Raw genomic sequence first — 115343 nt, 5'->3', positions numbered from 1 at the left:
TTTTTACAAAGAATTTGATACCAGTCCGGCTATGCGCGTGCTGGTTAAAGCCATGAAAAAGCAGTTAGGCGAAGAAAAGGCAAACAGCCGCTATTTGTACAAGCTGTTCCCCAAAGGACCAGCCAAGCAGGCAACCCGGATAGCCGGGCTGCCCAAGCCGGCAAAATGTATTTAAGCCATTAAGGGGTTAACGTTTCGATCCCACCCATATAAGGTTTAAGCGCTTCGGGGATTACCACTGAGCCATCGGCTTGCTGGTAGTTCTCCAGCACCGCTACCAATGCTCGACCTACGGCCAGGCCTGAGCCATTCAGGGTGTGCAAAAGTTCGGGTTTCTTCTGCCCTTTGCGGCGAAAACGTGCCTGCATCCGGCGCGCCTGAAAATCCCACATGTTTGAACACGAACTGATTTCACGGTAGGTATTCTGTGCCGGCAACCATACTTCTAAGTCATAGGTTTTGGTTGCGCCAAAGCCCATATCGCCGGTACACAGCAGCATTTTACGGTATGGCAGCTCGAGTTTTTGTAGCACAGTTTCGGCGTGGTTAGTCAGTTGTTCTAACGCATCCATTGAGTCTTCGGGCTTAACCATCCACACCAGTTCAACTTTATCGAATTGATGCTGACGGATCAAACCACGGGTATCCCGACCGTGAGAACCCGCTTCACTGCGGAAGCAAGGCGTATGCGCGGCAAACTTAAACGGCAGCGCATCTTCGTCAACGATTTCATCGCGCACCATATTGGTCAGCGGCACCTCGGCAGTTGGGATCAGCGACATCGGGATTTGGTCTTGTGACTCACCTTCGATGTGAAACAAATCTTTGCCGAATTTAGGCAACTGCCCGGTACCGTAAAGTGAATCGTGGTTAACCATGTAAGGCACATAGGTTTCGGCGTAACCGTGTTGTTCGGTATGCAGATCCAACATGAATTGCGTCAACGCACGGTGCAGACGTGCCATGCCACCACGCATAACCACAAAGCGCGCACCAGTTAACTTAGCGGCGGTTTCAAAATCCAGCCCTTTGCCAAGTTTTTCCGCCACATCCACGTGATCAGCCGGTTCAAAATCAAACGAGCGTGGCTCACCCCAGCGGCTGACTTCTTCGTTCTGGGCTTCGTCCTCGCCTAAGGGCACACCCGCTGCAGGCAGATTCGGTACACCCATGATGATATCCTGCAACTGCAGTTGCACACTTTTCAGTTCTTCTTTGGCCGAATCTAACTGATCACCTAAATCACTCACTGCGTCTAATAGCGGCTGAATATCTTCACCGGCAGCCTTTGCTTTGCCAATGGCTTTGGAGCGACTATTACGCTCCGCCTGCAACTGCTCTGTGCGTATTTGAATTTCTTTACGCTGCTGCTCAAGCTGCTGCAGCGTCGCTACATCCAGTTTAAAACCGCGGCTTTTGAGTTGTTCTGCGGTTTGTTCCAATTCTTCGCGGAAATGTTTCGCGTCTAGCATGAGTGTCCTACTTAACAGAAAGATTCAACAAGTGATTCATTAAAACGATAGCCAGTGCGACGGCGGCAATACATAAAATCATATTGAGGCCGGCATGAAGCAGCCCTTTACCCAGCTCGCCCTGCTGTAATAATGCCACCACCTCCACCGAAAAGGTCGAAAAGGTGGTAAAGGCGCCTAACACACCAACGGCTAAAAACAGCCGCCAACCTTCGCTAATGGCGGTGTGTTGTGAGTATGCAAACAGCAAACCCAATAAAAACGAGCCCATTATGTTAACGGTCAGCGTGGCAAAAGGGAACCGCCCGGCGCTGTTAATCAACGCCAAACTTACGCCATAACGGGCCGATGCGCCTAACGCACCACCAGCGGCCACGAGTAACAGCGCATTAATTGTTGCCATCACTACGTCCCCTTGCCCACGGGCTACGCTCGTCAAGCGATTGTAAACGCAGTAGTTTCTCTTTAATTTTTATCTCCAGACCGCGTTCGTTCGGCTGGTAAAAGCGGGTACCTGCAAGCTCGTCCGGTAAATACTGCTCGCCCGCCACATACGCGTTCGGATAATCATGCGCATAGCGATAATCCTCGCCGTAGCCCTGTGCCTTGTGAACTTTAGTGGGCGCATTGCGCAAATGTTCAGGTACCGGTGCATCGCCATGTTCTTTTGCCGTTCGCAGTGCCTGCTTAAAGGCATTATAAACCGCGTTGCTCTTTGCGGCACAGGCACAATAGATGGTCGCCTGGGCAATGGCACGTTCACCTTCCGCAGGACCTACCCGATGGAAGGTGTCCCAGGCATTAAGCGCTAGCTGCATTGCCCGGGGATCCGCATTACCAATATCTTCTGATGCAATAGCCAACAGCCGCCGCGCGATAATTAATGGATCGCCGCCGCCGACTAATAACCGTGCATACCAGTACAATGCACCATCCGGTGACGACCCGCGTACCGATTTATGAAATGCCGATAAAATGTCGTAGTAGTGGTCGCCCTGGTGATCAAACGCGGTGGCTTTTTCACCGATGGCGTCGGTAACCAGTTCGACGCTGACCTGGTGTTGATCCATAGGTAAATAATCGGCGACCACTTCCAGGTAATTCAGTAATCGACGCGCATCACCACCGGCCAAATCAAGCAGCCGTGCACGCGCATCTGCCGCTAGTTGGATATCACGTTCGCCCAAACCCTTTTCAGTATCTGCCAGCGCCCGTTCCAACAGCTGTTCCAAATCGTTTTGGGTCAAACTCTGCAACCGGTAAACCCGAGCCCGCGACAGCAACGCATTATTTAATTCAAAGCCAGGGTTTTCGGTGGTTGCACCAATAAAAACGACGGTACCGTCTTCGATATGGGGTAAAAACGCATCTTGCTGGCTTTTATTAAAGCGGTGCACTTCGTCTACAAACAGCAGCGTGCGACGCCCTTGTTGCTGGGCGCGCTGCTTCGCTTCGTCGATAGCCTGACGAATGTCTTTTACCCCTGACGTAACCGCACTTAAACGGCTGACAGAAGCGTTTGCATGCCGCGCTATTAATTCAGCCAGGGTGGTCTTACCGGTACCGGGCGGGCCCCATAAGATCATCGAGTGCAAATGCCCTTGCTCAATTGCAGTACGCAGCGGTTTGCCTTGCGCTAACAGGTGTTGCTGACCTACGTACTCATCCAAAGAGCGGGCACGCAAACGCGCAGCCAACGGCTGAAAGTCGGGTTTAAAATCAAGATCCAAACTATCGCTGGTCATCCACGTCAACCCCATCGGGCACGTCAAAGGTAAATAATTGGCGTTCTAACGAAGGGTTAACAGCAACGTCGGTCAGCTCCAGGGTAATGGTATCACCGCCTTGTTGTTGCAATTCGATATCTGTCAGCATGTCATTTGTAAAGCCCAGGTTCAGTTCGCTCTCGGCTGTGTCGCTGACTATGTGATATTCGTTAGGTGCAGACTCAGTTACCTGATACCCCTGCCACTGCTCATCGCTACCTGTTAACAACAACAGCATCGGGCTATTGGCGGTTGCATCCTGTTGCTGATAAATAGTCACCTGCTCAACAAACGGATTGTAGTACCAAACCGTGTCGCCGGAAGCGATCATCAGGGTGTCATCGGGGGGATTAGTCTTCCAGCGCATTTTATTGGGCCGCTGGATAGTCAGCTCACCCGTCAGTTGTTGCAGCACATCGCCATTATCTGCAGTGACTTGCTGAGAAAAATTGGCTTGCAGGCTTTGCATGGATTCCAGTTTTTGCTGCAACTCTTGTTTAGCGTCGGCGGCAACCGCTGGTATCGCGTTTAATAGCGTGGCTGCAAACAGTGTAGAAACAACTTTGAGCATTGCTTTTCCTTATCAATGACAATCTTTTTAACGCACTGGCGGGGGTGCCAGTACATCGCGTTGACCGTTGTTGCCGGCTGTACTTACGACACCACTCATTTCCATTTGTTCGACAATACGCGCAGCGCGATTGTAACCAATTCTGAATTTACGCTGTACGCTGGATACAGAAACCCGCTGGGCCTCGGTGACAAAGGCAACCGCCTCGTCATACAAAGGGTCAGACTCAGCATCGTCGTCTTCACTCTGCTCGCCCGGCAATAGACCTTCTTCACCCTGATCACCAGATAAAATCTCATCCAGATAATTCGGACTACCCCGTTTTTTCCAGTCGGCAACCACAGCGTGAACTTCGTGGTCATCAACAAAAGCACCATGTACACGCACCGGCGAGCCGCTACCCGGCGGTAGATAGAGCATATCACCCTGCCCTAACAACTGGTCCGCTCCCGGTTGATCGAGGATAGTGCGTGAGTCCACTTTTGATGAAACCTGAAAGGCAATACGAGTAGGTATGTTGGCTTTTATCAAGCCGGTAATAACATCGACCGACGGCCGTTGTGTTGCCAAAATCAAGTGTATGCCCGCCGCACGAGCTTTTTGTGCGATACGCGCAATCAGTTCTTCAACCTTCTTACCGACGATCATCATCATGTCGGCAAATTCATCAATGACCACCACGATATTCGGCAGTTTTTCTAATTCCGGTGGTAATTCATCCATCGAATCGCCCGGCTTCCAAATCGGATCGCGCAATGGCTTGCCCGCCTCGCGCGCAGCGACAACCTTAGCGTTATAGCCTTTTAAGTTACGAACACCGAGCGCCGACATTAATTTATAGCGACGTTCCATTTCGCCCACACACCAACGCAACGCATTGGCAGCGTCTTTCATGTCGGTGACAACTTCGGTCAACAGATGCGGAATACCCTCGTAAACCGACAGCTCGAGCATCTTCGGATCAATCATGATTAGGCGAACGTCCTCGGGCGTGCTCTTATACAGCAAACTCAGGATCATGACGTTAACACCCACCGATTTACCGGAGCCGGTAGTACCAGCAACCAATAGGTGCGGCATTTTGCCCAGATCAACCACGACCGGAGACCCGGAAATACTTTTACCTAAAATCATCGTCAGTGGCGAATTGCTGCCCTGGAATGCATCACAGTTAATCACTTCGCTAAGCTGCACCACCTCGCGATGCTTGTTCGGTAATTCTAATCCGACGTAAGATTTACCCGGTATCACTTCAACCACGCGTACTGCCACCGCTGATAACGTGCGGGCGATGTCTTTAGCCAGGTTAGATATTTTTGAAACCTTAACTCCCGGCGCCAAATCCAGTTCAAAGCGCGTGATTACAGGGCCTGGTTGCACATGTGCAACAGTCACATCCACACCAAAGTCTTTCAGCACGGTTTCGACGGTTCGCGAAACCTGATCCAGCTCTTCTTGTGTAATCGGGTTCTCTTTTTTGTTAGGCCGGTCTAGTAATTCAATAGATGGCAACCGCGGCAGCGATGGATCTTGTTCATCTTCGTCTTCACTATTGTCTTGACCATTGTCGACCATTTTTGCGACCGCGACAGCCGTTGATTTTTTCTCGGCCGCCTGTTTAGAAAAGCGCGGCGGCTCAGGTTCTGGTTCGTCATCGGTGGCACTGATTGATGGTAAATCAAGCGTGGGTTCGGCCTTGTCATCTTCTGATTCGTTCTTACCAAACAGGCCTTCTAAATCAATTTCAGGCTCATCGGCGCGGCCGCGCTCGTCACTTTCGATAGCCAGCACGCTGTCATCCGGTTGTTGCGCCCCGTCTGTCTCTTGCGCGGAATTTTGCGCATGCTCTTTATCACCACGCTGGCTCCAGGTAGCCTGCACTTTTTCTACCAGCCACACCACGCCGGTGATTACCCACTCGCCCAGTTTATCGGCGATTTGTAACCAGCTAACCCCGGTGACCAGGGTTAACCCCGTAGCTAAAAAGGTTAATAACAGCAGGGTTGAGCCAACAAAATTTAAATAAGGAAGTAATGATGCCGCGATCACGTCACCAAAAACGCCCCCGGCCGAGAAATAATAAATGTCGTCGAAATTAATCGACGATAGCGCGGACGCACCTATCAAGGTCAGCAATGCCCCGACCAAACGCAGGCTGACGGCCAGGTAATCAAGCTCAAGCAGTTTGTGTGTTTGTCGAAACAGCAGGTAACCCAGCCCGGCAAAAGCAAAGGGAATCAGGTAAGCAACGAAGCCAAAGGTAAATAACAGGACATCGGCCGTCCAGGCGCCTACCGCACCACCAGCATTGTGAATTGAGCCTTCAAAGCCAGTTTGCGTCCAACTGGGATCCGCCGGGTTAAAGCTAACCAGCGACAAAAATATAAAAATCGCCAGCGCTCCGCTCAGCAATAATCCCGCTTCAAGTAAACGTTGTACACCTGTCATCGCGCGTATCGAGTATCCTGTTTATTATCGTTATATCCTGCTAACGCATTGATTGTAGCGAAACTGACGCTGAATGTTAGCCCTTTACTAATACTTTATTTTCTTGTTTGACCTCTTCCATCACCACATAGGTGCGAGATTCATCGACGCCGGGCATCATTAACAAGGTCTCGCCAAGCAGTTTACGATAAGCGCGCATATCCGGCACCCGCGCTTTTATTAAAAAATCAAAATCACCGGCAACTAAGTGGCACTCAAGAATTTCTTCAGTTTTTCGCGCGGCCTCACTAAATTCAGCAAAGGCATCAGCAGACGTTCGGGTTAATGTTATTTCGACGAACACCATCAGGTTTGCGCCCAGCTTGGCGGGGTTGATTTTAGCATGATAGCTCTCGATCACGCCTTCCCGCTCTAGCTTGCGAACCCGCTCCAGACATGCGGTTGCGCTTAATCCGACCCGCTTAGCGAGTGCCACATTCGAGATACGTCCATCATCCTGCAATAGTCGCAGAATCTTACGGTCGATCCTGTCAATAGTGATTTCTGCGGGTTCTTCGGCAATAAACATAGTTTTATTCTAAAACAGTGATTAATAAATGGATTTTACGCTAATTTTAAGCCTAAAAAAAGTACGTCACACACTGCATTTTGCGTCTATAATTTGCCGCAAATTTTGATGTTCTAACCACTAACAATTTAGAGGCTGTGAAATGCTAATTGGTGTACCAAAAGAAATTAAAAACCATGAGTATCGTATTGGCTTAACCCCGGCAGCGGTGCGCGAATACGTAGAAAATGGTCACGACGTTATTATCGAAAATAACGGTGGTGCGGCGATTGGTTTTACCAATGACCAATATATCGAAGCCGGTGCGACAATCATCGATACACCGGAAGAAATTTTTGCACGCGCTGACATGATCGTTAAGGTAAAAGAGCCACAGCCAAACGAGTGTAAGATGCTGCGCGAAGGCCAAATCCTTTATACCTTCCTGCATTTAGCACCGGATCCGACGCAAACTGAATTGTTAGGTAAATCAGGTTGTACGGCTATTGCTTATGAAACCGTTACCGACAACCGCAATGGTTTGCCGCTGTTAGCACCAATGAGCGAAGTCGCCGGTCGTATGTCGATTCAGGCGGGTGCACATTACTTGGAAAAAGCCCATGGCGGCAGCGGTACCCTGCTGGGCGGCGTACCGGGTGTTGCCCCCGGAAAAGTACTGATTATCGGCGGCGGCGTGGTTGGCACCAATGCAGCGAAAATGGCTATCGGCCTTGGCGCAGAAGTCACTATTTTAGATCGTTCATTGCCGCGTTTACGTGAATTAGACGATATCTTTGCCGGTCGGGTACAAACCGTTTACTCAACCGTTGATGCTATCGATAAATACTCCCGCGAAGCTGACTTGGTTGTTGGCGCAGTACTGATCCCAGGCGCTGCAGCACCAAAACTGCTGACCCGCGAGAACATCAAAAACATGAAGCCAGGTTCAGTGCTGGTAGACGTTGCCATCGACCAGGGCGGTTGTTTCGAAACCTCGAAAGCGACCACGCACCAAGACCCGGTGTACGTTATCGACGATGTAGTGCACTACTGCGTCGCTAACATGCCAGGCGGCGTTGCGCGTACCTCCACCATCGCGCTGAACAACGCTACCCTGCCTTATGGTATAGCACTGGCAAACAAAGGCCCTAAAGCGATGCTGGAAAACGAGCACCTGCTAAAAGGCCTGAACATGCACAAAGGCAAGATCACCTACAAAGCGGTACATGATGACTTAGGCGAGAAACTAGGCCTGGATTATCAAGACCCGCGTGAGGCATTGCAGGGGTAAGACGCCCAACTACGACAACCTAATTTAAGCCCTGGTGAAGTAAGTTCACCGGGGCTTTTTTACGTAATCAATTCAACGTCTGGGTAGTTCGTTTTAAAAAACTCGCGCACCGAATCCAACTGTTGAATTGGGAATATATGAGAATGGCTAATCTGGTAATTGAAGGGAAATTGCAAAATCCCAAATCGTTTATCGTATTCACCTACCGCCACCCGCTTTAATTTACTGACGGGAACCTGCTCCAGGCCCACTTGTAAGTTATCCCCTCGCACAGCTAACAGCGACATCACGTTTTTAACTTTATTGTGTTGGTCAGACGCCAATAAGAATTTTTCGGGAGCATACAAAAAGGTACACAACATGATGGCAACGCCCAAGTAATAAGCACCCCAGTCCCAGAAGGAAAAAACAGCTGTAATGATTAAAGTGATTATCGCGGCGCGATAACCTAACGGCACGTTTGCGGTCCATCGCCTAATACTCTCCAACATGTCTAACTAACCCTCGCTTTTTAATTTTTTGTCTTGTTCCACAGGCTTGCAAACCCTACAATCAATCCCCATACATCTCTTATCTTACATTAAAAGAATACAAGCAGTCAGGAGTTATCCATGGCAGACGCCAAGCATTGTAAATTATTGATTTTGGGTTCAGGACCTGCAGGCTACACTGCAGCGGTTTACGCGGCACGAGCTAACTTAGATCCGGTGATGGTAACCGGTATGCAGCAAGGCGGTCAGTTGACCACGACCACTGACGTAGAAAACTGGCCCGGCGACGCCGAAGGTTTAACCGGCCCTGATTTGATGGTTCGTATGCAGCAGCACGCTGAGCGCTTTAACACCGAAATCGTGTTTGACCATATCAATGCTGTCGATTTTTCGGAGCGCCCATTCCGCCTAAAAGGTGACGTGGGCGAATATACCGCTGACTCGGTTATTATTAGCACCGGTGCATCGGCTAAATATCTTGGTCTGGATTCGGAAGAAGCTTTTATGGGTAAGGGTGTATCGGCCTGCGCGACCTGTGATGGCTTTTTCTACAAAAATCAAAAAGTCTGTGTAGTTGGCGGCGGAAATACCGCTGTCGAAGAAGCCCTTTATCTGTCAAACATTGCCAGTGAAGTCCACGTAATCCATCGCCGTGATACGTTCCGCGCCGAGAAAATTCTGGTTGACCGGTTACATGACAAAGAACAAAACGGCAATGTCACCTTCCATTTGAATAAAACGCTGGATGAAGTACTCGGTGACGACATGGGCGTGACCGGCGTCCGTATTAAGAGTACCGCAGACGGTAGCACCGAAGAACTCGACGTTGCAGGTTGTTTTATTGCCATTGGTCATCAACCCAATACCGGTATTTTTGATGGTCAGCTGGAAATGAATAACGGCTACATAAAAGTACAAAGCGGCTTAGAAGGTAACGCGACAGCGACCAGCGTACCGGGTGTATTTGCCGCGGGTGACGTTATGGACCATATCTATCGTCAGGCTATTACCTCGGCTGGCAGCGGTTGTATGGCAGCCCTGGACGCTGAGCGCTATTTAGACGCATTGACTAAGTAGCCCGGAGGCGATTGAGCAACGATGATTGAATAATTGATGATAGTTCAGTTAAATCCCCGCTCAATCAGCTTCCCTCCACCGGCGACCGCGTTACATGAACCTAACGGTTTACTGGCGGTCGGCGGTGACTTATCTCCCGAACGCTTGATGCATGCTTATCGGCACGGCATATTCCCCTGGTTTGGCCTTGATGACCCTATTTTATGGTGGTCACCAAATCCCCGCGCCGTGTTTTACCCTGAGCAAATTCATGTTTCCCGCAGCTTGCAAAAGTCCTGGCGTCGATCTCCTTGGCGGGTCACCCTTAACCAGGATTTCGATGCGGTTATCGAAGGCTGTGCGGCATCTCGACGGGATCAGGAAGGTACCTGGATTACTGAACCGATGCGCGAAGCATACAGCCAACTACATCAGCTGGGCCATGCGCATTCAGTAGAGGTTTGGTGCGACGACCTACTGGCCGGCGGACTGTATGGTATATCGGTTGGCCGGGCGTTTTGTGGCGAAAGCATGTTCCACACCAAAACAGACGCTTCTAAAATTGCCTTAAATACGTTTGCCCGGGCATTTGCTCAAGCCGGCGGGCAGTTAATCGACTGTCAGGTCGCAAACCCGCACTTAAGTACATTAGGGGCCCGCAACATTGACCGCGACAAGTTTCTGGTGCAATTGCATATTGCGCAGGAAGCTAACCTTAGCCAAGGGTTTTGGCAACCACGCACCATAGCTGACGCCAGGCTGGGTATAGCGCTATGACGTTGCAGTTTGGCGTTACCCGTGAGTCCCAGTGTGGTTATTTAAGCCAGCAGCAGGAACGACTACTCGTTACTGTAACAGACGGCAATCCGCCGATGACCGCGGAACTCTATGAACATTTGCTGGAGCATGGATTCCGCCGTTCACACAATGACGTCTATCGCCCCTACTGCCGACTGTGTCAGGCATGTCAGTCGCTGCGTGTGTTGGCGCCTGAATTCAGCCCCAGCCGCAGTCAGCGCCGGGTGATAAATAAAAACGCGGATCTGACGCAATGCATTGTTACTAAACCACAGCCCGACTATGACCAACTGTTCTGTCGCTTTATCGAGTTACGGCATAAAGACGGTGCCATGTACCCGCCGGATCCTGACAGCTTTTGGCATTGGTGTGATTGCGACTGGATGCAGACACAATTTGTCGAGTGGCGCGACCCCAGCGATAAGCTCATCATGGTTTCAGTAATCGACACCCTGCCCAACGCGCTGTCCGCGATGTATACCTTTTTCGAGCCAGACCATGATAAATGCTCGCCCGGCACCTTCTCGATTCTGGCGCTTATCGAGCTGTGTCAGCAGCAAAACAAAGATTATTTATACCTTGGCTACCAAATTGATGCCTGCAACAAGATGAATTACAAAGCTAAATTTACGCCAAATGAACGTCTCATTGGCAATCAGTGGAAAAAAGCGGTAAAATCGCCCACACTTTAAGCTAATCGTGCGAACAATCGCACAATAATGATAAACGCAGAGGATATTAATGGCGAAAGAAGACAGCATTGAAATGCAGGGCACGGTGCTAGACACACTGCCTAACACAATGTTCCGTGTCGAGTTAGAAAACGGGCACGTTGTTACCGCTCACATTTCTGGCAAGATGCGTAAGCACTATATTCGTATCTTAACCGGCGATACGGTAACCGTTCAGCTTACTCCGTACGATTTGAGCAAGGGACGTATTGTCTTCCGCGCCCGTTAAGTCATTACTAAAAACGGCATAAAAAAAGCTGCTCTCAGTGCTAACTGAACGAGCAGCTTTTTTATGTTATTAGCTAGGGATATGCCCTAGCCTTCAACGGTTTCATTGGAGCTGTCGTAATCAAATTTCAGCTCGTCATCGCTGCCTTTCGAGACTTTTACGCTGCCGCCACGCGTCAGTTGTCCAAATAAGATTTCGTTAGCTAACGGCTTCTTAATGTTTTCCTGGATAATGCGACCCATAGGCCGCGCGCCCATGGCTTTGTCATAACCTTTGTTGGCCAACCAGTCGACCGCGGCCTGATCAACTTCCAACGATACGCCTTTGCGATCCAGCTGCGCCTGCAGCTCGGTGATAAATTTATCCACCACCTGCTTGATAACTTCTTCGTTAAGGTGATTAAACCAAACAATGCCGTCCAGACGGTTGCGGAACTCAGGCGTAAAGGTACGGTTAATTTCAGCCATGGCATCATGACTATGATCTTGCTGTTTAAAGCCAATAGACTTACGCACCGTCTCGCGAACACCGGCATTGGTGGTCATAACGATAATCACATTGCGGAAGTCGGCTTTACGACCATTATTGTCAGTCAGGGTACCGTTATCCATTACCTGCAACAGGATATTGAAGACATCGGGATGGGCTTTTTCGATTTCGTCCAGCAACAGAACACAATGTGGCTGTTTAATAACTGAATCCGTTAACAACCCACCCTGATCAAAGCCTACGTAGCCCGGTGGCGCGCCGATTAAACGACTAACCGCATGGCGCTCCATGTACTCCGACATATCAAAACGAACCAGCTCGATGCCCATGGCTTTTGCCAATTGCTGGGTGACTTCGGTTTTACCGACACCGGTTGGGCCCGCAAACAGGAACGAACCGATAGGTTGATGTTCATTGCCAAGACCTGAACGCGACAGGCGAATAGCGGATGTCAGTTTATCAATAGCTTCGTCCTGACCAAATACCACCATTTTCAGATTGCGATCCAATTGCTTCAGCACGTCCTGATCGGTACGTGATACAGACTGCTCAGGTATCCGTGCAATTTTGGCAATAATGGTTTCGATATCCTGCACACCAACGGTCTTACGACGTTTTGACGGCGGTAATAAACGCTGCGATGCGCCCGCTTCATCCATCACATCGATGGCTTTATCCGGCAGGTGGCGCTCGTTGATGTATTTCGCAGACAGTTCTGCCGCCGCTTTAATTGCCGGCTGGGTGTAGCGAATGCCATGGTGGCTCTCATAGCGATCTTTGAGCCCCATCAGAATCTTGGTGGTGTCCTCGACAGAGGGTTCGACCACATCAACCTTCTGGAACCGACGTACCAACGCCCGATCTTTCTCGAATACGTTCTTGAACTCGTTGTAAGTTGTCGAGCCGATGCACTTAAGCTGACCACCCGACAGTAACGGCTTAAGCAGGTTTGAGGCGTCTAACACCCCGCCGCTGGCCGCACCTGCACCAATAATGGTGTGAATTTCGTCAATGAATAAGATAGCGTTTTCTTTTTCGCTCAATTCCTTAAGCAGCTGTTTAAAGCGCTTCTCGAAATCACCACGATACTTAGTACCTGCTAACAAGCCGCCCATATCCAGCGAGTAAATAACCGCATCCTCGAGGATCTCGGGTACATCTTTATTAACGATACGATACGCTAATCCTTCAGCAATCGCCGTTTTACCGACACCGGCTTCGCCGACCAGCAAAGGATTATTCTTGCGCCGACGGCACAAAATCTGCGCACAGCGTTCCAGCTCGTGGTCCCGACCAATTAACGGATCGATCTTGCCGTCTTTAGCCTGCACATTCAGATTAGTACAGAAGCGTTTTAAGTGGCTCTGTTGCTCTTCCTGAACCTCAGCCGCCTCTTCTTCGTCGATTGGCTCGTCTCCCGGCTGCTCATTCTGCATGCGCGAAATGCCATGCGAAATGAAGTTAACAATGTCCAGGCGAGTAATATCGTGTTTGTTTAATAGATAAACGGCTTGTGATTCCTGCTCACTAAAAATGGCAACCAGCACGTTAGCGCCGGTCACTTCAGCATTGCCGGATGATTGCACGTGAAACACAGCACGTTGCAATACGCGTTGAAAACCCAGCGTCGGCTGGGTATCCGAACTTTCATCTTCTGATTCGAAACTTGGCGTACTGCGGTCGATATAGGACAGCAATTCGTCTTTTAACTGGTCAAAATTAGTACCACAGGCACGCAGAACTTCCGCCGCATCCGGATTATCCAGCAGCGCAACCAACAGGTGCTCGACCGTCATTAACTCGTGATGACGTTCACGCGCCAAACGAAATGCATCGTTTAACGTCAGTTCAAGGGCTTTGTTCAACATATACCACTCCTTACCGCCATGCTGGCTCTATCCGTTGTCCCATTACGCCTGTTCCATAGTACAAAGTAATGGGTGCTGGTTTTCGCGCGCATATTGGTTGACCTGTACAACTTTTGTTTCTGCGATTTGTGCCGAGTAAACGCCACAGACGGCTTTGCCTTTATAATGAACCTGCAACATGGTGTCCGTCGCACGCTCTTGATCCATCTTAAAAAATTTCATCAACACTTCAATCACAAAGTCCATCGGCGTGAAATCGTCATTATTCAGTATGACCTTGTACATCGACGGCGGTTTCAATTCCTGCTTTTCTTTCTCTTCCAGATCATGAAGATGTTGATGATCAGACTGACTCATGAGTTAACGACCTATTATCACTATAGTTTATTTGTTAACGTTTTATGCGATATTTTTTCGAAAAACTTTAACAAATATGTTGATTTTTTCACCGCAAATGCTTGACTATTACACTGCGTTTTCTAGAGTAAAACATGGTGCTGCCGATTGCATAATTCAAGAGCTCTCGTTTAGCACTGACATAATAATAAACATTCTCTGTTGCAAAAGAAGGAAGTAGAAGTATGGCTACCGGAAAAGTCAAATGGTTCAACAACTCAAAAGGCTTTGGCTTTATTGAGGCTGAAGACCGCGAAGGTGACATTTTCGCTCACTATTCAACCATCGAAATGGAAGGCTACCGTACCCTAAAAGCAGGCCAAACTGTTGAGTTTGAACTGGAAGAGGGGCCTAAAGGCTTGCACGCCTCCAATATCGTTCCGGGAACCACTGACAAATAGTGGTAACACCTATACAACGAATTACCAAAACGCCGGCCTTGTGCCGGCGTTTTATTTTTTCCTTCTTAACTATCAATACCAAAGTAACGCCGCAATTGATCACGTAAATTCGGTGGCGTGCCATGAATAGTTAAGGTATCTGTTGCAGCGTCATAGTTAATACGTTCACCTAACTGTGTGTGATCAAAGCCAACGCTAACACCTCCGCCCTGCCCCTGAAACTTAACGAGCTTACGCAAGGTCGACTTATCTGCCGGAAACTCGTCCGGTAATTCAGCTTCACGTTGCTGCGCATATTCACGGCTAAAGTCGTCAAACGAACGTTCGCTCGGCTGCGCTTGCGAAAAATGTTCAGACAAATCTTTAACGTTAACGTCTTCGCCCTGCTTCCACTGCTGATCACAATATTCATAGGCAACAGCATTTAACGACTGGCGCTGCTGTGGCTCTAATTCTGCAGCTTTACCGTATTCGTTAACGGCCTCGATTAAGGTTTGCGTCTGTGACTTTGAGTTAAGTCGCTCGGTGCAACCTAAAAAGTCGAGGAAAAAATCAGATACTTTGCGACCCGCGCGTCCCTTGATAAACGAAATATAACGTTCGCTATCCGCTTCGGTTTCCCAGTCAGTCAGATTAATGCGCGCCGCCAGCTGTACCTTACTAATATCCAGCTGCGAGGATTTATTGACCGCCAGGTTGGGATTAATCGACACCCCTTCTTTAACCGGCAGGAACGCAACTAACAGATAGTCGGTGCTCAAATGCTGATAGCGGGTAATTAACAAAAAGCCGGCCTCCAACATATTGTGATTCTGCAACTGCTCAAGCAGAAGCTTTGCCGCCTGTTGGCTAAAGTCGACAAACTGTATTTCGTTTGCGTGCCATTGCTGCATAAAATCCGGAAACGGTCCCCGCTCAGCATCGTCCGCCTCGGTTAAAAAACTGGCATAGCCCTTAGCGGGTTTATTGGTATAGACCTGTGTCAACTCTTCCAATAATTCGTGAAGTTGTTCATCCTCAGCCAACGCCTCCGGCGCTAAGCGCAAGCCAACCTGGTCATCGTGGCTGTAAAACTGATGAATAATACTGTTTTCAATACGCAGTTGCATAAGCGGGACTATCCTTGCAAAATCCGTGTGTTAGACTAATGGCTAATAGTGTACCACGGGACATAATAAGAATGGGAAAACACCAACGCCGGGATAAAATCGCCCGCCTGATCAGCTGGGGTCACTGGTTCACGTTTATCAATATTCTGTTGTGTTTGGCGTTGGGCTCACTCTACCTAGAAGCATCGCCGCCATCAGAAACGGCATTGGCGACCTTGTATAGCGTTGTTAACTGGATTGGTCACTTTGCGTTTTTGCCCTTTGTTTTCTTTATTATTCTTATTTTTCCGCTCTGTTTAGTACTGCCGTATGCCCGTATTCTGCGCGGCTGGGCAGCTCTCATTGGTTCGCTCGGGATTGTTGCATTAGTTGCAGACTTATTGTTTTATCGCCAATACGGCTATCACCTCAATAGTTACTCGCTGGCGCAGATGGCGAAAGACGCAGAAACGGTTTTTGCCGGAGCCAGCTTTTTAATCATTCTGGGCGTATTACTTGGCTTTTTGGTGCTGCTGGGCTTTGAGTTATTGGTCGCCAATTACACCTGGAAGCACCTACAGGAATTGCAACGCCGGCGTATTGGCGCATCCGCGACCAGCGTGTTTGTGCTGTGTTTCTTTACCAGCCATCTGACCCACGTTTGGGCGGATGCGGAACTCTATGAACCCATTACTCAGCAAGATGACATGTTCCCGTTGTCATACCCCACCACTGCCAAAACGTTAATGGCCAAGCATGGGTTTATCGACGTAGAAAGTTATCAGGCACAACAACAGATGCTGATGGTGGCCGATAATATTCGTCTGCGTTACCCGCAAAACGAATTGCTCTGCACCAAACGTCCAGATGAGCGTTCAAAATCCTTGATTGTGTTTGACCGTCTAACGCAGCAACAACAGCGTCAATTAGCAACGATTGCCACGGATTCTGAACTTGTTGGATTTAACGGTCAGTTGCTAGGCCATCCCAGTCGTGATGGCGGACTATTTCAGCTTGTTTACGGCCTGCCTGACTTTTACCAGGAGACCATTGCCCGTCAAAATATCGCGCCGGCTTACTTGAAGCCATTAGATGATTTTGGTCTGCAGGTTAACTGGTACGCTAGCGCCAACTGGTCGCAAGAGCTGACATTATCAAGCTATTACCAGGACAGTGACCTGTTGGCGCTGCAAAGTTTTGCACCGCGCCCACGTAATCAATTGAATATTGTTTTTATTGATGGCGATGATTTTGCAAAGTTACCGGATATTTTAGCCAAAACACAGCAACACCAATTGCTGGTTACTGCGCTGGCACCCAGCGACTCAGAGTCAATACTGGGACAGCAGCAGTTTATGCCTAAGAACATGGCGGTACCCTTATATGAACGTGGTTATTCGTTGCCGGAGCACCCTATTGCCGGGTTAATGGATCTGATGCCGACATTACTGAACCAGACCATGTCTTGTGCCGGCGGTACTAAAAACTTCAGTAATGGCGAAAGCCTGACCGACAGCGGTGAACGCTGGCCATTGATAGAAACTTACAGTCCCTATATCGTAATTTACGATAGTGAAGAAATAACGATTCTGGATAATACCGGTCAGTTCAGTGTTTACAGTTTTGCTGAATTTGAATTGAAAAAAGGCGCAGAGCCGCCCGTTCCTGTGCTGATTGATGCACTAAAAGACTTAAAACGCTTTAGTCGCTCCGCAAAAACTGACTAAAAAAAGCGCAGTCAGCACAGGCTGCGCGCTTTAAGCCTTGCTAATTGCGCATAAATCCGTAACATACTGCTCCACGGTCGGCGTGTAGCGCAGCCTGGTAGCGCACTGTCATGGGGTGTCAGGGGTCGGAGGTTCAAATCCTCTCACGCCGACCAATTTCCTTTCCTAGTTTTTATTCCTTACTTTTTTGTCTCGCGGTTAGTTCGTTTTTCGGTGCAAGCCAATGACTCAGCCAGAAAAGTATCGCTCCCATAATGCCGGTTGATAACCCGACGAAAAACCAAATTAGCGGATGAAAAAAAGCCGTTTTTTGTCCGGTTATACTGCGATAACGCTCAGCTTCAAAGTAAACCCCGAATGCCATAATAATATTGACTGCAACCAGAGCTATTGCCCCAAATGCAACATATCCCGAAGGTAATGAATCCATAGTTTCTCCTGCTTTATCTTGTTTATTCCCTAAATCATATTCCATCCTAGACTAAATTTCTGTTAGCATAAATTGTTAATTAGATGTTTTAAACTATTGAAAGAGCGGCTATGAAAACAATCGGCATTATTGGTGGTATGAGCTGGGAGTCGACGCTCAGTTATTATCGTCTAATTAATCAGAAAGTTAACGCAAAACTTGGTGGGCTGCATTCAGCAAAAATCATCATTAATAGCGTCGATTTTGCTGACATAGAACCATTACAACGGCACGGAGACTGGAACCAGGCTGGCGAACGTTTAATGGCTGCGGCAAAAGCGCTGGAGTCCGCTGGTGCGGACGGTTTTCTGATTGCTACCAACACTATGCATAAGGTTGCGCCTCAGGTTGAAGCCGAGGTCAATATCCCACTGATACATATTGTCGATGCCACAGCCCTCGCCTTGCAGCAAAAAAACGTTAAAACTGTCGGCCTGGTCGGTACCCGTTTTACCATGGAACAAGCGTTTTATCGCGAGCGACTGGAGCAATACGGTATCAACGTACTAACGCCGGACAGCGATGCACGTCAGCAGATCCACGACATTATTTTTAATGAACTATGCCATGGTGTCACCACAGCGCACTCACGCCAGTGCTATGTCGACGCTATTGATAATCTTGCTGAAAACGGCGCACAGGCGGTGATTCTGGGCTGCACCGAAATCGGCCTGCTTATTTCACAATCCGATACACAGCTGCCGTTGTTTGACACAACCGAAATCCATACCGACGCTGCGGTTCAATGGATGCCTAAAGACACTAAATAGTAACTTACCGATCTTTACAACATGCCGGGGAATTATTTAGCCAACGCCTGTCTAATCAAAAACTTGCACGTTTGGGGCTACGCTGATAACTTAGCGCGCCCGCAGCGTAAGCGATAACACAATAAACGAATAAACAGGCCTTATTTGCTGATGAGTTGTAACCGAGATTACGGAGTCTGCTGTTAGATGCTAAGTATTAAACGTTGGCATGTTGCGGCAGCAATCGCCGTCGGGGCGCTATTTATCGCCGCCATCGAATCACCCAAGCCAATCTCTGATGAACCTATTCCACAGCCGTTGGTAGCTTTTGATAGTGCATGGAACACAGGTTCATATGCAAATTACCGTAAGCCACCCACACATAATCGCGAAACTCATATCGTTTATGTTCAACCCGGTCAAAACTTAACCTCATTACTGACCAACGAAGGCTTGTCGGCGCAGCAAGTGGTGTTATTGGCACTGACGGCACAACCGCTTATCGACCTCGGTCGTTTACAAATTGGTGCTCCGCTAGAAATTAGTTTTAATGATAATGATCAGCCGCGCGTAAGGCTCGCAAAAGAGTACGGCGAAATCATTGACGCTATCTATGAGAACGGCGCATGGAACGTGACCAAGCAAACGGTGCCATTACGCGCCGAAACCCATGAAGCGGCCGTCACGATAAGCAGCAGTTTGTATGAAGATGCCGTAGCAGAAGATGTTCCCGTAACCATTATTAACAGTGCCATGATGGCGCTGTCGCATTTTGTCGACTTTCAGCGACAACTGCAGCCGGGCGATATTTTTGAAGCCCAATACGCGCGCTCAGAGGTGGTGCGGGATAAGGCGTTGTTTTCGCACCTGCAAAATCCGTTAAAGCTCAGTTACCTGCGCTTTACCAATGGCGGCGAAGATTATCGTATGTACCGGTTTGACGGCACCTTCTACTTCGAGGATGGCCGGGTTGCACAGAGTTTCTTGCTTAAAACGCCACTTAACGGCGCACGCTTGACCTCTCATTACGGCAATCGCTACCACCCGGTGCTGGGCTACAACCGTCAGCATAAAGGGATTGATTTTAGCGCCCCGGTGGGCACGCCGATTATGGCGGCAGGTCGTGGCACTATAAAACACGCGAGTCGTAAAGGTAGCTTTGGTAACGCAGTAATTATTGAGCACGCACAAGGTTACGAAACCCTATATGCTCATTTGGACCGTTTTAATGAAGATATCGATGTTGGTGACTATGTTAGTCAGGGCGATATTATCGGTTACCTCGGCAATACCGGCTTGTCGGCAGGGCGTCATTTACATTACGAAGTATACCGCAATGGCCGCACCATTAACCCGGTGGATATTAAAGTTCCGTCAGACCGCCGTCTCTCCGGTGTCGAACTGGCCCGCTTTAAGCGTTACCTTGCGCAATTAAAAAGCCAGGCCAGCGAACTCGCAGGCCTGGCTCCGTAGTACGCAATTAAGCGCCGTTACAGGTCATCAATTTTTGGCTTTAACGGCGCGAGCAATAAGTAGAATACCCACGCCAACCAGGATACAAAAATAATTGCCAGTATCCACGCCGCTTTCTCACCGCCTTGTGTGCGGTTCGATTTAGCAATCAATATGATCGGTAGCAGCCAAATAATTAAAAAAACAAGCATGCCACCAAAACCTGCACCCATCATACATTCTCTCCTTGTCTGTTTGTTCTATCTACCACACCACCGGTAGCTCGGTTGCTTCATCCACTGTAAGCGCTGGATGCAAGTCGATCAACTGCTGATACTGCTCTGGGTAACGTAGTTTGACCACGGCCATGCGTTGTTTGTGAAAGCGCGTGACGGTTGGTTGGTAGCTTGTCATCAACTGATCTATCAAAAGTTTTGACTGTTCAGCAATCTGACCACCACTGGCATGTTTAAGCGCCTGATAAAGCGGATCTCTACCTTGCCCGTCACCTTCGTACGGCGCGTTTTGCTGGATTAGCCAAGCGACAGTTTCCGTGTTGGCTTTTGTTGCCGCGTAATAAAGCAGACTTTTGCCCCGATTATCGTGCCCGTAAACGTCATAGCCTGCATCAACCAGGGCTTTTAATTTATCTGCGTCCAACGTAATAAATGCCAGTTGGTGATGTTGTAAACCGTCGTCCATCAGCGATGATTGACTCAATGCCCGGTAATAGTTCAGGTCGCGTTTTAATAGGTTACTAATAACAAATCGCTTTTCGCGCGTGTTTAGCGAAGCCGCTTCCAACTCACTGATAACGCGCTCGATATCACCATCAGCTAAATATTGATAGACCTTGCCAAGCGCGTCGGTTTGCCGCATTCCGCCAGACCATACAAAATATCGTCGGTACTCGTCCACCAGCGCAGGATCCATATCAGCTAATACCGCTAATGCTGAGGAGTCAGAATCGGGATATTGTTCGCGGATCTCTTGTACCACCTCATGACTGCGACGCGGACGCCATTGATCGCTAATGCGTTTGACGGTGGCCCTGCAGGCAGCACGCGTATCGGTTACGTCAGTCATTGCTGTTTGCGTTTCGATAAAGTCGTCGCGCTGCTTTGCCAGTCGCTTAACCAGGCGCCCGTGTTGCGTCATCGAGAGCGGCTGTCGTTGTTTTATCGCCAGTAAGTTCAATCCAAATTCATCGCGAAGCGAAGCGATATCAGCTTGGTCAAAACGATAAAACCGACGAGGGAAGTTGCCATAGACACGTGTCGGAGACTGTTTCCTAAAACGCGCTGCTGCTCCTAACGAATTTAATTTTTTAATAATATCGACACGTCTCTGGCGGCGCTCACAACAGTCCATTAAACCACTCAGTGCCCATTCCATAGTCGAGCCCAGATAACGATCCTGGGTTGGAGCCAGCCCCTGATCGATCAAATAATTAAAGCTACTGAGGCGGCCTGATTTAGCCGCAAAATCAAGTAAAGAGACAGCTTCATCAAGATGTTCGTAACCTACCGTCGCGCCGGGGTCAGGTAAACTTTTGGTTAACATCAGGATTTGTTCGTCACTGTATTTTGAGCGACCCATCATAAAGGCAACATCATCAACGGTTACTTTGCCGCTATCAGCAATTTCCTGTTGTTGCGCTAACGACAGTTCGTCAAAATTATCTAATACCTGCAATGGTACACGGCGTTGTATCGATAGGCCGGTAATCGGCTTGTCCGCCAGACGTTGTTTTAGCTCGTCTTCAAGCATCGCATTAACTTCGGTTATTGCCGCGTTTTTACGAAGCTGTGCCACCCTAAACCTTGCGGCAAAATTACTATTGCGGAATTCATCAATAGCCAGAGTTACCTCGTCTAAGGAGTATCCCTGTTGCAGAAACTTGGTAAAACTACCGACCTTCTCCTGACGCCATTGTTCCTGCTCAACGCGCATGTCATACAGTACTTGCTGGCACTGGGCAAAATGGGAAGTGTCGATTAGCGCCGATTGATTAGCGGGTGCGCTAACCTTTTCGTGTGTCGGCTTAGGCTTGGTCGAAGGTGAGTTTTCGGCCGTAAGTTGGTTGCTACCCGTTGAATTTTGCATGCCGTTGGCAGACGGCTTATCGTCATTAACGAAATAAAAGAAGGCGGTCGTAACCGCTGCCAACGCCGCTAAAGCATAGTACTTTTTCTGCATACATCCCTGTACATTAGCAATGATTCAGGGATTTACTTAAGCACCTTTTAATGGGAACTTCAAGGCATCATCCACAGCTTCAGGCAACAGCGGAAATGCATGTTCACGGTAAGCCCGCGCATTGAGCGCTTTACTACAAATTAAATAAGCAGGCACCAGTAGCACCGGCGCTGGAAAACTGTTCCATTCCGGCAGAATAATGGCGGCCGCGATAATAGATAGCAGTGCAGCCTGACGCAGAATGACTGAACCTTTTTGATAAATCTTAGCGCGAAACTTAGCGATCGTAATAGCGCGATGGGCAACGCGGGGATCTACATCTGCTAAAGCGGGTTGCCGGAACCAACCGACAAAATCAAAACGTGGCAACTTTGACAAAAGATTAGACAACGAAAACACCCTACCTTTATGTTGGAAAACTCAACTCAACAAGCGCAATAATAGCACAAATTAGGGCTATTTAGTAATCAGCCTGTTCTGGAATCAATATGTTAAGCGCCCTTTTTTGCAACCTCACCATTAATTCATTCGCTTCGTAGGGTTCGCCGTCGACCACATATTTTAGCGCTTCCCCTTGTTGATGTTTTACCTTAACACTACATGCCTGGGTGTAACCGGTATTAATACCCGGGTTATCTTCAGTCAGCCCGGAGTAAAGTAATTCGATTAAACTCAGGACGTGCTGGTTACCGCTTTCCTGTGGCTCTAGCCAGGTCAGATCCAGCTTGCCATCATCGATCATGGGGCTGCCCTTGCCCTGTGCTAACAGCGTAGTTATTGGCGCTGCATTAGCAATAATCAGACTACTGGTTTGCCAGTGTTGCGGCTCATCATCATCGAGCGTAACGCATAAGTCCAGTATTTGGTTTTCGTTGCAGGCACGCCAAAGCCCCTGCAAGTATGCCAATTGACCCAGCTTATTTTTGGCATCGCGATCAGCCTTTTCGATCATTTGCTGTTCAAACCCGATTGCTGCGCATAGCAACATGGTGCGGCCATTAACGTCGCCAACGTCAATCGCCCGGCTACGGCCTTCAATAATCGTCGTGCAGGCTGCCGTTACCGGACTTATCTTTGAACTCATCCCCCACAGTGCCTGACTTAACGAGTTGGCGGTTCCCATAGGAATGATAGCCATTACTGTGTCAGAGTTTTTAACCTCGCTAGCCACCGCAGTTAGCGTGCCGTCGCCCCCACAGGCGATAATTAATTCTGCGTCAGCATCCAGTGCCTGCCTGGCCAACTGTTGTGCCCCGACCTGCTCGGTAGTCTCTAATATTTCCAGTTCAAAATAGGGCTGTAGCAGGTTTTTTATATCCTGCTGACATTCCTTCCATTTACCACCGCCGGAAACCGGATTTGCGATAATCCAGGCAGTTTTCGCCAACAACATGAGGTTATCTTGTGCAAATGCCTTTAATTGTTCATGTTGCACCGAATTCAAGCGTGCCACATGGCGTTCAGCCTGAATTTGTTCGAGTATCTCATCGACGTTCCTGGTTTTTGTTCTGGCTAACAGGTATGCCGCCGCCATAAACACCGAACGGCCCCGGCCAAGTGCACAATGCACAAGCACATTGCGCTGGCTCTGCTGCTGTTGTTGTATCCACTGAATGGCTTGGTGAATTTGCTGTTCGGAAGGCGCTTTATGGTCGAGCACCGGAATATTCAAATAATGGATATCTGCACTTTCCGAGGACCAGTCAAGTGCATCAAATTCGGCTGTAACGTCTAAAATAGCAGTAATGCCCTGCTGCTTTAACGCGTCAATATCACTACCGAACAGCCGCCGGCCTACATAAAGACGTTCTCCGACCTGGTGCCAACCGGCAAGACCATCGCGTTTTCGGGCCACTGCATTGTAAATTCGCACACCGAGTAAAAAGGGAATGAGAAGCCAGCGAATATAAACCGGTATCTGACCGCCCTCACGTTTGCGAAACACGCTGGCCATATTAAGCCAATAAGCTGATGCGATCATGGCCAAGGCAATAAAAATCCAGCTAAATACGACTTTTAGCGGCCAACCGGGTAATAAAATAGCGAAAAAGAGTGCAGCGATTGCGCCTATCAAATAATACAGTGGGATATAACTGACGTGCATGTCTACGCTCCTTTGTCGCACCAACAATGTCCATTATTTCGTATTGCTAAGGCGATAATCTCTATGCAACATTAGCACAATCTTAAGGTGTTTCATTTAATAAGGTCTTTAATGAACATTATCCACCATGGCGGGTTTAATCAAGTAACGGGCTCTTGTCACGAAATACTGTTATCGGACCACGAGCACTATTTAATTGACTGTGGATTAGCTCAGGGCGAGGACGTAACGACTGATGTTGATGACGAACACTTCGGTATTAACCTTTCGTTAGCTGGTTTAAACGCTGTCCTGATAACACACTGTCACCTTGACCACATTGGCCGTTTACCTTATTTGTTCGCTGCAGGTTACAAAGGTCCTGTCATTTGTACCTCAGCAACCGCAAAGTTGTTGCCGCTGGTATTAGCGGATGCGGTTAAAGTCGGTATTAGCCGCAACCCTGAATTGGTGGAGGCCGTGCTAGCCCGGCTCGGCCGGCAACTGCAACCGGTTGATTATGACCATTGGCTGACGTTATCAGATAATTGCCGGATACGGTTTAAGAATGCGGGTCACATTATGGGCTCGGCGTTTATCGAGATGGATACCCCGACACAACGCATTGTTTTCAGTGGCGACATCGGTTGCAAAAACACCCCGCTTTTACCTGATCCTGCGCCGTTAGAACACGCTGATTTGCTGCTATTAGAAAGTACCTACGGTGACCGTTTGCATGAGTCTCGTGAACAACGAAAGCAACGCCTTAAACAGATTATTAACCGCTGTATTGAGGATCGGGGTGCGGTACTGATACCTGCGTTCAGTATGGGCAGAACCCAGGAGTTGCTCTATGAATTTGAACAGATTTGGCACGAGCTAGCCAGCGCAGGACATCAACACTTCCCTGAAATTGTTGTAGATTCGCCCCTGGCTAGCGAATTAACCGAACTCTATAGCGAATTACATGAGCTGTGGGACGAAGAAGCAAAACAACGGCTTAGCAATGGTCGCCACCCATTATCGTTTGAACATTGCCATGTGATTCGGGATCACGATCAGCACCAGGCATTGGTCAACCGACTGGCATCTACGGCTGAGCCGGTCATTATTATTGCCGCCAGTGGCATGTGCGCCGGCGGGCGTATGGTCAACTACCTGAAAGCGCTGTTACCCGATGCGCGAACCGATGTGCTTTTTGTTGGCTTTCAGGCACAGGGTACGCCCGGCAGGGATATTCAACAATACGGCCCAACCGGTGGTTACGTTGTGTTGGATGGAGAGAAAATAACGATCAAGGCAGCAATACATACGTTAGGCGGATATTCTGCCCATGCAGACCAGGCCGAGCTGCTGGATTTTATTGGCAGCGCCAACGGTGGGGTAAAGCAGGTGCGGTTGATTCATGGTGAACCAGACGCGCAAGCGGCGCTCGCACAAAAAATTAATGCGCGGTTCAGTATTCCGGTAGAGACAGCTGCCGGGACGTTGGGCGGGTGACAATCCAGCGCCCTGCCCGTGCCGAGCCCTGACGCTCTAACAAACCATCCCGTTTTAACCGAGATAAATGTTTTTCTACCGCGCGCGATGAAATCCCCAGTACCTCTGCTGCGCGCGCGGCGCTCCAGTCGGGTTGCTGTTCCAGTAAATGCAGCAGTTTCTCGCGGGTAGAGATTTTTTCCGAACCTATAAAGCCCTCCAATTCGGAGGTATTGCTGCGATTCTTTTCCGAACTTACCCTTTCTTCTTTGTTCGGTAATTGCTCGGTAAGCTGTTCAACTGCCTGCCCGATTAACTGCAGGACAAAATCAATAAAACGGCTATTGTCATTATCAGCTATCGCTTGTTTTAAGCATTCATAGTACTGCGCTTGGTCGTTTTTAACACACTGCTCAAATGGAATTTCCAACAAAAAAGGATGCCATTGATGCAAAATCGCTTTTATCCATAATCTTGCAATGACGCCGTTAGCGCGTGCAAATGGCTGGATAAACTCCAGATCAAACAGGGTGTTGGCGGCATTTAGCAACGGGTGGTGGCGGACATCGCTATTGGCATGCAGGCGCTGACGCAGCATTTTAGAAATTTGATTGGCCGGAGCTGTCATATGCACCAGTCGGTTTTGCCGATAAACCCCCATGCCAGTACTACGATAATGCCCGGCATCAGTTGCGGGCTGGAGCAGCTGCGCATGCAGTTGCCGTAATGCTCTTTCATCGTTAGTGGAGAGACTTGCGACACGATCAAATAACGATACTAGCGTGCTTATGACTTGCGGCTCACCTAACGAATCAATAGCAAGGCTGGCGCGCAAAAAGTCTTCCCTTAGCGAATTAATGGGTGTTGTTTGCTCAAGTTTAACCTTTAATACACCAACGGCTTCGCTTGTGTAAGCGAGACGGCCTGCGACTTCGGCCACCGCCAGCATTGCCTGAGATAAGCTCACTTAGCGTCCTTTATTCTAATATAGATGACTATTTGCAAACTATTCGCTATAAACGCGATTTCGCCCTTCGTTTTTGGCGCGATAAAGCGCTTTATCAGCTCGTCTTACTAAGTCACTACGAGTATCAGCCTGGTCCAGTTCTGCTACACCAAAGCTTGCGGTTACCACGCCTGCTTTGTCAAATTCAATATCCGCCATAACTTGCCGTAATCTTTCTGCAAGTTCCATCGCGTTATCTAACTCAACTTCAGGTGCGATAACCAAAAATTCCTCTCCGCCCCATCGGCCTAGTGCGTCGGATTTTCGCATTAGGCTGTCGAGCGCTTTAGAAATACCTTTTAGCACCTCGTCGCCAACATCATGCCCGTAGTCATCATTAATCTGTTTAAAATTATCGATGTCGAAAATAATGACGCTTAGTGGATGCCCATGCCGTTGTGCACGACTCAGCTCCTCGTCAAGCGCCTGCTCCATGTGATAACGGTTCCATAGCTGTGTTAAGGCATCGGTATGAACCAAATGCTCTAACCGGTCATTGGCTTGCTGCAGCTGGCTGTTTAATTGTTCAATTTGATAAGCGGAGGCGCCAATAGCCAAATCCTCTGCCAGTGTTTTAGCTGCTTGTTTTTCGTCATCTGTCCATTCGATAGACCGGCCTTGTAGCTGTTCCTGCCAACCGACAAACGAACGCCTCGGCGACAGCACCGTGCGTCCCTTAAATTGTTGCGTTTCGGTTTTTTCCGGCTGACCGGCCCAGGTTTTTACTTCCACGGCTTCGCGACGAAACATCAGCAGCCAACCATTTAACTCTTTTTCGTAAGGCATCGACACCGCGAGTAAGCCTCGAAAATCTGTGTCTTTTAGCAGCATTGAACAATCAGACGCACCTAGCTCGCGGCTGCTGTAAAGGCCGGTAATCCAGTGTTTTTTGCGTAGCCATTCAGCTAACTCGACGAGTGTACTAAGGGGAAGTTTCTCACCTACTTGACTGATTTCATTGCCGTGAACCAATACCACCAGTTCAATTTGAAATAGCTTTAACCAGCGCTTACCCTGACTTTTTAACAATTGTTCGGGCGCCATGATATCTTTATCAGGGTCCAGTAACGCTTTGCGACTTTGCTCAACCTTATCGAAAAACTGCAAGGCCTGATACTGACGCTGTAGCATCAACCGCTGACTGGCCATCATCACCAGTGAGTGCAACGCATGGCGTTGATAAGGGTTCGTTTGTGCTGGTCGCAGGCCGTGGCATGACAAGATGCCCCAGAGCTTTTTTTCGTCAAAGATAGCTATAGAGAGCGATCGGCAGATGCCCATATTTTCCATGTAGACAGCATGTATGGGCGATACCGCGCGCAGCATGCCTAAACTTAAATCGAGCGGCTCTAACGCCTCAATATCCGGGTTCTGGACTAACTGAGCAGCGGGCATTGATGTCGACGCGATTTTTCGTGCCGCATTAACCCGGTACATATCCCGCACTTGCGGGGGAATATCGCTAGCCGGAAAATGCTGTCCCATAAAGCTACTGATGTCAGATTCGCGGAGATATTCAGCAACTACTTCGCCGTTCCACTCGCTATCAAATTTGTACACTAATACCCGTTCAAAATTACTGATAGCAGCGGCTGACTTAACTAATTGCTGTAACGTTTGCTGCTCCGTTTTAGCTGCCTGAACCCGACCAAACTGTTGCCGCACAGTCGAAGTAAAATCACTCGCTAACTTGACGTAAAGCGGCTCGATTTCGAGGATTAATAATTGTTGGCTTTGTTGCTGCCGGATCTTAAACAACGTACAAAAGACATCTATATCAGCTTGTTCAAAGGAGTATTCAAAAGACGCCGTCGGCGTTGCCGGATCCAGCCGGTTTGCAGCGCGCTGCATGGCAGTCATTAAATTATCAGCGAAACAATCTGCAGCGCTTTTGCCAAAAAGCTGCTCAGGGTTACACCCCAAAAAGTTTTCGATGTTCTCACTGCAGGCGAGCACCTGCTGAAACTGAGTATCAAATGCAACAAGCGCGCCATGTCCCTGCACCGCACCGGGAATATGAATAGGCTCTTTAGCACAGTTTTCCAGTGCTTCCGATAGCTCAGTATCATTCAATTTTTCTACCACCTTGCTCTCCTTAGCAACTTTGTTGTTGATAGATAGAATGCTGCGCTAATAATGTATCAAAACCATCCATTGCGCCACTGATACACCGTTGTCGCTGGCTTGCGTTCAATTGCACTGTTTCTAACCAACGTTGAAACAATGACCAGGTTCCGCGGCGGTGAAAGTTAAAATACGCAAGTCCTGAGTTTCGATCACGACGCAGTTGGCGCGCTAGTCTTTTCGCTAATATTTTACCGCCGGCTGTTGAGCCCTCTATCACGTACGCTATGCCAATAGCGCGATAGAAGCAGGGCTCCACCGTTGCCGGCTGATAAGTTGGCGTAATCCCCTGAAGCTGATGAATATCCCGAATGATTTCGCGTAGCCTTGGCATGTAGTAATAAGTGCCACTGGATTGATCACCAAAATGATGCTGTAAGCTACGCTCGGCAGACGCCACGAAATCATGCAACACAAAAAGTGCATCCAGATAACCGTCATCATCAAGATCCGCTGACATCAATGCGCTAATTGGCGCTTGTTGCTCGACTTGTCGGTGTTTAGCCGCGGTCTGTTGACGCAATAATGCAAGTAACGATAAATTTTCCATATAGCTAAAACGGTACCTTGATTAATTTTGATCAGTCGCTGCGCTTTTCTTTTTGTCTAAGTGGCTCAGTTTAAAAGTTAAAGCGTTAACTCACGAAACACCTGCTGCAGCCGCACAACTTCCTGCTCAGCAAGCGGCTGTGGCGGCAACCTACCCCAGACAGGGTCAGGCCATGCTGGGTCATCGGTATAACGGGCAATGTGGTGCAGATGTAATTGCGGAACCTTGTTGCCGATGGCAGCAAGGTTTAATTTATCAGGCCGATACTCGGCTTTTAGCCAGTGATTTAAAAAAGCACTTTCCCGCCACAGTTGCTGCTGGTCGTTCTCGCTTAAATCAATGACTTCAATGATATTTGGGATGCGTGGTACTAATAAAAACCACGGAAAATTCGCATCGTTTATGACTCTAACCTGGGACAACGGCCAATCAGCCAGATGCAAACTATCCTTAGCTAATTGCGGATGTAATTCAAACTCTGCCATATTGCTCTCCTGCCATAATATCCTTTAAAAACCGCTCAAAAATTGCGGCCGTATGGTCTAACGTGTCGACCAGTCGATGGTCATCATTCACAATATGTAAATCCGCGTTCATCGGTTGGGCAAAGCGCCAGCTATTTTCCACCGGCACAACGTTGTCGCGCCAGCCGTGAATAATGCTAACCGGACAGCTCAGGTTCAGGTTATCGAGATTAGTATATCCGCCAAGATAATAGGCAGGCGCCATTACAAACAATCCACTGCATTCGATTGCACCGGCAACAGCTGTTGCTACGTAACCGCCCATACTAGAGCCGACGAGTAATAACGGACCTGAGGAGCAGCCGTGCACATGCGCCTGTAATTGTTTAACGCGCTGATCAGCATCATATTCGCCTTCATAATCAAGGCTCTCGACCGAACAGCCAAGTTTTTGTGCGACCTCAGCTAAACGCTTTATTTTTGTGCCCCAGGGACCGCTTTCTTTTCCGTGATTAAAAATAACGTGCATAGTCTCTTGTATATCGTGTTAAATTTATCTAAAAAACGTATAGTGTATTGTTGTAGCAAAGTTAATGCGCACAACGCGACGTAACGGTGGATTCAATTGATAGTAGCACGGCTTGTCACTGTATTATTAATCCTTTTGGGGGCTGTATTACCCTTGGATACAGCCATTGCTCAGGATCCCGACATTCGTTTTGGTGTAAACGCCGCGCCGCCTTTTCATATTCCCGACTCGATGCAGCAAAAGCAGCAGATACCGGCCGGCTTCTGTGATGCACTAGTTGAAACCGTATCACAGCAACTACCCGACTACACAATCGAAGTTAGCCGGTTACCGCAGATACGTATTCGTCGCTTAATGAAGCGAGAACAGAACCTTTGCTTTCCCTGTTTAATAAAGCGCAGCTCGTATAATCCTGATTACTATTTTAGTGACACAGTTAATCTTTATCCCCCGCATGGAATTATCACGCGTAAATCAGTAGCCGAACAATTACGCCAACAGTTTGGTGAGCAAATTAGTTTTGCCGATATAGCCAGCCAAACCGAGCTACGTTTTGCTCAACCCAGTGGGCGTAAATACGGTGATATTCAGCCCATTTTAGAAGAGCACCTGATTGATACTGACAAATATCAGGACGTATTTGGTAACAATGCGACCTACAACCTATTGTCTATGATCGCGACAGATCGAGTTGATTACACAGTCGATTACCCGATGATGATAAAACTCTATCAACAACTCGGCGCGGTGAACACAGCAGAAAGCCAGTTAACCTTTATTCCGATTACCGAATACCAGCAAAAACCTATAATCGGTGCCATCGGTTGCGCCAGAACCCCCTGGGGTAAACAAGCTATCGACGCCATTAATTCTGTTTTGCCGAAAATTAAACAGAATAAAGAATTTAATCGCAGTCTCGATTTTTGGTTGGGCACGGATCGGCCCAAATAGCGCAATCACTGTGACGCGTTCACGGGAGGTGAAAATGAAAAGCTGTAAGATGCTCATGCTAATTGCTTTTTGGTCTGCTATTGCAATTGGTCAGGCCATGCAGCAAGTTCAGGCAGAAGATGACCCGGCAGATATTATTTGGGGAGTTAACACCTCACCACCGTTTCATATTTCACAGGGCGACTATCAGGGAGAAGGTATCTGCGACGTATTAGTCGATGTTATGAAACAAGAACTGTCCGAGCTACAGCAACAAATTCGTCAATTACCCGCGCGCCGTATCACCCTGTTAATGAAACGCGAACGCAATTTGTGCTTCCCCTGTCTAATCAAACGTTCCAGCTACAACGCCGAGTTTAACTATACCGATACCACACACAGCTATCCGCCGCATGGTATCGTTGCGCATGCCAACGCCGCTAAAAAAATTACTGATCGCTACGGTAACCCGGTTTCCTTTGAGGCTTTAGTGCAGGATAGTCGCTTTCGGTTTGCACAGCCTATAGAGCGTCGCTACGGCGAGCTGCAACCGTTGGTCGAAAAACATCTTATTGGCAAATCACATTACCGTATCGTAACCGGGGATAACGCCCACGTTAATTTAATGACCATGATGTTGAATCACCGTGTCGATTACACCGTTGATTACGAGATGATTAAACGATTTTATGAAGCCGACCAAGTCAATGAAACCGACGAACAGTTGGTGTTTTTACCGATAGCGGAATATCAGGGTAAGGTTATCGAAGGCGCCATTGGCTGCAGTAATAACGACTGGGGCAAACGCGCTGCTGAACACCTTAATAGTGCTGTTGAGCGGCTGCAGGCCAACGCTCGCTTTCAGCAAGCGCTGGACCAGTGGCTGGGTGAGCAACGGCCTAAACCGTAAGCCCCCAATCGTTGTATGCTTCGCGTGCAAGCTGTTCACGAAACTGTGGCGCAGCGATGTCGATTAGTGCGCGGGCGCGCTCAGTCATGCTTCTGGCACGTAAATTCGCGATGCCATGTTCGGTGACAATATAATGCACATGGGCGCGCGTCGTTACTACGCCGGCGCCGGGTGCCAGTAACGAACTGATACGGGAAACCGTTCCGCCACAGGCTGTCGATGGCAAGGCGATAACTGAACGGCCGCCCTCCGAAAGGCTTGCCCCGCGAACAAAGTCCATCTGCCCGCCCACACCAGAATAGATCTTGGTACCGATTGAATCAGCACAAACCTGACCACTTAAATCAACCTGCAGGGCGCTGTTAATCGACATAACCTGCTTATTTTGCCGAATCACCGAGGTATCGTTGGTGTACTCAACATCCAAAAAGAACACCTCTTGGTTATCGTCGACAAAATCGTACAGACGCTGCGATCCCATGGCAAAGGTTGTCACGATTCGGCCGCGATGCTTGCGCTTACGCGAGTTATTAATAACACCACTTTCTACCAGCGGTAATACTCCATCCGAGAACATCTCGGTGTGAATACCCAAGTCCTTATGGTTACCCAGGCAGCCTAATGTGGCATCGGGTATCGCCCCTATCCCCATTTGCAGACAATCACCATCGTCTATAAGGCTCGCCACCTGTTCGCCAATTTTTTTAGTGGTTTCATTTTGCGGCGGCTGCTGGTGCAAAGGTAACTCAGCTTCTTCGACAAAGTAACGATCAAAACGGCTTAACGGAACTAACGCGTCACCATGTGTACGTGGCATTTTGGGGTTAACCCAGGCAATCACTTTTTCAGCGACTTGCAGCGCTGCCCGCGTTGCTTCGACCGAAATTCCCAGGCTACAGTTACCATGCTTGTCTGGTGGTGAAACTTGAATAATCGCCGCGTTTAACGGTTGCTCCCCTGAGCGAAATAATTTCGGTATTTCGGACAGAAAAATCGGTACATAATCGGCTAAGCCGTCGTTGACCGCTTTGCGGGTAGACGCCCCAACAAAAAATGCACGTTGGCGCAAGTGGCCCTTTAAAGCGGGATCATTCAAGGGTTCGCTGTATTCTGTATGTAACTGCAATAAGGTTAAGTTCTGGCGCGAAACCGCAACGTTTTTCAATCCCTCAAGCAACTTATAAGGAGTCGCCGCCATTGACTGGCACCAAATGACATCATTGTCCTGTAGTATTTCCAGTGCTTGCTCTGCGCTGTTAACTTTCATCGATCATCCGTCTCTTGTTGACCATTAAAACTCCAGGCATTTTATCACAATGTCCCTAGCCCTGTTGTGGACATTAGGGGTACCTCTTTTAATTTTTGACAATTAATATGGACTGTTTCGCGGTGGCTGTAACGGCATTTAACAAATGTTTTAAGGGCAAACTTTAATCTGAATAAATTCAAAGAGATTGGCTTTTTTAACACAGTCTTTACAATTTAATAACGCAGTAATCCAAAATTCTTAACTACACTTATTAACAGGTAATTGACGTTGTTAATACTTTGTAAGGGGGTGTGGTTATGGACAATCATCAAACCAAACTTAATGGTAGTTCGCTGGGCTTTTTTCTAACCACCGGAGTGATGTATTTGGCGTTGGCGTTATTAGCCGTGTCGCCGGTTGCAGTGATTTGGATTGCCGCCGATTGGTTGCATGAAGTATTTCGCCAGTCCAACACCTTTTTCGGGCAAAATCCACGTTTGTACACAGTGCTGACCATTATTGCGGTATCTGCCGCGCTGACGTTGGTCGCAGATAAAATCTACCATCACATCAAAGCGCAGCAAAAGAGACAACTCGAACACATTTAATTGTTAGCCGAAACGTCGGGTGAGATAGGCGTTAATGTCACTGGATTCATACATCCACTCGACGCTGCCATCGTCTTGCGTAATTTTAAGGCAAGGCACTTTGACCCGGCCTCCTTCCTGCGCTAGTTCCTGCCGATATGCGTTATCATTTTGTGCATCGCGGGTCTCTATTGGTAACGAGAGACCTGCCATGTGTTTGCGTACTTTGATACAAAATGGGCAGGTTTTAAATTGATATAATGCTAGCTGCTGACATTCTTCCTCGACTTTTGCCTGTTGTTCAGACGACCGCTCAACACCTTTTGGCGTACTGAGCTTTTCGCCAATTAACATAAAAGGCGTTAAGATCAGACGAACCAATCTAAAAAAATAGCGAATCAAAATACGCATAAGACTTACCTCTTAAATGAAACGGCCGCAAGCTTACCACATGCTGATTTTTGTGATAAGTTTAGCGCCGATGAAAACACTCCCGACACCACAAAAATTACAGCACCTGCTCTTTACAGCGTTTGCCCTGATCGCTGTGTTTGTGCTGTGTTGGGGTCAGCAATTTTCGGTAACCCATTACTGTCCTGCTAAAACAGCCGTAGTCGCTGAAGCAGCGAGCTCTGGTGAATCAACAGCCAACGCGGAACATGACTGCGCGGCCTCCGAACAGCTATTAGCCTCATCGTCGGTTAATACCGACTTTGCCGACGTCGTACTTTATGCAGCTGCATTGCTTATTATTGCGGCACTGTTTTATTTGCACCATAGTCAACGCTATCGCGAGCAGGAGCCGCCGCGTCCGCATCCGCCCTACCATACCCTCTACTGTAGTTATCTGGAATAAATTCACCTCACTTAAAAACTTATCGTTTTAATTTTGTGAGGAAGTAAACATGAAACTAAGAACACTCGCTGTAACGGCGATGATGCTGCTATTAAGCAGTGCCTTTGCAATTGCTGCTGAGCCGCCCTCCAGCGGCTGGCTACAACAGCAAGAACATCCTGATGTTAAAGTACGTTTAGCGTTTACCGGTCAAATAAAGGACGGTAAAGCGCTGGCCACACTCGAGGTTCAGCTCGATAACGACTGGAAAACCTATTGGCGAGCGCCCGGCGAAGGTGGCGTAGCACCATCCTTTAATCACCAACAGCTGGAAAATATCGCTGCGGTCGAATGGTTATGGCCGTTGCCACAAACCTATTCGCTGCAAGGCCTTAACACCATTGGCTATCAAAACAATGTGGTGTTTCCGCTGTTGGTGGAACTTAACGAACAGGGAGCTTTTAACTGGCAAACCACGCTAACGTTATCGACCTGTACTACGGTCTGTGTATTAACCGAATATCAAATCAACTTAAGCGGTGACACGTCACAATGGGCAGTTGATAGCCAACGAGCCGAGCGTTTTCAAATTGCCCGTTCCAGGGTCCCTGTACAACGCAACACACCCATCGAGGCTGTATGGGATAACGACCGTCAGTTACTATCCGTAAGCTCAGTGCAGGGCATCGAGCAGATTTATTTTTATTCGGACGATGCTGACCTTAACGAGCTAACTTTTGCCAATACACGTACAGAAAGCGGCGAGGCTATTGTTGAAGTTGACCATTGGCTGGAAACACCTGATCTGTCAGGTTTAGAACAAGATCAGGTTATTGCTGCCGTCATTGTCGATGAAACCGGCGCTTTTCAAGCACCGCTTGGTATCACAGCAGGCGCAGTTAACAACCTCCCTACTACAGTGCACTCGCTTCCTGTCATTTTACTGTTCGCCCTGCTCGGCGGCTTAATACTGAATGTTATGCCCTGTGTGCTGCCAGTGCTGGGCATCAAACTCCGTAGCCTGATCCAAAGTCAGCAGCAAACCCATACCCGGACTAAGTTTTTAGCATCTGCGGCCGGTATTATCAGTACCTTTTTTGCCCTGGGCATTGTCGTCGCGGTAATGAAGCTAAGCGGTCAGTCGGTCGGCTGGGGTATGCAGTTCCAAAACCCCTGGTTTTTGGGCGCTCTGGTCTTAATTACCGCAGTATTCAGTGCCAACCTGTTGGGACTATTCGAAATCCGCATGCCGCAGGGAATGAGCCAAAAGTTGGCCGCGCAAAAAACCAGCGACAGTCACCGCGGCGACTTTTTGCAGGGCGTCATAGCCACCTTACTGGCAACGCCCTGCACAGCGCCTTTTTTAGGAACCGCCGTCGCATTTGCCATGGGTGCCGGCATTGTCGTGCAACTGACCTTGTTTGTTGCACTGGGCGTTGGCATGGCGCTGCCATGGCTATTGGTCGCCGCGAAACCTTCGTTAGTGCGTTTTTTACCCAAACCCGGACGCTGGTTAAATTGGATTAAGCCGGTTTTTGGCATCATGATGGGCTTAACGACACTCTGGTTGCTGAGTTTATTGATTATTCACCACCTGGCACCCGCTACCGCAGCACCGGATCCAGGCTGGCAAACCTTTGAACAAGAAAAAATAGCCGCCGCAGTCGATGATGACCAAGTCGTTTTCGTGGACGTGACAGCCGACTGGTGTCTTACCTGCAAAGCCAACAAGCGTGCGGTTATTGAACAAAACCCCGTAGCTACCCGCTTAGCCGAAGCGGATATGACGCTTCTGCAAGCCGACTGGACCACACCCAGCGATAACATTACTGATTACTTACGCCAGCATAACCGCTACGGCGTGCCTTTTAACATCGTCTACGGACCCGCTGCCCCTGAGGGCATTGCACTACCTGTAATTCTTACCGACAGCGCCGTTTTAGACGCTATCGAACAAGCCAAATAATACGAGGAAACCCATGAAACTATTAACCAAAACTCTAACAGCCAGCATCTTGTTTGCAGTGAGCATTGGTGCCTACGCACAACAAGATAAAATCGATGAGATCGAGGCGATGCTGCAACAAAACCCCGAAATTATTGAATCTGTTTACCAAAGCATCAAGCAGTATCAGCAACAACGCGCGTCTATGAACACAAGCATGTCGGCCATTTATAACAGCGACGATCATCCTGCGTTTGGCAACCTTGACGCCGCAAGCGATCAACAAATCGTCGTATTTACCGACTACAATTGTCCCTACTGCAAACGTCTCGAGCCCGTGCTGGAGCAGTTACTGGAAAACTATCCCGAACTCAAAGTGGTTAACGTGATTGTTCCCTTGCGCCAACAGCAATTAGAGGGTATCGACACCAATTCGGCGTTTTACGCCCAGCGCGTCTGGCAGGAACAGCCCGCTAAGTTTAAACAAGTGCACGACCTGTTAATGGCCAAAAACGGCATGCATAGCGCCAAGTCGCTGCGCCAAATTGCCAGCAAAACGAACACTGAGTCGCTCTTAGCGCCGAGTGATACAGTCGAAGCCAGTATCCGTAATAATTATAAAATGTTCAGCGATATCGGCCTGCGCGGCACGCCCGGCACCGTCGTTGGTACGGATATCATCCCCGGTCTGGTACCCTACGAGAATCTGTTAGAAGTCGTTAAAGCCAACTTAAAAGTGCGCTAGCTTCTGCTGAAAACCGAAAGGCGTGGCGGCGTCAGTGTAAAAGCTTTTGACGAAGCGGGAGGGGTCTCGCAGCGGAACCGCCACGAGCACATCCATGTGGGCTTGTTTCCGGCCATCCATGGCCTCCAACATTCCGCTGCGAGCCCCCTCCCACTCCGCCACACTTTTACACTCACACCGTCAAAAGCCTTCCGGTTTTCAGCTTCCCATTTAATTCTGACTCAAGCTTTCGGCGGCGATTTCTAAACTACGCAAGCGTTGCTGATGGTCGAACGCGTGGCAGGTCAGGATAATTTCGTCAATGCCGGTTTCGTCAATAAAGTGATTGAGCGTGTGCTGTACCTGTTCTTTGTTGCCCACCGCCGTATAGCTTAAGGCATGGTTAGCAGCGGCAATTTCATGCGGAGATGCAACCTGGTTTATATCCTCGACCGGTGCTTTAAGCGGTCCCGGCATGCCGCGTCTTAGTGACACAAATTGCTGTTGCATCGAGGTCATCATGTGCCGGGCGTCCGCTTCTTTATCCGCCGCGAATACGTTCATTGCGGCTGCTACGTAGGGTTTATCCAGATATCGTGATGGCTTAAAGTTATCACGGTAGGCGCGCAGCGCATGGTGCAGATAGTCTGGTGCAAAATGCGATGCAAAGGCATAAGGTAACCCCAGGTGCGCCGCTAACTGAGCACCAAAGGTACTGGAGCCCAGTAGCCAAACCGGTATGTTTTGTTTAAATCCCGGCACCGCTTTGATAGCATCACCATCACCTGCCTCAGCCAAATAACCCAGCAACTCCTGAACGTCATTCGGAAACTGCTCGGCGTCGTTCGGCTTTCGACGCAGTGCCCTTAACGTTGCACCGTCAGTACCCGGTGCTCTGCCCAAGCCCAGATCAACCCGCCCAGGATATAGCGCATCTAAGGTGCCAAATTGTTCAGCGACCACAAAGGGTGCGTGATTAGGCAACATGATACCGGCCGAGCCAACCCGAATCTTATCCGTTTTACCGGCAACATAGCCCAGCGCTACGGCTGTCGCTGCCGAGGCAATACCGGTCATATTGTGATGTTCTGCCATCCAAAATCTGTGGTAGCCCCATTTTTCAGCGTGTTTTGCCAGATCAGCAGAATTGCGCAAGGCCTCGCCCGCTGAGCCCGCTTCAGTAATAGGGGCAAGGTCTAGTAATGAATACCGCATGAGCAAAAGTAACCTAAAATTCCATTTGAGTCGTATGTAATAAGGTGAGGTTATTTTTCGCGGTTTCAAGGAGCAAACATGGAACAGTTTCTGGCAACCTGGGGCGAGGCTGCCTATACCAGTGTCGGCTTTTTCTGGATGGCATTGTGGGCCTTTATTCTGGGTTACCTTATCAGCAGTTTGATTCAGGTATTAATTACAAAACAACGTATGCGCAAATCGATGGGCGCTAATAATCTAAAGTCGGTCTCGCTGGGTTCCTTTTTTGGCTTTATCTCCAGCTCCTGCAGTTTCGCTGCCTTGTCCACCACCCGTGCGTTGTTTAACAAGGGGGCTGCGTTCAGCGCATCAATTGCTTTTCTGCTGGCATCCACTAACCTGGTCATCGAACTAGGTTTTGTTATCGCGATATTTCTGGGCTGGCAATTTGTTATTGGTGAATATGTCGGTGGTATTATACTGATCCTTTTTGCCTGGCTTTTTATTACCCTGACTAATCCCCGTAAACTCATTCAACAGGCACGTGAAAAAGACTCTTCAGACGATCAGGACGATAGCGGTGGTGCTCTCTCAGACTTACTAAAACTGCATACGTGGCATCAAGTTTCGATGAAGTTTGTGATGGAATGGCAAATGGTGTGGAAGGATGTCCTGATTGGCTTTACCGTTGCAGGTATCATCTCTGCGTTTGTTCCCAGCGCATTTTTTGAGTGGCTGTTTCTTGGCGTTGGCTCAGAGCAGGAGCTCGGTTTTTGGGCGGTATTACAACAGGCGGTTGTTGGCCCTATAGCCGCTTTTTTCACCTTTATCGGATCGATGGGCAACATTCCCCTTGCAGCTGTTCTGTTTGGTGAAGGTGTTGCGTTTGCCGGCGTGATGGCGTTTATTTTTTCTGATTTAGTGGTGTTGCCTGTCTTGCGAATTAATGCGCGTTATTACGGTTGGAAGATGTCGCTGTATATCGCCTTGATGTTGTTCGTTTCATTAGTCGCAGCCTCTTTAGTAATGCATTACGGTTTATTAAGCTTTGACGCATTGCCAACTGCAGAAAACTGGAATGCTCCGACTGACAGAGCGCACTTTGAACTAAATTATGGCTTTGTGCTGAACATCATATTCCTCAGCTTCGCGGCGCTTTTAGTTAAACTCTTTGTCGACCACAAAACCGGGCATGACCACGGTCATCACCATCACCACAATCATGGCAGCGGTAAAACACTCAGCGATAAGGTGATGCTGACACTTAGTACAGTCAGTGTGGCATGGCTGGTTATTGGTTTAGGGCTTTACCTAGCCGGTTAAAGTAATCAAACCAACATTCAGCAACGCTGTTCTGCAAGTCTATCGGCGGGTACAATCCCGCCTGTGCCGTATCGGTTTGCATGGTGCCTGCCACAAGAAAGTGATTCTTTAGTGACTGGCGCTGTAAAATTGCCTCAAAGCAGCGTGCTGACACTTCCTCCGGCATAGCAAAATATTGGGTGTTCAAGCGTTTATCGTAATTAATACAGTGGCGCATAAATGTCCCCGGCTGGCTACCATCGGCTGACAAAAACAAGCGCTTAAATGCCAGTGCCAGACAATGGTTGAGGGGATGTTCAATAAGTGCGTCACTGGTTAGCCAATGGCGTGACGCAAATCGCATGGCCGGCGGTTCATCCGCAAACATTTTTGAGCATACATAATGATCAAACGCATGAAACCACTCATGCGCCAAACTGCCGCCACCAGCATTTTTGGCCAATGCTAAGACACGACCTGCCGGCTGATAATGCGCACTCGCCCCCGGGCGGCCGCCAATACCATAGTGCAAGGCTAAGGTACCGCGTAACGACAGCACCTCACCCGGCACTTGCAGTAAATGTTGTAGGTCGCACAGCGCATCAAAAAATAAGTTAGCCGCCCGCTGTTGTTCGGCTTTGGTTACCCAACGACCAATACGGACTGAGTAAAAACCAAACAACTGCACAATATCGGCAAAGCTAACATCGGCACCAGCGCGGTGGTTGGCGCCGTTTCTGTAGTATTCTCGCATCGCATTATTGTACGCACCGCTTAGTTTCGCTACAACGCGTGTTTTACTTTTTCCGGCCACACGCCACACTGCGCCTGGGCAATATGATCAAGTTGCAATAGTTGCATCACTACGCGTGATTGCCCGATGCCACCACCGATGGTCAGCGGCAATTGCCCGGTCAGTAATGCCTGATGCCACGGGAGTTCAGCTCGATGCTGCTGACAGCTTAATTCGAGTTGTTGCAATAGTGCAGTGCTATCTACGCGGATGCCCATTGACGACAATTCTAATGCATCCTTTAAGCCATCGTGCCAAACCAGCAAGTCACCATTTAAACCGGTAAACCCTTCTTCTGACAATGTACTCCAGTCATCGTAGTCCGGCGCCCGGACATCATGCGGTTGACCTTCCTTCAGCTGACCACCAATACCCATAATAAACACGCTACCATGCTGACGGGTTATTTTTCGTTCGCGCTGCTTAGGCGAAAGCTCAGGAAATTGCTGCGCCAATGCCTCACTATCAATAAAATAAACCTGTTCGGCTAATGGTGTTCGCCCGCCCTGCTCTGCTAAGCTGGCTTCGGTAGCCAGCAATGCAGCGTATATCTGACGAACGGTCTGCTTTAAAAACGCGACACTACGTTGAGTTTCGTCGATGACTTTTTCCCAATCCCATTGGTCAACATAGACGGAGTGCTTCGCACTCAGACTATCCTCATCCGGGCGCAGCGCGCGCATGTCTGTCAGAATACCTTCGCCGGGTTCAAAACCGTAGCGTGCGAGAGTGTGGCGCTTCCATTTTGCCAATGAATGCACCACTTCAAAGCGCTTATCCGGAATCGCTTTTACCGAGACTGATACAGCCTGCTCGTGGCCAGCCAAATCGTCCTGAATCCCGGTGCCTGTCTCACTCAGAATCGGCGCCTGTACCGGGACCAACTGCAAGTGTTGACAAAGTTGCTGACTGAAAGTTGTTTTGACCTGTTGGATTTGTAGCTGGTGTTTTATGTATGTCGTTTTCGTCATGGTTCGCCTCGTCATTAATCGTAATTCATCGTTTAGACTTATCGTGTGATCATTTTTCGCATAATCGCGAGAATCATTAAATACCATTTAATAAAAAAGCCTTTACATGATTAATAAAATAAAATTAAATTAACTAAAACCAACAAATCGTTAAAAAACCATGAAAAATACCAGCGGGAATTATCAAATCGACAGTTTAGATCGTTCCATCCTTAATACGCTGATTAACGATGCGCGCACAGCCTATAGCGAAATTGCAAAAAAACTGCGCGTAAGTCCGGCTACGATTCATGTGCGGGTCGAGAAAATGCGCAAAGCCGGGATTATTGCCAGTACTGAGCTTAAGGTTAATGCGAAGCAACTGGGCTACGATGTCTGTTGCTTTATTGGTATTACGCTGCGGCATGCAGGTGACTATCCTAAAGCAATTGCCAAGCTAGAAGCGTTAGAAGAGGTTATTGAAGCCTACTACACAACCGGACCCTACAATGTTTTTATAAAAATCATGACACCATCGATCAATGACTTGCAGCATGTGTTAATTAATCGAATTCAGTCGATAGACGAAGTTCAGTCAACCGAAACACTGATATCACTGCAACAACCGATTCAGCGTCAAATCCAGCCATAAAACAACGATTAGTACGCGTTCCCCATCGCAAACCAGCCGCAGAATACCGAAAAGTACTTACCACCGGCTGGGTTTTTGCTATGGTAATGAGCAAACTACAACAAGGGGAACTCACTTATGCTACGTAAGTTTATTCGTGGTCTAAGCGCAGTTGCGGTAGTCAGTATTGCACTACCCTCAATGGCTGCAACCAAAGATCTATCCTATTATCTGCCGTCCGATGTTAGCTACGATCCATCCATCACCAAACCCTCTGAAATTCTGGGTCATGAGGTTGGTGAATGGCACGCACGTCACGATTTGATCGTTCGCTATATGGAAGTGCTGGCGGAAGAATCTGACCGGATTACGTTTGAGGTAACCGGACGTACGCATGAACAACGCCCATTGGTACTGTTGACAGTAACCTCACCCGAGAACCATCAAAACATCGACGATGTAAGACAACGTCATCTGGCAGCAGCCGATCCAAAACGTGACGCCGACCCGGATAATACCCCATTAGTCATGTATATGGGCTACAGTATTCATGGCGACGAGTCCAGTGGCAGTAACGCCGCCTTAGTTTTCGCGTATTATCTTGCCGCCGCTCAGGGCGATGCCGTTGAGCAGGTCCTGCAAGACTCCGTGATCCTGCTTGACCCGTCTTTTAACCCTGATGGACTGGCGCGCTTTGCGCAATGGGCCAACCAGCATCGCGGCCAAAACCTGGTAGCTGATCCGGACCATCGCGAACATGTGCAACCCTTTGTTCGTGGCCGCGTCAATCATTATTGGTTTGATATGAACCGTGACTGGTTGCTACTGCAACACCCTGAGTCACGTGCACGTGTTGCTAATTTCCAAAAATGGAAGCCAAACGTGTTAACTGACTTTCACGAAATGGGCACTAATAGCACGTTTTTCTTTCAGCCCGGCATTCCATCACGTAAAAACCCGATTACCCCGGATGAAAATGTTCGCTTGACCGAGATCCTGGCTGCTGAGCACGCGGACTCTCTGGATGAGTTTGGTAATCTGTATTACACCGAAGAATCCTTCGATGACTTCTATTACGGCAAAGGTTCGACTTATCCGGACGTGCAAGGCGCGGTGGGTATCCTGTTTGAACAAGCCTCAAGCCGCGGTCATTTGCAGGACTCTATTAACGGTGAGGTAGAGTTTCCATTTACCATCCGTAATCAGTTTATTACGTCGTTAAGCACCATTTATGGCGCGCACAAAAACAAAGCCCGTTTTATTGAGTTTCAGGAAAACACCTACGACCGTTGGATGGAGATGGGTGATGACGCCAACTTTGATGGCTACCTGATTGGTGACGGCAGCGATGCCAATCGCCTGCAGGGCTTAGTTGATATTCTTAAGCAGCATGGTGTCGAGGCGTACCGGGTAGAAAAAACCATTGAGACTGATGGCAAGCGTTATGAAGCTGGCCGCAGTTACTTTGTACCTGCCGAGCAACCACAGTTTGGCTTAATCCAGGGGATGTTTAGTACCCGTAAGTCGTTCCCGGACAATACCTTCTATGATGTTTCCGGCTGGACGCTACCGATGGCCTTTAACCTGGACTTTTCGCAATACCGCGGTCGTATCAGCCTGGCTGACAACGCCTGGGATGAACCTCAACGAGCTAGTTATCCGTTAGCCGCCGATGCCTATGCATACGCGTTTGACTGGAATGACTATCTTGCCCCGGGTTTACTGCAGGAACTGTTAGAAAATGACATCCATGCCCGCCAGAGTTACAAACCGCTGACGGTGGAAACACCTGACGGTGTGAAAAAACTCAGCGCCGGCTCAATTGTGGTAACGCGCGCTTATCAACAGCATGACTGGGCTGATGTACAAAAGGTACTGGATCAAGCTGCTTCGGAGCGTGAAATCGCGGTCGTATCTGTTGAAAGCGGTTTAACGCCCGAGGGCATTGACCTGGGTAGCCGTAACATTAACCCGGTTGAAGAGCCATCTGTGATGATGTTGACCGGTGACGGTGTAAACCTGTACGAGGCCGGCGAGGCTTGGTATTACTTTGACCGTCATGTAGGTGTGCCATTGTCTATGGTCGATACTGATCGTTTGTCGCGTGTTGACCTGACTAAATACAGTCATATTGTACTGGTGGACGGGAGCTATTACACGCTCGGTGAGCAAGAGCAACAGAAGCTGTCGCAATGGGTTAACAATGGCGGTGTGATTATCGGCCAACAAGGCGGTGCGGAATGGCTCGCTAAAAATGAGTTGTTACGCGCGCAATGGGTGGCGGACGAGGTATTCGAGAAAGCCTTCGACAGCAGCGGCTTAAGCTATGCCGAGCGTGACGGCTTTTATGCTAAGCGTCGCGTAGCGGGTGCAATATTCAACATGCAGGTTGATACCTCTCACCCGTTATTGTTTGGCTTCCCGCGCGAAAATATGCCGGTATTTAAAGACGAATTAAATGCTATGGAAGTGCCGGAAAGCCCGTTTATCAGTGTTGCCAGCTACGATCAGGAGCAACCCTTATTAAGCGGCTATGCCGACGAACGTAATCGCGATGTGCTGAAAGGCAAATCAAACATCGTTGCACACCGTTTAGGTAGTGGTCGTGTCATAGGCTTTGCGGATAATGTTAACTTCCGTGCTTTCTTCTGGGGAACGGCTAAATTACTGAGTAATGCCGTCTATCTGGCCCCTGCGATAGAAGCTTATGCCAAACCGATTGAAGACAAAAAAGCCGCAGATGCTGCGGCGGCAGAAGCAGCGCACTAAGCAATACTTCACCGCGCAACCAAAACCGCTATAGCTCGCGCTATAGTGGTTTTTTTATGCTTAGTTGATCTTTTCTGAATTTGTCTACTATTGTTATATGGAACAACAAAAAAATAGGGAGATTCAGTATGTTACGTTGGGTACTTATTTTTCTGGTGGTTGCAGTTATTGCCGCGGTGTTAGGCTTTGGCGGTATCGCCGGCGCGGCAGCAGAGATTGCAAAAATTATTTTCTTTATCTTTATTATTCTGTTTGCCATCTCGCTAATTGGCAGTCTGTTAAGGCGTGGTAAAAAATAACAAACAGTCTATTAGACCTTGGTCTGATGCCCAGCGTTATTGAGTATGCGTTACAATAATTGGGCTAGATCAAGGTTTTTTTACTGTTTATAACAAATTGTCTGTATAACTTAAGAGGCACTGTCCATGAATGCGATCATTGTGATGCTTCTGGGTCTGGGCGCGATGTTCCTCGGTTATGTGTTCTACTCAAAATTCATTGCCGAGAAAATCTACAAGCTTGATCCAAACTTCAAAACACCTGCGCACGAATTCGAAGACGGCGTAGATTTCGTTCCCACCAATAAATATGTTCTTTGGGGTCACCACTTCACTTCAGTTGCCGGCGCGGCGCCTATCATTGGTCCCGCAATTGCCGTTATCTGGGGTTGGGTACCTGCGTTTTTATGGGTGGTATTCGGTACAATCTTTTTTGCCGGCGTACACGATGCCGGTGCTATCTGGGCATCAAACCGCAATAAAGCGAAGTCCATGGGTAGCTTGACCGGTGACGTAGTCAGTAAACGCGCGCAAACGTTGTTTATGATCGTTATTTTTCTGGTGCTGTTGATGGTTAATGCAGTATTTGCAACAGCCATTGCAGGGCTGCTGATTAATTTCCCAAGCGCAGTGATCCCGGTCTGGGGCGCCATATTTGTGGCGTTGATTATTGGTCAGATAATCTTCCGCAAATGGATGGGCCTGGGCGCAGTATCGGTGCTGGGTGTTGTTGCCCTTTACGTGCTAATTTGGGTAGGCCCTAACATGCCACTGCAACTACCCGACATGGCAATGGGTTTATCTGACAATGCCCAGTGGATCCTAATCCTGTTTGGTTACGCGGCTATCGCTTCATTACTGCCGGTTTGGGTATTGCTACAGCCGCGTGACTACATCAACGGCTTACAATTGTTTATTGGTCTGATTTTGCTTTACGGTGCGGTGTTATTACTGGGGCCGGATATGACTGCTCCTGCCTTTAACAGCAATACGCCGGAAGGCACACCGTCAATGCTACCGTTATTGTTCGTTACCATTGCGTGTGGTGCTATTTCCGGGTTCCACGGCTTAGTCGCATCAGGTACTACCTCTAAACAGCTGGACAAAGAAACTGACTTACGCTTCGTGGGTTACTTTGGTGCCATTGGCGAAGGTTCATTGTCGCTGGCAACAATCATCGCAGCCTGTGCCGGTTTTGCTACCCTGGCGGACTGGGAAGCGGTCTACAGTTCGTTCGGCCAGGGCGGTGTATCTGCTTTCGTTGAAGGTGGTGCTAATATTATCAGCCAGGGTATTGGTTTGGATGTTGGTATCTCAGAAACCTTATTAACGGTAATGGCTGTATTATTCGCCGGAACCACCATGGATACAGGTCTCCGTCTGCAACGCTATATTTTCCAGGAATGGGGTAATATTTACGATATATCCTTTATTCAGAAGCCCGCGGTTGCAACCTTGTTAGCTGTCGGTAGCTGTCTATTATTGGCCTTTGGTGCTGGTGGTGCAGATGGTTCAGGCGGCTTACAAATTTGGCCGCTGTTCGGTACCACTAACCAGCTGTTAGCAGGCCTGACATTAATGGTTATTACGGTAATGCTGGTACGTTTGGGGCGCCCAATGTACGTTACTCTGTTACCACTAATTTTCTTGCTGATCATGACGGTTTTTGCACTGGTTATTCAGCTGCAAGGCTTTTATGAGCAAGAGAAGTATTTCTTATTCTTCTTGGATATCGTGGTACTTATCGCCGCTATCTGGATTATTCTGGAAGCGACCGCTACGCTATCTAAAGTCAGTAAAGAAAATAAAGCCGCTGGTTAGGCTTAAAATATGAGGAGCCGTAACATGAACATTCATTCGATTCGACATTGGTTTGGTCGTGCAAGCGAATTGATGAATGAGTTTTACAATGCGCCCTATCGCTCTGCGATTGCACGAGCTAAGCGCGATGAGGATGACTTGTTCATGTTACTGGTGTTCTCCGAAATGATGGGCGTGCCGAATCCGGCCGCTTACTACACGCTCGAATTACAACCCCTGATGTTGGAACGCTTTCACGAATGGCATCAACGTATGGGCATGGAACATTCCCCGCTTGATCACTTCCGCTGCTGCTAATGCAGTAGGCAAACTAACGGACATCAGCAATGACACAACCTCTTGATCGAAAAGTGCTGCTTGTCGGCGGCAAGGGTGGTGTTGGCAAAACCACCGTATCATCTGCATTAGCTATTTTAGCTGCGCGCCAGGGCAAACGTGTGCTGATCGTGTCGACTGACCCTGCGCACAGCTTGGCCGATGCGTTTGGTACTAACATTGGCGATAACATAACGACGATAAAAGACGGTGTTGATGCACTGGAAATCGACCCCGATAAAGAAGTAAAAACGCATATTCAACGCGTAACTCAGCAAATGAAGCGGTTTACAAAGCCGGAGTTATTTCCCGAAATTGAACGGCAAATGCGACTGTCTCAGCAATCGCCGGGGGCGCAGGAAGCCGCCTTGCTGGAGCGGATTTGCCAGATCATTGAACAGGCTGAACGGGACTATGACTTACTGATTTTTGACACCGCGCCAACCGGTCATACCTTACGTTTGCTGACGTTGCCTGAAGCAATGGCAGCCTGGACCCAGGGTATGTTACGTTCGCAACACCGCTCGGAGGAATTTGAGGGGGTATTAAAACACCTTGCCCCTAAAGCCGGTAAAGATGTTGCTAACCCAATGGCGAATCCTGATGAGCATGCCACTGAAGGAATGACCGATCGCACTAAAGCTATAACCGAGCAATTATTAGAGCGTCAGCGGCTATTCCAACGCACGCGACGGCTGTTGCAAGACCCGGATTACACCGGCATCTTGTTTGTTTTGACGCCGGAACGCCTGCCCATACAGGAAACCGAGCGTGCATTAGAGGCTCTCGCCAAAGAGAAGTTACCCATTGCCGGGGTCATTATTAACCGCATTTTACCCGACGATGCTGACGGTGAATTTTTGGCTAAACGGCGGGTTCAACAGCAAAGCTATCTTGAGGAAATAGACCAGCGCTTTAAGCACTGGCCTAATCATCGATTACCCTTACTTACTGAGGATCCGCAGGGCCTGGAAGCGCTCGAGTCGTTTGCTGCTCAGTTGGCGCTGACGCGACTTACTGATGCGGTATCCAATACCGAATAATCGGTATATTCGCGAATGGTGTGGTTGCTAAAATCCTTAAAATAAAGGTAGCTGCCCGCCATTTTCTCTTCTGTCTGTTTGGGCACATAAAAAGTTGTACCCTTGTCAGTGATGGGCATTAGCTCAATCTGCATTTCGAAGTTTTCCAGGGTCACAGACATCGCCGGCGAAAAAGACTCCTTAAGTGTGATACTCAGCCCTGCGGGCGAGTGGCTATTCGGACTTAAATAAAGATTACCCTGTAACTTATCGTCATGCTCGCTGAACTTATCTAGATACGGCGTAAACGTATAAGCCAGCACCTGCTGTTGCCGCCACTCTTGCTCGCCCACATAAACCAGTGTATCTGCCTGGATCATATCGCTCAGTGACAACTTGATACTTTGCTGATCCTGATCCTCGGTATCCTGTGTTTGTTGCCCGGACTGCCACTCGTCATACTTCATCTGCTGATATTCAGTTAACCGTTGCGCGCTTGGTTTCTCATCATTTTCTGACAGAAGCGTCCAGCCATGACTGTCCGGCAAAGGCCGATAGCGTTCACGCATGGTACGCTCGCCAAAGTCGGAATGACGCTGGTAAGCAAATTCAACCGCACTTTGCCTTTTGAGCTTTTGAATGGCTGACTTCGCTTTGTCGACCTGCGCATCAGAAGCCATAACAGAGGCCGCGCTTAGTAATAATCCGGCACTGATAACCGTAGCAACTTTTAGATTCATTAACTTATCTCTATTTTTTATGGTTTGGTTTTTTATCATTAATCGATCGAAAACCTGTCATTTCACCGTATTATAAACGTTTATACATTTGTTTCTTGGTTTTTACCCACGCTTACGTTAATCACAGGAGTAGACACAATGAAAGCCGTTGCATACCAGCAATCTCTTCGCATCGATCAGCCTGAGGCCTTGCTTGATGTTGAGCTCGAAGCTCCCGAGCCATCAGACAATGACTTGCTGGTAAAAGTTTCTGCGGTTGCAGTTAATCCGGTAGATACCAAGGTGCGCCAGCGCGCCGCCCCCGAGCATGGGTACAAAGTATTGGGTTGGGACGCCGTCGGCGAGGTTATCGATATGGGTAAAAATGTAACCGGCTTCCAGCCCGGCGATCGTGTCTGGTACGCAGGCGATGTCACTCGCCCCGGCTGCAACGCTCAGCAACATGTAGTTGACTACCGAATAGCCGCGCACGCGCCAACATCGCTGGATGATGGCCAGGCGGCTGCCATGCCGTTAACCAGTATCACTGCGTTTGAGCTGCTGTTCGACCGTTTACAACTTGACCAGCACAGTAATGAACGAACGCTGCTAATCATTGGCGCTGCCGGTGGTGTGGGTTCGGTTATGGTGCAATTAGCCAAACAATTAACTTCGGCACGTGTTATTGCCACCGCATCCCGACCCGAGTCAAAACAGTGGGTAACAGCACTCGGTGCCGATTTGGTTATCGACCATAGCGCCCCACTCGCTGCACAACTTAGCGAAGAAGATACAGTAACCGATGTCGCACTACTAACCCACAGCGACCAATATTTTGATGACGTGATTGAGCTAATCAAGCCGCAGGGACGCATTGGCATTATTGATGACCCGGCCTCACCATTGGATATAACGCGGCTAAAACAAAAGAGCCTGAGTTTGCACTGGGAGTTCATGTTTACCCGCGCCATGTTTGAGACCGATGATATTAAGGCTCAGGGGCGTCTGCTGAGCCAAATTTCTGCGTTAGTCGACAACGGCCAGTTACGCTCAACCTTAGGTAAAAATATGGGTGAGCTAAACGCAGCAAATTTAATTAGAGCACACGCTGAAGTGGAATCAGGTAAAACGATTGGCAAAATCGCCTTAACAGTATCGCAAGAACCAATCTGAACCACATTTAAATTTTACAAACATACAGTCATGTATGTATAATCATATTTAATTAGCAGAGAATCAACTAGAGGTAATGGATGAACAAACGACAAAAGCTCGTACCCCTTGTTGTCGCCGGTCTATTTGCGACGGCTACATTGACTGCGTGCAGTGATGATAGCGCAGCACAGGCTCAGCAGGGTCAACAACGCCCAGCCCCAGCCGTGGAAATTATTACAGTGCAACCACAGGCGGTGGAGGTTTCAACCCAGTTACCGGGGCGTACATCGGCTTATCGGGTCGCGCAAGTCCGTCCCCAGGTCAGCGGTGTGCTACTGGAACGCAAATTTGAAGAAGGTACGTACGTCGAGCGCGGCCAGCAACTTTACCAAATTGACCCCGCGGTCTATGAGGCCGAAGTAGCCAGTGCGCGTGCCGAAGTAGAACGGGCAAAAGCTGTTATGCGTAGCTCTGAACTTCGCTACAAACGCTTTGAAGAGCTGCTGCAGGAAAATGCGGTGAGCCAGGACGAGTTTGATACTGCTGAGGCTACTTTCTTCGAAAACAAAGCGGCAGTTGCACTGGCGGAAGCGCAACTGAAAAGCGCGGAAATTAACCTTGAATACACTAACGTTAATGCCCCTATTAGCGGTATTGTCGGCCGTTCAAACTTTACCGAAGGTGCTTTAGTGACGGCCTCACAGCCTGACCCTTTGGTTACAATCAATCAACTTGATCCGATATATGTGGACATTAGCCAGTCAAGCAAAGCTTTTTTGCAACTAAAAGCTGATATTGAATCCGGCCGTATCCAAGCAAACCCTAATGGTAATGCGCCGGTTCGTTTGAACCTCAACGGTCTGGATTACGACCAAGAAGGCGAACTGTTGTTCTCTGAAGTTACCGTCGACGAAGATACCGGCGCTATTCTGCTGCGCGCTAAATTCCCTAATCCGGACAATCAATTGTACCCAGGTATGTTCGTGCGCGCTGCTGTCAGCGAAGGCACGCTCAATCAGGCACTGTTAATTCCGCAGCAGGCAGTTACACGTAACTCGCGTGGTCTTCCTTATGTGATGGTTGTGGCTGAGGGTAACAAAGTTGAACAACGTATGATTGAAACTGAGCGAGCCATCGGCAATGACTGGCTGGTCAGCAGTGGTATCAAGGCAGGTACAAAAGTTATCACTTCAGGCTTGCAGAATATTCAGCCCGGTGCTCAGGTCCGTATTGATAACTCAAGCACAGAACAGCAGTAAGGGAGTTCTGACATGGCAAAATTTTTCATTAATAGGCCGATTTTTGCTTGGGTAATCGCATTGTTGACGATGATGGCAGGCGCAATTTCTATGTTGCAATTGCCGATCGCACAGTACCCAACAATTGCACCACCGGCGGTTGAGATTCAATATAACTATCCTGGTGCTAACGCAGAAACCGTGGCCAATACCGTAACCAAGGTTATTGAGCAAAACATGACGGGTATTGATAACCTGTTATATTTTTCCTCGCAGAGTAACTACGGCAACGGTAGCATCAGTCTGACATTTGCATCGGGTACTGATCCGGACATTGCGCAGGTACAGGTTCAGAATAAACTCTCTCAGGCCACCCCGCAATTGCCACAGGAAGTGCAGGCACAGGGTATTACGGTAAGTAAGTCCAGTAGCTCGTTTTTGATGGTCGTCGCTCTGGTTGCCAATGACGATCGCTTCACCCAAACGGATTTAAGTGATTATATTGCGACAAACCTGCAAGATCCCATTTCGCGAACCAGCGGTGTAGGTAACGTACAGCTATTCGGTGCCCCTTATGCAATGCGAATCTGGATCGACCCGGCAGCGATGGTCAATTACGGCTTGTCGATGGCAGAAATTAAAGACGCTATCCGCGCCCAAAATGCGCAGGTTGCCGCGGGTGAGCTAGGCGGTACGCCGGCCGTTGAGGGACAGCGTCTTAACGCAACGATTATTGCGCAAACGCGGATGTCCGATCCTGAGCAATTCGAAAACATTACCCTGAAAGTGTTGCCTGATGGTTCACAAGTACGAATGCGCGATGTTGCCGAGGTTGAGCTGGGAGCGGAAAACTACTCCATTAACGCTAATTACAACGGCAAACCGGCAACCGGCTTAGCTATTAACCTACAAACAGGTGCCAATGCACTGGAAACGGCAGAAGCCGTGAAATCACGCTTGGATGAGCTGGAGCAGTTTTTCCCGGATGGCATGGAAATGGTAACGGCCTATGACACCACGCCGTTTATTAAAATATCCATCTCGGAAGTAGCGCAGGTATTAATCGAAGCGATCATTTTGGTGTTCCTGCTAATGTTCGTGTTTTTGCAGAACCTGAGAGCGACGCTGGTTCCTACTCTAGCTATTCCGGTGGTCATTCTTGGCACCATGGGTGTGCTGTCTCTGGCAGGCTTCTCGATAAATACCCTAACCATGTTCGGTATGGTGCTGTCAATTGGCTTGTTGGTTGATGATGCCATTGTTGTGGTAGAAAATGTCGAACGACTGATGGCCGAAGAAGGACTGTCCCCCAAACAAGCGACCATTAAGTCGATGGGACAAATTACCGGTGCATTGGTCGCCATCGGTGTCGTTATGGCGGCTGTATTTGCACCTATGGCCTTCTTCCCTGGCTCTACCGGGGCGGTTTACCGGCAGTTTTCATTAACCATCATTACCTCTATGGGTCTATCCGTATTGGTAGCAATTATATTCTCCCCAGCTTTGTGCGCGACCTTATTAAAACCAGTCAAACACAACAAAAGCGACGGTTGGGGTCCGCTTGGCTGGTTTAACCGCACGCTGGAAAAAGCGACCATCAAGTATACCAACTCAGTACACGGTATTTTGCGCCGTTCATTGCGCGTCGGATTGCTGTATCTGGGCATTATTGCGGTTCTGGCATTCTTATTCACTCGCTTGCCGTCTGCGTTTTTACCAGAGGAAGATCGCGGCGTATTCTTAACCCAAATGAACTTACCGGTTGGCTCGACCATTGAGCAATCGAATGCTGTGATGGATAAAATCGAGAACTACTATCTTGACCAGGAAGATGCGGTTCAATCGGTATTCTCGGTGGTTGGTTTTAGCTTCTCAGGTCGCAGTCAGGCCAACGGTATTGCTTTCGTGCGGTTAAAGGATTGGTCGGAACGTGACGAGAGTCAGAGTGTACAAGCTGTTATTGGACGCGCCTTCGGCTTCTTCGCTGGTATTAAAGAAGCGATGATTTTTGCCTTTAACTTACCGCCTATTCCGGAACTTGGCACCGCCAGTGGGTTCGATATGTATCTTCAGGATCGTGGCAACCTTGGCCATGCAAAACTCATGGAAGCGCGTAATCAGTTGCTGGGAATGGCGGCGCAGAGTGATTTGCTGACGCAGGTTCGACCTAATGGCCTGGAAGACGCACCGCAGCTTAAAATCGATATTGATTTCGAAAAAGCACAAGCACTAGGTCTGACCATCGCTAGTATTAACGACACGCTAAGCACTGCATGGGGTTCCGCCTACGTAAATGACTTTATTGACCGCGGTCGGGTTAAACGCGTGTATGTACAGGGCGAAGCGGATGACCGTATGCTGCCTCAGGATATCAACGAGTGGTATGTACGCAATAACCAGGGCGATATGGTGCCATTTAGCTCCTTCTCTAGCTGGGAATGGACTTATGGTGCACAACGTGTAGAAAGTTATAATGGCGTACCAGCACTGAATATTCAGGGTCAGGCCGCTGAAGGCGTGAGTACCGGTGTGGCGATGACCGAAATGGAGCGCTTAGTCAGTCAACTGCCTCAGGGCACCGGCTACGAGTGGACTGGGATCTCACTGCAAGAACGCCAATCAGGTGATTTTGCTCCGATCCTATACACCATCTCGCTAGTGGTTGTATTCCTGTGTTTGGCTGCACTTTATGAAAGCTGGTCAATACCGTTCTCAGTCATGTTAGTAGTACCACTGGGTATTCTTGGTGCAGTGATCGCGGTTATGCTGCGGGGTATTCCCAACGATGTATACTTCCAGGTTGGTTTGCTGACCACAGTGGGTGTGTCGGCCCGTAACGCTATTCTTATTGTTGAATTCGCCAAAGACTTGCAGGAACAGGGAAAAGAGCTGTTGGATGCAACACTGGAAGCAGTTCGCTTGCGTTTACGTCCCATCCTAATGACGTCGTTAGCTTTTATCATGGGCGTTATGCCTCTTGCGCTAAGCGAGGGAGCCGGTGCTGCCAGCCGTAATGCTATTGGTACCAGTGTTATTGGTGGCATGATTGGCGGTACAGTACTCGCTATCTTCTTCGTACCAATGTTCTTTTATGTGGTACGCCGTATCTTCCCTCCTAAGACAGAAACGGAATAAGGTTCTGCCGATAATAAAAAAACCCCGGGCTTCACACCCGGGGTTTTTTTAATGGGTTAATAATAATTAACGTTTATTATCATCGTCCATTTTTTCGTACTCCCCTTCAATAATATCCGGGTCGTTTTCATTTTGTGTCCGTTGTTGCTGATATTGCCGCTTACTCTCTTCAAACTGAGCTTTGGCCTGCTTCCGTAATTGCCAAAACTGCTTTATCGCATGGCGTTGCTTCCACATGACGGGAATCATCAGGATGGCACCAATAATGAGAATAAATACACCAAAGGTGACCGCTAATCCCAAAAATACCAGCAATAAAAAAAGGCCCAGTATGCGACTGAGCCAGTTACCTCCGGAGCCTCTGTTGGGACCGCCTGGTCCACCTGACCCCGAATAACGGCCTTGGTTGAAGCGAATATAAACTTGTCTTCGCTGATCGCTCATGACTACTCCTGTTAACAGTCTCTACTTACTAGACCACAGAATTGGCGTCATGTTCAACCTTGGCCGCTCGGTTTTTTGCGTTAACGCAACGACTAGTTGCGTTCTTCTTCAGTTTCTTTACGTGCCGCTTCAAACTCATTACCGTCAGTCCATTGCGGCCAATCGCGTGAATTAGCCAACTGCCAGCCCAGTTTGAAGAAAGCAGACATATCCTGCTGCGCACCCCGTAAATCCCAGTTTGGATCATACTCGTCGGCGGGCTTGTGATAAGCCTCAGCGACATATTTCGCACGCTGCTCTTCGGTCCACTCTTTGCCTTTAGTTATGTGATCATTGCCACCTTCCGCATACAGCATAGGCACGCCTTTTTTGGCTAAACTAAAATGGTCTGAGCGGTAAAAGAAACCAGCTTCCGGCGTTGGATTCGGCGCTAAATAACGATCCTGTTCCTCTATGTAAGGCTTAAGGTACTGATCCATTTCGCTGTTGCCATAGCCGATAACGACCATGTCTTTGACCGGGCCATAAACATTCATCAGATCCATATTGATACCACCAACGGCCTGACTCAGCGGCAACATGGGCTCTTCTGCATACCATTTAGAACCAAGTAAACCACTTTCTTCAGCACCAACGGCAAGGAACACGATCGAACGTTCCGGCTGAGGCTGCTGCGAGAATTTTTCCGCCAATGCCAACAAACCCGCGGTTCCGGTCGCATTGTCCTGAGCACCATTATAGATTGGGTCATCTTCGCGCACCGGGTCGGTACCCAGATGGTCATGGTGAGCCATGTAAATAACGTGTTCTTCCGGATACTTGCTACCCTCGATATAACCGACCACGTTGTAGGCGCTCAGTTCTTCGAATTTATTTTTGACCGAAACGTTAGCCTGGACATTTAATGGCATTGCCTCAAAGTCCTCGCTTAAGGCCATTTGCCGCGCTTCATCAACAGACATATCCAACTGTGCAAACAAGTCTTGCGCGCTGTCCAGTGTCATCCAACCCTCAACTTTAGCCCGATCCATATTGTTGTTTTCTTTCTTCAGGTCATAGCGCACCGGCGAACCGCTGGCAACAACGCCCCAGCCATAACCTGCCGGACCGGTCTCGTGAATGATAATAGCCCCGGCAGCGCCTTGTCGTGCTGCTTCTTCATATTTATAAGTCCAACGACCATAGTAGGTCATGGCGTTGCCATTAAACAGTTCAGGATCTTGCGTGGCATAACCGGGGTCATTAACGAACATCACCACCGTTTTGCCTTCTACATCAAGCCCCTCGTAGTCATTCCAATTGTACTCCGGCGCCACAATCCCGTATCCAACAAATACCATGTCGCTGTTTTCTACCGCTACCTCGTCGGTAACCTGCATCGTCCAGGCCATCATTTCGGTGCGGTATTTCATGGTGTCCGGCGCGTTTTCACCGCTAAAAGTCATGTCGCTGACCTGGTAAGGCATAATCTTGACTAGCGGTACTGACTGCCGATAGCTGCCAGTTTCACTGTTATAAGGCTTCAAGCCCCACTCTTTAAAGTGATTTTCGATAAACGACACGACCTTCTCTTCACCCTCGGTTGACGGTTCCCGCCCGGCGAATTCGTCTGCTGAGATTGTTTCAAGGTAGTCACGGTAATTGGGGTTAAATGCTGAGCCTTCCAGATCCGGTTGTTGCGCCGTCTGGCTTTGCTGTTCAGGCTCTGCAACGGAAGTTTCTGATTGTGCTTCACTGGTTTGCTGCTGACCGCAAGCGGCCAATACACTGGCAGCAATGGCTGTGAAAATAAATGTTCTCATCATTGTCCCTGGTCCTTTATTTTTATCATGGTGTTACTGCAAAAGTTCGTCGCATTGCTGGCCGTCCTCGACTGAGCCAACAATGGTTACGCGGTCGCCAAGCCGAATATCATTGTCGGCAAAAAATCCCGCGTTCATCTCCAACGCATATTGATAGTTTTTACCCGGCGCATAACTACGGCACTGGCTGGGATCATCACTGCCACAGGGGAGCATGGTAAAAGTCTTAACGACTTCGCCACGTGCGTTTAAATAAGCAATATCCAGTGGAATCAGTGTTTGGTACATCCAAAACCCGGAGCTGCCCGGACGCACCTGAGGATAACGAAACAACATCCCTTCAAACGTTCCCAGCGATTCCCGCTGCATTAGTCCACGTGCATGTTGCGCCGTCGTATCAGCCAACTCAACCGTTAAAGGTTGCTGTAAATTGCCCAGGCAAATATTTGTCGTATCAAACGATTGTGGTGCAGGTACCTGCCATTGCTGTGCCGCTACCCAAGACGAAAAAACACTTAAAACAATCGCGATTGTACTTGTTCTAACAACGGTCATGTGCCCGCCCATAATATTATTATTTGTGTTCGATTTTGTACTATACACCCCTAATGCGCAACATCCAGCCTAACTGGAGCATGACAGACTGCCCGCTTCAATCTCCTCTGCCGGAGGTTGGGCCCAGTGGGTGTCCAGATGCCTGCGATCAAAAGGTGTCGTTAACGCCTGCAAATACTGATTCAGTGGCGCTTCATCACCCTGCTCTGCCGCAATAATTACTTGAGTTAACAAATGAGTGCGTAAGGTCACCACGGGATTCGCCGCCTGCATCGATTTAATATCCGGCTCGTCGACTGCCGCTCGATAGTCTGCCAGCCAGTCTTTAGCGACTAACGCCAATTCGTTAACTTTATCGGGGTGTTGCAGCAGTTGCTCTAACTCAACAAAGCTGCGGTTATAATCTAATTGCTCCTGCTCTAGTAACGCTAGCCAGCTTGCAATCAATGGCTTTGCCTGATCCCTTTCCACCGATGTAAGCCCCAGCCGTTGCCGCATCTGGTTAAAATAGCACTGCTGTATAAAAGGTTCGTATTCGTCCAGCACCTCGGTAAACTCAGTCACATCCATACTAGCGCTTAAAGCAACCTGCAGCCGCTGTAAGTTCCAACGGCCGATACCCGGTTGCTGCATAAAGCCGTAACGACCGCCCTGATCGGTATGATTAAAAATCTTATCGGGCAGGTACCGATCAAACATGGCATACGGGCCGAAATCAAAGGTCTCGCCCACTAAACTCATATTATCGGTATTCATTACTCCATGGATAAAACCGTAGGCCTGCCACAGCGCAATCATAACTGCGGTACTTTGCATAACCTGGCGAAATTGCTGTTTTCGCGTCGAATTTTTAAGCGATGGCCAGTGGCGCTCGACAACGTAATCCCACAGCTGCAGTTGGGTATCCGCAAGGTTCCGGTAATAACAATGTTCAAAATGACCAAAACGCACGTGGGTAGAGGCAACACGCAGCAGCATCGCGCCGGGCTCCAGCTGCTCGCGTTGTATTTGTCCCCCGGTGCGGGTCAATAGCAACGCCCGTGTGGTCGGTATACCTAACGCGGCAAAGGCTTCACTGGCCAGATATTCCCGTATCGACGAGCGTAACACCGCACGGCCATCACCACCACGCCCGTACGGCGTCGGGCCTGAGCCTTTAAGGTGCAGGTCTCGATAGTATCCATCGGGGGTTTTAATTTCACCCAGCAACAGTCCACGACCATCGCCCAGATACGGATTAAAGTGGCCAAATTGATGGCCTGCATATTTCTGAGCTAAAGGCGCGAGCGCCGGCCAGGGTATTTCTCCATCTAGCTGCGCCACAAGTTGCGCAGGTTTGATGTCATCCCCGCCTAATTCGCGCCAAAGTGAGTGATTAAACAACACTGAAGTCGATTCGCCGTCAGCAACAATGCTCTGTTGATGAACCAGCGCCGGGAACTTTTTTCCATATTCGTTAACAAACTGTAAACTCATAGACTCTTTTCTTGCTGGATAATAAACTGTTTAGCATTACCTGCTTACGACAAAACAGCAAAAGGATTGTTGCATGCAAATTACGGCGTTACGCCGCATAACAGCGATTGGTGGCGGTCACGGTTTAGGCCGCGTACTCTCTACGCTGGCGTTTTTAAAGCACAGATTAGTCGGCGTTGTGACTACCACCGATAACGGCGGCGCTACCGGCTTATTACGTGAATCCCATCATACCATTGCCTGGGGGGATATCCGCAATTGTCTGTCGCAATTAGTCGAGCAACCGCTGGCAGCGGACGTGCTAAACTTTCGTTTTGAGGGCGAAACCTCCCTTGCCGGGCACAATTTGGGCAATTTATTGTTGTATACGCTGGATCAGGTTAGTGCACGTCCCATTGACGGCATCCAGTTACTGAGTCGCTTGCTTAACGTTAACACGCGCCTTTTACCTATGTCTGAGTGCCCTACTGACCTGGTTGCAACAACGGCCGAAGACTTTGAGTGCCACGGCGAAATCCTTATCGATAAATTGGAGCATATGCCGAAGAGGTTAAGTCTGTCGGCGCAAGCTCACGCTACCCCTGAAGCAGTACGGCACTTATACAACAGTGAATTAATTATTTTGGGACCAGGTAGCTTTTTAACCTCGGTACTTCCGCCATTACTGGTGGCTGATATTGCCGAGGCTCTGCGCAAAACTCAGGGTAAAGTTGTTTTTATCGATAACCTGGTGCACGAAAAAGGTCCAGCCGGCGCCTTGAGTGTGAGTGAAAAACTGGAGTTTCTGAACGCACATATTGGTCATGACGTGGTTGACTTAGTGTTATCCAACCACCACGACACCGAGCTTAAAAAACCGCGGATTGACGGGCTTACCGCCGACCCGGAGGTGCACTACCGGCACGCACCCGAGTCGTTACTACAGCAGCTCGACCGGGCCGTGGCCACGTTGTTTCGCCAGAGTGCTTGAGCTAGCCGCAGCTGTAGTTAACCACCATCAGCCGAAATCCGCGATGCCACGGCACCATGCTGATCGCGGTATTTTGCATCAACGCGTTTGTTGTAGGGGCGTTCGCATGGTCCGCTGAGACGTTCAAAGCTAATTGCGCCGATTTTCATACCGGGTCGTAACGCCAACGGTAACTTGCCGCTGTTATAAAACTCCAACACAATTTGACCAGACCAGCCCGGGTCGATACGATGCGCGGTAACGTGAACCATGAGTCCCAGTCTTGCCAACGAAGAGCGACCATCAAGCCAACCCACCATGTCTTCCGGCAGGCGGATGGACTCATGCGTAACAGCCAGGGCAAATTCCCCCGGGTGGATAAAAAATGCTTGTTCAGGCCGCAATTTAATTTCGTCACTCATGACTTCCTGAATTGCCTGTTCAATGGCTTCCCGCGAGCCACTAATATCGATGTAAGGCGCCGTGTGATCCTGCAACACACGAAACTCAGAGCCCAGATGAATATCCAGTGTTACGCCCGAAATATTTTGTTTCTGTGGCGCCGGCTCAACACCAATAATGCCTTGCTCTAAAAACTGTTCAATTTCTTTATCATTTAATCGCATGGCGCTTCCCTAAATAACCGATTGTTGTCGATATTACACATTTTTGTCGGCTTGATGGTAAATTCTTGCTGCTATTTTGGCGGCGGTTTGCTTAATTAGTTGACTGAAGTCGTGCTCCGGTTGCTCAATAAGCAACGGCCGCTCGTGGTCCAGACTATCACGAAACGCGGTTGTTAAAGGCCACTGGGCTAACAATTCCACGCCGTGTGACGCAGCTATATTAGCACCACCCCCGCTGCCAAATATTGCCTCCTGATGACCGCACTGGCTGCATTCATAAAAGCTCATATTCTCCAGCACCCCCAGTAATGGAATATTCAGTTTGTCAAACATCGCTATGCCCTTTTCAGCATCCCGCAAAGCTACCGTTTGCGGCGTTGTAACAACCACAGCTGCCGTTACCGGTAGCTTTTGTGCCATGGTCAACTGGATATCCCCGGTGCCCGGCGGCATATCCACGATTAAATAGTCCAGTGGTTGCCACTGCGTATCACGATAAAGCTGCTGCAGTGCGCTACTGGCCATGGGCCCCCGCCAGATAGTGGCGTCATCATCCTTAACCAAATAGCCGAGCGAGTTTACCTGCACGCCAAAGCGTTCCATTGGCACCATTTTATTGCGCTCGTTGATAACTAGCTCATGGTCATCACGCCCCAGCATAGTCGGTATCGAGGGTCCATAAATATCGGCATCCAGCAGCCCAACGCGGGCACCAAGCTGCTGCACGCCTAACGCCAGCGCAACACTAACAGACGATTTACCGACACCGCCTTTACCTGACGAAACCACGATCACGTTGCCCGTTGTCAGTGGCAGTTCAGGCTGCGAGTTAGGCATTTTTTTTATATTTACCTTAACCTCCCAATCATAATCGCTGCTACCGGGATGCTGATTGAGTTGTGCGTTAACCGCCTCGATATCAGCGGCAAATGGCAGTGTCAAAGTCGCTTGCCTGCGGTCATTATCCACGCTGACCCATTGATTGGATATACCAGCGGGTAAGTCGATAGAATTTTCAGAAAACTGTGCCATCAGCCACCTCTTGGCTCTGTGTATCATGCGCGTCCTATGATAATATTTTACGACGTAAATTAATTAACCGTAATGGAAGCAGATTCTCGCATGAGCCATAGCGAACGTAAAATTTTAGTGACCAATGCTTTGCCCTATGCCAACGGGCCTATCCATATTGGCCATTTATTGGGCTACATCCAGGCGGATATTTGGGTGCGCTTTCAAAAGCTGCGCGGTAACGAGTGTCATTATATGTGTGCCGATGATGCACACGGCACGCCCATCATGCTTAAGGCGCAGCAATTAGGTATTACCCCTGAGCAAATGATCGGCGACATGCAAAAGTCACATGAAGACGACTTTGCCGGCTTTAATATTGGCTTTGACCATTATTACAGCACCCATAGTGAGGAAAACCGCGAGTTAGCCGAAACCATATACACACGCTTAGACAAAGCCGGGCACATCAAAACCGAGGTCATTGAGCAGCTTTACGATCCGCAAAAAGAAATGTTTTTGCCGGATCGTTTTGTAAAAGGCGAATGTCCGGATTGTGGTGCTGATGATCAGTATGGTGATAACTGCGACGTCTGTGGTGCAACTTATGCGCCTACGGATTTAAAGAATCCTCGTTCCGTGGTTTCGGGAGCAACCCCGGAAATGCGTCAATCCGAGCATTACTTTTTCGATTTACCGGCGTTTGGCGACATGCTTAAAAGCTGGACTCGTTCCGGCTCGCTGCAAAGCGAAATGGCAAACAAGTTAAACGAATGGTTCGAGCAAGGACTACAACGTTGGGATATTTCGCGCGACGCGCCCTATTTCGGCTTTAAAATTCCGGGCACCGAAAATAAATACTTTTACGTTTGGCTGGACGCCCCTATCGGCTATATGAGTAGCTTTAAGAATTACTGCGATACTACCGGCAAAGCGGTTTGGGACGACTACTGGCAAGCGGACAGTCAAGCCGAAGTTTATCACTTCATTGGCAAGGACATCATATACTTCCACAGCTTGTTCTGGCCAGCGATGTTAAAGGGCGCAGACTTCCGCCAGCCAACCAACGTCTGGGCGCACGGTTTCATCACCGTCAACGGTACCAAAATGTCGAAGTCGAAGGGCACCTTTATAAAAGCGCGTACCTACCTTGACCACTTAAACCCGGAGTATCTGCGCTATTACTTTGCAGCCAAGCTAACCAGCCGTATCGACGATTTGGATTTAAACCTAACTGACTTTGCGCAACGAGTTAACTCAGATCTGGTCGGTAAAGTTATTAATATTGCCAGCCGCTGCGCCGGTTTTATCAGCAAAAAGTTCGATGGCCGTTTATCCAGCGACATCGCCGATGCGACCTTGTTGGAAGACTTTCAGCAAGCAGGTACGCAAATTGCTGAGTATTACGAGCAGCGCGAATTTGCTAAAGCGATGCGCGACATCATGGCACTGGCCGATCGCGCCAACCAGTATATTGCCGACAAAGAGCCATGGCAGTTAATCAAACAGCCGGATCATGAGAACGAAGTTCATGACATTTGCTCGCTGGGCATTAACCTATTCCGTCTGCTAATGATCTATTTGACGCCGGTGGTGCCGGAATTATCTAAATCAGTGCAGAACTTTTTAAATGATAGCTTTAGTTGGGACAGTCATCGTAGCGCTTTGACTAATCACCCGATTAATAAATTTAAAGCGTTAATGCAACGCGTCGAAATGGATAATATTAACGCTATGTTAGAGGCGTCTAAAGAACAACAGCAGGATCAAGCATCAGTAGCACCGGCCGTTGCTAATGATGAATTAAAGAAAGAACCACTGGCAGAACAAATCAGTTTTGACGAATTTGCCAAGGTTGATCTGCGCGTCGCGCTTATTGCGAATGCTGAACACGTCGAAGGCGCAGACAAGTTGTTAAAGCTGACACTGGATTTAGGCGGTGAGCAGCGTCAGGTATTTGCCGGAATAAAGTCCGCTTATGCGCCGGAAAAATTGATTGGCCAGTTGACGGTAATGGTCGCCAACCTGGCGCCACGCAAAATGCGTTTTGGTATGTCCGAAGGTATGGTGCTGGCAGCAGGCCCCGGGAAGGACGAAATTTACATTCTTAATCCGCATGATGGTGCCAAGCCCGGCATGCGAGTGATGTAACAGTCTTGGGCTATAACAGCTCGGTTATCTTACAGCCGAGCTGATAGCCGCCCTCTTCGAGACGTTGGCTACGTACGACTTCGGCTTTGGCTTTAAATGCCGGCACCTTTCCGGCTTTTATATAAATAACAACTGACTCGCCTTGCTCGACAGGGCTCTGCAAATGCAACGATGCTCCTGTTGCACTCAAGTCCAGGCATATTGCATCCAATACCTGCTCGTGATCGCCCCCTTCATCATAGCCAACAATAACTTTTGCCTCAGCATTCACCGACATACGCATAAAATCCCGGTTTTCATCGTTATTTAGCATGACTCTTTCCTTAAACTTTACATTTTTATAGTTCAGTTTTAGCACGCTCGTGCCGATAAGAAAACAGCAATCAAATTAGGGAAAATATGATGTCGGTCTCACAACAGGGTGCACATGCTATGGTTCGCGCTAAATTTGCTATCGGTCAGCTGATTACACATTCACTTTATGGTTACCGTGGGGTCATTATTGATGCCGACCCAGAGTTCAGTCTATCGAATGATTGGTATGAGCGTATGGCGACCACGCGGCCTTCAAAACAACAACCCTGGTATCACGTACTGGTAAATAACTCGTCCATCCAAACCTATGTCTGTGAATCCAGCCTGGAGCCTGACTTTACCGAACAGGCCATTCAGCATCCGATGGTTGATATGGTTTTTTCCGGCCGCAGCCATGGCCACTATGTGTTAGCGGATAAAATCAACTAAATAACGCAGAACGATTGCCCGATGTGCGCTGTATCAGTACCATGGAATTCAGTAAGTTACAGCCTATGTCATTAAATCAAGGAATGCGTTATGGCCGAAGAAACGATATTTAGCAAGATCATCAATCGCGAAATTCCCGCTGACATCGTCTACGAAGATGATGTCGCTCTGGCGTTTAAAGATATTAATCCACAGGCGCCTGTGCACCTACTGATTATTCCTAAAAAGCCTATTGCTACCGTTAATGATATCGAGGACGAGGATGCTGCTATCGTTGGCCACCTGTATGTGGTTGCCGGCAAGCTTGCTGTGCAACACGGTTTCGCCAAAGATGGTTATCGCTGTGTTATGAATTGTAACGAACACGGTGGCCAAACCGTTTACCATATTCATCTGCATTTATTGGCAGGCAAAGCAATGGGCTGGCCACCTTACACTGATACATTAAAAAACGCTTAATAGACGCGTTAACCTATTAGGGTCGATAGCGCGCGTCGAGAATTTGGTCGACGCGCCACTGGCCTTCTTCCTGAACCAAGACGACATCGCGACTGTCTTTAACGGTCTCATCATTATATTTACCATCGAATATGACCGTCACCCGTCTCTCCTGCTTCTTGTTCAGGTAAGGAACTATCGATTCTGCTTCGATGGTCAATTCAACCTGGTCAAAATAGCGGCCCAAGACATAACGTTCTACTCCGTTCAAGGTCGCGTAATGATCAATTAAGCCATCCATTCGCTCGGACGCAAACTGTTTTGCCTTGTTCAGATCATCATCACGATACACGGATTGATAAAATCCTTTTATCACTTGTGCTTCTTCGGTTTCAGCATCTCCATCACCATAGCCCCGCTCTACCTCTCCGCAGCCGCTAAGCAAACCCAAGGCCAACGCGCACAACGACAATACGCCCGCTTTTTTATGCATGCTACTCTCCCTTTACAGTGCCTTCGCGACGCGGGTCCGCACCGCCCGTTAATGTTCCATCCGGGTTAATCGTTATGCCATGTAAACCGCTATTTAAATCCATAACACGCACGTCATGACCTCGTTTTTTAAGTGCTTCGGCGTGCTTTTCGATCGCCATGCCTTTCTCCAGCGATGTATAGTCGTTACGGTTTGTTACGTGACCAATATTCATCGCTTGCTGCATATCCAGCTGCCAGTCAATCAACCCGACAATGCTTTGCGTCACATAATTAATGATGCGGCTACCGCCAGGTGACCCAACAGCATGCACAACTTGCTTGCCTTGTTCATCCAGTATTATTGTCGGCGACATCGAACTGCGCGGACGTTTGCCCGGCTCAACCCGGTTAGCAATCGGCGTATCACCAGCCATTGGCACTAACGAAAAGTCAGTCAACTGATTGTTTAACAAGAATCCGCCTGCCATGACGGTCGAGCCAAAGCCCATCTCAATACTGGTCGTCATTGATACTACATTACCTTCGGCATCAACGATACTCATATGGCTGGTATTAGGACGTTCATAAGCAATATCCTGACGGTACTCTGGCTGCAGGTATAAGCCGGGGCTAGCTTTGCCCATATCGTCGCCGCTAATTTGTTGCGCGCGCGACGCCAGGTAATCGTCATCCAGCATGGCAGCAACGGGTACATCAACAAAGTCCGGGTCGGCAATCCATTGGTTACGGTCAGCGAATGCCATACGTGAAGCCTGAGTAAACAAGTGTGTAGGTTCCAAACCGTTAATCGGCATTTCTGCTAACTCAAAGTTGGCTAAAACACCCAGTGTCTGCAATGTCGTCAAACCACCGGAGCTTGGTGGCCCCATACCGCACACCTGAAACTGGCGGTAGTTATCGCACACCGGCTGACGAATTTTTGCCTCATAATTGGCCAAATCCTTTAAACTTAACTTACCCGGTGCAATGGCACTGTTTTGTACCGCATCAACAATTTTTTCCGCCAGGGGACCTGTGTAAAACGCATCAGCGCCCTGCTCGGCTATTAATGACAAGCTGTTTGCATAGTCAGGGTTTTTCAACAGTTCACCTGCTTGCAGCGGCTCACCATCAGGGAAGAAATAAGCGCTTGCAGCGGGCATTTTCTTGACGCCCGGGTTTATTTCCATCTCAACTAGCTTAGCCAGCCGTGGCGATACTTCAAAGCCCTGCTCGGCTAAACTGATTGCATCGTCAAATAAACTGGACCATGACTTTTTCCCCCAACGTTGATGCGCCAGCTCCAGCCCGCGCAATACACCGGGAGTACCGACTGAGCGGCCGCCAACCACAGCATCAATCCAACTCGGCGCATTGCCTTGTTCATCTAAAAATAACTCATCAGTGGCACTCATCGGCGCCGTCTCACGAGCATCAACCGTATAGAGCTTTTGCTCAGTGTTGTCCCAATACAAAATAAACGCGCCACCACCAATGCCTGACGACTGTGGTTCGGTTAATCCCAGCATAGTTTGCACGGCAATCGCCGCATCAACCGCACTACCACCATCTTTCAACACCTCGTAACCGGCATTAACCGCATGAGGGTTGGCGGCAGCCACCATAAAGTTTTTGCTATGAACGGCTTTTTTATCAGCAAATCCCGTTGCTGCTTCAGGTTCACGGACTTCAACAGAGGCTTTCTCCGGCGCTTTTGTCTTTGCTGTACTGGTTTGCGACGACTCTTGCGACTGTGGACTACAAGCCAGCAACAATGATGACAAAACTGATGCGACTATCGTGTACCTGACATTAATTTTCATACAATCCCTTTTCTGTTACAGCATTTTGCCTCTATCATACGAACCCATGACCACAGGTGCAATGAGATCAATCATGCAAAAGCTTGAACACGGTATTTTTGGATTAATTCTACTGCTTCTCGTTATGGCGGTACTGCAGCTAAATCCACAGTGGCACCAGGCCCTCACCTATAATAGCGACACTGCCATTAGTCAGGGCTGGCCGCTAATAGCGGCTCATTTGCTGCATTTGGACTGGTCGCATGCCCTGTTCAATTATTTGGCACTAGCGGTTATCGTGGTCATTTGGAGAGATTTGTTATCCAGTCGGTGGCTGATTAATGCGACGCTGTTAAGCGGGGTAACCATTAGCCTGCTGCTACTGCCGTTCGAAGTGCAATTTGTTGGTTTATCGGGGGTTATTCACGGGCTATTGCTTTATTGCCTGGTCCGAGACGCCAAACAGCACCGCTGGTTATGGGGCGTCAGTGTATTACTGGTGATAAAAGTTATTGCTGAATTACTCGGCTGGCGACCGGCTCACTTTGTTGGTGACGATGTGGCACTAATTCACGCTGCCGGACTAATAAGTGCTGCCGTGTTGTTAAAATTAGAACGGCGTCGGTTAAGCGACGCCGTTCCCCATAAAGACTAAGCTTAGGTGCTTACTTTAGGTTTTCCTCGAACAGTTTGAAAATCCGACGGTATTCGTTCAGCCAGCTTTCCGGCTGGCGGAAACCGTGCGGTTCAACCGGGTAAATAGCTGTTTCCCAGTCTTCTTTCTTCAGCTCGATTAAACGCTGTACCAACCGTACGCTGTCCTGGAAAAATACATTGTCATCAATCATCGGTGAATTGATCAGCAACGCATCTTCTAAGCCCTCAGCAAAGTAGATAGGCGAGCTTTGACGGTACGCAATGGTATCGTCCTGAGGCAGGTTCAGAATGTTGGACGTATAACCGACATTGTAATGTGCCCAGTCAGTGACCGGACGCAATGCAGAGCCGGCTTCAAATAATCCCGGTTCTTTAAACAGCGCCATAAAGGTTAAGAAGCCACCATAGGAGCCACCGTACGTGCCAAGGCGGTCACCATCAACGTTCAGGTTGGTTTCCAGATAGCTCGCCACATCGACTAAATCTTCTACTTCCGGCGTGCCCATTTGGCGATAAATGGCCGTACGCCAGTCGCGTCCGTAGCCTTTAGAGCCTCGATAATCAAGATCCGCGACCACGTAGCCGTGCTTGTTCAGCAGGCTATGGAACATAAACTCACGGAAGTAACCAGACCAGCCCATGTGCGCATTTTGCAAGTAGCCAGCACCATGGATAAACACCACTGCCGGGTATTCTTCTGCACGCTCGGCATCAAAACCTTCCGGCGTGTAGATACGCGTGTAAACAGGCTCATCAACATGGTTCGACTCAACGCCGACAACATCCGGCGCTGTCCAGTCGATGCTAAGGAACTTCTCTGACACCGTATGCGTCATCCGTTCAGGCACATCGCTGACGTTAGCCTCTTTATGATAAAGCTCAGGCGGCATTAATGGCGTTGAGTGGGTCAGAATCAGCTCGTCTGCTTGCGGGCTTAACTCAAACGCCGTCATGCCGTCTAAATCCGTCATCGCTTCCGGCTCTGAGCTACCGTCAGTTTTTACACGGTAAACTTCGTAAATACCCGGGTGCTCAATATTGGCCTGAAAGTAAAGGTACTCAGCGTCGTTGCTTAACTCCGCCGTTTCGACGACATAGTTGCCTTCGGTGAGCTGCTGAGTGTCACCGTTCAGCGGCTTCACATACAAATGCGAATAACCATCGGCTTCAGACATGAACCACAGGCTCTCGTCGTTTAACCAACCAAACTCGTTGTGAGTATAGTTAATCCAGGCATCATCGTGCAGGCGATCCTGTGGCACTAATTTTTTGCCGCCGAAATCAACAGTCGCAATCCAGCGATCTTTGTTGTCCCAGGCTTCCAGCATAACCGCCAACTCAGTGCCGTTGTCATTCCACTGAATCGCACCATTTTCCCAGCCCCAATCGGCCATTAAATGAATTGGACGTGGTTTTTGTTCTGATTCATAGGTTTCGCCACGCGCTTGATGGTTCTCACGCTTAACGTCAGCCAGTACATCCTCATTCCAGCCCGGCAACGTATTGTAAGTCAGAGCCGTATCAGTGTGGTTTTCTAAATCCAGGATTACTAACTGATCTTCATCTGGCAGCGCATCAGCGACACGGCGGCGTACCTGTTCGCTGGAAACTCGGCCGTCTTCGTTAATGTAGTTTGGCATGATATCGCCGTCTTCACGCCATTTGTTCGGCTCGCTAATCGCCGCAACAATTTTATCGCCGCGCGGTGACAAACGTGCCTGAACTAACTGCTTCGACTTATCCAGATAAAAAGGCTTAGGAGCCAGGCTGGCGTTTTGAGACTGTAACTGTTGTTGACGTTCAAAACGCTCTTCAGCCGCTTTACGCTCTTTCTGCACGTACTGAATCAGCTGTTGTTCTTCTTTCGCTAAGTAATCTTTTGGCGCTTCATTCGCTTTGGGTGCATCGGCAAACTTGATCGAAGCCACCTGACGCGTCAGGCCAGAGTTCACATCGACGACATAGAAATCATTGCCTTGCTGGTAGCTTAAACTGCCGTCGGTCATCGCCTGCAGGTTATGTTGACGGGCTTCGTCACGGGTCAGTTGCTTAACACTGCCGTCGCCAAAGCGGGCAAACACATTGCCCTCAAAAGTGTAGGCCAGCCAATTACCGGCAACGGACTGCTCTTTTTCGTCCGCCACATACAGGTGATAGTCCGACAGCGCCACTTTACTGGCTTCGCCTTCAGCATTGTTGATAATCATCAGGTCACGGATTTCACTGCCTTCGCGCTTCTGATAAAACAGAATGTGTTCACCATCCATGCTCCAGAAAGCATTTTCCGGAAAACGCCCCATCCAGTCCGGATCGGCCATGATCTGTTCTATGGTTAATTCAGCCGTGCCTTGTGCAGAGGCAAGCGGGTTCGCACTTAAGGTTTGTACCTGTGGTGCGGTTGCATTAGATGTGTTAGCGGAGTCATTAGCTGGTGTTGTAGATGCGCAAGAGGCGGCCATTAATGCCGCCCCTATTGCTATCACTAAACGTGATTTTAGCATGTTGTTATTCCTTATTGTGCGTCTGGCTGATTCTCTGGGCGTGCCTGCTGTACCGCGTTTAATTGTTGTAAGCGGTCATGCACTGCAACCAGCGTTGGGTAGTTATCTAACGGTACCTTAAAACGCTCGGCATTGTACACTTGCGGTAACAAGCAAATATCCGCTAATGTTACCGAATCTCCATAGCAATAATCACCTGCTGTTTCGGTCAGGCGTTGTTCAAATGCGGTGAACGTGGTCGTTACCCAATGATGTATCCAGCCCGTGCGCTGTTCGTCACTGCAATTAAGCTCACCGGTTAAATATTTTAATACGCGCAGGTTAGTTACCGGCTGTAGCTCGCAAGCCAGATCATAAGCCAACGCACGCGCACGCGCCCGATCGACAGTCGCCGACGGCAGCAGCGGGTTGGTCGCATAACGTTCATCCAGGTACTCGATTATCGCCAGTGACTGGTTAAGCGTCACGTCATCGTCGACAAAGGTCGGTACCAGTCCGGCAGGGTTCAACTTGCGATATTCGGGGGTATGCTGCTCGCCACCATCTTTTACCAGGTGCACCGGATGGTATTCAAACGGCAGCTCTTTTAAATAAAGCGCCAGCCTGACACGAAAACTGGCGCTAGAGCGCCAGTATCCATAGAGCTTCATCATGCTGAAGGTCCTTTGTATTCAACCACTTTTTGATCGATAGCACCAAAGATGGACTCGCCATCAGCATTTTTCATTTCCATGTGGATAGTGTCACCAAATTTCATGAACTCAGTGGTCGGCTTGCCATCGCGAATGGTTTCGATCATACGGACTTCGGCGATACAGCTATAACCAACGCCACCCTCAGCAATAGCGGTTCCGTGGTCTGTACCTTGTTTATTCGACACCGTACCCGAACCAATAATAGCGCCCGCCCCCAGGTTTCGAGTTTTAGCCGCATGCGCAACTAACTGACCAAAGTCAAAGGTCATGTCTTCGCCCGCGTTTGGCTTACCAAACGGCTTGCCGTTATATTCTGACAATAGCGGTAAGTGAACTTTACTGTCCTTCCAGGCACTGCCCAGCTCGTCCGGCGTTACCGCCACAGGCGAGAACGCAGACGATGGTTTACTCTGGAAAAAGCCAAAGCCTTTGCCGAGTTCGCCCGGAATAAGGCCACGCAATGACACATCGTTAACCAACATAAGTAGTTTAATGTGACTTGCAGCCGACTTCGCATCGATACCCATAGGTACGTCGTCAGTAACTACAGCAATTTCGCCTTCAAAATCAATACCCCACTCGGTGCTCGCCATTTGAATTTCATCATGTGGACCTAAGAAGTCATCCGAGCCACCTTGATACATCAGTGGATCTTCCCAGAAGCTCGGTGGCATTTCGGCACCACGTGCTTTACGTACCAATTCAACGTGGTTGACATACGCGCTGCCGTCGGCCCACTGATACGCGCGAGGCAATGGCGACTCACACATGACTTGCTCAAAAGTCACTTCACCATCAACGCTACCTTTATTCAGTTGCGTGTAAACGTCATTAAGCTTTGACTCAACATCGTCCCAGTTATCAATTGCTTCTTGCATACATGAAGCAATTGCCGGTACTGCAACCGCTCGGGTTAAGTCTTTGCTGACTACCATTAACTGGCCGTCACGCGTTCCATTTCTATAAGTGGCTAATTTCATAAGTTGTTATTTCTCCTGCCAGCTGTAGACATAATCTGGATTCTCGACTTTCATCGCCGCGTCGCTCATTTGCAATGCGTCGCGTGTATCCAGCATGACTGCGACTTCGTCAGTGAATTTCTTTTTATGTTCCCGACCCGCCTTGAAAGCTTTCGGGTGTGGGCCATGGGTAAATCCTGCCGGATGGAAGGTTACCATACCACGGTCAATATTATCGCGGCTAAAGAAGTCACCCTCGTGGTAGAACAACACCTCGTCATAATCATCGTTGTTGTGATAAAACGGCACTTTAAGTGCGCCAGGATCAGACTCGATAGGACGTGGCACAAAAGTACACACCACGAAACGTTCAGCAACAAACGTTGTGTGTGCTGACGGCGGTAAGTGATACCGGTGACTCATTAGTGGCCGTATGTCACGCCAGTTCAAACGCACGGGGGCTAAATCACCGTGCCAGCCAATGGCATCCAACGGGTTATACGGATAAGTAATAACGCTGACTTGCTGATGACGCTTAACATACACTTTCCAGCTGTCTTCGCTGTACTGTGCTTTAAACTCGTCATCAATGGCAGGCGTATCCAGAACCGCCGGGTCGAATACCGCATGGTTACCGACAATGCCCTTCTCCGGCAGCTGATACGAACCATTGGTGGTTTCAATCATCAGCAATTCCATTTTCTCGCCGGGCTCTAAGCGCCAGTTGGTCGAACGCGGCACTAAGAAGTAGTCACCCTTAACCAGGTGAATATGGCCATAGTCGCAATACAAGTGACCGCTGCCTTCATGCACAAACAACAGATCGTCGCCGTCAGCATTGCGCACCAAATACGGCATATTCTCTGAGCAGTGCCAGATACGGAACTTACAACTGTTGTTTGACAGCAAATCCGGCGTTAACCACGGATTTTCCGGCGCTTGCTCGGTAAGCTGGTTAAAATCAAAGGCACGCGGTTTAAGCGGACCTTCCCATTCCGACCAACCGGTCGGCGCATGTTGATGATGGAAGTGTGTCGCAGGGCCAAAAAAGCCGCTGCGACCCGCTTCGCGCTCATAAATGGCCTGCTCCGGAAAGTCAGCATGGGCTTGTCGTGACGACGTCCCTTCCTGCTTCGGGAAGCTGATCCATTTACGCATCGTCTAATACTCCCCGGCGAATTTGGTCTTCTTCAATGCTCTCAAACAGCGCTTTAAAGTTACCTTCGCCAAAGCCTTCGTTACCTTTACGCTGAATGATCTCGAAGAATACCGGACCAATCACAGTTTGCGTGAAGATTTGCAGCAAAATACCGTCTTTCATTGGCGCTCCGTCAATCAGAATGCGTTGCTTGCGTAGCGCGTCAACGTCTTCGTCATGGCCTTCAACACGCTCGTTGATTTTGTCGTAATAGGTGTCCGGCGTGTCCATGAATTCCATACCAATTGAGCGCAGGTCTTCAACGGTTTTGTAGATGTTGTCTGAGGTGAGTGCAATGTGCTGAATGCCCTCGCCTTTGTATTCACGCAGGTATTCTTCAATTTGTGATTTGTCGTCGTGCGACTCGTTAATTGGAATACGGATTTTGCCGCAAGGTGCAGTCATTGCACGGCTTAGCAGACCTGTCAGCTTACCTTCAATGTCGAAGTAACGGATTTCGCGGAAGTTACCAATGCGCTCATAAAAGCCTGCCCAGGTATCCATGTTGCCGCGGAATACGTTATGCGTCAGGTGGTCAATTTCGTACAGACCTGCCGCGTGGTCTTTCATTTTGTTTTCCCAGCTATCGTAGAAATCAAAATGTTGCTGGTAGATTTCGTTATTTTGATAGTTGTCGACAAAGTACAACGCACTTTCACCAATGCCGAAAACCGCAGGAATGTTTTCAATAACACCTTTGTCGTCCGGAAACGCTTTCGCGCCATTCTCTAATGAATGCTTCAATGCGTGGCTAGCATCTTTAACACGCCAAGCCATACCACAAACGCTGGGCCCGTGATCTTGTGCAAACTCTTCAGCCTGACCGCCGGGCTCCGCATTTACCACAAAGTTAATATCGTTTTGTTTGTATAACCAAGCTTGCTTAGATTTGTGCTTGGCCACTTCTGTAAAGCCCAGCTTATCAAATAAGTCTTTTAACGCGTCGATACCCTTTTGATCCGGAGCCGTGTACTCAACGAATTCAAAACCATCGGTATTCAGGGGATTAGTCATTTGTTCTGACATAGTGTGTTCCTTCCTCGTGTTCGGTTTCATGACTTTATGTCATTTGTAATGTTGTTGTTTGTCAGCTTACTTTAGAAGGATGGCCGGAACTTGGCGAGCTTCTGACACACACAGATTTTTGCGAAGTCGGCACGGCCGCTGTAGCGTTTTTTTTACAGGCGGAAGCAGGCACAAAAAAACGCGCTCGAGTCGTTACAATGAGCGCGTTTTTGATTGATTTTGATTGTAAACTTATTTTTACAGCCGTTTTTTAGTGTCCGCTTTTATTTACGCTTGCGTTGTTTTCCAATGCCATAGTCTCGTAACTTATTAGCAACAGCGGTATGTGAAAGGCCCAACCGCTTAGCTAGTTGCCGCGTACTGGGGAAGCTAGGATACAAGCGTTTTAGGATGTTGGCTTCAAACTGCCGCACGGCATCATCTAAACTCAGATCATCCATATCGATGGCTAAGGGCTCATCAGATTGTTTTAGTTCAGGCAAACGTACATCGCCGGGCTCAAGAACGTCGCCTTCAAGCATCGATACTGAGCGGAACATGGTGTTTTCAAGTTGTCTGACATTACCCGGCCATTGATAACGTCGTAACTTTTCGCGTGTCGCGCGACCCAGCTTAACCTGGCTTCTACCCAAGGTTTTGCAGGCTTGATTAATAAAATGTTCCGCCAACAACAGAACATCTGCCCCACGCTCTCGCAACGGCGGCAGGTTTAGCGATAAGACGTTCAGGCGATAATATAAATCTTCACGGAACTTACCCTGCTCCACCAATGCATACAATTGGTCCTGAGCGGTACAAATTACCCGCACATCAACACTGACTTCCTGCTCCTCACCAATGCGACGAAATACGCCATCCTCTAAAAAGCGCAATAATTTGGCCTGCAAGCTTATGGACATTTCACCCACGGAGTCCAGTAACACGGTACCGCCGGCAGCTTGCTCCAAAACCCCGGTTTTTCGTGCACTTTGATGACTCAGACTACCCTCACCGTGACCAAATAATTCACTCTCGGCAACGTTATCCGGTAGCGCCGCACAGTTAATCGCCAAAAATGGTTTTTCAAAGCGCGCGCTGGCACAGTGGCAGGCCTTGGCTAACAACTCTTTCCCCGAGCCGGTTTCGCCTTCTATCAATAACGGCGCATCGAGTTCTGCCATACGCTGTGCGTCTTTAAGCACACGCTTTATACTCGCGTGTTCGGTTAAAATGCCACCAAACGCTGATTGATTGTCGCCACGCTGCCAAGTGGCTGTGATCGGTTCGGTTTTACAGGTAATAACCGCTCCGGCAAAGGTTTCACCGCCATCCTCTGCTGTGACCCAAATCGGTAATAACTGCGCGTGATATTCACTTTGCCCAATAAGAATCGCCTCGTAAGTGGGCTCTTTGGGCTCCTTATCTAACCAGCGCAAAATCGAAAAACCATGGATATACTGATTGATGAGTTCGCCTTTGAGCTGTTCATTGTTACCTGCTAGTAACTGCACACCAGCATCGTTGATAATATCGATTTGGCCTTTGCTGTCTATGGATAACACCGGATCCGGCAAGGTACTCAACAGCAAGCTAAACTCAAAGTGCTCACGCTCAAATGGCATGTAGGGGATCGTCTTAACATCTTTAACGTTGGGGATACGACGAATCTGCGGCATTAAATAACTAAAGTCTTCGAATGCCAACTCCGGGAAGTTGAGGAATATTTTACCGCGCGGATCAACTTCTATGCCGCGTAAATCAATCTCCTGATCGCGCAGTATCTGTAAAACGTCCTGACAGATTCCTAAACGGTCGTCGCATGTAATCTCTAGTCTCATAACCCTGGCGTTTAACTCTCACGTCAAATCATCGAATGTTTGTAAAGCAAATAATACAGCATCTGGCCCCCGACAGATAGCAAAAACCCCAGCACTCGGCTGGGGTTTTATTCCATTGGTCGAAAGCTACGTAAATTAATTACGCTTCAACAACCTTATCGGTCTTTGCCGCCATAATAAAATCATTGCGATGCAGACCGTCAATTGCGTGCGTCCACCAGATAACGGTTGTTTTGCCCCACTCTGTGGTGATCTCCGGATGGTGCTTTTCTTCTTCGGCAAGCTCGCCGACGCGATTAGTGAAGGCTAGAGCCTGACGGAAGTTTTTGAACTTATATTCGCGTTGTAGCATCATCACGCCGTCACGGGTGATTGGGGTCCACTCGGGGATTTCACGCATTAACTCTTTAAGCTCGTCGTCGCTTACTTTTGGCACGTCGCCACGACAGGCTTCGCATTTTTCGCTATCTAGAGACATTGTTGCTCCTTTGGTTTATTTTTTGACTTGCGCCAGAGGCGCAAGTTACTGGATTTATGTCTTATGCGACATCGGTTTTTGGCTTTGGCGGAAATTTCGGCTCAAACAAGCCGAGCTCCATTGCTTCTTGAACCAACGCCATAATATCCATGTCGGAAATTTCAAATAGTTCATCAACACTTTCGATGGTGTAGTACACCGGCTGAATAATATCAATGCGGTATGGCGTGCGTAGCGCGTCCAGCGCTTTCAGCGGCTTACGTTCGGGCTTATCGCTGTTTACGGCGTACTCGGTTTCTGCCGGTGACGATAAAATACCGCCACCATAAATGCGTAAACCTTCTTTGGTTTTCATCAAACCAAATTCCACGGTAAACCAATATAAACGCGCTAAGTATACACGCTCTTTAGGTGAGGCAGCATAACCCAGCTTACCGTATTGATGGGTAAAGTGAGCGAAGGCCGGGTTCGTTAACAACGGGCAATGGCCAAAAATCTCGTGGAAGATATCTGGCTCTTGCAGGTAGTCAAACTCTTCCCGTGTACGAATAAAGGTTGCTACCGGGAATTGCTTATTAGCCAGTAGCCGGAAAAATTCGTCGAACGGAATAAGCGCCGGCACCGCGGCCACTTGCCAGCCGGTCTCGCGCTCAAGCACCTCATTGAGTTCGTGTAACTGCGGTAAGCGGTCTGTCGGTAGATCGAGTAACTCGAGTCCTTTCATATACTCGTCACAGGCTTTTCCGGGAATACATTTTAACTGGCGCTCAACTAAATCATGCCAGATTGCATTCTCCTCGTCGGTCCAATGAATGATGCCATTCTCGTCCGGCTGCTTGGATACGTATTGACTCTGTTTACCCATACCTTCCTCTTGTTGTGTTAGTCGTAATTTTTTATGCGCTTCGTTGCCAGCGCTGCTGACTCGACTGCAGTGCCTGGCTAAGATCAGCAATGATGTCCTGAGCAGCTTCCAGCCCTACCGCAATGCGAACCAGCGTATCGCTAATACCGGCTTTTTGACGTGCCTCCGGGGTATAAGGCGAGTGGGTCATTGACGCCGGATGCTGTATCAAGGTTTCTGCATCCCCCAGACTCACTGCCAGCGGTATCATCTGTAGCTGATTTAAAAAGTAACGCGACTGTGCTTCATCGCCATCAAGCTCGAACGCAATAACGGCTCCGGCATGGCGCATCTGCGTGCCGATTAAGCTGTGATTCGGGTGTTCAGCTAATCCCGGGTAGTAAACCTTGCGCACTAAGCTATGCTTATGCAAAAAGTCAGCGACTTTTTCTGCATTTTCACAATGCCGCTGCATCCGCACATCTAACGTTTTTAAACCTCTTAAAATTAGCCAGGCATCGTGCGGGCTAATGGTTGCACCCATATCTTTTAGCGTCGTGCCTTTGATCAGCGCAATGTCATCAGCGCTGCCGCAAACGATGCCGGCGACAACGTCACCGTGACCATTCAAAAATTTAGTGGCGCTGTGAATAACCAGATCAGCACCCAGTTGTTTTGGTTGCTGTAATAACGGTGTCATAAACGTGTTGTCGACAATCAGCTTGATATCGCGGCCGGCTAGTATTTGACTCACTGCTTCGATATCTACCAGCTTTAAATGCGGGTTAGCCGGGCTTTCCAAAAACACCAATCGCGTGTTGTCTTTAAGCGCCGTGGTTAGCGCATCAGCGTCAGTTAAGTCGACAAAATCGGCATGCACGCCAAAACGTTCAAATAACTCACTGAACAGGGCGAAACTACAGCCATAAATCGCATCAGAAACTACAATGTGATCACCGGCCTTAACAAACGCCATAGTCGTTGCGGCAATGGCACCCATTCCGGTGGCAGTGGCTGCAGCGGCATCGTAACCTTCCAGCACCGCGACACGCGTTTCTAACTCATGCGTAGTGGGATTACCCAGCCGACTGTAAATATAGCCGCCTTCTTCCCCGGCAAAGCGAGCTGAGCCTTGCTCGGTATTGGCAAACTTAAAGGTTGACGTTTGATACAACGGAGCCGCCAGCGCACCATGAGGATCATCGTGCCCACTGCCGGCATGGATAACTTGTGTAGCCATCTGCCAGGCTGTTTTATTATTGTTATCAGAATTAGCCATAGTGATGCGTTTTTCACCTATGTTATTAAAAACTTGTTACCACGTTTATTAATTCTAAGAGTGCATTGAAGGCGGGCGTTAAGGCAATAAAAAAGCCCGCGACAAGCGCAGGCTGTTGTGTAACGTAAATTTTCCAGTGGCAATTATTCAGGACGTCTCACCGGCCTTTTGCGGTTCGTTTTCGGTGCCTTTCGAGCGTCGGTAAATACCAGGTAACAGCTGACTCAATTGCGTTAAAATATCTTTTTGCAGGCGCGCATAGCCCGGGCGCTTGGTGTAGTGAAATGGCAATGGCCGCGTTAAATTAACGGCCTGATAACCCAGTCGCGCAGTCAAAAGGCCAGCACCAAGGCCCTGCCCTGCGCGTGCGGACAGTTTTGTCATCAGCTCTGCACTGAGCCATTGAGCGCCCAGATCCACCGCTAATTCGCTTAAGCCCGCATAAGCCAAATTCGCTAGTGTTTGACGCCAAAGTCGTAGCCGACTCCAATAACCTAATTCGACACCATAACAGGCAGCTACATCAGCAATCATGCGCTGATTGCGCCACAACAATAACAACATATCCGCAACCGAACTGGGGCTGACCGCGACTAAGGCGGCAGTTTCTGCGGCGCGTTTGCTGATAATACGCTGTGCCTGCTGATCCACCCGGCTGAGAATATCTTTCTCGAAGCGCTCTGCTCGTTCTTGCTCGTTCCAGTAGGGTTGCTCGAGCTGTTGCCACGCCTGCGCCAAATCGGGATGTTTTAACTCATTCAATAACTGTTGTGGCTGTGCTGTTTGCGTATCCCGGCGCCAGCGTCGTTTTAGTTTACGCAGCAGCAGAAATTCGCGGCCAACAAAGATAATAAGTAATAGCAATAAGATGCTTAAGCCGCCGCTCCATAACACGCCCAGCAGCCAGTGTTGATTAAAACTCTCGACAATGAGTAAGGCTGACTCAATGGTTACCGCTGCCAACAGCAGTAGCATACCGAGTAGCAACCAGCGGCTAAGATGACGTCGTTTTTGCGGCCGCCCCGGCAAGGGCTCCCGCACCTCGGCAGGCTCGACGGTCACGGGTTTAACGGCATCATCGTCTGGATCCAGGTATTCCAGCTCTGCCGTTCCTTGTTTAGGTTGTTGTGACTGCTGCCTCATCGCAACTTATCTCCTAATAAAAATTCCAGTAACTGGTCCAGACGGATATGCGGTAACGGCGACTGACCACTGCTAAAGTGAGGGTGAAAGCGCGGATACGCAAAACCTTGTTGCCATTGTTGTGAACTCGGCCAGGTTGCCGGCACCTGCGGCGCTTTAATACGAACCCGTTCGCCGGTATCGTCATAGCCGTCCAAAACCAGTGTGCCGTCGGGTCGCTCTCCTGACTGCGAAACCGCCACGCCGGCGGTGGCGAATAATTGATACTGAATACGTTCAAACGAGAGTTGCTGACTGCTTTGTTGCATTAACTGGGCTAATAGCTGACGCATATTGGCGTGCTGCGGCGGCGCCACATGGTCAGCTTTGGCCGCAACCAGTGCGACTTTGTCAATTTGCGGCGCGACCAAACGCTTCAGCAGGCTGTTGTGGCCGTAATCAAAGCTCTTCATCAGCTCATTCAATGCCAGCTTAAGTTCAGCTAGTGCATTTTCACCAGCCTGCAAGGCAGATAACACGTCCACCAGCACTACCTGACGGTTATAATTCTGAAAGTATTCTTTGTAAAAGGGCTTTATGACCTTGTCCTGGTAATAACGGTACTTACTTTCCAGTACCGGGCGCCATGATTCGGGCATGGTTAAATGGCTCGGCCAGGGGAAAAAATCCAGCGCCGGTGCTCCGGCCAGCTCACCCGGTAACAAGTGTCGCCCTGGCTGCAAAAAGTATAAGCCAAATTCATTTTTGCAGCGTTGCAGTTGCTGCTGATAATCATTCGCTAAGCGGCGCAGCGTCTTGTCGATATCATCGTTGTTGCGAATACTATTTTCGACCCGCTGGTGCCAGTCCGCAAAAATGTCACTGCGAAGTGGTTGCCTCGCTAACCGCGACTGTTGCTGACTCCAGTCGTTATAATCCTGATCAAGCATCGGTAAATCCAATAACCATTCACCGGGGTAATCAACCAGATCGAGTGTTAAACGGCGGCTGTCACTTAACTTACTCGCCAGACCCCGCGACGGCTTATAATTAATCTCGACGCGAATTTCTGCGACATCGCGAGTCGACTGAGGCCAGTTGGACGGTTCACTGGTTAAGGCATTAATGGCCGCTTCATAATCAAACCGTGCGACCGACCAATTGGGGCTGGGTACCAATCTGACACCGTGTAAGCGCTGCTGCGAATGGACGTTTAAATAAGGCAGGGTCGGATTGTCGTTGGCATACAATAGCTGTTCCAGCATGCCGGTTAATAAGGCCGTCTTACCGGCGCCACTTAAGCCGGTAACGGCCAGCCTGATATGACGATCGAGCCCGCGATCGACTAAATCACGGGCTCGTTGCGATACTTTTCGGGTCAGCTTATCGGTTCGACTCACAGTTTGCTGAATTCCCTATGCAGGTTGTATTGTTCCGAGGTTACGTAGCGCTCCATTTTTTGCAACGTATGCTCAAGTTCTTCTAACTCGGTGTTTAATTCGCGAAACGCTCTGTGCGGCGGTTCTCCTGCCTGGTAAACACCGGTTTTAACATTCATATGGTGCGGCTGCGTTGGTTTCTTATCCAAAATTAACCAGCCGGCAACGTAAAGGATAAAGAAGAAGCCACTGGAAAAAATCAGGCCGGTAAAAAACACCACACGTACTATCCATGCTTCGATATTCAAATAGTCCGCCAGACCCGCACATACACCCGCTAATTTACCCTTTTCGGTATTGCGACATAATTCACGTTTAATCGAGGTCATTATTGGCTCCTCCAGTTTGGCGAGTCAGCATCCAAGATACGTTCTAGTGTTTTTACCCGTTCACGCATTTTTTCAACTTTTTCCGCCATCATATTTAATTGTGTTCTCTCGTCTTCGCTTAATCCCTTGTTCACCTGCTTTTTACTGCGATAGTGAAGAATAAGCCAGACAGGCGCCACAAAGATCATAAAAAGGATGAGTGGCGTTACCAGTAGTGCAATAATTCCTTCCATTTCCATAGTCAGTTCCTAACCGATCAATGTTGAAGAGTGGGCAACGAGATTACTCGTCGCCTTTTTTCTCTTTGGCTTTCATGCGTGCTTTCAATGCTTCCAGCTCGTCATTAACTTTTCCTTCGTTTTCCAGGTCAGCAAATTCATCTCGTAAGGTACGTTTGCCTAAGTCGTACGATTCGACCTGCGCTTCGATGTCATCAATTTTTGACTCATAGCGGTCAAACTTTTCCATGGCATCGTTAACTTTATTGCTGTCAACTTGCTGTTTAACTGCAAGCCGGCTGGTTGCCGTTTTTTGGCGCATTAAAATGGTCTTTTGACGCGCTTTGGCATCCGCCAGTTTTTCTTGTAACTGGCCAATTTCACTATTTAATTTGTCCAGACTCTCGTTGATACGGTCAATTTCCTGTTGCAGCGAATCAACCACCTGTTGCGCTTTTTGCTTTTCGATCAGCGCTTGCTTAGCCAAGTCTTCACGCTCTTTAGACAACGCTAATTCAGCTTTGCTTTCCCAGTCCAGCACTTCGTGCTCGGCACGCTGTTGTTGGCGCTGAACGTCTTTTTTCTCGGCGATTAAACGCGCTGACGTTGAGCGAACCTCGACTAATGTGTCTTCCATTTCCTGGATAATCAGGCGTACCATTTTTTGCGGATCTTCCGCTTTATCTAACAATGCGTTGATATTCGAGTTCACGATATCGCTAAAACGTGAAAAAATACCCATAATCATTACCTCACAGTGTTTAATCGAATAAGTGACCTAATTGGTCTCTGGTTATAGGCATTCAACAATTAGGCCAACTTTTAAATTCGACTTAACACGCTGTTTTTGTTAGTTTTTTACTTTGTTGTGCCATATTAAAACTTGCGCCAATTTGTAAAATAAACTAATAATTGGCAAAAATAACTATAAAAACGGGATTTTTCCTAACATGAGCCAATTTCGCCCAACGGACAACCTCATTGGCCAGTCTAACAGCTTTGTTGATGTATTAGAGCATGTGTCACAGGTTGCCCCACTGAACAAGCCTATCCTTATAATTGGCGAGCGTGGGACCGGCAAGGAATTGATTGCGCAACGCTGTCATTTTTTATCCCAGCGTTGGGATCAAAAGTACATAACCCTTAACTGTGCGTCGCTTAACGATAACTTACTGGAAAGTGAATTGTTTGGCCATGAGGCCGGCGCCTTTACCGGTGCCAGTAAACGGCACGAAGGCCGGTTTGAGAGAGCCGACAACGGTTCTTTGTTTCTGGATGAGTTGGCCAACACCTCGATGCTGGTGCAAGAAAAGCTACTACGCGTTATTGAGTATGGTGAGTTCGAACGCGTCGGTGGTTCCCGTCCCGTTAAAGTTGATACACGACTTATTGCTGCCACCAACGAGGACTTGCCGTCGCTGGCACGGCAGGGAAAGTTTCGCCACGATCTGCTCGATCGCTTAGCATTTGATGTGATTACACTACCGCCTTTGCGTGAGCGGCGTGAAGATATTATGGTACTAGCTGAACATTTCGCCATTGCCATGGCGCGCGAATTACAATACGAGCTATTCAGTGGTTTTACTGAAAAGGCCAAGCGCCTGCTGCTGGACTACCACTGGCCCGGAAACGTGCGTGAACTTAAAAACGTGGTCGAGCGCAGTGTTTATCGGGTGGGCAATGGTCACATCCCGGTATCTGAGATCGTACTGGACCCGTTCGATAGTCCGTTTCGTCCCAAACCATCAACACCTGCTGAAACACGAGCTGTTGACACTCAGCAACATACTGCGCAAGATTCGCCGGGCATGGCTGCTGAACCAAGCTCAACCACTGCGGCCGCACCCGACGTTACGGAACCACTGGATTTAAAGCAGGCATCGCAAAACTTCGAAATAAAACTATTGCAAGATGCCCTGAAACACTGTCAGTTTAACCAAAAGAAAACGGCTAAACATTTAGGCCTTACTTACCACCAACTGCGTGGCTATTTAAAAAAATACCAGTTACTGGAAGGAACGAACGGCGATAATGATTAACTTGCGTGCCAGTTTGCCTATATTATTGAGCCTAATTAGCATCGGCTGCAGCAGCGAACGTGAACTACCTGAGCCACTGCAAAAAGGTTTGGTGTATTGTTCCGAGGGCAACCCTGAGGGATTTAATCCACAGCGGATAACCTCGGGTACCACGGTTGACGCCACTGCCGCCCAACTTTACGACCGGCTAATTGACTACGATGCCAGTGAGCAAGCCTTCGTACCTGCGCTGGCCACCGAATGGCAGGCACTGGACGATGGCACAAGGTATCGCTTTAAACTGCGCGACGATGTTGCCTTTCATACAACGAATTTTTTTACGCCCAGCCGTAACTTAAATGCCGATGACGTTATTTTTAGTTTTAACCGCTGGCTAGACTCTACCGCGCTTTATCACCCGGTAGGCGGCGGCAGCTACCCCTTTTTTACGGCGACCGGACTGGATCGTCTGATCAACCGTGTGGTCAAAGTCGGACCTCACACTATCGATATCGTGCTCAATAATGCCGATAGTTCATTTTTGGCCAATCTGGCTACCGACTTTGCGGTGATCTTATCGGCTGAATATGCGCATAAGCTGGATATTGCAAACCAACCGGAGCTGATTGATCAGCAACCCATTGGAACCGGGCCATTTCGGTTTGAAGCTTATCGTAAGGATTATTACATCCGTTACTCACGCAATCCGGATTACTGGCGTGAAGGTCCCGATATTGAACACTTGGTTTACTCCATTACGCCGAATGCGAATAAGCGCATGCTGAAGTTGGTTACCGGCGAGTGTGATGTCATACCCTATCCGCTGGTCAGTAAATTGCGGTCGTTGAACCAGGCGCAAATAGAAGTTAAATCAGAGGTTAGCCCTAATGTATCTTTCTGGGCATTTAATACCCAGAAAAAACCCTTTGATAACCCGCAGGTGCGTCAGGCGTTGAGCTATGCGATTAATCGGCGGGCTATTATTGATGCCATCTATTACGGCAGTGCTGAGCAAGCAGAATCGGTATTGCCGCCGACATCCTGGGCCTTCCGCGAAGCGCAAATCAATTATCAGTATGATCCTGAAAAAGCCCGCGCTTTGTTAGATGAAGCCGGTATCACAGCTGGCTTTGAGATGACCATCTGGGCCATGCCAGTGCAACGTGTATACAATCCCAATGCTCGCCGCATGGCTGAACTTATGCAGTCTGATTTGGCGCAGGTGGGAATTAATGTACGCATTGTCAGTTACGAGTGGAATAGCTTTAGGCGTAGATTAAGTCGTGGCGAACATGACACCGCCCTGATTGGCTGGTACGCCGACAATGCGGATCCGGATAATTTCTTTCGACCACTGTTGAGTTGTGCCGCTGTTGCCACCGGCAGTAACCGCGCTAACTGGTGTCACCCCGGGTTTGACCAGATTTTGTTACAAGCCATCGCCACTACCGACACCGCTGAGCGCCGTCAATTGTATCGTTCGGCGCAGGATTTGCTCAATCAGCAGGTTCCCTTATTACCTATTGCCCACTCGATGCGCTATCAGGCCCAGCAAGATTTTGTCACCGGTGTTGAGCTGCCGCCTTATGGTGGTATTAGCTTCCGCCGTGCCGGTAAGGAGTTAGCGCAATGACGCGTTTTATCATCAACCGGCTGCTCTATTTTGTGCTGGCGTTATGGCTACTGACGGTATTCAGCTTCTTTTTAAACTGGTTATTCCCCGGCGATGTCATTACCAACATGTCGGGCATACGAGTGGCCACAGAAGCCTATGGTGAAGAGTTTGCACTGCGCGGCGGCGATACCAACCTTTTTGTTCAGTACGCGTATTACCTGCAAAACCTCATTAACCTGAATTGGGGCTATTCGCTGGTAACCCAGCAACCTGTTTGGCTGGAAGGCTCACGTACCTTTATGGCAACGGCTGAAATTCTCCTGTTGGCGTTGCTTTTAGCTTTGCTGATTGGTGTACCGCTCGGCGCTTTATCCGCGGCCTGGTACAAGGCTCCGCTGGATAAAACCATCGTTTCGTTTGCGGTTGGCGGCTATTCGATTCCCGTATTCTGGTTAGCGCAGCTATTAATCCTGTTTTTTGCCGTTAATTTACGTTGGCTGCCCATTACCGGACAAATTGACCCACTTTATTTGATTGAGCCGCAAACCGGCTCAGTGTTACTCGACATTGCTCTGAGTGACTCAGCCTATAAGGCATCTGCCTATCAAAATGCGTTAGCCCATATGGTGTTGCCGATTGTGGTACTGGCCAGTTTGCCGGCCATGTTGCTGCTGCGGATGATGCGCAATACAACCGTAGAAATTATGCAGCAACCCTATATTAAAGCGGTGCGCGCGCGCGGTCTGCCTCCCTACCGAGTTGTTATGCAGCATGCGGTGCCCAATGCAATGCAGGGTATTCTGCAACAACTGACGTTTATTTTCGGTCTGATGTTAGCCAATGCCGTTATCGTCGAGTCTATTTTCAACTGGCCTGGTATTGGTTCCTGGTTGTTAAAGGCTATTCTGGATCGCGACTACCCTGTTATTCAGGCCGCATTGCTACTGTTGGTTGCGACCACATTGTTTGCCAACTTCCTATTTGAAATTTATCGCGGCTGGCGGTTCCCAATTGTCCGGGAGGAGCGCTATGGCTCAGCATGATCTGTATTATCAAGACCGTAACCCATCGCCGTTGCAGCTAGTCTGGTATTCGTTCCGCGAGCGCACTGCGGCAATGATTGCGTTATGGTTCTTAATTATTTTGCTGGTGGTCACCTTAGCCTCTTATCTTTTGGCGCCTTACGATCCGGTACAGCAATTCTCGGACGCGTTATCATTACCGCCGTCCTGGACCGCCGACGGCAACATGGCCTTTTTATTTGGTACCGACGATCTGGGTAGAGACATGCTGTCTCGATTACTTATCGGGGCTGCTTACAGCTTCGCCTTACCTCTCGTTATCGTCATTGTGGCATCGTCATTTGGCATTTTTACCGGTGCTATTGCGGGTATTGATCGCAATGCAAAATATCGCTTGTTCGGGCAGGTGTTCGACCGTGTATTAACCATTCCTTCGTTTTTGCTAGCCTTGGTTATTATTGCGATTCTGGGACCGGGTCTGGGTAACGCCATTATCGCCATTACGCTCTCGCTAATTCCGCAGTTTGTCTACGTGACCCGCAATGCCGTACAAAGTGAGTGGAAAAAAGATTATGTGACAGCATCACGGCTTAACGGCTGTTCGGACACCTATTTAATGTATCGGGTGATTTTCCCCAATATCACACCGGCAATGGTGATGCAGTTTACTGTGGCGCTATCAGTAGCCATTATGGATATTGCGGCACTGAGCTTTCTTGGTCTAGGCGTGCAAGCGCCAACCCCTGAATGGGGAAGCATGCTGGCTCGCAGCCTGGATGAAGTCTATTTATCGCCCTGGTCGATGGTGCTACCCGGTCTCGCACTATTTATTACCATTACCGCTATCAATATTGTCGGTGATAGCTTGCGTCGGGCAATCAAACAACGGATGGATGGGTAACCTGTTATGGACATGCTGGACATTCGCAACCTCACTATCGAACTGGATATGCCACAAGGCCGGGTGCGGATACTGGATCGCGTTAACCTGCAATTAAAGGCAGGCGAAATTCATTCTATTGTCGGCGAGTCAGGTTCGGGCAAAAGTTTATTAGCCAAAGCCATTATTGGCGTGATTAATCCTGCCTGGCGCGTAACCGCTGATCGTTTATGGTGGAACGGTCAGGACTTGCTGGCGATGGACGCAAAAGCCCGCCGGTTCGTTACCGGTCGTGACATGGCGATGATTTTTCAGGACCCGGCAGCTTATTTAGATCCTAATAATACTATCGAGCAACAAATCAACGAGGCTATCCCGAGCGGAGATGTTACCGGTACCTTTTTGCGCCGGCGCATCGATCGTAAAACGAGGGTAAGGCAATTACTGCATCGCGTTGGTGTACGCGATCACGAAAAGGTATTAAAAAGCTATCCGTTCGAGCTGTCTGAGGGCATCGCACAAAAAGTCAGTATTGCTATTGCGATTGCACACCGACCAAAACTGTTGATTGCTGATGAGCCAACAACCGCCATGGAGCCATCCACGCGCGACCAAATCCAGCGGCTGATTACTAAGTTAGCAATGAGTCAGGATATGTCGGTATTACTCATCACACAGGATGTCGCCTCGATCTTACCAGCGACGCAGTATTTGACCCTACTCTACTGTGGCCAGTTGATGGAAACGGGTAAGGCTTCGGCGTTACTGCAAGCGCCGGCGCACCCGTATACCCAATCAATGATCGATATGTCCTTGCAAAGTCAGCATGAATTACCGCGAAAATCACGTTTGCCAACGTTACCCGGAGCCGTACCGACGCTTCGACATATGCCTATCGGTTGCCGTCTGGGCCCACGTTGCCCCTACGCGCAAAAGCAATGCGTTAAAGCGCCGCCGGCGGCAACGCGCGAGCAACAATTATTCCACTGTCATTACCCTTTAAACGAGCCGACATCATGACATCTATTTTGGAGGTGAAGAATCTCAGTAAATCGTTTCGAGGCCGCCGTGACTGGCCCTGGTCACCTAAGTCGGTGGCTTTAGAGCCCACGTCATTTACGCTAGCCGCTGGCGAAACACTAGCTATCATGGGCGAAACCGGTTCCGGTAAATCGACCCTGGCAAAACTGGTTGCCGGCGTTGATAACCCAACCAGCGGCGACATTTATCTTAATGGCCAGAAGCTTTATGACGCCAATACCAAACAACGCTGTCAAAATATCCGCATGATCTTTCAGGACAGCGAAAAATCGCTAAATAGTCAGCGCACCATTGGCCAACAGTTAGAAGAGCCGCTGATTTTTAATACCCGACAAACGGCACAAGAGCGGCAAAACACCGTAAAACAGACTTTACGCAAAGTGGGGCTATTAGCAGAGCATTATGAATTTTACCCGCATATGCTCTCTACCGGTCAGAAGCAACGAGTTGCTATCGCCCGCGCTATATCGCTTGAGCCACAAATCATCGTTGCCGACGAAGCGCTGGTTGCGCTTGACCCATCAGTTAGAGCTCAAATCATTAACCTAATGCTGGATTTGCAGCAAGATATGGGTATTTCGTATATTTTCGTTACACATTCGCCGCAAATCGTTAAACATATTGCTGACAAGATCTTAATTTTGTATCGTGGTAAAATGATTACGTTTGAAAAAACTGAACACTTGTTAAACAAACCGCAACAACCTTACGTAGAACAATTGTTGCATGAACATCTTTAAACAGAACACTTAAACCTAAAGCGACACAAGCGCTAACGTCGCTAAAACTAAAACTAAGGGAGTTTAATGTGGAAACAGGTACTCTGATATCGCTAGCGCTGTATTTTATTGTCATGTTGGGCATTGGTCTTTATGCCTACAAAAAAGCGACTGACTCGGTCTCTGGCTACATGCTCGGTGGACGTGGGCTTGGTCCCGCGGTAACCGCGCTATCAGCCGGCGCTTCTGACATGAGTGGTTGGATGTTGATGGGTCTACCCGGAGCGATTTACGTCTCAGGTGTTTCGCAGCTGTGGATTGCTGTGGGTTTGCTCATTGGCGCATACCTTAACTACGTCATCGTCGCACCGCGTCTGCGGACCTATACCGAAGTTGCTAATGACTCGATAACGATCCCGGATTACTTTGCCAACCGGTTTAACGACAAAGGCCGTAAACTGCGGATCTTCTCGTCGGTGGTCATTATCATCTTCTTTACCTTGTACACTTCTGCCAGCTTGGTTGCCGGCGGTAAGTTATTCGACAGCTCGTTCGGGATGGATTATACCACCGGCCTCTGGGTAACAGCAGGCGTCGTTTGTGCTTATACGCTGTTTGGTGGCTTCCTGGCGGTAAGTATGACCGACTTCGTGCAGGGCTGTATTATGTTTGTCGCGCTGGTGCTGGTGCCACTTGTCGCCTTCTCTGCGTTAGGTGGCTACAGTGACGTCGTCGGCCAGGTTAAGGATATTAATCCGTCATTCCTGGATTTCTTTAAGGACGGCAATACGGGCGAAAGTTTGGCTGCTCTCGGGATTATATCCCTATTGGCCTGGGGTCTTGGTTACTTTGGCCAGCCACATATCATCGTCCGTTTTATGGCGATACGCTCGGTGAGCGATATTAAAAACGCGCGCCGCATTGGTATTAGCTGGATGTTCGTATCGATCATCGGTTCCATGGCAACCGGTTTTGTTGGTATTGCCTATGTTAACGAAACCCAAATGACACTGAACGATGCCGAGACGATCTTTATCATTTTCTCTCAGTTCTTGTTCCATCCGTTAATTGGCGGCTTCTTGCTGGCAGCTATTTTGGCAGCCATCATGAGTACCATTTCGTCACAACTGTTGGTTAGCTCAAGTTCACTGACAGAGGATTTCTACAAAGCATTCTTGCGCAAAGACGCTAGCCAGAAAGAACTGGTCGCAGTAGGTCGTATTTCGGTACTGGTAGTATCGCTGGTAGCTATCTGGCTTGCCTGGAACCCGGAGAATACGGTACTGACTCTGGTATCTAATGCATGGGCAGGCTTTGGCGCGGCATTTGGTCCAGTGGTTATTCTGAGCTTGTTCTGGAAGCGAATGAACCGTCACGGTGCTCTCGCCGGTATGATCCTGGGTGCGTTAACCGTATTATTCTGGATCTACGGCCCTGAATTCGGTGGCCAGCCACTAAGCGGTTACGTTTATGAAATCGTGCCCGGCTTCATTGTATCTGTGTTAGCTATCGTTATCTTCAGTAAGCTAACAGCAGAACCTGACCAGGCATTGCAGGACAAATTCGATGAAATGGAAAAAGTCATCGACGATTACTACCATACTCAGAAGTAATCGGTAGTAGACTGAAGTCATGCTAAGGAGGGTCGCTTAACGCGACCCTTTTTTATCGCTAAGCTGTAGTTATCTTTCTCATCAGGAGATTATCCATGAAGTCGACTCTATTAACCTGTACCGTCGCTCTTGGCTTAAGCGTTATCGCCAATACAACGGCGGCCGCCGATCGTATTACCGGCCACCATTTTGCTACTCGTTCCGAAGCCATGGCACCCAATGCAATGGCAGCGACCAGTCAACCCCTGGCAACTCAGGTAGCACTGGACATTATGCAACAAGGCGGCAACGCTATTGATGCCGCCATCGCAGCTAATGCGGTTTTAGGGCTGGTTGAGCCTACCGGTAACGGCATTGGTGGTGATTTATTTGCTATTGTCTGGGACGCAGAGAGCAAGCGTCTGTTCGGACTCAACGCATCCGGACGCTCGCCAAAGTCACTCACTCGTGAATATTTTGTCGAGAACGGTTACGACAGCATACCAGCCCGGGGTGTGCTACCTATTTCGGTCCCCGGAACCGTCGATGGGTGGTTTGAACTACACGAACGTTTTGGCCAGCTGGACATGAAAGACGTTTTGGCTCCAGCCATCGAGTATGCCCGTAAAGGCTTTCCGGTAACCGAAGTTATTGCTTATTACTTTGAACGCAATGGCGAAGTTCTGCAAGACTACCCGGGCTTTGCCGATGTATTTATGAAAGACGGTGATATGCCGCAAAAAGGCGAGCGATTTACTAATCCGGACTTAGCCAATACTTACCAGACAATTGCAGAACAAGGTCGTGATGTTTTTTATGAAGGCGACATTGCACGCACTATAAGCGACTTTGTTCAGGACAATGGTGGCTTTCTGTCCTATGACGATCTGGCTTCTCATGAATCGACATGGGTAGACCCTGTTTCTTCAAACTACCGTGGCTATGACCTGTGGGAACTGCCGCCAAATACACAGGGTATTGCGGCACAGCAAATTCTGAACATGCTTGAGAATTTTGATATCGCAGCTATGGGTTTTGATAGCCCCGAGTACATTCACCATTTTGTCGAGGCGAAAAAACTGGCATTTGAAGACCGCGCCAAATACTACTCTGACCCGGCTTTTAACGACGTTCCTGTAGAGGGTCTGTTAGACAAAGACTACGCGCGTGAGCGCGCTCAGCTTATTGATCCGAGTAAGCCTGCGAAAGCGGTCGAGCCCGGCAATCCGCCAACCGAAGGCGATACCATTTATTTAACCACAGCAGACGAAGCCGGCAACATGGTGTCGCTGATTCAAAGTAATTACCGTGGCATGGGTTCTGGCGTAACGCCCGCTGGTTTAGGTTTTGTACTACAAAACCGTGGCGAGTTATTTAATTTAGATCCTAACCATAACAACGTATTCGAACCCGGCAAACGCCCTTTCCATACAATTATTCCAGCGTTTGTGACTAAAGATGGTAAACCTGTTATGAGTTATGGTGTGATGGGTGGCGCGACGCAGCCACAAATGCACGCGCAAATCCTCATTAACATCATTGACTTTGGCATGAACCTGCAGGAAGCCGGTGACGCCCCCAGAATACTGCATACCGGATCGGGTCAACCTACCGGCGCCGAAATGAATGATGGTGGTACAGTACACTTAGAAAACGGCTTTTCTAAACATACCCGCCGGGAGTTGATTAAAATGGGCCATACGCTGCAAGAAGCGGTTGGACCATTTGGCGGCTATCAGGCTATTTGGAAAAACCACCAGGAGGACGTTTACTACGGCGCATCAGAAAGTCGTAAAGACGGCCATGCGGCGGGCTATTAGCCCCGCCGCTCACGGTACAAATCAATTTCTTCCATAATGAGATCACGCATCCGGTGCGTGGTCTCATAGCCAATATCAATGCCCTCATTACCACGATCGAACTCCATAATTCCAATATGGCCGAGTTTTGGCTGAACCAATATATCGGGAGGATCGCCCGCCATCCGTGCTTTGGTAATACGCTCCTGCATAATATCAATAGAGCTGGACATGACACTGAACATACCCGGCGGTTTGTGGGGATTAGCCTTAAACCGGTCTTTTATGTTGTCGAAGTAGTGTTGACTGCTGGACCAGAAATTTTCAAAAAAGCCAGACTCATCATGTTTGTGTTTATTAGCCAATTGTTGCTTTTGCGCTTGTTCGGCCTCGGTTTGCGGCGGAATATTACGGCCCCGCTGTTCAATCACTTTAGAGTTTAACTGCGAATTAAGATGAACGGCGATAACAAAGTCAGCGCCTAAAGCACGGCACAAGGAAACCGGTACCGGGTTAACCAGCCCGCCATCGATTAACCAGCGACCATCTACAGCCATTGGCGCCAGGATACCGGGCATCGCGCAGGATGCACGCGAGGCATCATACAAGTCGCCTTTTCTTAACCAAATCTCGCGACCACTGTATAAATCGGTAGCAACTGCACCATAGGTTATCGGGAGGTCCTCGATTTGCTTGGCTCCAAATTGTTCCCGCGCCTCGTTAAATACTTTTTCACCACCGATTAAGCCGCCCTGATTAAAGCCAAAGTCCAATAGATTCCAGACTTCCCAGCGGCCCATGTTAACCACCCAATCTTCGATTTCGGCTAACCGCCCCGATGCGTACCCAGCGCCCACCAGCGACCCAATAGAGGTGCCGGCGACCATGTTTATGCGCACGCCCATTTCCTCTAGCGCTTTGATAACACCAATATGAGACCAGCCGCGGGCAGCGCCTGATCCTAATGCCAAGGCAACTTTTACTTCCGACATGTAGTTCTTCCCAATTCCCTGATTTATCCGTACACTGAAGTATGTCCTTTGTAGCATAAATCGATTGATTCCTATAAGGAAACTTAGGTGATTTTTTATATTGCGCGACAGCCTATTTTTGACCGCCAGAAAAAACTTGTTGCCTATGAGTTATTGTTCCGTGACGGTTTTGCCAACGCATTCCCTAATGTCGACTCCAATGAAGCGACCGAACGGTTAGTAGAAAACAGTGAGTTTAGTAGCGGAATTGATGCTCTCACCGCCAATAATAAGGCCTTTATCAACTTTACTGAACGAGCGATTTGTTCACAGCTGCCGCAGGTGCTACCAAAGAACAGCATTGTTGTTGAATTATTGGAAACCGTACAGCCAACCGATGAGGTTTATGACGCTGTTGTCGCCTTAAAGGAGCAAGGTTACACCGTTGCACTCGATGACTTTGAGTATGACGCGCGCTGGGCACGGTTTATGCCCCATATCGATATTATAAAGATGGATTTTCGCTTGATGTCGGTGCCACAAATTAAACAGCAAATGAAGAGCCACCAAGGCTTTGAGGGTCAATACCTGGCGGAAAAGGTCGAATCCTATGACGAATTTAACCAGTCCTATGAGCTTGGTTTTGATTATTTTCAGGGCTACTTTTTTGCTAAACCAGAAATTATCCAACGTCGCTCCCTGTCGGTATCGCAAAAGGTCTACCTGGAGTTACTAGAAAAGGTAACCGCTGAACAATATAACCCGGACGAAATTGCACATATCGTGGAGCGCGATACCGGCGTGTCATTTAAACTGCTGCGTTTCGTTAACTCCGCATTTTTTGCCCGGCGCTCTAAGATAACGTCACTCAAACAGGCAGTGGTTCGTCTCGGTCAGGAAGAAGTTAGAAAGTTTGTTGCTATTATTGCCACAGCCTCGCTTGGCGAAACCAAACCCAACGAGTTAACTCGGTTATCGATAACTCGAGCACGGTTTTGCGAACAATTAGCGTTAAAAGACAAGCGTTACGGCGCTGAGCCAGGTGCTGCATTCCTGTCAGGTTTGTTGTCAAAGCTGGATGCAATGATGGATGATGAACTATCTAAAATACTCGGTCATATCCACGCAGGCCCAACCATTCTGCAGGCTTTGATCGAAAAACGCGGTGCAATCAGTTTTTTCCTGGCTACTGCGGCAGCAATTGAGCGCATCGACTGGCAACATATTGAGCGCGCGGCTGATAAGTTGAAGCTTAGCAGTAGCGCAGTAATTGCACTTTATCACGAGGCGTCGAATTGGGCCGCCGCAGTTAACAGAGACGAATAAGGAAGGCGAATGCAGCAGTTAGATCATTGGTTCGCAAGGCAGCACCCATCGACCCCCTCCGCCAGAACCGGGGACACGCGTACGCCCTACCAAAAAGATAAAGCCCGCATTCTACATTCAGCTGCATTTAGACGCCTACAAGCAAAAACACAAGTCATGTATATCGGTATGCATGACTTCCCGCGAACACGTCTTACTCATTCTCTTGAAGCAAGTCAGATTGGTAGTGGCCTGGTTATACACTTTCAACACCATCAGCCAGCGTTAGCTAAGCAATTACAATTATCAGAAGCTCTGATTGAGTCTCTGTGTCTGGCTCACGACATTGGTCACCCGCCCTACGGCCATGGCGGTGAGATCGCGTTAAATTACATGATGCGTAACCACGGAAACTTTGAGGGCAATGGACAGACCTTTCGTATTGTTACACGGTTAGAGGCCTACACCGAAGATGTCGGCATGAACTTATGCCGCCGCACACTATTAGGCTTGCTCAAATACCCGGTACTCATGCAGCAGGTGCAGCGATTGCAATCACCTGCTGATGTCAGTGATTTTCGTCATCTGCCAACACGAGACTGGCTACCTGCAAAAGCGCTTTATCATGACGATGAGGCGGCCTTTAACTGGGTGTTAGCGCCATTGAGTGATGACGATAAAATGGCGTTGCAACAACTTGCCGAACAACCTTCGCCCAAGCAACATGGGAAAAGCCGGTTTAAAAGCGTAGATGCTGCAATCATGGAGCTTGCTGACGATATTGCCTATGGCGTTCATGATCTCGAGGATGCCATCGTGGTGGGATTAATCACCCGCGAGCTATGGATGGCTGAAATGTATGATTTTTTATCTGAACTCGATAGTGAATTCAGTGATTTTAGTGCCAGCGCATTAACTGATAAGCTGTTCTCACCAGAACATTACCAACGCAAACGGGCTATTGGAAGTTTAGTCAACCGCCTGGTTACTTCTGCCCAACTGGAACCGAATGACTTACAGTTTGAATCGCCACTATTGCAATATAAAACATGTTTAGGACAAACCGAACAACGGTTATTAGACCAATTAAAATCGTTTATTTTTAGGTTCGTAATTCGTAAGCCAGAAATGCAAGTGCAGGAGTTTAAAGGGCAGCAAGTGGTGATGGAAATCTTTGATGCGTTTGCTGTCGATCCGCTACGGTTATTACCCGTTAATACTCAGCAACGCTATCTAACAGAGCAACGTCGCCAGGAAGAAGACGGAACAGGTAACCCTTATCGCATTATTGCTGATTACCTGTCCGGTATGACCGATGCCTATGCAGCGAGACTACACCAGGAAATGTTCTCGGTAAACTCGCCGCTACGCATCAATTCTTAGTTTTAGGTCAGTGACAAATCATCATCGAGCCCAGCTTTACTCGTACTCTTGCTTTCTTTTTCGGCTAAAGCAGCTTTTTCCGCGGCTCGATCTTCCTTAGTCTTTTTAACCGGTTTAGCTAACAACAGTTCACGCAAACGACCTTCTAACTCCTTAGCAATGTCTGGGTTTTCCTGCATGAACTTCATCGAGTTCGCTTTACCCTGACCGATCTTATCGCCGTTATAGCTATACCAGGCACCGGCTTTATCAACCATTTTGTGTTTTACACCCAGGTCAATTAGTTCGCCTTCCTTGGAAATGCCACGACCATAAAGAATTTGGAAGTTTGCTTCTTTAAACGGTGGCGCCACCTTATTCTTAACCACTTTAACGCGCGTTTCGTTACCAACAACTTCATCGCCTTCTTTAAGCGCACCAGTACGGCGGATATCAAGACGAACAGAGGAGTAAAACTTAAGCGCGTTACCACCTGTAGTGGTTTCCGGATTACCAAACATCACACCAATCTTCATCCGAATTTGGTTGATGAAAATACACATGGTATTTGATTTTTTAATGTTCGAGGTTAACTTACGCAATGCTTGCGACATCAAACGGGCTTGCAAACCGACATGGCTATCCCCCATCTCACCTTCGATTTCAGCTTTAGGTGTCAATGCTGCAACGGAATCAACAATAACCACATCAACTGCACCTGAGCGCACTAACATATCGCAAATTTCCAGCGCCTGTTCACCAGTATCAGGCTGTGAAACTAACAAGTCGTCAACCTGAACACCCAAAGCCTCGGCATAGATTGGATCTAATGCATGCTCCGCATCAACGAAAGCACAGGTTTTGCCCGCTTTTTGCGCTTCCGCTATGACTTGCAATGTTAGTGTCGTCTTACCACTCGACTCCGGACCGTAGATCTCTACAACACGCCCGTATGGCAAACCGCCAATACCTAACGCAACATCAAGGCCAAGCGAACCGGTCGAGACAGAGTCAATATCCATTGTCTGGTTGTCGCCCAGACGCATAATTGACCCTTTACCGAATTGGCGTTCAATTTGTCCAAGTGCTGCATCGAGTGCTTTTGAACGATCGTTGCTCATGCTATGCTCCAACTATTAATTACTGGTTTTATAAACAGTATACTGTATGTTTTTACAGTATCAAGTTAATCCTGCAACTTTTTTAATAAACGCTGCAAAATACAGTCTATGGTGCCTAATCGCACCGCTTCACGGTCGCCCTCAAAGCGCTCGGCAAAACTATCGGCCTGCTGCCCTGAGGCTATCGCCATCCAAACTAAGCCAACAGGTTTGTCTGCCGTTCCTCCGCCGGGGCCGGCAACACCACTGACAGCAAGCCCCCAATCCGACGAGGCGGCTTTACATGCGCCCATAGCCATTGCTTCTACACATTCTCGTGACACCGCTCCCTGGGTTCGCAACACCGATTCCGGCACCTCTAACCATTGTTGCTTGAGCGCGTTAGTATAAGTGATTAAACCGCCATTAAACCAGCCGGAGCTTCCCGCCACTTCGGTTATGACGTATCCTATACCTCCACCGGTACAAGATTCTGCGGTGCTAAGGGTTTGTCCGCGGTCGAGCAATCGTTGCCCGACCTCAGCAGCCAGTGATACCCGTTGCGCCCAGTTTTGTCGGCTTGTTACCATAGTGTTCAGAGCCCTTTTAAAATAGATTATTAGAGTATGCCAGCCTCAGCAATCAGTGAACAGACGATCCAATCACATACCCCTATGATGCAGCAATACCTGCGTATAAAAGCCGAACATGCTGACATGCTTTTGTTCTATCGGATGGGGGATTTTTACGAACTTTTTTACGACGACGCTAAACGCGCGGCCGAATTACTCGACATTTCACTGACCAAACGTGGTGCCAGCAATGGCGAGCCTATTCCGATGGCAGGAGTGCCCTACCATGCAGCAGAGAACTATTTAGCAAGGCTGGTCAATAAAGGCGAGTCAGTAGCTATATGTGAGCAAATTGGTGACCCGGCAACCAGTAAAGGCCCGGTAGAGCGGCAGGTGGTGCGAATTCTGACGCCGGGGACCATTACCGATGAATCGCTGCTTAATGATCGTCAATTAAATTTATTAGTGGCAATAAATCCGCTAAAGCAAGGCTATGCTATTGCCGTGCTTGAGTTAAGCAGCGGGCGTTTTTGGCTGACTGAAGCACAAAGTGAAGAACAGCTCGCAGCCGAATTGCAGCGGTTACAGCCCGCTGAAATGCTGTATCCGGAAGGAATGGATATCGCGTCTTTACCACTGGCCAACACACGTACCTGCCGCCGCGCCGTGTGGGAGTTTGATGTGGCGACCGCACTGCAACTGTTAACCCGGCAATTCAGTACTCAGCACTTACAAGGGTTCGGACTAGCTGATAACGATCCTGTTATTAGCGCGGCGGGTGCCGTACTCCACTATGTGCAGGAGACCCAGCGCGCAGCATTACCTCATATTCAATCCATTTTGCGCGAACCACCGCAGGACGCCATTATTATTGATGCAGCAACTCGTCGTAATCTTGAGTTGCAACAAAGCCTGTCGCAGCGGGATACCCATCTGAGTGCGGTCTTAGATGAGACCGTATCGGCGATGGGGAGCCGTAATTTTCAACGCTGGCTGCAACGACCCATTCGCAATCAGCAAGTATTAGAAGCGCGATACGACGCTATTGATGCCCTATCACAAAACGAATGTTGGTACGATGTACAGCAACTTTTAAAGCAATTTGCTGACATCGAGCGTATTGTTGCTCGAATTAGCCTGCGCAGCGCCCGTCCACGTGATTTTGCACGCTTACGCGATAGCTTGACCTTAATCGATTCCGTGAAAGAGCTATGCCATGACGACGCCTTGCAGCAGTTAAATAAACAAATAGATCGTTTTGATTCACTACAGCAATTACTTAACCAGGCGATCATCGAAAATCCCCCCATGCTGATCCGTGATGGTGGTGTTATCGCCGCCGGCTATGACGATGAGCTGGACGAACTACGTACATTAGCAACTGGCGCGTCGGACTACCTGCAGCAACTGGAAAGCCGCGAGCGGGAGCGAACAGGGATTGCTACGTTAAAAGTCGGCTATAACAAAGTGCATGGCTATTTTATCGAGGTTTCCCGCAATGCTTCAGGGGATATCCCGGCTGACTATCAGCGCCGCCAAACGCTAAAAAATACTGAGCGCTATATTATTCCCGAATTAAAGCAACACGAAGAAAAAGTGCTTACAGCTCAAGCGCGCTCGCTGGCTCGCGAGAAATGGCTCTACGATGCATTGTTTGATCAGTGTCTGCCGCAACTTAACGCATTGCAGCAAACAGCCTCAGCGTTATCCGAATTAGACACATTGGCAGCCTTCGCTAAGTTGGCGCAACAACAAAATTATTGTCGTCCACAACTATTGCCACAAACGAATCAGTTACAACTGACTCAAGCCCGCCACCCGGTTATTGAACGGTTAAGTGACGACCCCTTTATTGCTAATGATATCGTGCTGTCGCCGCAGCGCCAGATGCTGATGATTACCGGGCCCAATATGGGCGGTAAATCGACTTATATGCGTCAGGCAGCATTGATCGTTATTCTTGCTCACATGGGCTGTTACGTACCCGCCGAAGCAGCTCAAATTGGCCAGTTTGATCGTATCTTTACTCGTATTGGCGCCGCAGATGATATCGCCTCCGGACGTTCTACCTTTATGGTAGAAATGACCGAAACCGCCAACATCCTGCACAATGCCAGCAAGCAAAGCCTGGTATTGATGGACGAAATTGGCCGCGGCACCTCAACCTATGACGGGCTCTCGCTGGCATGGGCTGTGGCCGAACAACTTGCGCAAAAAACACAATGTTTAACCTTGTTCGCAACCCACTATTTTGAGCTGACTGAGCTTGCCGAGCAACTACCGGCAACCGTCAACGTTCACGTAGAGGCACAACAGCATAACGATGACATTGTCTTTTTACACCGTGTTTCGGAAGGCGCGGCTAGCCAAAGCTTTGGCTTACAGGTTGCGAAATTAGCCGGAGTTCCGGGCAACGTTATCGCAGCAGCTAAACAAAAACTGCAACAACTCGAACACGAAAGCCGTGTGCAGCCGTCGCTGCCATTAACGCAACCACAGCAACCGACTGAACCCGTCGTCAACGAGCAACTGCAAAAACTGCAACAACAATTAGAAATGCTCGAGTTGGAACAAGTCACGCCTAAACAGGCACTTGATCTGCTGTATGAATGGAAAAAGGCGCTCGATTGAGCGCCTGGTTTGGGGTTTTAACGGTCTATTGAGCGGTAAACAAAGAATCCAGAGTTAAGCCCCGCTGCTTTAAAAAATCTCTTAGCTTACGCAATGCTTCAACTTGTATCTGCCGGACACGCTCCCGCGTTAAACCGATTTCGTGACCGACATCCTCTAACGTAGACGGTTCATAACCCAACAAGCCAAAGCGACGCGCCAATACCTCTTTTTGTTTAGGGCTTAAGGCATCCAACCATTCAGTGATGCGCTCTTTTAAGTCTCCATCCTGCAGGATACCCTCAGGACTGTTACCATTTTCATCGGTTAGCAGATCTAATAATGCCTTATCACCATCGCCGCCCATTGGCATATCAACCGACGCAATGCGTTCGTTTAAACGAAGCATTTTATTGATGTCTGCGACGGGTTTATTCAAGCTACGCGCAATGTCTTCTGCAGTCGGTTCATGGTCAAGTTTGTGTGCCAGTTCACGGGCAGCGCGCAGGTACACGTTAAGCTCTTTGACCACATGAATAGGCAGTCGAATAGTACGCGTTTGGTTCATAATGGCGCGCTCGATGGTTTGTCTAATCCACCAGGTCGCATAAGTAGAAAACCGAAAGCCACGTTCAGGATCAAATTTTTCAACGGCCCGAATCAGACCTAAGTTGCCTTCTTCGATGAGGTCGAGCAGTGCTAAACCACGATTGTTGTAGCGGCGGGCTATTTTTACAACCAACCGCAAATTACTCTCGATCATGCGTCGGCGCGCGGCTTGGTCGCCCTTCAATGCCCGTCGTGAGTAAAAAACCTCTTCGGCAGCTGTCAGCAATGGCGAAAAACCAATCTCGCCGAGATACATTTGTGTCGCATCCATTTTACGTTGATACTGCGAACTTGAGGCTAACGCTTCTTCGAGCGCACTTTCCTCTTCAGCAGCATCACGTTTAGTAGCCTGCAATTCGGCTACTTGCGACTCATCAAGTTCCTCCTCAATGATATCGTCGACTTGCTGATCTTGTTCTTGCTTTGTCCTGCTCATAACAACTTCCCCATGTCTGCATATTCGTGACAAATGACACGCTGATATCCTTATCTTTTTTATTATTATCGCCCGCTTTCACTAGCGAGTTTGCGGTAAATAATGCCGTGGGTTAACAGATTTGCCCCGATAACGAACTTCAAAGTGCAGCTTTACCCGCTGCGTACCTGAATCGCCCATTTCAGCAATAACCTCACCTACATCTACCCAATCTTGTTCCTTAACAAGAATCTTATCGTTGTGCGCATAAGCCGTAATATAATCATCGTTGTGTTTCAAAATGATTAACTGGCCAAAAGCCCGTAACGCATCACCGACATAAACCACTTTACCAGCTGCCGCCGCTGTTACCGGATCACCGCGCTCACCGGCAAAATCTAACCCTTTATTGCCCAGTTCTGCAGTAGAAAACGACGCAATAATTTGCCCCTCTGACGGCCATTGCCACTGAATATCCTTGCTCTCAACGTTAACACTCTGACGGCGTTTTAATGGCTTTATAGCGACAGATTTGGCCGTAGCAGGCGTTTTATTTTTTGGCCTAGCTGGTTGTTTTGCAACCTTTTTTCTAGTGTCTACTTTTTGACCATACTCTTTCTGTTTGGGCTTGGCAACGGGCTCAGTTATATCTTTTTTTGAGTTTTCAACAGTATTGTTATGCGCTTTAGTTTGAGCAACTGATTTTGACGGACGCGCTTGTGCGCGATCAGCGGATAATTTGATCGTCTGACCTGGATAAATGGTGTATGGCTCGCGTAGATTGTTGATACGGGCAATCGATTTTACGTCCTGATTTGCCCGGAATGCGATAGAATAGAGGGTTTCACCTTGCTGAACCTGGTAGGTTTCGCCGCGCAATGAATTGGCTTCAAAATCACGGTAGGTCTTGCCGGTGTAGAGTTCTTCGACCGGCGCCGGTGTACTACGGCTACTACAACCACTGCTGAGCACAGCGGTTATTAAAACGGCCAGCAATACGCATAAGTACCTTTGCCGTTCAGCCATCGTTACGAAAACCTTTAGTTAACCCATTGATAAATAAAATAACCGAGTACAGCTACGACTACAACACTCCAACCGATAAAGTCGACATAACGACGTAATTTAAGTGCCATTGCCGGCCCACCGGTTTTAAGTAACCAGGCAACTAGATAAAAACGTAATCCACGACTGACTGCCGACGCAATAATAAAGGGTAAGAACATCATTTGCATGACCCCGGCGGTCACCGTAAACAGTTTATAAGGAATAGGTGAAAAGCCGGCAATAAATACGATCCAGATTCCATACTCAGTGAACCAGTCGCTGACACGGGCTAATTTATCCTGATACCCCAATGCTTCTACCATGGGCAGCACCGCTGCATCGTATGCCCAGTAACCCAGCAAGTATCCCAGCGCCCCGCCTGCAACAGAACATAGGGTAGTTAACGCAGCCAGTCGCCACGCACGCTGCGGCTGCGTCATCGCCATGGGAGCCAACATAACATCAGGCGGGATCGGAAAAATCACTGATTCCGTAAAACTAATTAACCCTAGTAACCAATCTGCCTTTGGGTGTTTCGTCCAGCTGAGCACCCGATCATATAATGCAGAAAATAACTTCAAAGTAATTCACCTTTTACTAATGGCACAAATCGAACATCACCAATCCGTTGCTGTTCAATTTGTTCGCCAAAACGCCTGAGTACAACCAAAGTTTGTTGTTGCTCGCCTACCGGAATAATCATCACACCGCCATCCGCCAGTTGCTCAACCAGCGCTTGCGGTATTTGCGCCGCCGCTGCGGTTACAATAATGCCATCAAACGGCGCCTTACTGCGCCAGCCTTCCCAGCCATCACCATGGCGCATGCTGACGTTGTGCAAATCCAGGTTACGCAGCCGGCGCTTTGCCTGATATTGCAATTGCGCAATACGCTCCACGCTAAATACCTTATCGATCAACTGAGCTAAAATGGCTGTCTGATAACCCGACCCCGTGCCAATTTCCAGGACACTTTTACACTCATGCTGCATCAGCAATTGCGTCATCGTTGCTACCATCAGCGGCTGCGATATCGTTTGTCCATTGCCAATGGGTAATGCTGTGTTCTCATAAGCCTTATGTGCCAGCGACTCCGGCATAAACAATTGCCGCGGCGTGGTTTCGATAACCGAGAGAACATCTGTGTTAGTAATACCCGCCTGACGCAATACCGAAACTAAGCGGCGTGCCGGGCCAGAAGATGAAAAAGCTGTCATGGTTTAATCTTTTAGTTCACCTGCGTTAAGCCAGTCATTCAGGGTATCCTGATGTCGCTTGGCAGTCATGTCCAGACTCAGCGGGGTAATGGATACATAGCCCTCGTGAACAGCTGTAAAATCAGTATCGGGCGCATCATCAGCATGATGACCAATCGGCCCATACCAGAAAATTTCACGGCCAAAAGGATCACGATCATGCACCATTGTCTCGGCACGGTGACGACGCCCAAGACGCGTCACCCGCGTTCCTTTTAATTGCTCATAAGTCATATAAGGAACGTTTACATTCAATACAGTATCAAGGCGCAGCGGGTCTTTTTCCATCGCCGCTACCATCTCTGCTACCACACGCCCCGCGGTATCGTAGTAATCATGGCCTTTACCGCCCATTGATACGGCTATAGCAGGGAGTCCTTTAAAACGCCCTTCCATTGCTGCGGCAACCGTGCCCGAGTAAAACACGTCATCGCCCATATTGGGGCTATCATTAATTCCTGATACAACGAGATCAACTTCGTCCGCAAACGGCGAATTAGTGCCTAAATGCACACAGTCTGTCGGTGTCCCGTTAAGCGAATAAAAACCATTATCCAGTTTTTGTAACCGCAACGGGTTGTGTAATGTCAACGAGTTAGAAGCGCCGCTACAATTTCTGTCAGGTGCAATCACCCGCACGTCTGCCACCTCTTTTAATGCGCGGTACAGCGCGTGAATACCCGGGGCATGAACCCCGTCATCGTTACTCAACAGAATTTTCATCATTTTCGGTCACCGCTAAATCGATAAGTTCATTGATACAGGCTGTCGCGAAACTACCTGTGGGTAAGGTGAAGCTAATTATTGCATCCTGGTTTTGCCACATTAATTCCGGTTGCTGCAGCAACAACCGGTAAGGTCTGCGCGCAGCTTTTAATCGTACCTTAGCAAAGTCAGCAATCCAGTCATCAAATTGCGCTAGTTGGCTGGTCTCAAACTGCAACGCATCGGTAGTAACGTTGCCTACCCCGTCTTCACCCGGCATCGGCCCGGTCAATTGGATATCCGCTGAAGCTAAACGACTAAGCAACTCATCGTCCCATTGCTCAGCAATAAACACCGACTGTGATCCCTGCAACATCACACAGTCACCAGCGAGTGGCATGAACTGATACTGCTGGTATCGAGCTGCAACTACCTGATTAAAAAGATAGGAGCGCATAGCCGACAGCCAGATACTGCGTTTACCTTTAGCAATTTTTGCCGGGCGCTCAGCGCTAATCCATTGGCGCCCGTTCAACAAATTACTCCCGTTAAAACCAAACCGCTGCGCCCCAAAATAATTGAGCGTGCCCTGCGAACACAGTGCTTGCCAGTTTTTTTCAAAACGCTCGGTATCAGCGACATCGCGTAACCGAATAGTGAAGGCATTAGCTTTGTGAAATCCGGTTTTTAATTTTTTAGTACGGCGGATCACCCGTTCAACCTCGACCCCTTCCAGCATCATTTGCTGCCAGTCAAGCGTGTCTTTGCCGGGTAACTGAATAGAAAACCACTGCCAGGTTACCGCGTTGCGGTCTTTCATTCCGGAAAAACTCACATTACGCGGGTGAACGCCGGCAAACTTAGCGAGTTGTTCGGCAACAAATCGTGTGTTGGCACCGGTTTTCTTTATCCATAACCACTGGTGTTCACCTTCGCCCTCGTCATCGACATCCAGTACTTCTCGCACCCGAAAATCAGCCGGTTGCTGCTTAAATGAGGCAGTAGTTTTTTGTTGATTGAGCGTTGGCCAGCTAAGTTGAAACGGTTCAGATATTGAGCTCATGGTTACTGTACCGCCTGCATTAGTATCACGCAGTGGCAGGCCAGGCCTTCTTCACGTCCTACAAAACCGAGTTTTTCGGTCGTTGTCGCCTTAACATTAACTGCTTTACTGGCCGTGCCGAGACCGCTAGCGATGGAGACTTGCATTGGCTCGATATAGGGTGCCATTTTAGGTGATTGCGCCACGATCGTTATGTCCGCATTACCGACCCGGTAACCTTCTTTTGCAGCCAGCTCAACCGCATGTTTTAGCAGTAACATACTGTCGGCATTGGCGAAGCGCTCATCGGTGTCAGGAAAATGTCGCCCAATATCGCCTAAGGCTACCGCCCCCAACACCGCGTCAGTTATCGCATGTAGCACCACATCGCCGTCTGAATGCGCTAGCAGGCCTCGCTCGCTGGGTATGGTTACGCCGCCAAGAACCAGGGGTTTATCAGATCCCCACTTATGCACGTCATAACCATGACCTACCCTAAATTGCATTTAAAACTCCTTGTAAAAGCACATCTATGATGGCTTAAGAATCGTTGCTACCCAACGGAGATCATCGGGGTGGGTAACTTTTATATTATCAAGAGAGCCCATCACCAACCGCGGATGATAGCCCATAGCCTCCATTGCTGAAGCTTCATCAGTTAAGTTCGGGTTATCAATTCCCACTTCACTAATCGCGTCAGCAAGTAGTTCAGCAGCAAAAATTTGGGGGGTCTGCGCCTGCCATAAATCGTCTCTGGCAACGCTTTGCGAAATTATCGTTTGGTCAGGCTCGCTGCGTTTTAACGAGTCACGAACCGGCATCGCCACAATCGCGCCGTTATCACTGCTTACACCAACATCGATAACCTCGGTTAGAATCGACGCCGGTAGTCCGGGTCGCGCAGCATCGTGCACCAGAACGTGACTATAACCCTGATTAATTGCATGCAGGACACCTGACAACACCGATTCTGCGCGCGTTTTGCCACCGGCAACAAACGATATATCGGCAACACTCTTTGCGCTAATGGGGTGTTGTTGTTCATTAACAGCGATAAATACATGCGCTACTCGCGGGTCGTTTTGCACGGCTTCTACTGCATATTGCAGCAGTGTCTTGCCATGCACCGCCAGATATTGTTTGGGCACATCGCTGCGCATCCGTGACCCACTACCTGCTGCGGGAATAACTGCCGCGATTTTCGGCTCTGCAGGCATTAATTCAACTCCTGTCCGTTGTCACGGGAGTAGGTGTCCTGAGCCGGAAGTGAGTCCGGAACTCGACTGGGAATAACGCGAAAAAAAACTTCGTCCTTTTTAATCATACCTAACTCATTACGCGCACGTTCCTCCAGCGCATCCTCGCCTTCGCGAAGATCCTCGATATCGGCATATAAAACCTGATTACGACGCTTGAGGTTGTCGTTGGTTGTCTGCTGACTGTCGACCTCTTTTTGTAGGCGCCAATAATCAGGAAGACTGTTCTTTCCTAACCATAAACGGTATTGTAGCGCCACCAAAACGGTCAATAGCAGCAATATCACCACTCGCATGCGTTGCTCCGTTATTATTATACTTTGTATTATGAATACTTATGGTCAGTGTGAAAAGGCTATGGACATTATTTTTGCCGGTTTAGTGCTGTTTTTTGCAACAACCTTACAGGGAATCAGCGGTTTTGGCTCCGGCTTGGTCGCCGTTCCGATACTGGCATTATGGTTCCCGTTAACGCTGCTGACGCCGGCACTGTCGGTAATAAATATCTTTGTTGCCGCGCTAATTTACTGGAAAAATCGACATGCAGCGCGCCCCAGCCAATGGAAGTGGCTGATTATTGCGGGTGTAGTGGCGTCACTTATTGCCGGCAGTCTATTAGTTTCCATCAACGAACAGTGGCTTAAATTGTGTTTGGGTATTGTCATTATCGCTGTCGCGCTAATTATTGCCAGTGGTCGTCAGCTACCTACAGCCGAACATACCCCGGGCTACATCACCATTGGTACAGGTTCAGGCATATTGAACGGACTGATGACATTAGGTGGGCCTCCGATCGTGCTGTTTTTGGCCAATGCCCGCTTGCCTAAGACACAGTTCAGAGCCACCTTGAGTCTATTTTTCTTGTGTATTGCACTGGCTAATGTGCTTAATTTTAGTCGTCAGGGACTCTATACCGAAACGCACCTTGGCCTAATTGCTGTGCTACTCCCCTGTGCAATAATAGGCGCCGCGCTGGGCCAGAGACTCCAACACCATGTCTCAGAGTACCGTTTTCGGCAGCTGACTATTGGATTAATGCTGTTGTCAGGTATCATAGTGAGCCTTCAAAGCCTGTAAGGAAAACCTATGATCGCAGCTGAGTTTTTAGTGGTAATGCTATGTCTGATCATGATCTTGGTGGGCTATTTACAAGTATACCCCAAGGTTGCCGGTAAAAATTTTAATAAACTGGCGTCTTACGATGGGTTAATGGCTGGCCTGGCCTTGTTTATCGTGGGCTACAAGTATTGGGGGACCGGCTTTGTTTTTTATCTGCTGGGCATTCCGCTTAATTGGTTTTGGTACACGCTGATTATCTACATTGTATTAGAAACCCCCGTCGCGATCTGGTACATCAAAAAACATAATATTCGATTTAAATAAGGACACATCATGGCGGCATTCGGCACCGTATTTATGCCTCAAATGAGTTTGGCAGAATTTAAAGATGCACACTGGACCTATCACAACATGGTCAGTTCCGATCGTATTGAACTACATCCGGGTGCGCATGTTCTGCATTACTCCAGCACCTGCTTTGAGGGCTTAAAAGCGTTTAAACACGCCGATGGCAGCGTGCATATTTTTCGCATGGATCAGAATATCGCCCGCATGCAGCAAAGCAGTCGGCTACTGGCTTTACCTGAGGTAGACTCAGCCCTGCTTGAGCAGATGATTATCGATGCCGTCGGCAGCTTCACTGAACAAGTACCCAGCCCACCCGGATCGATGTATATCCGCCCAACCCATATCGGTACTGAACCAGCCATTGGCAAGGCGGCCAGCCCGACTCAACAGTCGTTGCTTTATGTGCTGCTGTCACCGGTTGGTGATTATTTTTCCGGTGGTATTAAACCACTTAAGTTACTTATAGAGGAAAACGGCTCTCGTTGCGCCGCGCACATGGGCATGATTAAAAGCGGCGGCAACTATGCCAGTGCGTTAGGACCTATTTTAGCCGCCCGGCAACAACATAAAGCCGACCAGGTGCTGTTTTGTCCCGGCGGCGATGTACAAGAAACCGGTGCCGCGAACTTCTTACTGATCGACGATAACCAAATTATCACCAAAGACCTCGACAGTAGCTTTTTACATGGCATTACAAGAGACTCAATCCTGACGTTAGCCCGCGATCTGGGGATGACAGTGAGTGAACGTGCATTGAGCGTTGATGAATTGATTGAACGAGCTGCTAAACCCAACACCGAAGCGGCGCTATCCGGCACAGCTGCGGTGCTGACGCCGGTCGGCTCACTGATACACAACAATAAAACGATAACCGTCGGTAGCGGCGAAGGTGGCCCAGTCACTGAGAAGTTGCGCAAAGCGTTAAATGCGATTCAGTGGGGCGAAGCTGAGGATACACACGGCTGGTTAACGCGTGTTAACTGAGTTGCTAGGTTAGCGACAAATAATAACGATTGATCGGTTGTGCCTCACCGGGCGGCACGACCTCTCCGTCGAGCACAAAGCCGAGCCGATACAACAGTCCAATTGATGCCGTATTGGTCGGATTGCAGATCGCAAATAACGAACCGTAGGCCTGCGCTTTAGCCCAGTTTACTACCGCCTGGTTGGCCTCAAACGCCAGGCCTTTGCCGGTAAATTCGGGTAAAAGCGCATACCCCAGATCCGGCTCAGGCAAGTAATCGCGTTGCAACAAGCCGGCCAATCCAATCGCTTCTCCGCTATCACGCAGTTCAACTTTCCATAAACCGATTCCATATTGCCGGTAACTTGCCTGAGGCCCTTTTGCAATATAATCAATCGCATCGGCTTGGGTTCGGACACCGCGATCAGCAATATTTTCGATAAACGTTGGTTCGTTTAATAGTCGTAAGATAAACGCCCCGTCCTCTTTAGTCAGCGGCTTAATCAGTAAACGTTCCGTTTCTATCATGATACCCACCGTCGTAACAGATTCTGGTAGCTTTTGGTTAGGCGGAAAAATTGTTCGCTGTGGCCGTTCAATTCATGCTCTGTTTTTACTGCAGCCTGCAGATCAAAAAGAATTTCGCGTTGCTGCGGATCGCGCACCAGACTTTGTACCCAACCCACCATCGCTAAGCGCTCGCCGTGTTCGACAGGCTCAACTTGATGCAAATAATGCGAGGGATAAATTAATAAATCGCCGGCATCCAGCCGCCAGCTGCGTTGACCCGAACTATCGTCAATCGTCAGCGCTCCACCTGTATAATCCTGCAACGAGGTAAGACCCAGGGTAAATGAAATGTCAGTACGGATGCCCGCCATTAATGCATCATCCATGTGCATTCCATAAAACTCTCCTTCCGCATACCGGTTGATCATAACGCGGGCAAACTGTTTAGGCCGCATGGCTGAATCAACGCCTGACGCGGCGCGCATTCGTTTTAGTAGTAGCTCGATAATACCGTCGGCCGCCTTAGTTTTTTCTAGTTGCTGATTATTTTTTAGCTCTTTAGCTGCCCACCCGGCGGTTAGTTTGCCGTCGGTAAACGTCTGCCCGGCCAGTTTTTCGCGCACGGCAGTCAGAGTACCCGGATCAATAACCTGTTTTAAGTGAAGGATCATAGTTCAAGCTACCTGTTAGGTTAAGCGATTATTTGCGAATCGTTCTCATTTCTGAGATTATACCGCGAGTTAAAAGGTAAACCTACCTTAACAAACAATAACGAGGATTCTATGATGAACGAGAAGCGTAAAGTCTGGTTAGGCGTTGGTTCTGCTCTTGCCAGCACGCTGGTTACTGGTCAGGCAGTAGCTGACAGCCCCACTCATTACAGTCCATCCACCGCAGTCGTTGCGCCTGGTCCGGTGATGGAAGGCGAAGGCGGAGAAGGTGAAGGCGAAGGTGCGGTCAGTGTCAATTTAGCCGAGAATGACGCGCAATTTCTTGCCCAGCTCGGTCTCATCCGTGGTCACCTCTGGGTCGGTATGAAACTTTATGAGCAGGGCCACATCGATATGGCTAAAACCCATATGAAGCACCCCGGTGACGAATTATACGCTGGTTTGGTAAGCGCGTTTGAAGCTCGCGACCTGCCGGGCTTTGCTGATGAGTTACAGGCGTTGGCCGACGCAGTTAATAATGACAACAGTGCTGAAACCGTTAATAACGCGTATCAAGCACTTCAGCATGCGATCAGCGCTAACGAGCCCATTCAACAAATGTCGGCAGAACAGGTGCTTAAAAGCATTTCAAGTATGTTAGTTATTGCTGCCGACGAGTATGCTATTGGAATTACTAGCGGCGAGGTTAGTAATGTTCATGAGTACCAAGATGCCTTTGGTTTTCAGCAAATCACGTTGGCAAGGCTGGATGCCATCAACAAATCTGAGCAGGAAAAAGCTGCCGCTGAGATAGCCGAAACGCGTCGTATTATTGAGGGTTTAACGTCATTATGGCCAACCACGACGCCCGCAGGTACCGTTGAGGGCGATGCCAGTCGCATCTATGGTGCAGCGTCACGTATCGAGCTAGAAGCCAATAGCCTTTAACGAGCTATCGAAAGTGCGGCCTGAAACTTTTTCCAGTCGAGGGTCGCAACCAATAGTAACTCGCGCAACGTCAGCGTGCGCGGGTTAATTCTTCCTTTATGATTCCATTGATGACCACAACAGGCTGCTGTCATGATGCGCTTGTTAGGTTTTAATAATTGCTCGGTCGTTGTTTCACCCTCACCACTAAAGGTAAACCAGCCGCGGTAATTAAGATGAATTCGGTTATGCTTGCTATCAACCCGATCAATACTGTCCAAAAATATGGTCTTGAGTTCGGGGGTATAATAGCGCACAGGCACTACCAACCCTAACGCCGAATGTTTTGCAAACCAGTCGTGTTGCGCCTTAACCGTACCGCTGGCATCGGGGCATTGTGTTGCTTGCTTACCCTGCCAACTGGCGTTCTGCACATCCAGCGATAGTGGTGAGTCATCCGCAGCCCGCAAGCATCCATGTGCTGCGCGTTGGATGTAAAATGGTAAGCTAGCCAAACGTCGCTGCAGTGCAGCTACCGGCAGGTCGTCGGCATGGGCCAGTTGATTGAGTTCGCGTTCGTACAAGGCAGCGCACAGCTCGGCGAAATCGCCGTGCTGTGCTATTGGCTGAAATATATCAGCCTGCTGATTATCCCGCGTTGATTTCCTGTCTTCCACGGTAAGGCGCTTTGCCATTCAGCTCGCCCTCAATACGTAATAATTGATTGTACTTCGCGACACGGTCAGAACGGCATAATGAGCCGGTCTTGATTTGTCCGGCCGCGGTGCCGACCGCTAAATCAGCAATGGTTGCATCTTCAGTTTCGCCTGAGCGATGCGAAATAACGGCTGAATAACCGGCATCACGCGCCATTTTGATTGCCGCCAATGTTTCAGTCAGGCTACCAATCTGATTAAACTTAATCAAAATCGAGTTAGCAATCGATTTATCGATGCCCTCTTTCAAAATACGGGTGTTGGTGACAAACAGGTCATCACCGACCAGCTGCACTTTATCACCCAGTTTCTCAGTCAATACTTTCCAACCATCCCAATCGCTTTCGTCAAGGCCATCTTCGATTGATACGATTGGATAGCGATCACACAGCTCGGCCAGATAGTCGGCAAACCCTGCCGCGTCAAACGACTTATTCTCGCCAGCCAGTACATATTGACCGTCTTTATAAAACTCAGAGGCTGCACAATCCAACGCCAGAGTAATGTCTTTGCCCATGGCATAGCCGGCCTTTTCAACTGCCTCAACAATGACTTGCAATGCTTCTTCGTTAGAGGCCAAGTTAGGTGCAAAGCCGCCTTCGTCACCAACAGCAGTGCTTAAGCCACGTTGTTGCAGTACTTTCTTAAGGGCATGGAAAACTTCAGCCCCCATGCGCAGCGCTTCTTTAAAGCTTTCTGCACCCACCGGCTGGATCATGAACTCCTGAATATCCACGTTATTATCGGCATGCTCACCACCATTGAGGATGTTCATCATCGGCAATGGCATGCTGTATTGGCCTGCGGTTTCATTCAGGTTGGCAATGTGCTCATACAACGCAATACCCTGACTTGCCGCCGCGGCTTTAGCAACCGCCAGTGACACTGCCAGAATCGCATTGGCGCCCAGCTTCTCTTTATTATCAGTACCATCAAGGCGGAGCATAATGTCATCAATGGCTTGCTGGTTATCTGCATCTTTGCCCATCAAAGCTTCGCCAATAGCGCCATTGATATTATTGACGGCAGTTTGTACGCCCTTGCCCAGATAGCGTGATTTATCGCCATCGCGTAACTCTAATGCTTCACGCGAACCGGTTGAGGCGCCACTCGGTGCAGCTGCCCGGCCCATGTGACCAGATTCCAGGTAAACATCGGCTTCGACAGTTGGGTTGCCGCGCGAATCCATGATTTCGCGAGCAATAATTCGGCTGATTTTGCTCATTATTTGTCCTGTATTTATTCTGTTTAACTTAACCTAAGCGTTCTTTGTTATATTGGCCCGCAGCTTCGATAAAGCCTTTGAAGAGCGGGTGACCATCACGTGGTGTTGAAGTGAATTCCGGATGGAACTGCACAGCAACAAACCAGCGGTGGCCTGGATTTTCGATGATTTCTACCAATTTTTTGTCATGCGAGTAACCACTGATCTTTAAGCCCGCTTTTTCTAACGGCTCGATAAAATGATTATTAACCTCATAACGATGACGATGACGCTCTTCAATCGTCTCTGCACCATACATGGCTAGCGCTTTCGAACCCGGCTCCAGATGACACTCCTGAGCGCCCAGACGCATGGTTCCGCCCAGATCAGAATGCTCGTCACGCAGCTCTTTTTGACCTGACGCATCCATCCATTCGGTAATCAAACCCACCACCGGGCTTTTGCAGTTAGCATCAAACTCGGTGCTGTTGGCGTCGTCAAGCTTGGCTACATTGCGCGCATACTCGATCATCGCAATTTGCATACCCAGACAAATACCTAAATACGGAATATCGTTTTCCCGCGCATACTGCGCCGCCAGTAATTTACCTTCGATACCACGATCACCAAAACCACCCGGCACCAAAATAGCATCAACATCAGCTAACTTGCCGACACCTTTGGTTTCCAGATCCTGGGCATCAATATAGCGAATATTAACCGTTAAGCGATTTTTAAGGCCTGCATGTGCCAGTGCTTCATTCACTGACTTATAAGCGTCCGGTAACTCAACGTATTTACCAACAAATCCGACCGTCACTTCGCCATTTGGATTCGATTCCTGATACAGCACCTGTTCCCATTCGCTTAAGTCAGCTTCAGGGCACTCTAAGCGGAAGCGATGAGTCACAATTTCATCAAGGCCTTGTGATTTCAGCATCGACGGAATTTTGTAAATACTATCGACATCGCGCAGCCCGATTACGGCTTTCTCTTCAACATTGGTAAACAGCGCAATTTTCGAACGCTCGGAGGCCGGCAAACTGCGGTCAGAGCGACATATCAAAATATCCGGCTGAATACCGATAGAACGCAATTCTTTTACTGAGTGCTGAGTCGGTTTGGTTTTTACTTCGCCGGCGGCGCCAAGGAAAGGAACCAGCGTGAGGTGCATAAACAAAGTATGATCACGGCCCACTTCTGTGCCTAATTGGCGAATCGCTTCTAAGAACGGTTGTGACTCGATATCACCGACGGTGCCGCCGATCTCGATAATGGCGACGTCAAAGCCTTTGGCTCCCTCGACAACGCGACGTTTAATTTCGTTGGTAATGTGGGGGATGACCTGAATGGTCGCACCTAAAAACTCACCCTTACGTTCACGACGGATAATATCCTCGTACACACGACCTGCGGTGAAGTTATTGTGCTGCGTCATACGCGTGCGAATAAAACGCTCGTAATGACCTAAATCTAAATCAGTTTCAGCACCGTCAGAAGTCACAAAAACTTCGCCGTGCTGAATTGGACTCATGGTGCCCGGATCCACGTTAATGTATGGATCCAGCTTCATGATAGTTACCTTGAGGCCCCGTGCTTCAAGAATCGCTGCTAGTGAGGCTGCAGCAATACCTTTTCCCAGCGAGGATACCACTCCGCCGGTTACGAAAATATAATTTGTCGCCATGTTTTACCCAGTTGGTCAGGTCAATGTAGGGATTTCTTTAAGACGGGAAAACAGTATACCGAAAGACCGACTAAACGACAATCGAAAAGCACTAGCCAATTAACCGATGGGAATTTCGGTAGAAGGATAGCGCACCCTGTTTCGCTTAGGTTTTGCCAACAAATAACCTAGCGTTAGCGGACCGATGCGTCCGAAAAACATTAGGAACATGATTAAGAACTGACCAAATGGGTTGAGCTCACCGGTAATTCCACGCGAAAGTCCGACTGTGCCAAATGCAGAGACCACCTCGAAAATAGCATCGATGAACCGCAAATTATGCGTAGCAGACAGC

114 protein-coding genes and 1 tRNA gene (2 of these 115 cut by a window edge) are annotated in these 115343 nt (G+C 48.8%); 48 read left to right on the top strand and 67 right to left on the bottom strand.

The genetic code is table 11. From position 1 onward, the window contains the following. On the top strand, positions 1-175 hold the 3' portion of the coding sequence (locus DEU29_RS00870; RefSeq protein WP_133538307.1) for a TusE/DsrC/DsvC family sulfur relay protein. It extends 155 nt beyond the left edge of the window; 175 of the gene's 330 nt are visible here — the last part of the coding sequence; its start codon lies beyond the left edge, outside the window; its stop codon occupies positions 173-175. A gap of 4 nt (positions 176-179) precedes the next feature. Here DEU29_RS00870 and serS read toward each other — a convergent pair whose 3' ends face one another. From serS to lrp, 6 genes are all read right to left on the bottom strand, one after another. Then, the gene (gene serS, locus DEU29_RS00865) at positions 180-1472 is read right to left on the bottom strand and encodes a serine--tRNA ligase (protein ID WP_133538306.1); all 1293 of its coding nucleotides are present in this window, start codon (positions 1470-1472) and stop codon (positions 180-182) included. A gap of 7 nt (positions 1473-1479) precedes the next feature. Continuing rightward, on the bottom strand, positions 1480-1866 hold the full coding sequence (crcB, locus tag DEU29_RS00860) for a fluoride efflux transporter CrcB (RefSeq protein ID WP_133538561.1): 387 nt from the start codon (positions 1864-1866) through the stop codon (positions 1480-1482). Further along, positions 1862-3217, bottom strand: coding sequence for a replication-associated recombination protein A (locus tag DEU29_RS00855; protein WP_133538305.1), 1356 nt, complete (start codon positions 3215-3217; stop codon positions 1862-1864). The genes crcB and DEU29_RS00855 overlap by 5 nt, the downstream gene beginning before the upstream one ends. Next, positions 3204-3809: an outer membrane lipoprotein chaperone LolA gene (lolA, locus tag DEU29_RS00850; RefSeq protein WP_133538304.1), complete on the bottom strand. Its 606-nt coding sequence runs from the start codon at positions 3807-3809 to the stop codon at positions 3204-3206. Before lolA ends, DEU29_RS00855 begins: the two co-directional genes overlap by 14 nt. Before the next feature lie 27 nt (positions 3810-3836). After that, positions 3837-6257: a DNA translocase FtsK gene (locus tag DEU29_RS00845; RefSeq protein WP_133538303.1), complete on the bottom strand. Its 2421-nt coding sequence runs from the start codon at positions 6255-6257 to the stop codon at positions 3837-3839. A 76-nt stretch (positions 6258-6333) separates the two neighbouring features. Beyond that, complete coding sequence (gene lrp / locus DEU29_RS00840; protein WP_133538302.1) at positions 6334-6825, bottom strand: leucine-responsive transcriptional regulator Lrp; 492 nt, start codon at positions 6823-6825, stop codon at positions 6334-6336. Positions 6826-6967: 142 nt separating this feature from the next. Between lrp and ald the strand changes: the two genes are divergently transcribed. Continuing rightward, positions 6968-8095 carry an alanine dehydrogenase gene (gene ald, locus DEU29_RS00835; protein ID WP_133538301.1) on the top strand — a complete coding sequence of 376 codons (1128 nt, stop codon included), beginning with the start codon at positions 6968-6970 and terminating at the stop codon, positions 8093-8095. Positions 8096-8154: 59 nt separating this feature from the next. On the opposite strand, the gene DEU29_RS00830 is transcribed toward ald, so the two are convergent. After that, positions 8155-8586, bottom strand: a complete 432-nt coding sequence (locus DEU29_RS00830) for a hypothetical protein (protein ID WP_133538300.1) — start codon at positions 8584-8586, stop codon at positions 8155-8157. Positions 8587-8706: 120 nt separating this feature from the next. On the opposite strand from DEU29_RS00830, the gene trxB reads away from it, so the two are divergent. Genes trxB through infA form a run of 4 tightly spaced genes read left to right on the top strand, consistent with a single transcriptional unit; the run spans position 8707 to position 11400 of the window. Continuing rightward, a complete protein-coding gene (gene trxB / locus DEU29_RS00825) occupies positions 8707-9663 on the top strand; it encodes a thioredoxin-disulfide reductase (protein WP_133538299.1) in 957 nt (318 codons plus the stop codon). Between the two features lie 36 nt (positions 9664-9699). After that, positions 9700-10419 (top strand): leucyl/phenylalanyl-tRNA--protein transferase, encoded by a 720-nt coding sequence (aat, locus tag DEU29_RS00820; protein ID WP_133538298.1) that lies wholly within the window; start codon positions 9700-9702, stop codon positions 10417-10419. Further along, positions 10416-11132: an arginyltransferase gene (locus tag DEU29_RS00815; RefSeq protein ID WP_208107589.1), complete on the top strand. Its 717-nt coding sequence runs from the start codon at positions 10416-10418 to the stop codon at positions 11130-11132. Before aat ends, DEU29_RS00815 begins: the two co-directional genes overlap by 4 nt. A gap of 49 nt (positions 11133-11181) precedes the next feature. Beyond that, complete coding sequence (infA, locus tag DEU29_RS00810) at positions 11182-11400, top strand: translation initiation factor IF-1 (protein ID WP_071463778.1); 219 nt, start codon at positions 11182-11184, stop codon at positions 11398-11400. A gap of 86 nt (positions 11401-11486) precedes the next feature. Here the strand turns inward: infA and clpA are convergent, their stop codons facing one another. Continuing rightward, positions 11487-13757, bottom strand: coding sequence for an ATP-dependent Clp protease ATP-binding subunit ClpA (clpA, locus tag DEU29_RS00805; protein ID WP_133538297.1), 2271 nt, complete (start codon positions 13755-13757; stop codon positions 11487-11489). A gap of 42 nt (positions 13758-13799) precedes the next feature. Further along, a complete protein-coding gene (gene clpS / locus DEU29_RS00800; protein ID WP_133538296.1) occupies positions 13800-14114 on the bottom strand; it encodes an ATP-dependent Clp protease adapter ClpS in 315 nt (104 codons plus the stop codon). A gap of 224 nt (positions 14115-14338) precedes the next feature. On the opposite strand from clpS, the gene cspD reads away from it, so the two are divergent. Beyond that, complete coding sequence (gene cspD, locus DEU29_RS00795) at positions 14339-14554, top strand: cold shock domain-containing protein CspD (RefSeq protein ID WP_133538295.1); 216 nt, start codon at positions 14339-14341, stop codon at positions 14552-14554. Positions 14555-14619: 65 nt separating this feature from the next. Here the strand turns inward: cspD and yejK are convergent, their stop codons facing one another. Next, the gene (yejK, locus tag DEU29_RS00790; protein WP_133538294.1) at positions 14620-15663 is read right to left on the bottom strand and encodes a nucleoid-associated protein YejK; all 1044 of its coding nucleotides are present in this window, start codon (positions 15661-15663) and stop codon (positions 14620-14622) included. Positions 15664-15734: 71 nt separating this feature from the next. On the opposite strand from yejK, the gene DEU29_RS00785 reads away from it, so the two are divergent. Both DEU29_RS00785 and DEU29_RS00780 read left to right on the top strand, forming a co-directional pair. Continuing rightward, positions 15735-17369 carry a DUF3413 domain-containing protein gene (locus DEU29_RS00785; protein ID WP_133538293.1) on the top strand — a complete coding sequence of 545 codons (1635 nt, stop codon included), beginning with the start codon at positions 15735-15737 and terminating at the stop codon, positions 17367-17369. Positions 17370-17447: 78 nt separating this feature from the next. Next, positions 17448-17524: transfer RNA gene (locus DEU29_RS00780), tRNA-Pro, on the top strand. A gap of 17 nt (positions 17525-17541) precedes the next feature. On the opposite strand, the gene DEU29_RS00775 is transcribed toward DEU29_RS00780, so the two are convergent. After that, positions 17542-17844 (bottom strand): hypothetical protein, encoded by a 303-nt coding sequence (locus tag DEU29_RS00775; protein WP_133538292.1) that lies wholly within the window; start codon positions 17842-17844, stop codon positions 17542-17544. 65 nt (positions 17845-17909) lie between these two features. Here DEU29_RS00775 and DEU29_RS00770 point away from each other — a divergent pair, with 65 nt between their 5' ends. Together DEU29_RS00770 and DEU29_RS00765 are read left to right on the top strand one after the other, a co-directional pair. Further along, positions 17910-18608: an aspartate/glutamate racemase family protein gene (locus tag DEU29_RS00770; RefSeq protein WP_133538291.1), complete on the top strand. Its 699-nt coding sequence runs from the start codon at positions 17910-17912 to the stop codon at positions 18606-18608. 186 nt (positions 18609-18794) lie between these two features. Continuing rightward, positions 18795-20060 (top strand): M23 family metallopeptidase, encoded by a 1266-nt coding sequence (locus tag DEU29_RS00765; protein ID WP_133538290.1) that lies wholly within the window; start codon positions 18795-18797, stop codon positions 20058-20060. Between the two features lie 17 nt (positions 20061-20077). On the opposite strand, the gene DEU29_RS00760 is transcribed toward DEU29_RS00765, so the two are convergent. The 4 genes from DEU29_RS00760 to DEU29_RS00745 all read right to left on the bottom strand — a co-directional run bounded on the left by DEU29_RS00760 (position 20078) and on the right by DEU29_RS00745 (position 24342). After that, entirely contained in the window at positions 20078-20275 is a 198-nt protein-coding gene (locus DEU29_RS00760) for a PLDc N-terminal domain-containing protein (RefSeq protein WP_432206862.1), read from the bottom strand. A 28-nt stretch (positions 20276-20303) separates the two neighbouring features. Continuing rightward, on the bottom strand, positions 20304-22238 hold the full coding sequence (locus tag DEU29_RS00755) for an ankyrin repeat domain-containing protein (RefSeq protein WP_133538289.1): 1935 nt from the start codon (positions 22236-22238) through the stop codon (positions 20304-20306). 36 nt (positions 22239-22274) lie between these two features. Beyond that, on the bottom strand, positions 22275-22628 hold the full coding sequence (locus DEU29_RS00750) for a hypothetical protein (RefSeq protein ID WP_133538288.1): 354 nt from the start codon (positions 22626-22628) through the stop codon (positions 22275-22277). Positions 22629-22698: 70 nt separating this feature from the next. After that, positions 22699-24342 carry a diacylglycerol kinase family protein gene (locus tag DEU29_RS00745; protein ID WP_133538287.1) on the bottom strand — a complete coding sequence of 548 codons (1644 nt, stop codon included), beginning with the start codon at positions 24340-24342 and terminating at the stop codon, positions 22699-22701. Positions 24343-24453: 111 nt separating this feature from the next. Here DEU29_RS00745 and DEU29_RS00740 point away from each other — a divergent pair, with 111 nt between their 5' ends. Beyond that, the gene (locus DEU29_RS00740; protein ID WP_133538286.1) at positions 24454-25821 is read left to right on the top strand and encodes an MBL fold metallo-hydrolase RNA specificity domain-containing protein; all 1368 of its coding nucleotides are present in this window, start codon (positions 24454-24456) and stop codon (positions 25819-25821) included. Here the strand turns inward: DEU29_RS00740 and DEU29_RS00735 are convergent. The 5 genes from DEU29_RS00735 to DEU29_RS00715 all read right to left on the bottom strand — a co-directional run bounded on the left by DEU29_RS00735 (position 25778) and on the right by DEU29_RS00715 (position 30473). Then, positions 25778-26767: a Fic family protein gene (locus DEU29_RS00735; RefSeq protein WP_133538285.1), complete on the bottom strand. Its 990-nt coding sequence runs from the start codon at positions 26765-26767 to the stop codon at positions 25778-25780. The two genes, DEU29_RS00740 and DEU29_RS00735, sit on opposite strands and share 44 nt — an antisense overlap. Positions 26768-26806: 39 nt before the next feature. Further along, positions 26807-28891 carry a sensor domain-containing diguanylate cyclase gene (locus DEU29_RS00730; protein WP_133538284.1) on the bottom strand — a complete coding sequence of 695 codons (2085 nt, stop codon included), beginning with the start codon at positions 28889-28891 and terminating at the stop codon, positions 26807-26809. Positions 28892-28901: 10 nt separating this feature from the next. Continuing rightward, positions 28902-29480 carry a biliverdin-producing heme oxygenase gene (locus DEU29_RS00725; RefSeq protein ID WP_133538283.1) on the bottom strand — a complete coding sequence of 193 codons (579 nt, stop codon included), beginning with the start codon at positions 29478-29480 and terminating at the stop codon, positions 28902-28904. Positions 29481-29557: 77 nt separating this feature from the next. Further along, positions 29558-29965, bottom strand: coding sequence for an HIT family protein (locus DEU29_RS00720; protein ID WP_133538282.1), 408 nt, complete (start codon positions 29963-29965; stop codon positions 29558-29560). Beyond that, complete coding sequence (locus DEU29_RS00715; RefSeq protein ID WP_133538281.1) at positions 29952-30473, bottom strand: YqiA/YcfP family alpha/beta fold hydrolase; 522 nt, start codon at positions 30471-30473, stop codon at positions 29952-29954. Before DEU29_RS00715 ends, DEU29_RS00720 begins: the two co-directional genes overlap by 14 nt. 153 nt (positions 30474-30626) lie before the next feature. Here DEU29_RS00715 and DEU29_RS00710 point away from each other — a divergent pair, with 153 nt between their 5' ends. Continuing rightward, positions 30627-31424: a hypothetical protein gene (locus tag DEU29_RS00710; protein WP_133538280.1), complete on the top strand. Its 798-nt coding sequence runs from the start codon at positions 30627-30629 to the stop codon at positions 31422-31424. A gap of 34 nt (positions 31425-31458) precedes the next feature. Beyond that, positions 31459-32313, top strand: a complete 855-nt coding sequence (locus DEU29_RS00705; RefSeq protein ID WP_243734388.1) for a hypothetical protein — start codon at positions 31459-31461, stop codon at positions 32311-32313. Here the strand turns inward: DEU29_RS00705 and DEU29_RS00700 are convergent. Then, positions 32303-33580, bottom strand: a complete 1278-nt coding sequence (locus tag DEU29_RS00700; RefSeq protein WP_133538279.1) for an acetyl-CoA hydrolase/transferase family protein — start codon at positions 33578-33580, stop codon at positions 32303-32305. The two genes, DEU29_RS00705 and DEU29_RS00700, sit on opposite strands and share 11 nt — an antisense overlap. Positions 33581-33879: 299 nt before the next feature. On the opposite strand from DEU29_RS00700, the gene DEU29_RS00695 reads away from it, so the two are divergent. Continuing rightward, positions 33880-34170, top strand: coding sequence for a hypothetical protein (locus DEU29_RS00695; RefSeq protein ID WP_133538278.1), 291 nt, complete (start codon positions 33880-33882; stop codon positions 34168-34170). Positions 34171-34173: 3 nt separating this feature from the next. Here DEU29_RS00695 and DEU29_RS00690 read toward each other — a convergent pair whose 3' ends face one another. Next, positions 34174-34560, bottom strand: a complete 387-nt coding sequence (locus tag DEU29_RS00690) for a glutaredoxin family protein (protein ID WP_133538277.1) — start codon at positions 34558-34560, stop codon at positions 34174-34176. 16 nt (positions 34561-34576) lie between these two features. Here DEU29_RS00690 and DEU29_RS00685 point away from each other — a divergent pair, with 16 nt between their 5' ends. The 3 genes from DEU29_RS00685 to DEU29_RS00675 are packed head-to-tail and all read left to right on the top strand — an operon-like array spanning position 34577 to position 37674. Further along, positions 34577-35005: a hypothetical protein gene (locus DEU29_RS00685; RefSeq protein ID WP_133538276.1), complete on the top strand. Its 429-nt coding sequence runs from the start codon at positions 34577-34579 to the stop codon at positions 35003-35005. A gap of 49 nt (positions 35006-35054) precedes the next feature. Further along, positions 35055-36950: a protein-disulfide reductase DsbD family protein gene (locus DEU29_RS00680; protein WP_133538275.1), complete on the top strand. Its 1896-nt coding sequence runs from the start codon at positions 35055-35057 to the stop codon at positions 36948-36950. A gap of 13 nt (positions 36951-36963) precedes the next feature. After that, positions 36964-37674, top strand: coding sequence for a DsbA family protein (locus DEU29_RS00675; RefSeq protein WP_133538274.1), 711 nt, complete (start codon positions 36964-36966; stop codon positions 37672-37674). A gap of 210 nt (positions 37675-37884) precedes the next feature. Here the strand turns inward: DEU29_RS00675 and DEU29_RS00670 are convergent, their stop codons facing one another. Further along, positions 37885-38868, bottom strand: coding sequence for an LLM class flavin-dependent oxidoreductase (locus DEU29_RS00670; protein ID WP_133538273.1), 984 nt, complete (start codon positions 38866-38868; stop codon positions 37885-37887). A 78-nt stretch (positions 38869-38946) separates the two neighbouring features. On the opposite strand from DEU29_RS00670, the gene DEU29_RS00665 reads away from it, so the two are divergent. Beyond that, on the top strand, positions 38947-40170 hold the full coding sequence (locus DEU29_RS00665) for a permease (protein WP_133538272.1): 1224 nt from the start codon (positions 38947-38949) through the stop codon (positions 40168-40170). Here the strand turns inward: DEU29_RS00665 and DEU29_RS00660 are convergent. Both DEU29_RS00660 and asnA read right to left on the bottom strand, forming a co-directional pair. Then, on the bottom strand, positions 40139-40903 hold the full coding sequence (locus DEU29_RS00660) for a CLCA_X family protein (protein ID WP_133538271.1): 765 nt from the start codon (positions 40901-40903) through the stop codon (positions 40139-40141). The two genes, DEU29_RS00665 and DEU29_RS00660, sit on opposite strands and share 32 nt — an antisense overlap. Before the next feature lie 29 nt (positions 40904-40932). Continuing rightward, complete coding sequence (gene asnA, locus DEU29_RS00655) at positions 40933-41913, bottom strand: aspartate--ammonia ligase (protein WP_133538270.1); 981 nt, start codon at positions 41911-41913, stop codon at positions 40933-40935. 160 nt (positions 41914-42073) lie between these two features. On the opposite strand from asnA, the gene asnC reads away from it, so the two are divergent. The 6 genes from asnC (at position 42074) to DEU29_RS00625 (ending at position 48749) form a co-directional block, all read left to right on the top strand. Further along, entirely contained in the window at positions 42074-42544 is a 471-nt protein-coding gene (asnC, locus tag DEU29_RS00650; RefSeq protein WP_133538269.1) for a transcriptional regulator AsnC, read from the top strand. A 117-nt stretch (positions 42545-42661) separates the two neighbouring features. Continuing rightward, positions 42662-45292, top strand: a complete 2631-nt coding sequence (locus DEU29_RS00645; protein WP_133538268.1) for a M14 family zinc carboxypeptidase — start codon at positions 42662-42664, stop codon at positions 45290-45292. 128 nt (positions 45293-45420) lie between these two features. Continuing rightward, a complete protein-coding gene (locus DEU29_RS00640; protein WP_133538267.1) occupies positions 45421-45591 on the top strand; it encodes a DUF1328 family protein in 171 nt (56 codons plus the stop codon). 126 nt (positions 45592-45717) lie between these two features. Further along, complete coding sequence (locus tag DEU29_RS00635) at positions 45718-47391, top strand: carbon starvation CstA family protein (protein WP_133538266.1); 1674 nt, start codon at positions 45718-45720, stop codon at positions 47389-47391. Between the two features lie 24 nt (positions 47392-47415). Continuing rightward, on the top strand, positions 47416-47688 hold the full coding sequence (locus DEU29_RS00630; protein WP_133538265.1) for a cory-CC-star protein: 273 nt from the start codon (positions 47416-47418) through the stop codon (positions 47686-47688). 29 nt (positions 47689-47717) lie between these two features. Beyond that, positions 47718-48749, top strand: a complete 1032-nt coding sequence (locus DEU29_RS00625; RefSeq protein ID WP_133538264.1) for an ArsA family ATPase — start codon at positions 47718-47720, stop codon at positions 48747-48749. On the opposite strand, the gene DEU29_RS00620 is transcribed toward DEU29_RS00625, so the two are convergent. Next, positions 48701-49468 (bottom strand): hypothetical protein, encoded by a 768-nt coding sequence (locus DEU29_RS00620; protein WP_133538263.1) that lies wholly within the window; start codon positions 49466-49468, stop codon positions 48701-48703. The genes DEU29_RS00625 and DEU29_RS00620 overlap by 49 nt on opposite strands. 138 nt (positions 49469-49606) lie before the next feature. Between DEU29_RS00620 and DEU29_RS00615 the strand changes: the two genes are divergently transcribed. The 3 genes from DEU29_RS00615 (at position 49607) to DEU29_RS00605 (ending at position 54975) form a co-directional block, all read left to right on the top strand. Continuing rightward, on the top strand, positions 49607-50620 hold the full coding sequence (locus DEU29_RS00615) for a zinc-binding alcohol dehydrogenase family protein (RefSeq protein ID WP_133538262.1): 1014 nt from the start codon (positions 49607-49609) through the stop codon (positions 50618-50620). A gap of 80 nt (positions 50621-50700) precedes the next feature. Continuing rightward, the gene (locus DEU29_RS00610; protein ID WP_133538261.1) at positions 50701-51861 is read left to right on the top strand and encodes an efflux RND transporter periplasmic adaptor subunit; all 1161 of its coding nucleotides are present in this window, start codon (positions 50701-50703) and stop codon (positions 51859-51861) included. 12 nt (positions 51862-51873) lie between these two features. Next, a complete protein-coding gene (locus tag DEU29_RS00605; protein ID WP_133538260.1) occupies positions 51874-54975 on the top strand; it encodes an efflux RND transporter permease subunit in 3102 nt (1033 codons plus the stop codon). Between the two features lie 66 nt (positions 54976-55041). Here DEU29_RS00605 and DEU29_RS00600 read toward each other — a convergent pair whose 3' ends face one another. From DEU29_RS00600 to DEU29_RS00585, 4 genes are all read right to left on the bottom strand, one after another. Next, positions 55042-55419 (bottom strand): hypothetical protein, encoded by a 378-nt coding sequence (locus tag DEU29_RS00600; RefSeq protein ID WP_133538259.1) that lies wholly within the window; start codon positions 55417-55419, stop codon positions 55042-55044. A 92-nt stretch (positions 55420-55511) separates the two neighbouring features. Next, complete coding sequence (locus DEU29_RS00595) at positions 55512-57224, bottom strand: M28 family metallopeptidase (RefSeq protein ID WP_432206861.1); 1713 nt, start codon at positions 57222-57224, stop codon at positions 55512-55514. 30 nt (positions 57225-57254) lie between these two features. Beyond that, the gene (locus DEU29_RS00590) at positions 57255-57776 is read right to left on the bottom strand and encodes a DUF192 domain-containing protein (protein WP_133538258.1); all 522 of its coding nucleotides are present in this window, start codon (positions 57774-57776) and stop codon (positions 57255-57257) included. Between the two features lie 69 nt (positions 57777-57845). Next, positions 57846-59252, bottom strand: coding sequence for a protein adenylyltransferase SelO (locus tag DEU29_RS00585; protein ID WP_133538257.1), 1407 nt, complete (start codon positions 59250-59252; stop codon positions 57846-57848). 73 nt (positions 59253-59325) lie between these two features. Between DEU29_RS00585 and DEU29_RS00580 the strand changes: the two genes are divergently transcribed. Further along, positions 59326-60222 (top strand): gluconeogenesis factor YvcK family protein, encoded by an 897-nt coding sequence (locus DEU29_RS00580; protein ID WP_133538256.1) that lies wholly within the window; start codon positions 59326-59328, stop codon positions 60220-60222. A 17-nt stretch (positions 60223-60239) separates the two neighbouring features. Here the strand turns inward: DEU29_RS00580 and dcd are convergent, their stop codons facing one another. Further along, positions 60240-60827, bottom strand: coding sequence for a dCTP deaminase (gene dcd / locus DEU29_RS00575; RefSeq protein ID WP_133538255.1), 588 nt, complete (start codon positions 60825-60827; stop codon positions 60240-60242). Positions 60828-60860: 33 nt separating this feature from the next. Then, positions 60861-61859, bottom strand: coding sequence for an iron-sulfur cluster carrier protein ApbC (gene apbC / locus DEU29_RS00570; protein WP_133538254.1), 999 nt, complete (start codon positions 61857-61859; stop codon positions 60861-60863). Between the two features lie 90 nt (positions 61860-61949). Between apbC and metG the strand changes: the two genes are divergently transcribed. Next, positions 61950-63989: a methionine--tRNA ligase gene (metG, locus tag DEU29_RS00565; protein ID WP_133538253.1), complete on the top strand. Its 2040-nt coding sequence runs from the start codon at positions 61950-61952 to the stop codon at positions 63987-63989. Between the two features lie 10 nt (positions 63990-63999). On the opposite strand, the gene DEU29_RS00560 is transcribed toward metG, so the two are convergent. Continuing rightward, a complete protein-coding gene (locus tag DEU29_RS00560) occupies positions 64000-64302 on the bottom strand; it encodes a PilZ domain-containing protein (RefSeq protein ID WP_133538252.1) in 303 nt (100 codons plus the stop codon). Positions 64303-64388: 86 nt separating this feature from the next. On the opposite strand from DEU29_RS00560, the gene hspQ reads away from it, so the two are divergent. Both hspQ and DEU29_RS00550 read left to right on the top strand, forming a co-directional pair. After that, complete coding sequence (hspQ, locus tag DEU29_RS00555; RefSeq protein WP_243734387.1) at positions 64389-64733, top strand: heat shock protein HspQ; 345 nt, start codon at positions 64389-64391, stop codon at positions 64731-64733. Positions 64734-64823: 90 nt separating this feature from the next. Continuing rightward, on the top strand, positions 64824-65192 hold the full coding sequence (locus DEU29_RS00550; RefSeq protein WP_133538251.1) for a histidine triad nucleotide-binding protein: 369 nt from the start codon (positions 64824-64826) through the stop codon (positions 65190-65192). 16 nt (positions 65193-65208) lie between these two features. Here DEU29_RS00550 and DEU29_RS00545 read toward each other — a convergent pair whose 3' ends face one another. Next, positions 65209-65664: a hypothetical protein gene (locus tag DEU29_RS00545; RefSeq protein ID WP_243734385.1), complete on the bottom strand. Its 456-nt coding sequence runs from the start codon at positions 65662-65664 to the stop codon at positions 65209-65211. A gap of 1 nt (position 65665) precedes the next feature. Further along, the gene (gene ggt / locus DEU29_RS00540) at positions 65666-67468 is read right to left on the bottom strand and encodes a gamma-glutamyltransferase (RefSeq protein WP_133538250.1); all 1803 of its coding nucleotides are present in this window, start codon (positions 67466-67468) and stop codon (positions 65666-65668) included. 73 nt (positions 67469-67541) lie between these two features. Here ggt (DEU29_RS00540) and rrtA point away from each other — a divergent pair, with 73 nt between their 5' ends. After that, positions 67542-68102: a rhombosortase gene (gene rrtA, locus DEU29_RS00535; RefSeq protein ID WP_133538249.1), complete on the top strand. Its 561-nt coding sequence runs from the start codon at positions 67542-67544 to the stop codon at positions 68100-68102. 10 nt (positions 68103-68112) lie between these two features. Here the strand turns inward: rrtA and DEU29_RS00530 are convergent, their stop codons facing one another. From DEU29_RS00530 to pspA, 14 genes are all read right to left on the bottom strand, one after another. Continuing rightward, entirely contained in the window at positions 68113-70605 is a 2493-nt protein-coding gene (locus DEU29_RS00530) for a S9 family peptidase (protein WP_133538248.1), read from the bottom strand. Between the two features lie 11 nt (positions 70606-70616). Continuing rightward, complete coding sequence (maiA, locus tag DEU29_RS00525; protein WP_133538554.1) at positions 70617-71255, bottom strand: maleylacetoacetate isomerase; 639 nt, start codon at positions 71253-71255, stop codon at positions 70617-70619. Next, positions 71255-72280: a fumarylacetoacetate hydrolase family protein gene (locus DEU29_RS00520; protein ID WP_133538247.1), complete on the bottom strand. Its 1026-nt coding sequence runs from the start codon at positions 72278-72280 to the stop codon at positions 71255-71257. Before DEU29_RS00520 ends, maiA begins: the two co-directional genes overlap by 1 nt. A 6-nt stretch (positions 72281-72286) precedes the next feature. Then, complete coding sequence (locus tag DEU29_RS00515) at positions 72287-73417, bottom strand: homogentisate 1,2-dioxygenase (RefSeq protein WP_133538246.1); 1131 nt, start codon at positions 73415-73417, stop codon at positions 72287-72289. Beyond that, a complete protein-coding gene (gene hppD, locus DEU29_RS00510; protein WP_133538245.1) occupies positions 73410-74483 on the bottom strand; it encodes a 4-hydroxyphenylpyruvate dioxygenase in 1074 nt (357 codons plus the stop codon). The genes DEU29_RS00515 and hppD overlap by 8 nt, the downstream gene beginning before the upstream one ends. Positions 74484-74746: 263 nt before the next feature. Continuing rightward, positions 74747-76300 (bottom strand): transcriptional regulator TyrR, encoded by a 1554-nt coding sequence (gene tyrR / locus DEU29_RS00505; protein ID WP_133538244.1) that lies wholly within the window; start codon positions 76298-76300, stop codon positions 74747-74749. Positions 76301-76439: 139 nt separating this feature from the next. Further along, positions 76440-76778, bottom strand: a complete 339-nt coding sequence (locus tag DEU29_RS00500) for a 4a-hydroxytetrahydrobiopterin dehydratase (RefSeq protein WP_133538243.1) — start codon at positions 76776-76778, stop codon at positions 76440-76442. A 61-nt stretch (positions 76779-76839) separates the two neighbouring features. Beyond that, a complete protein-coding gene (gene phhA / locus DEU29_RS00495; protein ID WP_133538242.1) occupies positions 76840-77643 on the bottom strand; it encodes a phenylalanine 4-monooxygenase in 804 nt (267 codons plus the stop codon). Positions 77644-77674: 31 nt separating this feature from the next. Continuing rightward, positions 77675-78901 (bottom strand): methionine gamma-lyase, encoded by a 1227-nt coding sequence (gene megL, locus DEU29_RS00490; RefSeq protein ID WP_133538241.1) that lies wholly within the window; start codon positions 78899-78901, stop codon positions 77675-77677. Between the two features lie 147 nt (positions 78902-79048). Next, positions 79049-80044 (bottom strand): TIGR01620 family protein, encoded by a 996-nt coding sequence (locus DEU29_RS00485; protein ID WP_133538240.1) that lies wholly within the window; start codon positions 80042-80044, stop codon positions 79049-79051. Next, positions 80041-81423, bottom strand: a complete 1383-nt coding sequence (locus DEU29_RS00480; protein ID WP_243734383.1) for a YcjX family protein — start codon at positions 81421-81423, stop codon at positions 80041-80043. Before DEU29_RS00480 ends, DEU29_RS00485 begins: the two co-directional genes overlap by 4 nt. Further along, a complete protein-coding gene (gene pspC, locus DEU29_RS00475; protein WP_133538239.1) occupies positions 81420-81791 on the bottom strand; it encodes an envelope stress response membrane protein PspC in 372 nt (123 codons plus the stop codon). Before pspC ends, DEU29_RS00480 begins: the two co-directional genes overlap by 4 nt. Next, entirely contained in the window at positions 81791-82024 is a 234-nt protein-coding gene (pspB, locus tag DEU29_RS00470; RefSeq protein WP_432206863.1) for an envelope stress response membrane protein PspB, read from the bottom strand. Before pspB ends, pspC begins: the two co-directional genes overlap by 1 nt. Before the next feature lie 49 nt (positions 82025-82073). Further along, entirely contained in the window at positions 82074-82751 is a 678-nt protein-coding gene (gene pspA, locus DEU29_RS00465) for a phage shock protein PspA (RefSeq protein ID WP_133538237.1), read from the bottom strand. A gap of 208 nt (positions 82752-82959) precedes the next feature. Between pspA and pspF the strand changes: the two genes are divergently transcribed. The 8 genes from pspF to ggt (DEU29_RS00425) all read left to right on the top strand — a co-directional run bounded on the left by pspF (position 82960) and on the right by ggt (DEU29_RS00425) (position 92716). Continuing rightward, positions 82960-84048 (top strand): phage shock protein operon transcriptional activator, encoded by a 1089-nt coding sequence (gene pspF, locus DEU29_RS00460; RefSeq protein ID WP_133538236.1) that lies wholly within the window; start codon positions 82960-82962, stop codon positions 84046-84048. After that, positions 84041-85660 carry an ABC transporter substrate-binding protein gene (locus DEU29_RS00455; RefSeq protein WP_133538235.1) on the top strand — a complete coding sequence of 540 codons (1620 nt, stop codon included), beginning with the start codon at positions 84041-84043 and terminating at the stop codon, positions 85658-85660. The genes pspF and DEU29_RS00455 overlap by 8 nt, the downstream gene beginning before the upstream one ends. Continuing rightward, positions 85657-86685, top strand: a complete 1029-nt coding sequence (locus DEU29_RS00450) for an ABC transporter permease (RefSeq protein ID WP_133538234.1) — start codon at positions 85657-85659, stop codon at positions 86683-86685. Before DEU29_RS00455 ends, DEU29_RS00450 begins: the two co-directional genes overlap by 4 nt. Continuing rightward, positions 86672-87565 carry an ABC transporter permease subunit gene (locus tag DEU29_RS00445; RefSeq protein ID WP_133538233.1) on the top strand — a complete coding sequence of 298 codons (894 nt, stop codon included), beginning with the start codon at positions 86672-86674 and terminating at the stop codon, positions 87563-87565. Before DEU29_RS00450 ends, DEU29_RS00445 begins: the two co-directional genes overlap by 14 nt. A 6-nt stretch (positions 87566-87571) precedes the next feature. Further along, positions 87572-88564 carry an oligopeptide/dipeptide ABC transporter ATP-binding protein gene (locus tag DEU29_RS00440; RefSeq protein ID WP_133538232.1) on the top strand — a complete coding sequence of 331 codons (993 nt, stop codon included), beginning with the start codon at positions 87572-87574 and terminating at the stop codon, positions 88562-88564. Further along, complete coding sequence (locus tag DEU29_RS00435; RefSeq protein WP_133538231.1) at positions 88561-89325, top strand: ATP-binding cassette domain-containing protein; 765 nt, start codon at positions 88561-88563, stop codon at positions 89323-89325. The genes DEU29_RS00440 and DEU29_RS00435 overlap by 4 nt, the downstream gene beginning before the upstream one ends. Positions 89326-89393: 68 nt before the next feature. Then, the gene (putP, locus tag DEU29_RS00430) at positions 89394-90917 is read left to right on the top strand and encodes a sodium/proline symporter PutP (RefSeq protein ID WP_133538230.1); all 1524 of its coding nucleotides are present in this window, start codon (positions 89394-89396) and stop codon (positions 90915-90917) included. A gap of 95 nt (positions 90918-91012) precedes the next feature. After that, positions 91013-92716 carry a gamma-glutamyltransferase gene (gene ggt / locus DEU29_RS00425; protein ID WP_133538229.1) on the top strand — a complete coding sequence of 568 codons (1704 nt, stop codon included), beginning with the start codon at positions 91013-91015 and terminating at the stop codon, positions 92714-92716. Here ggt (DEU29_RS00425) and rssA read toward each other — a convergent pair. Further along, positions 92713-93687, bottom strand: a complete 975-nt coding sequence (gene rssA, locus DEU29_RS00420) for a patatin-like phospholipase RssA (RefSeq protein WP_133538228.1) — start codon at positions 93685-93687, stop codon at positions 92713-92715. The genes ggt (DEU29_RS00425) and rssA overlap by 4 nt on opposite strands. 87 nt (positions 93688-93774) lie before the next feature. On the opposite strand from rssA, the gene DEU29_RS00415 reads away from it, so the two are divergent. Then, positions 93775-94992, top strand: coding sequence for an EAL and HDOD domain-containing protein (locus tag DEU29_RS00415; protein WP_133538227.1), 1218 nt, complete (start codon positions 93775-93777; stop codon positions 94990-94992). Positions 94993-95001: 9 nt separating this feature from the next. After that, positions 95002-96354 (top strand): anti-phage deoxyguanosine triphosphatase, encoded by a 1353-nt coding sequence (locus DEU29_RS00410; RefSeq protein WP_133538226.1) that lies wholly within the window; start codon positions 95002-95004, stop codon positions 96352-96354. 2 nt (positions 96355-96356) lie between these two features. Here the strand turns inward: DEU29_RS00410 and recA are convergent, their stop codons facing one another. Both recA and DEU29_RS00400 read right to left on the bottom strand, forming a co-directional pair. Further along, positions 96357-97454 carry a recombinase RecA gene (gene recA / locus DEU29_RS00405; protein ID WP_133538225.1) on the bottom strand — a complete coding sequence of 366 codons (1098 nt, stop codon included), beginning with the start codon at positions 97452-97454 and terminating at the stop codon, positions 96357-96359. A 65-nt stretch (positions 97455-97519) separates the two neighbouring features. After that, on the bottom strand, positions 97520-98023 hold the full coding sequence (locus DEU29_RS00400; RefSeq protein WP_133538224.1) for a CinA family protein: 504 nt from the start codon (positions 98021-98023) through the stop codon (positions 97520-97522). Between the two features lie 36 nt (positions 98024-98059). Here DEU29_RS00400 and mutS point away from each other — a divergent pair, with 36 nt between their 5' ends. After that, positions 98060-100636, top strand: coding sequence for a DNA mismatch repair protein MutS (gene mutS, locus DEU29_RS00395; protein ID WP_133538223.1), 2577 nt, complete (start codon positions 98060-98062; stop codon positions 100634-100636). Positions 100637-100661: 25 nt separating this feature from the next. Here the strand turns inward: mutS and rpoS are convergent, their stop codons facing one another. The 9 genes from rpoS to ftsB form a co-directional block, all read right to left on the bottom strand. After that, positions 100662-101660 (bottom strand): RNA polymerase sigma factor RpoS, encoded by a 999-nt coding sequence (gene rpoS / locus DEU29_RS00390; RefSeq protein WP_133538222.1) that lies wholly within the window; start codon positions 101658-101660, stop codon positions 100662-100664. Positions 101661-101741: 81 nt separating this feature from the next. Next, positions 101742-102665 carry a peptidoglycan DD-metalloendopeptidase family protein gene (locus DEU29_RS00385; protein WP_133538221.1) on the bottom strand — a complete coding sequence of 308 codons (924 nt, stop codon included), beginning with the start codon at positions 102663-102665 and terminating at the stop codon, positions 101742-101744. A 14-nt stretch (positions 102666-102679) separates the two neighbouring features. Further along, a complete protein-coding gene (locus tag DEU29_RS00380; protein ID WP_133538220.1) occupies positions 102680-103267 on the bottom strand; it encodes a YqaA family protein in 588 nt (195 codons plus the stop codon). Next, a complete protein-coding gene (locus DEU29_RS00375) occupies positions 103264-103902 on the bottom strand; it encodes a protein-L-isoaspartate(D-aspartate) O-methyltransferase (protein WP_133538219.1) in 639 nt (212 codons plus the stop codon). The genes DEU29_RS00380 and DEU29_RS00375 overlap by 4 nt, the downstream gene beginning before the upstream one ends. Positions 103903-103905: 3 nt before the next feature. Beyond that, a complete protein-coding gene (gene surE / locus DEU29_RS00370) occupies positions 103906-104667 on the bottom strand; it encodes a 5'/3'-nucleotidase SurE (RefSeq protein WP_133538218.1) in 762 nt (253 codons plus the stop codon). Beyond that, on the bottom strand, positions 104645-105709 hold the full coding sequence (gene truD / locus DEU29_RS00365) for a tRNA pseudouridine(13) synthase TruD (protein WP_133538217.1): 1065 nt from the start codon (positions 105707-105709) through the stop codon (positions 104645-104647). The genes surE and truD overlap by 23 nt, the downstream gene beginning before the upstream one ends. A gap of 2 nt (positions 105710-105711) precedes the next feature. Continuing rightward, entirely contained in the window at positions 105712-106194 is a 483-nt protein-coding gene (gene ispF, locus DEU29_RS00360) for a 2-C-methyl-D-erythritol 2,4-cyclodiphosphate synthase (protein WP_133538216.1), read from the bottom strand. A gap of 24 nt (positions 106195-106218) precedes the next feature. Then, a complete protein-coding gene (gene ispD, locus DEU29_RS00355) occupies positions 106219-106905 on the bottom strand; it encodes a 2-C-methyl-D-erythritol 4-phosphate cytidylyltransferase (protein WP_133538215.1) in 687 nt (228 codons plus the stop codon). Beyond that, positions 106905-107240 (bottom strand): cell division protein FtsB, encoded by a 336-nt coding sequence (gene ftsB / locus DEU29_RS00350; RefSeq protein ID WP_133538214.1) that lies wholly within the window; start codon positions 107238-107240, stop codon positions 106905-106907. Before ftsB ends, ispD begins: the two co-directional genes overlap by 1 nt. Before the next feature lie 61 nt (positions 107241-107301). Here ftsB and DEU29_RS00345 point away from each other — a divergent pair, with 61 nt between their 5' ends. Genes DEU29_RS00345 through DEU29_RS00335 form a run of 3 tightly spaced genes read left to right on the top strand, consistent with a single transcriptional unit; the run spans position 107302 to position 109335 of the window. Continuing rightward, a complete protein-coding gene (locus tag DEU29_RS00345) occupies positions 107302-108021 on the top strand; it encodes a sulfite exporter TauE/SafE family protein (protein ID WP_133538213.1) in 720 nt (239 codons plus the stop codon). A 9-nt stretch (positions 108022-108030) separates the two neighbouring features. Further along, positions 108031-108327, top strand: a complete 297-nt coding sequence (locus tag DEU29_RS00340) for a hypothetical protein (protein ID WP_133538212.1) — start codon at positions 108031-108033, stop codon at positions 108325-108327. Positions 108328-108336: 9 nt separating this feature from the next. Beyond that, positions 108337-109335, top strand: a complete 999-nt coding sequence (locus tag DEU29_RS00335) for a branched-chain amino acid aminotransferase (protein WP_133538211.1) — start codon at positions 108337-108339, stop codon at positions 109333-109335. A 4-nt stretch (positions 109336-109339) separates the two neighbouring features. Here DEU29_RS00335 and DEU29_RS00330 read toward each other — a convergent pair whose 3' ends face one another. Together DEU29_RS00330 and DEU29_RS00325 are read right to left on the bottom strand one after the other, a co-directional pair. After that, positions 109340-109843, bottom strand: coding sequence for a GNAT family N-acetyltransferase (locus tag DEU29_RS00330; protein WP_133538210.1), 504 nt, complete (start codon positions 109841-109843; stop codon positions 109340-109342). Beyond that, entirely contained in the window at positions 109840-110496 is a 657-nt protein-coding gene (locus DEU29_RS00325; RefSeq protein ID WP_133538209.1) for a Fe2+-dependent dioxygenase, read from the bottom strand. Before DEU29_RS00325 ends, DEU29_RS00330 begins: the two co-directional genes overlap by 4 nt. A gap of 111 nt (positions 110497-110607) precedes the next feature. On the opposite strand from DEU29_RS00325, the gene DEU29_RS00320 reads away from it, so the two are divergent. Then, complete coding sequence (locus DEU29_RS00320) at positions 110608-111423, top strand: hypothetical protein (protein ID WP_243734379.1); 816 nt, start codon at positions 110608-110610, stop codon at positions 111421-111423. On the opposite strand, the gene DEU29_RS00315 is transcribed toward DEU29_RS00320, so the two are convergent. The 4 genes from DEU29_RS00315 to DEU29_RS00300 all read right to left on the bottom strand — a co-directional run. Beyond that, positions 111420-112097, bottom strand: a complete 678-nt coding sequence (locus DEU29_RS00315) for a hypothetical protein (RefSeq protein WP_133538208.1) — start codon at positions 112095-112097, stop codon at positions 111420-111422. The genes DEU29_RS00320 and DEU29_RS00315 overlap by 4 nt on opposite strands. Further along, on the bottom strand, positions 112051-113343 hold the full coding sequence (gene eno / locus DEU29_RS00310; RefSeq protein ID WP_133538207.1) for a phosphopyruvate hydratase: 1293 nt from the start codon (positions 113341-113343) through the stop codon (positions 112051-112053). Before eno ends, DEU29_RS00315 begins: the two co-directional genes overlap by 47 nt. Before the next feature lie 28 nt (positions 113344-113371). Next, the gene (locus DEU29_RS00305) at positions 113372-115009 is read right to left on the bottom strand and encodes a CTP synthase (protein ID WP_133538206.1); all 1638 of its coding nucleotides are present in this window, start codon (positions 115007-115009) and stop codon (positions 113372-113374) included. 99 nt (positions 115010-115108) lie between these two features. After that, positions 115109-115343: the end of a TrkH family potassium uptake protein gene (locus tag DEU29_RS00300; RefSeq protein ID WP_133538205.1), read on the bottom strand. 1028 nt of this gene lie beyond the right edge of the window; the window shows 235 of its 1263 coding nt (coding positions 1029-1263); its start codon lies off the right edge, out of view — the gene reads right to left on this strand; it ends in the stop codon at positions 115109-115111.

Origin of the sequence: Idiomarina aquatica (genome assembly GCF_004362895.1) — a bacterium.
GTDB lineage: Bacteria > Pseudomonadota > Gammaproteobacteria > Enterobacterales > Alteromonadaceae > Idiomarina.
Note: the sequence above shows the minus strand (reverse complement) of the source record. Positions and strands in the feature narration are given on the sequence as shown.

Excerpts from the sequence above, each read along its gene's own strand:
- serS (WP_133538306.1), bottom strand. The coding sequence starts at position 1,472 with ATGCTAGACGCGAAACATTTCCGCGAAGAATTGGAACAAACCGCAGAA.
- DEU29_RS00855 (WP_133538305.1), bottom strand. The coding sequence starts at position 3,217 with ATGACCAGCGATAGTTTGGATCTTGATTTTAAACCCGACTTTCAGCCG.
- lolA (WP_133538304.1), bottom strand. The coding sequence starts at position 3,809 with ATGCTCAAAGTTGTTTCTACACTGTTTGCAGCCACGCTATTAAACGCG.
- DEU29_RS00845 (WP_133538303.1), bottom strand. The coding sequence starts at position 6,257 with ATGACAGGTGTACAACGTTTACTTGAAGCGGGATTATTGCTGAGCGGA.
- lrp (WP_133538302.1), bottom strand. The coding sequence starts at position 6,825 with ATGTTTATTGCCGAAGAACCCGCAGAAATCACTATTGACAGGATCGAC.
- ald (WP_133538301.1), top strand. The coding sequence starts at position 6,968 with ATGCTAATTGGTGTACCAAAAGAAATTAAAAACCATGAGTATCGTATT.
- DEU29_RS00830 (WP_133538300.1), bottom strand. The coding sequence starts at position 8,586 with ATGTTGGAGAGTATTAGGCGATGGACCGCAAACGTGCCGTTAGGTTAT.
- trxB (WP_133538299.1), top strand. The coding sequence starts at position 8,707 with ATGGCAGACGCCAAGCATTGTAAATTATTGATTTTGGGTTCAGGACCT.
- aat (WP_133538298.1), top strand. The coding sequence starts at position 9,700 with ATGATAGTTCAGTTAAATCCCCGCTCAATCAGCTTCCCTCCACCGGCG.
- DEU29_RS00815 (WP_208107589.1), top strand. The coding sequence starts at position 10,416 with ATGACGTTGCAGTTTGGCGTTACCCGTGAGTCCCAGTGTGGTTATTTA.
- infA (WP_071463778.1), top strand. The coding sequence starts at position 11,182 with ATGGCGAAAGAAGACAGCATTGAAATGCAGGGCACGGTGCTAGACACA.
- clpA (WP_133538297.1), bottom strand. The coding sequence starts at position 13,757 with ATGTTGAACAAAGCCCTTGAACTGACGTTAAACGATGCATTTCGTTTG.
- clpS (WP_133538296.1), bottom strand. The coding sequence starts at position 14,114 with ATGAGTCAGTCTGATCATCAACATCTTCATGATCTGGAAGAGAAAGAA.
- cspD (WP_133538295.1), top strand. The coding sequence starts at position 14,339 with ATGGCTACCGGAAAAGTCAAATGGTTCAACAACTCAAAAGGCTTTGGC.
- yejK (WP_133538294.1), bottom strand. The coding sequence starts at position 15,663 with ATGCAACTGCGTATTGAAAACAGTATTATTCATCAGTTTTACAGCCAC.
- DEU29_RS00785 (WP_133538293.1), top strand. The coding sequence starts at position 15,735 with ATGGGAAAACACCAACGCCGGGATAAAATCGCCCGCCTGATCAGCTGG.
- DEU29_RS00775 (WP_133538292.1), bottom strand. The coding sequence starts at position 17,844 with ATGGAATATGATTTAGGGAATAAACAAGATAAAGCAGGAGAAACTATG.
- DEU29_RS00770 (WP_133538291.1), top strand. The coding sequence starts at position 17,910 with ATGAAAACAATCGGCATTATTGGTGGTATGAGCTGGGAGTCGACGCTC.
- DEU29_RS00765 (WP_133538290.1), top strand. The coding sequence starts at position 18,795 with ATGCTAAGTATTAAACGTTGGCATGTTGCGGCAGCAATCGCCGTCGGG.
- DEU29_RS00760 (WP_432206862.1), bottom strand. The coding sequence starts at position 20,275 with ATGATGGGTGCAGGTTTTGGTGGCATGCTTGTTTTTTTAATTATTTGG.
- DEU29_RS00755 (WP_133538289.1), bottom strand. The coding sequence starts at position 22,238 with ATGCAGAAAAAGTACTATGCTTTAGCGGCGTTGGCAGCGGTTACGACC.
- DEU29_RS00745 (WP_133538287.1), bottom strand. The coding sequence starts at position 24,342 with ATGCACGTCAGTTATATCCCACTGTATTATTTGATAGGCGCAATCGCT.
- DEU29_RS00740 (WP_133538286.1), top strand. The coding sequence starts at position 24,454 with ATGAACATTATCCACCATGGCGGGTTTAATCAAGTAACGGGCTCTTGT.
- DEU29_RS00725 (WP_133538283.1), bottom strand. The coding sequence starts at position 29,480 with ATGGAAAATTTATCGTTACTTGCATTATTGCGTCAACAGACCGCGGCT.
- DEU29_RS00720 (WP_133538282.1), bottom strand. The coding sequence starts at position 29,965 with ATGGCAGAGTTTGAATTACATCCGCAATTAGCTAAGGATAGTTTGCAT.
- DEU29_RS00715 (WP_133538281.1), bottom strand. The coding sequence starts at position 30,473 with ATGCACGTTATTTTTAATCACGGAAAAGAAAGCGGTCCCTGGGGCACA.
- DEU29_RS00705 (WP_243734388.1), top strand. The coding sequence starts at position 31,459 with ATGAAAAGCTGTAAGATGCTCATGCTAATTGCTTTTTGGTCTGCTATT.
- DEU29_RS00700 (WP_133538279.1), bottom strand. The coding sequence starts at position 33,580 with ATGAAAGTTAACAGCGCAGAGCAAGCACTGGAAATACTACAGGACAAT.
- DEU29_RS00695 (WP_133538278.1), top strand. The coding sequence starts at position 33,880 with ATGGACAATCATCAAACCAAACTTAATGGTAGTTCGCTGGGCTTTTTT.
- DEU29_RS00690 (WP_133538277.1), bottom strand. The coding sequence starts at position 34,560 with ATGCGTATTTTGATTCGCTATTTTTTTAGATTGGTTCGTCTGATCTTA.
- DEU29_RS00685 (WP_133538276.1), top strand. The coding sequence starts at position 34,577 with ATGAAACGGCCGCAAGCTTACCACATGCTGATTTTTGTGATAAGTTTA.
- DEU29_RS00680 (WP_133538275.1), top strand. The coding sequence starts at position 35,055 with ATGAAACTAAGAACACTCGCTGTAACGGCGATGATGCTGCTATTAAGC.
- DEU29_RS00675 (WP_133538274.1), top strand. The coding sequence starts at position 36,964 with ATGAAACTATTAACCAAAACTCTAACAGCCAGCATCTTGTTTGCAGTG.
- DEU29_RS00670 (WP_133538273.1), bottom strand. The coding sequence starts at position 38,868 with ATGCGGTATTCATTACTAGACCTTGCCCCTATTACTGAAGCGGGCTCA.
- DEU29_RS00665 (WP_133538272.1), top strand. The coding sequence starts at position 38,947 with ATGGAACAGTTTCTGGCAACCTGGGGCGAGGCTGCCTATACCAGTGTC.
- DEU29_RS00660 (WP_133538271.1), bottom strand. The coding sequence starts at position 40,903 with ATGCGAGAATACTACAGAAACGGCGCCAACCACCGCGCTGGTGCCGAT.
- asnA (WP_133538270.1), bottom strand. The coding sequence starts at position 41,913 with ATGACGAAAACGACATACATAAAACACCAGCTACAAATCCAACAGGTC.
- asnC (WP_133538269.1), top strand. The coding sequence starts at position 42,074 with ATGAAAAATACCAGCGGGAATTATCAAATCGACAGTTTAGATCGTTCC.
- DEU29_RS00645 (WP_133538268.1), top strand. The coding sequence starts at position 42,662 with ATGCTACGTAAGTTTATTCGTGGTCTAAGCGCAGTTGCGGTAGTCAGT.
- DEU29_RS00640 (WP_133538267.1), top strand. The coding sequence starts at position 45,421 with ATGTTACGTTGGGTACTTATTTTTCTGGTGGTTGCAGTTATTGCCGCG.
- DEU29_RS00635 (WP_133538266.1), top strand. The coding sequence starts at position 45,718 with ATGAATGCGATCATTGTGATGCTTCTGGGTCTGGGCGCGATGTTCCTC.
- DEU29_RS00630 (WP_133538265.1), top strand. The coding sequence starts at position 47,416 with ATGAACATTCATTCGATTCGACATTGGTTTGGTCGTGCAAGCGAATTG.
- DEU29_RS00625 (WP_133538264.1), top strand. The coding sequence starts at position 47,718 with ATGACACAACCTCTTGATCGAAAAGTGCTGCTTGTCGGCGGCAAGGGT.
- DEU29_RS00620 (WP_133538263.1), bottom strand. The coding sequence starts at position 49,468 with ATGAATCTAAAAGTTGCTACGGTTATCAGTGCCGGATTATTACTAAGC.
- DEU29_RS00615 (WP_133538262.1), top strand. The coding sequence starts at position 49,607 with ATGAAAGCCGTTGCATACCAGCAATCTCTTCGCATCGATCAGCCTGAG.
- DEU29_RS00610 (WP_133538261.1), top strand. The coding sequence starts at position 50,701 with ATGAACAAACGACAAAAGCTCGTACCCCTTGTTGTCGCCGGTCTATTT.
- DEU29_RS00605 (WP_133538260.1), top strand. The coding sequence starts at position 51,874 with ATGGCAAAATTTTTCATTAATAGGCCGATTTTTGCTTGGGTAATCGCA.
- DEU29_RS00600 (WP_133538259.1), bottom strand. The coding sequence starts at position 55,419 with ATGAGCGATCAGCGAAGACAAGTTTATATTCGCTTCAACCAAGGCCGT.
- DEU29_RS00595 (WP_432206861.1), bottom strand. The coding sequence starts at position 57,224 with ATGATGAGAACATTTATTTTCACAGCCATTGCTGCCAGTGTATTGGCC.
- DEU29_RS00590 (WP_133538258.1), bottom strand. The coding sequence starts at position 57,776 with ATGACCGTTGTTAGAACAAGTACAATCGCGATTGTTTTAAGTGTTTTT.
- DEU29_RS00585 (WP_133538257.1), bottom strand. The coding sequence starts at position 59,252 with ATGAGTTTACAGTTTGTTAACGAATATGGAAAAAAGTTCCCGGCGCTG.
- DEU29_RS00580 (WP_133538256.1), top strand. The coding sequence starts at position 59,326 with ATGCAAATTACGGCGTTACGCCGCATAACAGCGATTGGTGGCGGTCAC.
- dcd (WP_133538255.1), bottom strand. The coding sequence starts at position 60,827 with ATGCGATTAAATGATAAAGAAATTGAACAGTTTTTAGAGCAAGGCATT.
- apbC (WP_133538254.1), bottom strand. The coding sequence starts at position 61,859 with ATGGCACAGTTTTCTGAAAATTCTATCGACTTACCCGCTGGTATATCC.
- metG (WP_133538253.1), top strand. The coding sequence starts at position 61,950 with ATGAGCCATAGCGAACGTAAAATTTTAGTGACCAATGCTTTGCCCTAT.
- DEU29_RS00560 (WP_133538252.1), bottom strand. The coding sequence starts at position 64,302 with ATGCTAAATAACGATGAAAACCGGGATTTTATGCGTATGTCGGTGAAT.
- hspQ (WP_243734387.1), top strand. The coding sequence starts at position 64,389 with ATGATGTCGGTCTCACAACAGGGTGCACATGCTATGGTTCGCGCTAAA.
- DEU29_RS00550 (WP_133538251.1), top strand. The coding sequence starts at position 64,824 with ATGGCCGAAGAAACGATATTTAGCAAGATCATCAATCGCGAAATTCCC.
- DEU29_RS00545 (WP_243734385.1), bottom strand. The coding sequence starts at position 65,664 with ATGCATAAAAAAGCGGGCGTATTGTCGTTGTGCGCGTTGGCCTTGGGT.
- ggt (WP_133538250.1), bottom strand. The coding sequence starts at position 67,468 with ATGAAAATTAATGTCAGGTACACGATAGTCGCATCAGTTTTGTCATCA.
- rrtA (WP_133538249.1), top strand. The coding sequence starts at position 67,542 with ATGCAAAAGCTTGAACACGGTATTTTTGGATTAATTCTACTGCTTCTC.
- DEU29_RS00530 (WP_133538248.1), bottom strand. The coding sequence starts at position 70,605 with ATGCTAAAATCACGTTTAGTGATAGCAATAGGGGCGGCATTAATGGCC.
- maiA (WP_133538554.1), bottom strand. The coding sequence starts at position 71,255 with ATGAAGCTCTATGGATACTGGCGCTCTAGCGCCAGTTTTCGTGTCAGG.
- DEU29_RS00520 (WP_133538247.1), bottom strand. The coding sequence starts at position 72,280 with ATGAAATTAGCCACTTATAGAAATGGAACGCGTGACGGCCAGTTAATG.
- DEU29_RS00515 (WP_133538246.1), bottom strand. The coding sequence starts at position 73,417 with ATGCGTAAATGGATCAGCTTCCCGAAGCAGGAAGGGACGTCGTCACGA.
- hppD (WP_133538245.1), bottom strand. The coding sequence starts at position 74,483 with ATGTCAGAACAAATGACTAATCCCCTGAATACCGATGGTTTTGAATTC.
- tyrR (WP_133538244.1), bottom strand. The coding sequence starts at position 76,300 with ATGAGACTAGAGATTACATGCGACGACCGTTTAGGAATCTGTCAGGAC.
- DEU29_RS00500 (WP_133538243.1), bottom strand. The coding sequence starts at position 76,778 with ATGTCTCTAGATAGCGAAAAATGCGAAGCCTGTCGTGGCGACGTGCCA.
- phhA (WP_133538242.1), bottom strand. The coding sequence starts at position 77,643 with ATGGGTAAACAGAGTCAATACGTATCCAAGCAGCCGGACGAGAATGGC.
- megL (WP_133538241.1), bottom strand. The coding sequence starts at position 78,901 with ATGGCTAATTCTGATAACAATAATAAAACAGCCTGGCAGATGGCTACA.
- DEU29_RS00485 (WP_133538240.1), bottom strand. The coding sequence starts at position 80,044 with ATGAGGCAGCAGTCACAACAACCTAAACAAGGAACGGCAGAGCTGGAA.
- pspC (WP_133538239.1), bottom strand. The coding sequence starts at position 81,791 with ATGACCTCGATTAAACGTGAATTATGTCGCAATACCGAAAAGGGTAAA.
- pspB (WP_432206863.1), bottom strand. The coding sequence starts at position 82,024 with ATGGAAGGAATTATTGCACTACTGGTAACGCCACTCATCCTTTTTATG.
- pspA (WP_133538237.1), bottom strand. The coding sequence starts at position 82,751 with ATGGGTATTTTTTCACGTTTTAGCGATATCGTGAACTCGAATATCAAC.
- pspF (WP_133538236.1), top strand. The coding sequence starts at position 82,960 with ATGAGCCAATTTCGCCCAACGGACAACCTCATTGGCCAGTCTAACAGC.
- DEU29_RS00455 (WP_133538235.1), top strand. The coding sequence starts at position 84,041 with ATGATTAACTTGCGTGCCAGTTTGCCTATATTATTGAGCCTAATTAGC.
- DEU29_RS00450 (WP_133538234.1), top strand. The coding sequence starts at position 85,657 with ATGACGCGTTTTATCATCAACCGGCTGCTCTATTTTGTGCTGGCGTTA.
- DEU29_RS00445 (WP_133538233.1), top strand. The coding sequence starts at position 86,672 with ATGGCTCAGCATGATCTGTATTATCAAGACCGTAACCCATCGCCGTTG.
- DEU29_RS00440 (WP_133538232.1), top strand. The coding sequence starts at position 87,572 with ATGGACATGCTGGACATTCGCAACCTCACTATCGAACTGGATATGCCA.
- DEU29_RS00435 (WP_133538231.1), top strand. The coding sequence starts at position 88,561 with ATGACATCTATTTTGGAGGTGAAGAATCTCAGTAAATCGTTTCGAGGC.
- ggt (WP_133538229.1), top strand. The coding sequence starts at position 91,013 with ATGAAGTCGACTCTATTAACCTGTACCGTCGCTCTTGGCTTAAGCGTT.
- rssA (WP_133538228.1), bottom strand. The coding sequence starts at position 93,687 with ATGTCGGAAGTAAAAGTTGCCTTGGCATTAGGATCAGGCGCTGCCCGC.
- DEU29_RS00410 (WP_133538226.1), top strand. The coding sequence starts at position 95,002 with ATGCAGCAGTTAGATCATTGGTTCGCAAGGCAGCACCCATCGACCCCC.
- recA (WP_133538225.1), bottom strand. The coding sequence starts at position 97,454 with ATGAGCAACGATCGTTCAAAAGCACTCGATGCAGCACTTGGACAAATT.
- DEU29_RS00400 (WP_133538224.1), bottom strand. The coding sequence starts at position 98,023 with ATGGTAACAAGCCGACAAAACTGGGCGCAACGGGTATCACTGGCTGCT.
- mutS (WP_133538223.1), top strand. The coding sequence starts at position 98,060 with ATGCCAGCCTCAGCAATCAGTGAACAGACGATCCAATCACATACCCCT.
- rpoS (WP_133538222.1), bottom strand. The coding sequence starts at position 101,660 with ATGAGCAGGACAAAGCAAGAACAAGATCAGCAAGTCGACGATATCATT.
- DEU29_RS00385 (WP_133538221.1), bottom strand. The coding sequence starts at position 102,665 with ATGGCTGAACGGCAAAGGTACTTATGCGTATTGCTGGCCGTTTTAATA.
- DEU29_RS00375 (WP_133538219.1), bottom strand. The coding sequence starts at position 103,902 with ATGACAGCTTTTTCATCTTCTGGCCCGGCACGCCGCTTAGTTTCGGTA.
- surE (WP_133538218.1), bottom strand. The coding sequence starts at position 104,667 with ATGATGAAAATTCTGTTGAGTAACGATGACGGGGTTCATGCCCCGGGT.
- truD (WP_133538217.1), bottom strand. The coding sequence starts at position 105,709 with ATGAGCTCAATATCTGAACCGTTTCAACTTAGCTGGCCAACGCTCAAT.
- ispF (WP_133538216.1), bottom strand. The coding sequence starts at position 106,194 with ATGCAATTTAGGGTAGGTCATGGTTATGACGTGCATAAGTGGGGATCT.
- ispD (WP_133538215.1), bottom strand. The coding sequence starts at position 106,905 with ATGCCTGCAGAGCCGAAAATCGCGGCAGTTATTCCCGCAGCAGGTAGT.
- ftsB (WP_133538214.1), bottom strand. The coding sequence starts at position 107,240 with ATGCGAGTGGTGATATTGCTGCTATTGACCGTTTTGGTGGCGCTACAA.
- DEU29_RS00345 (WP_133538213.1), top strand. The coding sequence starts at position 107,302 with ATGGACATTATTTTTGCCGGTTTAGTGCTGTTTTTTGCAACAACCTTA.
- DEU29_RS00340 (WP_133538212.1), top strand. The coding sequence starts at position 108,031 with ATGATCGCAGCTGAGTTTTTAGTGGTAATGCTATGTCTGATCATGATC.
- DEU29_RS00335 (WP_133538211.1), top strand. The coding sequence starts at position 108,337 with ATGGCGGCATTCGGCACCGTATTTATGCCTCAAATGAGTTTGGCAGAA.
- DEU29_RS00330 (WP_133538210.1), bottom strand. The coding sequence starts at position 109,843 with ATGATAGAAACGGAACGTTTACTGATTAAGCCGCTGACTAAAGAGGAC.
- DEU29_RS00325 (WP_133538209.1), bottom strand. The coding sequence starts at position 110,496 with ATGATCCTTCACTTAAAACAGGTTATTGATCCGGGTACTCTGACTGCC.
- DEU29_RS00320 (WP_243734379.1), top strand. The coding sequence starts at position 110,608 with ATGATGAACGAGAAGCGTAAAGTCTGGTTAGGCGTTGGTTCTGCTCTT.
- DEU29_RS00315 (WP_133538208.1), bottom strand. The coding sequence starts at position 112,097 with ATGGCAAAGCGCCTTACCGTGGAAGACAGGAAATCAACGCGGGATAAT.
- eno (WP_133538207.1), bottom strand. The coding sequence starts at position 113,343 with ATGAGCAAAATCAGCCGAATTATTGCTCGCGAAATCATGGATTCGCGC.
- DEU29_RS00305 (WP_133538206.1), bottom strand. The coding sequence starts at position 115,009 with ATGGCGACAAATTATATTTTCGTAACCGGCGGAGTGGTATCCTCGCTG.